Genomic DNA, 110,724 nt, shown 5'->3' with positions numbered 1-110,724 from the left:
TACGTCTTGTTGATGTTGGTGATATTGGTGATGTTCGTCACGTTCACGGTCTTGTTCACGTTGACGTTGTTCACCACGATGTTGCGGTTCACACGGTCGTAGTAGTGCGGGCTCCAGCCGCCCCAGCCCGGATGCCACGGTTCGCCCGGGCCGAGCGCGAACCACGCGCAGCCGGCCGCGGCGACACCGCCCACCGTGAGCGCGACGCTCCAGTCGGGGCCGCCGCCGCCGCCCACGAATGCGACCAGTGCCGGTGCATAGACCGGCGGCTGGCTGACGACCAGCGGGCCCGGTACCCAGGCCCAGCTATCGTCCACGTACGCCCAGCGGCCATAGTGATACGGCGCGAAACCCCATGGTGCATCGTCGACCCACGTCCAGCCCCACGGTGCCTGCCAGATCCAGTGACCGTCGTGATACGGCGCCCAGTTGGCCGGCGTGTCGTTCGGCACCCATACCTGACCGTAGTTCGGGGTTTCGCGCCATGTGCCGTTCGCGTCGAGATCCTGGTAGCCGGGGATGTCGCGGGACACATAGCGGGCCGATACCGACCGCTCCTCGGCCGCGTCGCGGCTGGCGGCCCACTGGTCGAGCGGATCGGGGCCCGGGGCGGCGGATTGCTGCGCAACCTGCAGGTCGGTGCCGGTGAACACGACCTGCTGCCCGGGCGACAGCGGGTACTGGCCGTTGCTGCCGTAGACGGTCGCGCTGCCGCTGCGCACCGTGACCGTCGTGCTCGTACCGTTCGGCGCGACGTCGACGCGATAGTCGCCGGGGCCCGTGATGCCGAGCGCGAGATTCGGTGTGTCGATTTCGTACGATCCGCCGGCCGGCAGATCGCGCACGTGCGTCGATACGGTGCCGAGCCCCACTTTCAGTTGGGTCGTCGTGTCGTCGAGGTTCAGCACCGACAGGCTCGTCGATTCACCGAGCCGCACCGCGGTCGAGCCGATGTGCAGTTCCGAGCGTGCACCGGCATCGTTCCAGAGCTGGTCGCCGGTCGTCAGCGGCCGGTTCACGGCGGCATACGACCACGTGTCGGTGCCGGCCGGTTCGGTCGTCACGGCACCCGACAGGTAATTGAGCCGAGCGACACGGCTGGGTGGATCGCCGCCCGGTTGTCGTGCCGCGGCCGCATAGGGCGGCGCGCCGGCCGATTGCGCGAATGCGGGGGGCAGTGCCGCAAGCGCGACGAACGCGACCAGCGTGCAGCGGGCGGTTCGCTTGAGCATGAACAGGGTGGCCATGGTGAGCGTCTTCGTCATTATCGCGGCGCGTCGATTCGTGCCGCTGAGTTCACAATATCCGTTCGGCCTGTTTCAATGCTCGGTGTTTTGTAAGTCGAATGGCACGCGATGTAACAAAACCTGTCGATCGCGCGCCGTTGTCGTGCAGACGCAATCCGGGCGTCAAGCGGACGTAAGCCACCCGTCGAAAACCTGCTGTCCGGGCACGGTGACGCGCAGCACACGCGGCCGTGCGGCGCGCTCGATCCAGCCGTGCGCGCAGAAGCTCTCGAGCAGCGCCGCACCAAGTGCGCCGCCGAGATGCGAGCGCCGTTCGCTCCAGTCGAGGCAGCCGCACGCGAAGCGGCGCCGGCGCGTGCGCTGCTGCGCGACGTCGATGCCCCATTGCGCGAGCGCCTGGGTGCCGAGCTCGGTGGTCTCGATCGCATCGCCGTCGGCAAGCAGCCAGCCGCGCGCGGTGAGCCCGTCGAAGATGCGCACCGCGAGTTCGCCGGCCATGTGGTCGTAGCAGGTACGCGCATAGCGCAATTCGGCCGGGACCGTGCGGGACGGCGCCGGGACCGGGCGATGCGGCGCGGCTGCGCGGGCGACGTTCGCGAGCGCCTCGAGCGAGGCGGCGATGTCGGCCGATGCGATCCGGTAGTAGCGGTGCCGGCCGCGCACGTCGAGCGCGAGCAGGCCGCCCTCGGTCAAGCGCGCGAGATGGGCGCTTGCAGCCGACGGCGACAGCCCCGCGATCATCGTCAGCTCGCCTGCCGGTCGCGCGCTGCCGTCCATCAGCACCCACAGCATCGCGGCGCGCCCGGGGTCGGCGATCAGCGAGCCGATGCGGCTCAGGCCCGGAAAGTGGTGGTCGTCTTGGTCGGTCATCGTCGTGTCTCGTCAGGCGGGATGATCTTCAGTGTAGTGGGCGCGCGCATTCGATGTTTCGCTTGTGGCTGAAATGTCGGATGCAGTGGCGTGGGCATCGTCGATGCGGCGGAACCGGGCTGCGGCCGTTTGCGGCGCGCGCGTAGAATGGCCGAAAGCGGCCGCAGCGGGCGGCCGCACGTGATACGACGCAACGATGAAGACGATTTTCTGTTTGCTGGCGGCCGCGCTCGTCTGCGCGGCCTGTGCGCAGGGCGGTGCCGGCGCTGCCGGCGAGCGCGGCGGCAGCATCGAGATGTATGGAACGATCGATCAGGGCATCACGGTGCGCCGCTGACCGGTGCGGCCGTGCGCGCGCCGGGCCAATCCCCGGTAGCCGCGCCACACGGGGCGCCCCGCGACGCGTTGCCGCAGTGCAACGTATAATGGCCCGATTACAGCGCCCCTGCCGCCTGGAGCCAACAAGATGTCCCAACCGTCCCCCGTACCGGCCGCGCTCGACCGCACCGAAACCGTATTCCGCTTCCTCGCCGAGCCGTCGTCCGTGAACTTCGGCGGCAAGGTGCATGGTGGCGCGCTGATGAAGTGGATCGACGAGGTGGCCTATGCGTGCGCGGCCGTCTGGTCGAGCCGCTATTGCGTGACGGTCAGCGTCGGCAACATCCGTTTCCAGCGTCCGATCATGGTCGGCAATCTGGTCGAGCTGAAGGCGCGCGTCGTCGCGACGGGCCGCACCAGCATGCACATCCACGTGTCAGTGCATGCCGGCGATCCGAAGGGCGGCATGCTGCGCCAGACGACCGATTGCCTCGTCGTGTTCGTCGCAGTCGACGAGAACGGCAACCCGGTGCCGGTGCCGCCGTTCGTGCCCGAGACCGACGAGCAGAAGGTGCTCGCGAAATATGCGGCCGACGTGCGGGCCGCGCTCGACAAGATCGTCGAGATGAAACCGGAAGAGGTCGCGAAGGGCGCGGTCTGACCGCTGCGGGCGCCGCGCATTGCGTCGCGCTGCGCCGCGCCCGTCATCCTGCCTCTTCCTGCCGTTACTGCGATCCGATCATCTGCTCGGGACGTACCCACGCATCGAATTCCGCCTCGGTCAGGTAGCCGAGCGCGAGCGCGGCCGCCTTCAGCGTCGTGCCTTCCTTGTGCGCCTTCTTCGCGATTTGCGCCGACTTGTCGTAGCCGATGTGCGGATTGAGTGCCGTCACCAGCATCAGCGATTCGTTCAGCAGCAGGTCGATCCGCGAGCGGTTCGGCTCGATGCCCACCGCGCAGTGGTCGTTGAAGCTCTGCGCGCCGTCGGCGAGCAGCCGTACTGACTGCAGCACGTTGTGCGCGATCATCGGCCGGAACACGTTCAGCTCGAAATTGCCGCTCGCGCCGCCGACGTTGACCGCGACGTCGTTGCCGAACACCTGGCAGCACAGCATCGTCACGGCTTCCGACTGAGTCGGGTTCACCTTGCCCGGCATGATCGAGCTGCCCGGCTCGTTCTCCGGAATCGACAGCTCGCCGAGCCCGCAGCGCGGCCCGCTCGCGAGCCAGCGGACGTCGTTCGCGATCTTCATCAGGCCAGCCGCTACCGTCTTCAGCGCGCCGTGCGCGAACACCAGCGCGTCGGCGGCCGCCATCACCTCGAACTTGCTCGGTGCCGTCACGAACGGCAGTTTCGCGAGCCGGCCGATTTCATCGGCGACGCGCACCGCGAACTCCGGATGCGCGTTCAGCCCCGTGCCGACCGCGGTGCCGCCGAGCGCGAGTTCATACAGGTGCGGCAGCGCCGATTCGACGTGACGGATGCCCTGGTCGAGCTGCGCGACGTAACCGGAAAACTCCTGGCCGAGCGTGAGCGGCGTCGCGTCCTGGAGGTGCGTGCGGCCGATCTTCACGATGTCGGCGAACGCCTTCGATTTCGCATCGAGCGTCGTGCGCAGCGTGCGCAGCGCCGGCAGCAGGTGGTTGACGATCGCGTAAGCGGCCGCGACGTGCATGGCAGTCGGGAAGACGTCGTTCGACGACTGGCCGCGGTTCACGTCGTCGTTCGGATGAACCTTGCGCGCTTCGCCGCGCTCGCCGCCCATCAGTTCGCTCGCGCGATTCGCGATCACCTCGTTGAGGTTCATGTTGGTCTGCGTGCCGGAACCCGTCTGCCACACGGCGAGCGGGAATTCGCGCGGATGCTTGCCGGCGATGATCTCGTCGGCCGCGTCGATGATCGCGCGCGCCTTGTCGTCGGCCAGCACGCCGAGCGACTGGTTCACGGCCGCCGCGGCGCGCTTGACGATCGCGAGCGCGTGGATCAGCTCGGGCGACTGCTTCTCGGTCGAGATCCGGAAATTCTGCAGCGAGCGCTCGGTCTGCGCGCCCCAGAGCCGGTCGGCCGGCACGGCGATTTCGCCGAACGTATCGCGTTCCATCCGAACTGCTTCGTTCATGATCCACTCCTCCAGGAAAGGGGAAAGGCCGCGCGTGGCCGCGCGGCATCAGACGTAATCAGACGTATCGTGAGGCAGTCGCGTCGCTTGCGCGGCGTCTTGAGATCTTCAGCCGACTAGCATAGCGCCGGCTCGGATTTCGCGTCTTGTCGCGTTCAGGGCGGCGACGTCACGAGCGACGCGCTCTTCAGATGGAAGCGCCACGCCATCAGCACGGCCACGCTGGCGAGGCCGGCCGCGAGGCCCCACCAGAGGCCGCGGGCACCGAGGCCCACGTGGAATGCGAACCAGTAGCCGGTCGGAAAGCCGATGCCCCAGTAGCCGAGGGTCGCCGCGAGCATCGGGATGCGCGTGTCCTTCAGGCCGCGCAGCGCACCCGACGCGACGGTCTGCGCGCCGTCGACGATCTGGAACACCGCGGCGATGCCGAGCAGCGACGCGGCGAGCGACACAGTGGCCGCGTTGGCCGGATCGTCGAGGTTCAGGTACAGGCCGACGATCGAGTGCGGCGCGACGATCAGCACGATGCCCGACAGCGTCATGAACGCGACACCGAGGCCGAGCGCGACGAAGCCGGCATGCCGAGCGGCGACGGGCGCCCCCGCGCCGACCCAGTAGCCGACCCGCACGTTGGCGGCCTGGCCGATCGCGAGCGGCACCATGAATGCCACCGACGCGACGTTCAGCGCAATCTGGTGCGCGGCCAGCGACGTCGCGCCAAGCACGCCGATCGTCAGGCCGGTGGCGAGGAACAGCGTCGACTCGACCCCGTACGTGATCGCGACGGGCCAGCCGATGCCGATCAGTTCGCCCATCATCGGCAGCTTCGGGCGTGCGGCCGTGACGAAATGACGGAAGCGCTGGCGGCCGTGCAGCAGCCAGATCAGGGCGAATGCGGTGAGCCAGATCGTGATCGTCGTCGCGACGGCCGAACCGAGAAAGCCGAGGCGCGGCAGCCCGAACGCGCCGTGGATCAGCCCGTAGTTCAGCACGCCGTTCACGCCGACACCGCCGATCGACACCCACAGCAGCCGGCGCGCCGCGCCGATCGCCGGCAGGAACGCGCGCATCAGCCCGACGCCGATCAGGCTGCCGAGTGCGGCGAAGCGCAGGATGCCGGTGTATTCGCCGACGTGATGGGCGAGCAGCGGCGGCTCGTGGAACATCAGCAGGATCGGTTCGGACAGCGACAGCGCGAGGATGGCCGGAATCGCGAGCAGCACGGACAGCGCGAAGCCGGTCCAGTAGATGTGCGGAACGCGCTCGTCGGCCTTGGCGCCGCGCGCGTGCGCGACACTGACGCTGACCGACGACAGCACGCCTTGCAGCACGGTCACGATGACGAAGAAGAAGTTCGCGCCGAGGCCGCCCGCCGCGAGCGAATCGGGGCCGAGCGAGCCGAGCAGCACCGTGTCGGTGACGCTCATCGCCATCTGCGAGAGCTGCGCGATAGCGAGCGGCGCGGCAAGGCGCGCGGTATCGGCGGCATGACTGGACAGGGACGGCGGCGCGGCGGCCGTCCGCGTAAGACCGGAATGCGACATGGAATGGGCGCTCGCGCGGGTGCGGGCCCGCGCTATATGTATTTATTTTGAGAGACGGCTAGCTTACGGCTTTATTCGAACGGTGTCGAACGCGCGCGCCGATGGCCATGTCGCAGGCAGGGGGAACCGTCGGCCCTAGGCTTCGCGCACGGCAATGCGCGTGTCGCCGAGCAGGACGACCTGGCCCGCACGGATCTTGCAGGTCTTGCGCAGCTCGACCGCGCCGTCGACTTTCACCGCGCCGGACGCGACGATCAGCTTCGCGGTGCCGCCGCTGTCCGCGAGGCCGGTGATCTTGAGAAGGTTGTGCAGCTCGACGTATTCGCCGGTCAGCGTGAAATCCAGATTGGGCATGACGAAGAAGGTGCGCAAAGCGCGGGAGGAATCGCCTCGCATCATACGGCACCGCGGGCCGGCGCGCGAGCGCGGCTGGCCGCCGCTCGCAGTTGTTAGGGAGTGTGAGCCATTCGTCAGCAAATGAAACGGTGGGTAACAGTCTGAGAGATTCGAGAACCGGCCGCGCGGGCCGCGGGTCTTCTGTCGTACCTGCTGCGTGTTGCGGCGGGGACGCGACGGACCGCATCGCTGCGGTTCGGGCTCACAACTTCCTGAGGAGAATTGCCATGTCCAAGATTCGTACGATGCTGATCGGTGCCGCGTTGACGGCGTTCGCCACTTCGGCCGCATTTGCCCAGACGGGTACGGCGGTGCAGGGCGCAGCCGGTGCCGGCGTACAGGCGCAGACGCCGGCGGCGGGTGCCGGTGCCGGCATGCAGGGCAGTGCGGGCGCGAACGCGTCGGGCAATGCGGTCGGCGGCGCAACCGATGCGGTCGGCGCGGCGGCCGATGGTGCGAAGGAGTCGACGTCGTCGGCCGTCCACTCGGCCAAGAAGCACACGAAGCACGCCGCGAAGTCGGCCAAGAGCCATGTCGGCTCGGCCAAGGCGAAGGCCGGTGAAGCAACCGAAGGCGGTGCGTCGGTCGGCGCGGAGGGCGGTGCATCGGCCCAGGGCGCCACGCAGTAAGCGGTGGCCGGCGCCGCGCGACGCTCGTCCTCGACGGCGCGTCGCGACGGTGGCCATCCGACGGCCCGGTTCGCGTTGCGCGAACCGGGCCGCTTTCATCTGTTTATGCGAACGGGCGTGCCGTTACGGTCGCCGTTGGCTCTGCCCTTGTCCCGGACCCTGCGCCGGCCGCGCGGCAGCCGGGGTGAATACGCTGCGCAGCCACGCGGCGAGGCGGGCGAAGACGTCGTATGGCTCCTCGACGAAGATCTCCGGCTTCAGCAGCCGCAGGTACTCCATGATCTGCTGCGCCTCCTGCTTCTGGAACGAACCGTGCGCGAGCCCGAGCCGCAGCAGCCCGCGCAGTTCGCCGAGCTTGTCGCGCGCGGTGCTGCCGACGCTCATCTCGCATGCGAGCTTGGCTTCGTAGACCCGTTGTCGCAGCGATTCCGCGAGCCGCCACGCAGGTGTCTGCATCAATTCCTCGAGCGTCTGGATGTCTTGCGCCGCCCCCTTGATCTGCGAGGCGAGCGGATCGATCAGCGACGGATCGCCCTGCGCTTCGGCGACGATCGCTTTCGCCCAGTCGCGGCACGCCTTCGCGAGTTCGTCGGGGGTCCATTCGGAGCGCGACGCGAAGCCGAAACCGAATTCGCCGGCCTGTCGCATGAGGATCGCGACGACGTCCGGAAATTCCTTGTCGAGCGTGCGTTTCGCCCACGCGTACTGGCCTCCCTGCAGCATCCGCTGCACCGCGTGCTCGGTCAGCGGCACCATGTTGTCGAGCAGCTTGGCGCGCAGGAAATCCTCGAACGACGGCGTCGCGAACTGCGGGTCGAGTTTCAGCGACACGCGAACGAAAGCGTCGTAGTCCTTGCGCAGGGACTCGAGCGTGTCGTCCTTGAGGGAAAGGGTGATCTGGCCCATGAATCGTCTCGATGGCGGCCCGTGCAAGCCGGCGGCCGGCACGGCGCACCGGGACGGGCGCAGCGTCGACTGACCGGTGCGCGCCGAGGCCGGTGGCGGGTCTTCATTCCCTATATCGGCGCGCCGGGCGGAAACTTGAGCGCACGCGACCGAGCGCGTGCTCAGGCCGGCAGCCAGTGGGGCAGCACGATCCCTTGCCAGAAAAAGAACACCGCGAGCCCAACTGCGATCGTCACGAGCGGGCGGCGGGTGGCGGCCGACACGAGCACGGCAGCGAGCGCGCCGACGAGCTGTGGATTGCGCCAGGTCAGCTCGGCCGTGCCGCCGTGCGGCGAAACGACCATCGGCACGATGATCGCGGTCAGCACGGTGACGGGCACGAAGCCGAGCGCGGTTCGCACGAGCGGCGGGAAGGCCAGTCGTTCGCCGAACAGGAACAGCGTCGAGCGAATCGCGTACGTGATGACGGCCATCCCGAGAATCAGCAGCGCGTAGCTCACGATGCAGCCTCCGTGCGCGAGCCGGCGCGCGTGCGTTCGTGCCGCAGCGTGAGTGCGACACCGACCGCGACGCCGGCGGCGACCGCGCCAAGCAGCCCGAGCTTGTACGGCCAGCCCTGCCAGAAATACGCGAGCGTGCCGGCTGTCACGGCTGCCGCGAAATAGCGCAGCGTGCCGAGTTGCGGGACGACGATCGCGATGAAGGTCGCCGCCATCGCGAAATCGAGACCGAGCGACTGCAGACCGGGAAATGCCGCACCAAAGCCGATGCCGGCGAGTGTCCAGACCTGCCAGTTCAGGTACATCGCGAGCCCCGAGCCGAAGAAGTAGTGGGGGCCGATCGTGCCCGGCGGGAAATGCCGGTAGTGCGCATAGGCGACCGCGAACACCTCGTCGGTCATCAGTGCGCCGAGCGTCGCACGCCAGCGCAGCGGCAGGTGTGCGACATAGGGCGCGAGCGTTGCGCTGTACAGCAGGTGACGCAGGTTCACGATCAGCGTGGTCGCGAGCACGACGACGAAGCTCGCGCTGCCCGCGATCAGGCCGAGCGCGATGAATTGCGCGGAGCCCGCGAACACGGCGAGCGACATCAGCGCGCCATGCCATGCGGCCAGCGGACCGCCGCCAACGAGCGTGCCGAAAATCACGCCGAACGGGGCGGCGCCGATCATCATCGGAATCGTGTCGCGCGCACCGTCGAGCCATTCGTTCAATGCGCGGCGGGCAGGCGCTGCGGGTATCGGTTTCAAAGGGGCTCCTCCATGAACGGGAGGATAGCGAGCACGGGATGTGCCCGCTTGTATGTTCTTGCGCTTCCGGGATGGAGCGGTATCGCGGTGGCGGGCCGGACGCTGTGTGTCAGCTCGCCTGCCAGCGCCCGGGCGGCACGCCGAACATGCGTTTGAAATGTCGTGTGAAGTGGCTTTGGTCGACGAAGCCGCTGGCCGCCGCGACGTCGGCGACGGGCACGCCCGCGCGCAGCGGCGCCAGCGCGCGCTGCAAGCGCAACTGATTGCGCCACGCATGCGGCGGCATGCCGGTCGTGCGGGTGAACAGGCGCGCCGCGTGGAACGGCGACAGGCCGGCCGCCTGCGCGACCTCGTCGAGCGTCACCGGGCACACGAGGTCGACGGCGAGACGCTCGCGCATCACGTCGACGCGCGGTTCGTCCGCTGCGAGCGGCGCCGGTCGCGGCAGTGCGTCGGCATGGCGCACGATCAGCGTCGACAACGCGTCGAGCATCGCCGTTTCGGCGGCGAGCGGATCGTAGATGCGTTCGCCGCTCGCCGGATCATGAGCCGGCTGCCCGTGCGTCTGCAGGGGCAGTGCGCGCTCGCTGCCGGCCTCCATCATCCGGTGCGCCAGCGTGAGCCGGGCCGCAAGATCGGCGTCGCGAATCACGCCGGGTGCAAACCACGGCGCGTCCTGTGGGCGGCCGGCGATCGCACGGGTGAGTTCGTGGATGAATTCGACCGGTATGTAGCTGACGCGATAGCACCAGCCTTCATCGGCCGCGCGCGACCCCGTATGCACCTCGCCGGGATTGATGACGGGCACGGAGCCGGTTTCGGCGACATAGCCGCTGCCGCGATAGGTGAAGCGCTCCGCACCTTCGAGAATCACGGGGATCGTGTACGCGTCGTGCCAGTGGGGGGCGAAAGCGTGATCGCGATAGGTGGCCGTGAGGAGGTCCGCGTCCGGCAGCAGCGGCGTGCGCCAGTAGCGTGCGGAGTCGGGAAGGCGGGTGGCGGACATGATCGGGCGCGGAAGCGGTCGAATCGACAGTGTATCGCTCGCGCGCCCGGCAGGCGCGGGCTTTACTTGACCGGAATCGTCGTGCCGGCCGGCATCGGTACCGCGGTGACGGCGTTCTTCGGGCTGCCGCTGACGATGCGGTCGCTGTAGGTCAGGTAGACGATCGTGTTGCGCTTGGTGTCGACCACGCGCACGACGTGCAGGGTCTTGAAGATGAACGACATGCGCTCGCTGAACACGTCGGTCTGCTGCTTGAGCGGCTCCTTGAAGCTGATCGGGCCGACTTGCCGGCACGCGATCGACGCTTCGCTCGGATCCTCGGCGACGCCGAGCGTGCCCTTGATCCCGCCGGTGCGGGCGCGCGACACGTAGCAGGTCACGCCGTTCACGACCGGATCGTCGTACGCCTCGACGACCACGCGATCGGAGCCCGTGACGCGGAAATGGGTGTTGACGCTGCCGACTTCCTCCGCGTGCGCGAGCGGTGCCGCGGCGAACGCAGAAAGCAGGAGAGCGAAGGGGGCTGAGCGGAGGAGGCGGTGCTTCATCGACGGAACCGGATGCGAATGCGGGACAGAGACTCTAGCATGCGCACGGGCCGGGCGATGAAAGCCGAATGGCGGTCCGGAAAAACAAAAGGCCCGTCGCATGACGGGCCTTTCGCTATTTGGCTCCCCGACCTGGGCTCGAACCAGGGACCTACGGATTAACAGTCCGGCGCTCTACCGACTGAGCTATCGGGGAATAAATCGGTACATCTGCATGCTTGTTTGTCTATCAGCAAAAAGCCCGTCCACTTTCAACGGGCCTTTGCGTTTTTGGCTCCCCGACCTGGGCTCGAACCAGGGACCTACGGATTAACAGTCCGGCGCTCTACCGACTGAGCTATCGGGGAACAAACAACAACAGCAGAGAAACGAGATTATATGGAGCGTTGATCAGGTCGTCAATACTTTTGAGTCGCGGCGCACAAAAATTTTTTGCGGCCGCTGCGCGATCAGCGCTCGAGCAGGTGCAGCTTGTCCTGCACGTCCTTCCACTCGTCCGCGTCGGCGGGTGCCGGCTTGGTCTTCGTGATCGACGGCCAGTCCTTCGCCAGCTCGGCGTTCAGCGCGGTGAACTGCTGCTGGTCGCCCGGAACGTCTTCTTCGGCATAGATCGCATTGGTCGGGCACTCGGCGACGCACACGGCGCAGTCGATGCACTCGTCCGGATCGATGGCGAGAAAGTTGGGACCTTCACGGAAGCAATCCACCGGGCACACATCCACGCAGTCCGTGTATTTGCACTTGATGCAGCCTTCGGTCACAACGTGAGTCATTAAAACGCTCCTGCTTGGCGGTATATATGGGGTGGCGTTTGCGCCAAAACCGGCATTGTAACTGAAGCGCAAAACCCGCATGGCGTGGTCGGCTATCCGGCTTATATCGTTTCGTGATTAGTTTATGGGGCGCCTCCGGCGCGCGTTGAAGGGGCGCACCAGCGGCAGTGCGTGTTCCTTACGCAGGAACGGGCACGCGACCGCAGCAGGGCGGCAGGCGGTTTCACGATGGTCGGGCCCGCATTCGGGTAACATGGCCGGCAGACCGGGCGGCGCGCGGTGCGCCGAGGCCCTGTCACGATATTGGCGGTGCCGCAATCATGATCATCACTTCGCTGCTCGACACGGATCTCTACAAGTTCACGATGATGCAGGTCGTCCTGCATCACTTCCCCGCTGCAAGCGTCGAATACCGTTTCCGGTGCCGCACGCCCGGCGTCGATCTCGTGCCGTACATCGACGAGATCCGCGACGAGGTGCGCGGCCTGTGCGCGCTGCGTTTTTCCGACGTCGAACTCGACTACCTGCGGCGGATGCGTTTCATCAAGAGCGATTTCGTCGACTTCCTCGCGCTGTTCCACCTGAACGAGAAGTACATCTCGATCACGCCGTCGCCGAAGGGCAATGGTGAAATCGACATCGAGATCACGGGGCCGTGGCTGCACACGATCCTGTTCGAGATCCCGGTGCTCGCGATCGTCAACGAAGTGTATTTCCGCAATACCCAGCGCGAGCCCGACTATCGCGAAGGCCGCGAGCGGCTGCGCGAGAAGATCAAGCTGCTCGGTGCGAAGCCCGAATTCGCCGACTGCAAGATCGCCGACTACGGCACGCGCCGGCGCTTCTCGAAGGTCTGGCACGAGGAGGTCGCGCTCACGTTGCGCGACGGCCTCGGCCCGCAGTTCGCGGGCACGAGCAACGTGCTGTATGCGATGAAGCACGGCATCACGCCGCTCGGCACGATGGCGCACGAGTACTTGCAGGCCTGCCAGGCGCTTGGCCCGCGGCTGCGCGATTCGCAAATCTACGGCTTCGAGATGTGGGCGAAGGAATACCGCGGCGACCTCGGGATCGCGCTGTCGGACGTCTACGGGATGGATGCATTCCTGAACGACTTCGACATGTACTTCTGCAAGCTGTTCGACGGCGCACGCCACGATTCGGGCGATCCGTTCGAATGGGGCGAGCGGATGCTGCGCCATTACGAGGTGAACCGTTGCGACCCGCGTACCAAGGTGCTCGTGTTCTCGGACGCACTCGACATCCCGAAGGTCATGCAGTTGTACGAACGTTTCCGTGGCCGCTGCAAGCTCGCGTTCGGCGTCGGCACGAACCTCACCAACGATCTCGGCTACGTGCCGCTGCAGATCGTGATCAAGATGGTCCGCTGCAACGGCCAGCCGGTCGCGAAGCTGTCGGATTCGCCGGGCAAGAGCATGTGCGACGACAAGGCGTATCTCGCCTACCTGCGCCAGGTGTTCGGCATCGCGCAGCCGGTCGAGGACGACGCGTCGAAGTAAGCGTCGGCCGAACGGCCAAAACTGCGTGGCGGCGGGGGCGGTCGGTATAATCCGACGGTATCGCCCGCCAACGTCACGAGGACCGTTCATGGACACTTCCGCTGCCCGTCGCCAGATCCTCGCGCGCATTCGCGCGGCACAGGGGCGCGCGGCCGAACCCGATGCGGCCGAGCGCGACGGCGTTGCCGACTATCTCGCCCGTCATCCGGAAGGCCCGCGCCCGCCGGTGCCGGCCGATCTCGTCGCTGCATTCGTCGACGAAGCGGCACGCCTGTCGACCTCGGTCGACGAAGTCGCGACGCTTGCCGACGTACCGGCCGCCGCGGCCCGCTACCTTTCCGCTCACGGCCTGCCGACGCAGGCCGTCGCGTGGCGCACGCTGGCCGATTTCGACTGGGCGGGCGCAGGCCTGTCGGTCGAATGCCGCAAGCCGCGCGACGGCGATCTGGTCGGCCTCACCGGCTGCTTTTGCGCGACCGCCGAAACGGGCTCGCTGGTGCTGCTGTCCGGCCCCGACACCTATGCGTCGGCCGGCCTGCTGCCGGAAACGCATATCGCAATCGTTCCCGCGTCGCGGATCGTCGCCGGTCATGAAGACGCCTTTGCGCTGATCCGCTCGGAGCGCGGCGAATTGCCGCGCGCGGTCAACTTCGTATCGGGCCCGTCGCGCACGGGCGATATCGAGCAGACCATCGTACTGGGCGCGCACGGCCCGTACCGCGTTCACGTGATCGTCGTACGGGGCGCATGACGCGCCCGCTGCATCCACTACCACTCGAACAAGGAAGTTCTGCATGAAACGACATGCCGCCTGGGCGGGCATGGCGTCGGGGATCGCGCTTGGCGCCGCCCCCGCGCTTGCCTCGGCCGCAACGCTCGACGGTGCCACGCTGTCCGCTCTCTGGGGCATCCCGTTCGCCGGGATCCTGCTGTCCATCGCACTGTTCCCGCTTGTCGCCCCCGTGTTCTGGCATCACCACTTCGGCAAGATTGCGGCCGCGTGGGCGGTCGTGTTCCTGATCCCGTTCGCGTTCGCATTCGGCGCGGGCACCGCGTTCGGCACGCTCGTGCATGCGCTGCTCGAGGAATATATCCCCTTCATCGTGCTGCTCACCGCGCTCTATACGGTCGCGGGCGGCATCTGCGTGAACGGCAACCTGCACGGCACGCCGAAGCTGAACACCGCGATCCTCGCGCTCGGCACGCTGCTCGCGAGCGTGATGGGCACGACGGGCGCCGCGATGCTGCTGATCCGGCCGCTGCTGCGCGCCAACGACAATCGCAAGCATGTCGTGCACGTCGTGATCTTCTTCATCTTCCTCGTCGCGAACGCGGGCGGCTCGCTGTCGCCGCTCGGCGATCCGCCGCTGTTTCTCGGTTTCCTGAATGGCGTGAGCTTCTTCTGGACGACCACGCACCTCGCATTGCCGATGCTGTTCATCTGCGTGGCGCTGCTCACGCTGTTCTTCGCGCTCGATACGTACTTCTACCGGAAGGGCGGAGAGGAGCGGCCGGCCGTGCTCGACCCGACGCCCGACAGCGACCGGCTGTCGATCGACGGCAAGATCAATTTCGTGCTGCTCGCGGCCGTGATCGGCCTGGTACTGATGAGCGGCGTGTGGAAGCCGGGCATCACGTTCGATGTGTGGGGTACGCACGTCGCATTGCAGAATCTCGTGCGCGACGTCGCGCTCGTGGGCGTGACGCTCGCGTCGCTCGCGCTGACGCCACGCTCTGCGCGCGAGGGCAACGCGTTCAACTGGGCGCCGATCGAGGAAGTCGCGAAGCTGTTCGCGGGGATCTTCGTGACGATCGCACCGGTGATCGTGATCCTGCGCGCCGGTGCCGACGGTGCGTTCGCGCAGATCGTCCATCTCGTCACGGGGCCGGACGGCAAGCCGATCGACGCGATGTACTTCTGGGCGACGGGCATCCTGTCGTCTTTCCTCGACAACGCACCGACCTATCTCGTGTTCTTCAACCTCGCGGGTGGCGATGCACAGTCGCTGATGACGACCGGCGCGTCGACGCTCGCCGCGATTTCCGCGGGCGCGGTGTTCATGGGCGCGAACAGCTATATCGGCAACGCGCCGAATTTCATGGTGAAGGCGATCGCCGAATCGCGCGGCGTGAAGATGCCGAGCTTCTTCGCGTATCTCGGCTGGGCGCTGGTCGTGCTGATACCGGTATTCCTGCTCACGTCGTGGATCTTCTTCACGGCGTAAGCTGACGATTTTCAACCCTGGAGCGGGTGGTCCCTGCGGCGCACGGCGCGCAGCGATCCGCCCGCGGCATGCGGAGATGGCGATGCAGAAGATCTTCGTCGCGCGTCCGATCTTTCCGGACGTGATCGAGCGGCTCAAGCAGTATTTCGACGTCGACTGGAACAACGGCGACGCACTCGCGCCCGACGCGCTCGCCGCGCGTCTGGCCGACAAGGACGGCGCGCTGACGGCCGGCGATCCGGTCGGTGCGGCCGAGCTCGCGGCCGCGCCGCGCCTGCGCGTCGTGGCGAACATGGCGGTCGGCTACAACAATTTCGACATGGCCGCGTTCAACGCGGCGAACGTGCTCGGCACCAACACGCCCGACGTGCTGAACGAGTCGACCGCCGATTTCGGCTGGGCGCTGATGATGGCCGCGGCCCGCCGGATCGCCGAATCCGAGCACTGGCTGCGCGCCGGCCACTGGCAGAAGTGGGCGTACGACGGTTTCCTCGGCAGCGACATCTACGGCTCGACGCTCGGCGTCATCGGCATGGGGCGCATCGGCCAGGCGCTCGCGCGCCGCGCGCGCGGCTTCGGGATGCAGGTGATCTATCACAACCGGTCGCGGGTCGCGCCCGAGATCGAGGCCGAGCTGAATGCCGAATACGTGTCGAAGGACGCGCTGCTCGCCCGCGCCGATCACGTCGTGCTCGTGCTGCCGTACACGAAGGAAAACCATCACACGATCGGCGCGGCCGAGCTCGCGAAGATGAAGCGCACCGCGACGCTGACCAATATCGCGCGCGGCGGGATCGTCGACGATGCGGCGCTGGCCGTCGCGCTGCGCGACGGGACGATCGCCGCGGCCGGTCTCGATGTGTACGAAGGCGAGCCGACGGTCCATCCGGCGCTGCTCGAGGTGCCGAACGTCGTGCTGACGCCGCATATCGCGAGCGCGACCGAAAAAACGCGCCGAGCGATGGCGAACCTTGCCGCCGACAACCTGATCGCCGCGCTGGGCGAAGGGCCGCGTGCAGGGCAGCCGCCGAATCCGATCAACCCTGACGTGATCGGGAAGTCGCGCGCATGACGATGACGTTGTTGCTTGCGGCGGTCGTCGTGCTGGCCGTCGCGCTTGCGGTGGCGATCGTCACGCTCGTGCGTGGCGGTGGCCGCCACGACGATGCGGCGATACTCGGCGACCAGATCGAGGACGCCGCGCATGCGCAGGCGCGCGCGGTCGAGCGGCTCGAACGAGAATTGCGCGGCGAGATCGTCGAGAACGCGCGCGGTTCGCGCACCGAGCTGGCCGGCAGCTTCGCGCAGCTTCAGCAGACGCTCGCCGCGCAACTGACGAGCGTCGCGACGGTACAGAACAACCAGATCGAGGGTTTCGCACAGCAGCTCGGCAAGCTCGTCGCCGGCAATGCGCAGCAGTTCGACGCGATGCGCGAAAGCGTGCAGCGCCAGGCGCAGCAGGCGCGCGAGGAGCAGACGGGCGCGCTCAGGCTGTTCGGCGACACGTTGAACCGGCAGCTCACGCAACTGACCGAAGCGAACGACCGCCGGATCGGCGAGGTGCGCGCGACGCTCGAACAGCGGCTGAAGGAAATCGAGACGAACAACGCGGCGAAGCTCGAGGAAATGCGCCGCACCGTCGACGAGAAACTGCACGCAACGCTCGAGCAGCGGCTCGGCGAATCGTTCAAGCTCGTGTCGGACCGGCTCGAGCAGGTGCATCGCGGGCTCGGCGAGATGCAGACGCTCGCGGCGGGCGTTGGCGACCTGAAGAAGGTGCTGACCAACGTGAAGACGCGCGGCACCTGGGGCGAAGTGCAGCTCGAGGCGCTGCTCGAGCAGATGCTGACGCCCGAGCAGTACGCAAAGAACGTCGCGACGGTGCCGAAGAGCAGCGAGCGCGTCGAGTTCGCGATCCGGCTGCCGGGGCGCGAAGCCGGCACGCATGACGCGCCGCCCGTGTGGTTGCCGATCGACGCGAAATTCCCGCGCGAAGACTACGAGCGGCTGATCGACGCGCAAGAGCGTGCCGATGCGGTGGCAGTCGAGGAAGCGGCCCGCGCGCTCGAAGCACGCGTGCGGCTGGAGGCGCGCACGATCGCCGAGAAGTACGTCGCACCGCCGCACACGACCGATTTCGCGCTACTGTTCCTGCCGACCGAAGGGCTCTACGCGGAGATCCTGCGGCGCCCGGGGCTGACCGACCTGCTGCAGCGCGACTATCGCGTGACGGTCGCCGGCCCGACGACGCTCACCGCGCTGTTGAACAGCCTGCAGATGGGTTTCCGCACGCTTGCTATCGAGCAACGGTCGAGCGAGGTGTGGCAGGTGCTCGGGGCGGTGAAGACGGAGTTCGGCAAGTTCGGCGACGTGCTCGCGCGCACGAAGTCGCAGCTCGAAACGGTCACGCGCTCGATCGAGGCCGCCGAGCAGCGCACGCGCGTGATGAGCCGCAAGCTGAAGCAGGTCGAGGCGCTGCCGGGCGATACGGCGGCAGGACTGCTTGGTGGGGAAGGGGGGGACGGTGCCGATGCGGACGACGCATGACGAACATGGCCGACATCGGCCGGAAAGCAAAAACGGGCGCCGCGGCGCCCGTTTTCTTTTGAAGCGATCACCGGCGTGGCCGGCTCGTGGTCAATGCCCGGCGAGCGTATCCAGTGCGTCGCCCGTGACGCGAACGATGCGCCAGTCGGGCAGCACGGTTGCGCCCATCTTTTCGTAGAAATCGATCGCCGGTTGGTTCCAGTCGAGGACCGACCATTCGAAGCGTCCGCAACGGCGCTCGACGGCCAAGGCCGCGAGGTGACGCAGCATCGCGGTGCCGAGGCCCGTGCCGCGCTGCGACGGCTGCACGTACAGGTCCTCGAGATAGAGGCCGCGACGGCCGAGGAACGTCGAATAATTGTGGAAGAACAGCGCATACGCGACGATCGCGCCGTCGTGCTCGGCCACACGTGCCTCGGCGGCAGGCTGCTCGCCGAACAGTGCGTCAGCGAGATCGGCCTCGGTCGCGACGAACAGGTGCGCAAGTTTCTCGAACTCTGCCAGCTCGCGCATCAGCGCGAGGATCGCGCCGACGTCGCGTGCCTGGGCCGCGCGAATCAGCGGTGTTCCGTTCACGCTTCTTCCGGCGGGTCGGACAGCACGATCTCGATGCCGCCGAAGCGCGATGCGACCCAGTTGTACGCGTGGCATGCGATCCACAGCAGCACGAAGCCGAGGATGGCGTTCAGCAGCAGCGCGCTCAGGATCGTGCTCAGTTCGACCATCCCGTAGCGGACGTATGCGACGAGAATGCCGAGCAGCACGATCGGCACGCTGAACGTCAGGTAGACGAGGATCAGCGCCTTTGCGGTCTGCCCCGCGGCGATCGACGAAATTTGTTTCTTCATGTGCGGATTGCCCCCGTAGAGATATACCGATAGTGGAATTCAGATCAGGCCGTCGAGCGGCAGGATGTCGACCGGGGTGCCCGCGTCGACTGCCGCGGTATCGTGGCCCAGGACGATGAAACAGTTGGCGGCCGAGAGGCCGCTCAGCGATGCGGAACTCTGCGAGCCGGCCGGTGCGACGTGCCAGCGGCCGTCGGCGGCGCGCGTCGCGATGCCGCGCAGGTAGTCGGTACGGCCCGGGCGCGTCTTCAGCGCTTGCGTGCTGAGTGCCGTATGCATCGCAGGCGGCTTGGCCTGCGCGCCGGCCAGCGTCAGCAGGGCGGGGCGCACGATCGCATGGAACGTCACGGCAGATGCGACCGGGTTGCCGGGCAGTCCGAAGAACAGCGTCTGACCGGTGCCATCGGCCGCATGCGAGAGCGTGCCGCACGCAAGCGGGCGGCCGGGACGCAGCGCGAGGCTCGCGAACGTCACGTCGCCGAGCCGTGCCATGACGTCGCGCGTGAAGTCGGCTTCGCCGACCGATACGCCGCCCGACGTGATCACCGCGTCGGCCTGCGCGGCGACCGCGCCGCGCAACGCGGCTTCGAGTGCGGCCGGGTCGTCGCGGACGATCCCGAGATCGACCGCGTCGACATGCAGCCTTTCGAGCATCGCGATCAGCATCCCGCGATTGCTGTCGTACAGGGTGCCGGGGCCGAGCGGCTCGCCGGGCTCGCGCAGTTCGTCGCCGGTGGAGAACACGGCGACGCGCACGCGCCGGCGCACCGAAACCTCGGTGACACCGAACGACGCCAGCAGGCCGAGATCGGACGGCCGCAGGATGCGGCCGGCGGCAAGCGCGCAGGCGCCGCGCGCGAGATCCTCGCCGGCCTTGCGGCAGTTCGCGCCGCGTGCGATGTCGTGTGCGGCGAAGTGGATCGTGTCGCCGTCGATGCGCACGCGTTCTTGTGGAATCACCGTGTCGCAGCCGGCCGGCATCGGCGCGCCCGTCATGATGCGCACGCATGATCCGGCCGCCACGGCGCCGTCGAACGGATGGCCGGCGAGCGCAGTGCCGACGACCGTCAGTGTGACATCGGCTTGCGGCGATGCGTGTGAGCCTGTGCTGCCGTCGAACGCATAGCCATCCATCGCCGAGTTGTCGTACGCGGGAATGTCGAACGGCGCGTTCACGTCGGCCGCGAGCACGCGGTCGAGCGCATCGCGCAGCGTCACCGTGTCACACGCGTCGACCGGCACCGCGAAGCGGCACGCGAGCGCCTGCGCGTCGGCGAGCGACAGCGGGGCATCGGAATCGGGTGCGGTTCGGGGGGCGGGCGAGGATTGCGTGATCATCAGTCGGACTGCGCCGCAAGGCGTATCGGGTTCGTGGCCGGTGGCGCGAGGAGGGTGCCTGGGCGCGGGTTTCGCGTGCGGCGGGCGGGAACCGCACGGGTGCCGTCAGCGGCGGGCCAGCGCGGCGAGTTCCTGCCAGGAGTTGGCATTGTAAAACGCACGCTCGTCGTGAAACTCGACTTCGACCGTCTTGTGGCGTGCGTACCACGCACGCACCTTGCGATCGCCGGCGGCGAGCCGGGCGGCTAGATCGTCGGCCAGCGACGTGCGCAGCAGCGCGAACGTCGGCTGCGGCGAGCGCACTAGTTGTTCGTCGACGGTTACCGCCATGGCGATGTCGGCCTGCTGCGCGTCGAGCGCCGCCTGCAACCGTGCGACGAGGTCGGCCGGCAGATAGGGCGTATCGCATGGCGAGCACGCGACGAGCGGCGCGCGTGCCGCCCGCATGCCGGCGAGCAGTCCCGCGAGCGGGCCGGGGAAGTCGGGCGTTTCGTCCGCGACGATGCGCGCATCGAATGGCGCACCGAGTTCGGCATAGCGATCGGCATGGCGATTCGCACTGATCAGCGTCTCGTCGACCTGCGGCGAGAGCCGGCGCAGCACGTGCAGCGCGAGCGGCGTGCCGTCGAGCAACTGCAGGCCCTTGTCGACGCCATCCATGCGTGTGGCACGCCCGCCTGCGAGCAGCAGGCCGGCGATCGAGGGAGAGGCGGAAGCGGGCATGGCAGAGGGCGGGAAGGCGGCGTGCGTCAGCCGCCGATATACGACATCTCGACCCGCTTGCCGGCGCCGTCGGGTAGGGCGTCGGCCGACGCGCTGCCGCGCAGCTGCGAATAACGGTCGGTTCGGGCCTGCCAGATGCGGGCGATCGCGGTCGCGATCTCGGCGTCGCTCGCGCCGCCGCGTACGAGCGCGCGCAGGTCGTGGCCCGCCGACGCGAACAGGCACAGGTACAGCTTGCCTTCGGTCGACAGCCTTGCACGCGTGCAGTCGCCGCAGAAGGCCTGTGTGACGCTCGAAATCACGCCGATTTCGCCGCCACCGTCCGCATAGCCCCAGCGCTGCGCGGTTTCGGCCGCCGTGTGCGGATCGAGCGGCACGAGCGGGAAGTGTTCGGCGATCCGTGCGATGACGTCGGCCGATGGCAGCACCTCGGTCATGTTCCAGCCGTTCGACGTGCCGACGTCCATGTATTCGATGAAACGCAGGACCACGCCGGTACCGCGGAAACGCTTGGCCATCGGCAGGATCTCGCTGTCGTTGGTGCCGCGCTTCACGACCATGTTGACCTTGACCGGCGCGAGGCCTGCGGCCTGGGCCGCGAAGATGCCGTCGAGCACGTCGGCGCTCGCGAACTCGGCATCGTTCATGCGCTTGAACAACGTATCGTCGAGCGCGTCGAGGCTGACCGTCACACGCGTGAGCCCGGCGTCCTTCAGCGCGCGCGCCTTGCGTGCGAGCAACGAACCGTTGGTCGTGAGTGTCAGGTCCAGCGGGCGGCCGTCATGCGTGGTGAGTCGGGCGAGGCGCTCGATCAGGAATTCGAGATTCTTGCGCAGCAGCGGCTCGCCACCGGTGATACGGATCTTCTCGACGCCGTGTGCGACAAAGAGTCGCGCCACGCGCTCGATTTCCTCGTGTGTGAGCAGCGCGCTGTGCGGCAGGAACGGGTAGTCCTTGTCGAAGACGGCGCGCGGCATGCAGTACACGCAGCGGAAGTTGCAGCGATCCGTCACCGAAATGCGCAGGTCGCGCAGCGGCCTGGCGAACGTGTCGGCCAGCGTGCCGTCCGGGGCGTGCGCGACGCCGGAGACGTCCGGCATCCCGGTGACGTCGGCGAGAGGAATGATGCGTCGGGACATGTTGAAAGAAGTGCGAACCAGGCCTCTATTTTAGCCGCAAGCGGCGGGTCGGTCCGGTGGGCGGAAACCCGCAGCGCGGACATGAAAAAGCCCGCCGAAGGCGGGCTTTTCCTGGTCGGACGATGCGTCGATCAGTGATTCGTTGTTTCGACCTGCTGCATCGGGGCCGTATCGACCGGCGGCAGTGCCTTGCGTTCGCGCGGCACGCGAGCCGGACGCGGGAGGCGCGACGCGGCCTCCTGCGCAGCGGCAAACTTGTCGGCGTCCGTGTTCACCCAGACGAGACCGGCCTGCTCCAGCACGGTATCCAGGCTCGCCGAAGCGGGCGCGGCTGCCGGTTGGGCGGGGGCCGGTGCCGGTGCCGGAGTCGGTGCGGCGACGGCCTCGACCGGCGCCGCTTCGACATGGGTCGGCTCCGCAACCACTGGAGCGGCTTCGGTCGTCACGGCCGGTGCGGCTTGCTCGACGGGTGCCGGCTGAGGCGCCTCGACGGCGACAGGCGCTGCCGGCACTTCGAACGCGTCGGTCGGCGAAACCGCGACCGGAGCCGGACCGGCTTCCGTATCGACGGCCGGTGCGACCGGTGCCGGTTCTGCTGCCTGGGCGACCACTGCTGCTTCGACGTGTACCGGTGCCGGCTGCGGCTCCACAGCGGCCGGTGCTGCCGGTTCGGCATGGTGCTCGACCACGGCTTCGGCGACGACGGCGCCTGCCGCGGCGGCTGCCACGACGACTGCCGGTGCGGCCGTGTGGGCCGGTTCGGCAGCAGCCGGTGCTTCCGGCGTCACGGCTTGCACCGTCACTTCGCCCTCTGCGCCTTGCTCGGCGTGGTCGACGACTGCGCCGTCTTCCTCGCGCTCGCGACGACCGCCGCGGCGGCCGCGACGGCGACGGCGACGTTCCTCGCCATCACGCGCGCCGGCTTCCGCGTCGGCTGCCAGTTCGGCGCCTGGCAGGGCTTCTGCGACGGCCTTGTCGGCTTCCGGTTCCGGATGGGTTTCGCCGCGGGTGACGGTTTCCAGCGTTGCCGCATGCTGAGTCGGCTTGCGGCGCTCGCCGCGCTCGCGACGTTCCTGGCGCTCGCCGCGACCGGCTGCTTCGACGCCTTCCGGCTGCTCGACACGCTCGCGCGGTTCACGCGGTTCACGATTCTCACGCGGTTCGCGCGGCTCACGGCTTTCACGCGGCTCGCGGCCTTCGCGCGGGCTACGGCCCTCGCGACCTTCGCGGTTCTCGCGGCCTTCACGCGGTTCACGACCCTCGCGCGGTTCGCGGCCTTCACGCGGCTCACGAGCCTCGCGCGGTTCGCGCACTTCCTTGCCTTCGCGCTCCTGGCGTTGCGACTGGCCACGGCCTGCCGCGACCTGGTCGCGGCCGCCTTGCGCCTGCTGGGCGCCGCCGCGACGGTTGCGGTTGCGATCGCCGCCGCGTTCGCCGCGCTGCTCGGACTTCTCGGCACGTTCGCCGCGAGCCGGACGGGCTGTCTGCTCCTTCGCCGGGGCCGGAGCAACCGGTGCGGGTGCGGGCGCCGGCGATACGCCGAACAGACCTTTCAGCCAGCCGATGAAGCCGCCGGTTGCCGGCGCGACAGGCGCGGGCGCTGCAACGGGTTCGACCGGGCGCTGCGGTGCCGGGCTCGGGGCCGGACGCTCGGGCGTGATGCCCTTGACCGCGGCTTCCTGCTTCGGCTTCACTTCCGCCGCGCGCTTGCTGTAGCCGGTTTCCGACTCGAGTTCGCGGGCTGCTTCCTCGGCCATCTTCCAGGACGCGCGCGGGTCGTCGAGACGTGCGTCGTCGTGGCGCAGGCGTTCGAGCTTGTAGTGCGGCGTATCGAGGTGCTTGTTCGGGATCAGCACGATGCCGACCTTGAAGCGCGACTCGATCTTGTTGATTTCCTGACGCTTTTCGTTGAGCAGGAAGGCGGTCACCTCGACCGGCACCTGGCAGTGGATCGCCGCGGTGTTTTCCTTCATCGCTTCTTCCTGAATGATCCGCAGGACCTGCAGCGCGGACGATTCGGTATCGCGGATGTGACCGGTGCCGTTACAGCGCGGGCAGGTCACATGGCTGCCTTCCGACAGGGCCGGACGCAGGCGCTGGCGCGACAGTTCCATCAGGCCGAAACGGGAGATCTTGCCCATCTGGACGCGCGCGCGGTCATGCTTGAGCGCGTCTTTCAGGCGCTGCTCGACTTCGCGCTGGCTCTTCGCCGATTCCATGTCGATGAAATCGATCACGATCAGGCCGCCGAGGTCGCGCAGGCGGAGCTGGCGGGCGACTTCGTCGGCTGCTTCGAGGTTCGTGCGGGTGGCCGTTTCCTCGATGTCCGCGCCCTTGGTCGCGCGCGCCGAGTTCACGTCGATCGCGACGAGCGCTTCGGTGTGGTCGATCACGATCGCGCCGCCCGACGGCAGCGGCACCGTGCGCGAGTATGCGGTCTCGATCTGGTGCTCGATCTGGAAGCGGGAGAACAGCGGCACGTCGTCGTGGTAGCGCTTCACCTTCGCGACGTTGTCCGGCATCACGATGTCCATGAATGCGCGGGCCTGATCGTGGATTTCGTTCGTATCGATCAGGATTTCGCCGATATCGGGCTGGAAATAGTCCCGGATCGCGCGGATCACGAGGCTCGATTCCAGGTAGATCAGCATCGGCTGGCCGGCGTTGCCGCTTTGCGACGCCGCTTCGATCGCACGCCACAGTTGCAGCAGGTAGTTCAGGTCCCACTGCAGTTCCTCGGCGCTGCGGCCGATGCCCGCGGTACGGGCGATCATGCTCATGCCGTCCGGGATCTGCAGTTGCGCCATCGTTTCGCGCAGTTCCTGACGCTCATCGCCTTCGATCCGGCGCGACACGCCGCCGCCGCGCGGATTGTTCGGCATCAGAACCAGGTAGCGGCCGGCGAGCGAGATGAACGTGGTAAGGGCAGCGCCCTTGTTGCCGCGCTCTTCCTTTTCGACCTGGACGATCAGTTCCTGGCCTTCGCGCAGGGCATCCTGGATGCGCGCGGAGCGCATGTCGATGCCTTCCTTGAAGTACTGGCGGGCGACTTCCTTGAACGGCAGGAAGCCATGGCGGTCTTCGCCGTAGTTGACGAAGCACGCTTCGAGCGACGGCTCGATACGGGTGATGACACCTTTGTAGATATTGCCTTTGCGCTGTTCGCGCCCGGCCGTCTCGATGTCGATGTCGATGAGCTTCTGCCCATCAACGATGGCGACGCGCAGCTCCTCCTGCTGCGTCGCATTGAACAGCATGCGTTTCATGAACGACTCCAGGCGGCTCTGCTGGCGGCGCCTCGCGGTTGTCAGTCGCGAGGGCGGGAACGACGGCAGGCCGCGCCTTGTTGTGTTGTCACGAGCACGCTGGAGCGGGAACGATGGCGGGGAGAATTGCCTGAAGAGGCGCTTGGGCCCGAGATTCGGGGCCGGCGGCCATAGGGCACCTGCGAACACGGCTTCAAAGCACGGCGTCCACACACCGCACGCTGTCAAAGCGCGCTAAGCCTGAGGCCGGGCACTGCCGCGGGGCGCGTCGTCATGCGACGCGCGTGCCAACGGGCGGCAGATGCTGCGGCTCGGGCCGCAGCGGGGAGTATCGAATCCAGCCCGACTTTCCCGCCTGGGGTGTACTTCCCTGGTTTGACGTCGCCAGGCCCCGCACGCTTCGCGGAGCCAAATCGGGCGCAACGCCGTAATTTTCGCAACCGGCAGCCTGCGCGGACGCACTTCGCGCCGTCGGGCTGCCGATCAAATTCTTTTCAACCAACTTTCCGTTACCGCGGCGCCTTGCCGACCGAATCCGCCTGTGGGCGCGATCCTTGCCGACGGGCAGCGCCGTGCGTGCAACTTGCTGCTTCTCTTTGATTAGGGGCGAGCAGCAGACCCCCGGCGCAAGTAAAATAACGGTTTGCGCTTGCGCCTTGCCCGGTTGATCCGGGTCGGCCGATAAGGCCGCCCGCAACGTCAGGCTGGGCAAAATTATATTCAGTATGAACGAGTTAGGCAAAATATCCCAGAATTCGGTCGCAAGCGGCCAGGTATCGATGATCGAGATCGACGAAAACTCGGCCGGTCAGCGTATCGACAACTTCCTGTTGCGCGTCTGTAAAGGCGTGCCGAAAAGCCATATTTACCGGATCCTGCGCAGCGGCGAAGTGCGCGTGAATAAGGGCCGGGTCGATGCGCAGTACCGGCTCGCGTTCGGCGACATCGTCCGCGTGCCGCCCGTGCGCGTGGCTGCCGCCGACCTCGCGCGGGCCGAAGCCACCATCGTGCCGCCCGCGCATTTCGACGTGCTGTTCGAGGACGACGCGATGCTCGTCATCAACAAGCCGGCCGGGGTTGCGGTCCACGGCGGCAGCGGCGTCGCGTTCGGCGTCATCGAGCAGATGCGCCAGGCGCGCCCGCGCGCGAAATTCCTCGAACTCGTCCACCGGCTCGACCGCGAGACGTCCGGGATCCTGATGCTCGCGAAGAAGCGCACGGCGCTCGTGGGCCTGCACGAGCAGATTCGCGAGAACAAGATGGACAAGCGCTACTTCGCGTGCGTCCACGGTGAATGGCAGTCCGACTGGGGGCGTCGCCGTGCGGTGAAGGCGCCGCTGTTCAAGTATTCGACCCCGGAAGGGGAGCGTCGCGTGCGCGTGCAGGACGACGGACTGCCGTCGCATACGGTGTTCAACCTCGTCGACCTTTGGCCCGAGTACGCGCTTCTCGAAGCGGAACTCAAAACGGGTCGGACCCATCAGATCCGGGTGCACCTCGCGCATCTCGGCCTGCCGATCGTCGGCGACGCCAAGTATGGCGATTTCGCACTGAACAAGGCGCTGGCGCGCGCGAATGCGCAGCCGTCGCTGAAACGGATGTTCCTGCATGCGTATCGGCTGCGGCTCGCCCATCCGCTGACCGGCGAGGCGCTGCAGTTCGATGCGCCGCTGCCGGACGAATGCCGGCGCTTCCTCGATCAACTCAGCGCACTGCGCGATACCGCCTGAACCGCATGGCTCGACAGCAATTTGACCTGATCGTCTTCGACTGGGACGGCACGCTGATGGATTCGACTGCGCACATCGCGCACAGCATCCAGGCCGCATGCCGCGATCTCGGCTTGCCCACGCCGTCCGACGAGGCGTCACGCTATGTGATCGGCCTCGGCCTGCGCGATGCGCTGCAGATTACCGCTCCGACCCTCGATCCGTCCGACTATTCGCGGCTTGCCGAGCGCTACCGCCATCACTATCTGCTCGACGACCAGCGCATCGAGTTGTTCGCCGGCGTGCGCGAACTGCTCGCCGAGCTGCGTGACACCGGCTATCTGCTCGCCGTTGCAACCGGCAAGGGTCGGGTCGGGTTGAACCGCGTGCTCGACCAGTCGAAGCTGACGAGCCTGTTCGATGCGACGCGCTGCGCCGACGAAACCTTCTCGAAACCGCATCCGGCGATGCTGCACGAACTGTCCCGCGAATTGGGGCAGGACCTGTCGCGCACCGTGATGATCGGCGACACGACGCACGACCTGCAGATGGCCGAGAGTGCCGGGGCCGCTGGCGTCGGCGTCGCGTACGGCGCGCACACGGCCGACGCACTGGCTGCGCTCGCGCCGCGCTTCGTCGCGCCGGACGTCGGTGCGCTGGCCGCGTGGCTGCGGGAGCACGCATGAGCGCGGTGCCGGACGCCGTGCGCGTGTGCGCATCGGATGCGCTGGCCGACGGCGGTGCCGGCGTGCGCGTCGACGCGACGCTGCGCGGCGAGCAGGCCGTCGTGTTCTTCGTGCGCTACGAGGGCCAGGCATACGGTTACCTGAATCGCTGCGCGCATGTGCCGATGGAGCTCGACTGGGCCGAAGGGCAGTTCTTCGAATCCTCGGGCCTCTATCTGATGTGCGCGACACATGGCGCGATCTACGAGCCGAACACCGGCAAGTGCGTCGGCGGCCCGTGCCGGGGTGGCCGCCTGCGGCCGGTCGAGGTCGACGAGCGCGACACCTCCGACGGGCGTGCGGTATTCTGGGTGCCCGACGCCGACCTGCGTCCCGCTGTTTCCGCCACGACCGACTAACGACAACCCTGCATGGCCGACCAACCGAATTCCCCGGATTCCTCCTCCCGTCCCGACAGCCGTGAACCGAACTGGGAGCGTGCGGCGCTTGAGCGGATCGCGCTCGCGGCGGTCAAGGAGCAGCGCGCGGCGCGGCGCTGGAAGATCTTCTTCCGCTTCGCGTTCCTCGCCGTGTTCGTGCTGTTCGCGTTCGCGCTGATCGATTTCTCGAGCGATTCGAAGTTTTCGTCGAGCGGGCGGCATACGGCGCTCGTGACGATCGACGGCGAGATCGCGGCCGGCGTGAACGCAAACGCCGACGACATCAACACCGCGCTCGACGCCGCGTTCGAAGACGACGGCACGGCCGGTGTCGTGCTGCGGATCAACAGTCCGGGCGGCAGCCCGGTGCAGGCCGGGATGGTCTACGACGAGATCCGCCGGCTGCGCGCGAAGTATCCGGACAAGCCGCTGTATGTCGTCGTGACGGACATGTGCGCATCGGGCGGCTATTACATCGCGTCTGCGGCCGACAAGATTTTCGTCGACAAGGCGAGCATCGTCGGGTCGATCGGCGTGCTGATGGACGGGTTCGGCTTTACCGGGCTGATGGGCAAGCTCGGTGTCGAGCGGCGCCTGCATACGTCCGGCGAAAACAAGGGCTTCTACGACCCGTTCTCGCCGGAAACGCCGAAGATGGACGCGCATGCGCAGGCATTGCTCGACCAGGTGCACGCGCAGTTCATCAAGGCTGTGAAGGATGGCCGCGGCAAGCGGCTGCACGAGACGCCCGACATGTTCTCGGGCCTGTTCTGGACCGGAGAGAAGAGCGTCGAGCTCGGGCTGGCAGACGGTTACGGTACGACCGACACGGTCGCGCGCGACGTGCTGAAGGCGCCGGATCTCGTCGACTATACGGTGAAGGAAAGCCTGACGAACCGCGTCGCGCGCAAGTTCGGCGCGGCCGTCGGCGGCGCCGCGATGAAGGCGCTGACGGCCGGCGGCGCGTCGGTCAGCCTGCGCTGACGGAGGCGGGCCGGGATGACCCGCCGTTCACCTGGCGGATCGCCTGCCGCGTTCAGTTCGCCAACAGCAGGAAGATGGCAGGGCGCTTGTGCAGATTCGGCGCAGGCGCCTTTTTCCAGTCCGTGACGGTCCGGCTCGCGATCGTCTCCGTCGTGAGGGTCAGGTCGGCTGCGACGCAGATTTGCGTCGACGGCGCGCAGGTCGCGACGAGCGTGTCGAGCATCGCCTGATTCCGGTACGGCGTTTCGATGAAGATCTGCGTTTGGCGGGCCTTGCGTGACAGTTGCTCGAGTTCGCGCAGGCGTTTCGCGCGCGCCGCCGCGTCGACCGGCAGGTAGCCGTTGAACGCGAAGCTCTGGCCGTTCAGGCCCGATGCCATCAGTGCGAGCAGGATCGAACTCGGCCCGACCAGCGGTGCGACTTTCACGCCGCGCTCGTGCGCGCGGCGCACCAGCAAGGCGCCGGGATCGGCGACGGCCGGGCAGCCGGCTTCGGACACGAGGCCGGCGTCCGCACCGGCCAGCACGGGCGCGAGCAACCGGTCGATGGCGCCGGCCGGCGTGTTGACGTTCAGTTCGCTGATCTCGATTTCCTGGATCGGGCGTGTGGTGCCGATCTTCTTCAGAAATGCACGCGTCGTCTTCGCGTTCTCGCCGATGTAATAGCCGAGCGTGCCGGCGCGTGCCTGCACGGCCGCGGGCAGGACGGCCGCGAGCATCGATTCGTCGCCTTCGCCGAGCGTGTTCGGGACGAGGTAAAGCGTGCCGGCGGTCATGCGCGGTCTCCACGGGTGGTTGCAAACAACGGATAGTCGGCGGCGCGCAGCATGCGCGTGAGCGCGATCAGCGGCAGGCCGACGAGCGCGGTCGGATCGTTCGAGTCGATCGCGTCGAGCAGTGCGATGCCGAGCCCTTCGGACTTCGCGCTGCCGGCGACGTCGTACGGCGTTTCGGCGCGCAGGTACGCGTCGAGTTCGGCCTCGGGCAGCGAGCGGAAACGCACGTGCGTGACGATGTCCTCGACCTGCGCTTCACCCGTCCGGCTGTCGTACAGGCAGAGCGCGCTGTGGAATTCGACTTCGCGGCCCTGCATCGACACGAGTTGCGCGAGCGCGCGCTCATGGGTGCCGGGCTTGCCGATCTGGCGCCCGTCGAAGGTCGCGACCTGGTCCGACCCGATCACGAGCACGCCGTCCGGCGCGTCGATGGTGGCGGCGACGGCGCGCGCTTTCGCGCCGGCGAGCCGCAGGGCGGTCGCGGCCGGCGTTTCGCCGTCGTGCGGGGTTTCGTCGAGTTCGGGCGACACGACGTCGAAGGGGATGCCGAGGCGCTCGAGGAGCGCGCGGCGGTAGCGTGAACTGGAGGCAAGAATCAGCCGCGGCGGGCGGCAAACGGTATCCGGCATGGTCGGTTGGATCGGTGAGTCGTCGGGTGTTGTACGGCGTTGCGCGGACGCAAGCTTAAGTGATTGACCGCAAAAGGTAAAACAGGTATGCTTTCCCGCTTTTCGTCGGCAGGCTTCCGTTGTGGTGGCGCCTGCCGGGTCTTCGGAAGTAAAGTACGTCATCCGTGGATGAGCCGTACGCGAGCGGTACCAAGCCGGATCCGCAAGTCAGCCTGTAGGCAGGAGCGCATATGAACACTTCTTCTGGCAAACCGGCTGCGGCGCTTGATCCGCATGCAATCGACCTGTTCGAGTTCGCCCGCAGCGGGCGGCAGGCAGCAGGTGCGGTGCGCCTCTCGCAACTGCCGCGCATGTTAAACGAAGTACCTGCGGACGCGCCAGATCGCGACACGGTCTTCACATGGCAGGCGGAAGGGTTCACCCAGAAGGAGTTGCAGGACGACGGCGCCGACGGGCAGCAGCCGTATCTGCGCCTTGCGGTGCACGGCCATGCGTGGCTCACGTGCCAGCGCTGCATGACCCCGTACGACCAGACGTTCGACGTCGACATGACGTACCGGGTCGTCGCGACCGAAGAAGAGGCTGAAGAATTTCCGCTCGACGACGATGAAGCCGATGTGATCGTGGGCTCACGCCAGTTCGATCTCGTCGACTTGATCGAAGAGGAATTGCTGCTTTCGTTGCCGCTCGTGCCCAAGCACGAGGTTTGCCCGGCAGTTCACGAAAGCCTCGTGTCGGGTGCGAGCGGTCCTGTGGAAGAGGCGGACGAAGAGTCCGGCGAAGCCGCGGACGAAGGCAAACGGCCGAATCCGTTCGCAGCGCTGGAAGCGCTGAAGAAAGACGGTGACGGCACCAAGAAACACTAAGCAGTTGTGGCGCGGGAAGGCGTAAAGGCTTTGGGCCAGGGTAGTTAAGCGCCGGATCGGGCTGTGTTAGAATCCGGAAAATTATTTAGGAGTTAGTCATGGCAGTCCAGCAAAACAAGAAGTCGCCGTCGAAGCGCGGCATGCATCGTTCGCACGATTTCCTGACGGCAGCGCCGCTGGCAGTCGAGCCGAGCACGGGTGAAGTGCACCTGCGTCACCACGTCAGCCCGAACGGCTACTACCGCGGCAAGAAAGTCGTCAAGACGAAGAACGACTAAGCGTCAAGTCACGCGTTGCGCGCTACGCTTGCCGTTCGCGTGACAACTGGTTCGCTTGACACTTTCCTGGCTCAACAAAAAGGCGGCATTCAACTGCCGCTTTTTTGTGCCTGAAATTCGTCGCATTCCATGACCGTAAAGCTCACAATCGATTGCATGGGAGGCGACCACGGCCCGTCCGTGACCGTTCCCGCGGCAGTCAAGTTCGTCCGCGCGCACCCCGATGCGCACCTGATGCTCGTCGGCATCGAAAGCGCGATCCGCGCTCAGCTGAAAAAGCTGAAAGCCCTCGACGATCCCGCGCTGACCATCGTTCCCGCCACCGAAGTCGTGGCGATGGACGACCCTGTCGAAGTGGCGCTGCGCAAGAAGAAGGATTCTTCGATGCGCGTCGCACTCAACCACGTCAAGGAAGGCGCGGCGCAGGCCTGCATCTCCGCCGGCAATACCGGCGCGCTGATGGCCGTTTCCCGCTACGTACTCAAGACGCTGCCCGGCATCGAGCGGCCCGCGATCGCGTTCGCACTGCCGAACCCGACCGGCTACACGATGATGCTGGACCTCGGCGCGAACGTCGACTGCGAACCGCAGCACCTGCTGCAGTTCGCGGAAATGGGGCACGCACTCGTGGCGGCGCTCGAAGGCAAGGAGCGTCCGACGATCGGCCTGCTGAACATCGGCGAAGAGGTGATCAAGGGCAACGAGACGATTAAGCGCGCAGGCGAACTGCTGCGCGCCAGCACGCTCAATTTCCGCGGCAACGTCGAAGGCAACGACATCTACAAGGGCACGGTCGACGTGATCGTGTGCGACGGCTTCGTCGGCAACGTCGCGCTGAAGACGTCCGAGGGGCTCGCGCAGATGCTGTCGGACATCATCCGCGAGGAGTTCGGCCGTTCGCTGATGTCGAAGCTGATGGCGCTGCTCGCGCTGCCCGTGCTGATGCGGTTCAAGAAGCGCGTCGACCACCGCCAGTACAATGGCGCGGCGCTGCTGGGGCTGAAAAGCCTCGTGATCAAGAGCCACGGTTCGGCCGATGCCTACGCGTTTGAGTGGGCGATCAAACGCGGGTATGATGCCGTCAAAAACGGCGTGCTGGAGCGCCTCGCGCGCGCGATGGCGGATAATTCGGTGTCGCTCGGCGAAGGCGAACACGACGCGGGCGGCGCGGGCCATGCAAGCCCTGCCGCAGGCCATCACGCCGAACCTTCCGCTGCGCAATCCTCTAAAGCATAAATGGCCCAATCGACTCTCTATTCCCGCGTGCTCGGCACGGGCAGCTACCTGCCGCCTGACCGCGTCACGAACCAGCAGTTGACCGATCGTCTTGCGAAGGAAGGCATCGAGACGAGCGATGAATGGATCGTTGCGCGCACGGGTATCCATGCGCGCCATTTCGCCGCACCCGACGTCACGACCAGCGACCTCGCGCTCGAAGCGTCGCGTCGAGCGATCGAAGCCGCCGGCATCGATCCGCAGTCGATCGACCTGATCATCGTCGCGACTTCGACCCCCGATTTCGTGTTCCCGAGCACCGCGTGCCTGCTGCAAAACAAGCTCGGCATCAAGAGCGGCGGCGCGGCATTCGACGTGCAGGCCGTGTGTTCGGGCTTCGCGTACGCGATGGCGACGGCCGACAGCTTCATCCGCAGCGGTCAGCACCGCACGGCGCTCATCGTCGGTGCGGAGACGTTCTCGCGCATTCTCGATTTCAAGGATCGCACGACCTGTGTGCTGTTCGGCGACGGTGCGGGCGCCGTGATCCTGTCCGCATCGGAAGAGCCGGGCGTGCTCGGCAGCGCGCTGCATGCGGACGGCAGCTATTCGAACATCCTCTGCACGCCGGGCAACGTCAATCGCGGCGTGATCGAGGGCAGCGCGTTCCTGCACATGGACGGGCAGGCCGTGTTCAAGCTCGCGGTCAACGTGCTCGAGAAGGTCGCGATCGAGGCGCTTGCCAAGGCGAATCTCGCGCCCGAGCAGATCGACTGGCTGATTCCGCACCAGGCCAACATCCGCATCATGACCAGCACCTGCCGCAAGCTCGGCCTGCCGCAGGAGCGCATGGTCGTGACGGTCGACCAGCACGGCAACACGTCGGCCGCGTCGATCCCGCTGGCGCTCGACGCCGCGGTGCGCGACGGTCGCATCCAGCGCGGCCAGCACGTGCTGATCGAAGGCGTCGGCGGCGGCTTCACCTGGGGCGCGTCGGTCTTCCGCTACTGATCCGCGGCGCGCGATTGCTGCGCGCGGATCCCATCGGCGCGCCATTCGTGCGCGCCGTCCGAATCGATTCAATTGGGGACGATATGAAATTTGCATTCGTATTTCCGGGGCAGGGCTCGCAGGCGGTCGGCATGCTCAACGCATTCGCCGATCTGGCCGTCGTGCGCGAGACGCTCCAGGAAGCGTCCGATGCACTCAATCAGGATCTCGGCAAGCTGATCGCCGAAGGGCCGGCCGAAGAGCTGAACCTCACCACCAACACGCAGCCCGTGATGCTGACCGCAGCCTATGCGTGCTATCGCGCGTGGCAGCAGGCAGGCGGCCCGGCGCCGGCGATCGTCGCCGGCCACAGCCTCGGTGAATACACGGCGCTCGTCGCTGCAGGCGCGCTCGCATTCAAGGACGCGGTGCCGCTCGTGCGCTTCCGTGCGCAGGCGATGCAGACGGCCGTGCCGGTCGGCCAGGGCGGCATGGCCGCGATCCTGGGCCTCGATGACGACACGGTGCGCGCGGTCTGCGCCGAAGCCGCGGAAGCGGGCGTCGTCGAAGCGGTGAACTTCAACGCACCCGCACAGGTCGTTATCGCAGGCAACAAGGCGGCAGTCGAAAAGGCCTGCGAGATCGCGAAGGCGAAGGGCGCGAAGCGCGCACTGCCGCTGCCGGTGTCGGCGCCGTTCCATTCGTCGCTGCTCAAGCCGGCGTCGGATCGACTGCGCGACTATCTTGCGAACGTCGACGTCAAGGCGCCGCAGATTCCGGTCGTCAACAACATCGACGTCGCCGTGGTCAGCGATCCGGCTGCGATCAAGGAGGCGCTGGTGCGCCAGGCCGCGGGCCCGGTGCGCTGGGTCGAGTGCGTGCAGCACATCGCGGGTACGGGCGTCACGCACGTGATCGAATGTGGTCCGGGCAAGGTGCTCACCGGCCTGACGAAGCGCATCGACGGCAACCTCACGGGCGCGTCGGTATTCGATCCGGCTTCGCTCGACGAAGCACTCAAGCTGGTGACCGCCTGACGCGGCGCCTTTTCTCAAGAGACGGATATTCGATTCATGGACAAGACTCTCGATAAACAGGTTGCGATCGTCACGGGCGCATCGCGCGGCATCGGCCGTTCGATCGCGCTCGAACTCGCGCGCCTGGGTGCGACGGTGATCGGCACGGCGACGAGCGAATCGGGCGCCGCCGCGATTACCGCAGCGTTCGCGGAAGCGGGCGTCACGGGCCGCGGCGCGGTGCTGAACGTCAACGACGCAGCCGCCGCCGAGGCGCTGATCGACGCGACCGTGAAGGAATTCGGCACGCTGAACGTGCTCGTCAACAACGCGGGCATCACGCAGGACCAGCTCGCGATGCGTATGAAGGACGAGGACTGGGACGCGGTGATCGACACCAACCTGAAGTCGGTGTTCCGCCTGTCGCGCGCGGTACTGCGCCCGATGATGAAGGCGCGTGGCGGCCGCATCATCAACATCACGTCGGTGGTCGGCTCGGCCGGCAACCCGGGTCAGGTCAACTACGCGGCTGCCAAGGCCGGCGTGGCGGGCATGACGCGAGCGCTTGCGCGTGAAATCGGCAGTCGCGGCATCACCGTGAACTGCGTGGCGCCGGGCTTCATCGACACCGACATGACGAAGACGCTGCCGGAAGAACAGCAGGCCGCGCTCAAGACCCAGATTCCGCTCGGCCGCCTCGGCAGCCCGGAAGACATCGCCCATGCCGTCGCGTTCCTCGCATCGCCGCAAGCCGGTTACATCACCGGTACGACGCTGCACGTGAACGGCGGCATGTACATGTCGTAACGATTTTCGTTTACCATCCGCGCCGTATCCCGTTTTTCAGGCGGATCGGCGCTTGATCGACCATCAAGCCAACGCGCGTTTTGGCGTCAGCAAACCTGATAAAATGCGCGCACTTGTAAATCTGAACTTTCCCTCGGAGGGGTAATGGACAACATCGAACAACGTGTCAAGAAGATCGTCGCTGAACAACTGGGCGTCGCGGAAGCCGAGATCAAGAACGAAGCTTCGTTCGTGAACGACCTGGGCGCCGACTCGCTCGACACGGTCGAACTGGTGATGGCTCTGGAAGACGAGTTCGGCATGGAAATCCCGGACGAAGAAGCAGAGAAGATCACGACCGTTCAGCAAGCGATCGACTACGCTCGCGCAAACGTCAAGGCGTAACGAGCGCCTTTCGCGCTTGTCCGCCACGTCGCCGCGATCTTCGCGATTGACGCGCCATCCTGCCGGCTTCCGCCGGACGGACTAACAGCCACAGGGCTCGCAGGGCTGGTTCCTGTGGCCACTGTGGCTTTTGTTTTTGTCATCCAATAATGGAAAAGAGGTTACCGTGAGCCGCCGTCGTGTTGTTGTTACAGGCCTGGGGCTGATTTCGCCTGTTGGCAATAATGTTGCCGACGGCTGGGCCAATCTCGTCGCCGGCAAGTCCGGTATTGCCACCGTCTCGAAGTTCGATGCGTCGAACCTCGCCTGCCATTTCGCGGGTGAAGTGAAGGGTTTCAGCGCCGAGGAGTACATCCCGGCGAAGGAAGCCCGGAACATGGATACGTTCATCCATTACGGCATCGCCGCCGGCGTCCAGGCCATCAGGGACAGCGGGCTGGAAGTGAACGAAGCCAATGCGGAACGCATCGGCGTGCTGGTCGGTTCCGGCATCGGCGGCCTGCCGATGATCGAAGATACCCACCAGACCTACGTCGATCGCGGCGCACGCCGGATTTCGCCGTTCTTCGTGCCGGGTTCGATCATCAACATGATCTCGGGTCACCTGAGCATCATGTTCGGCCTGAAAGGCCCGAACCTCGCGGCTGTCACGGCCTGCACGACCGGCCTGCACAGCATCGGCCTCGCAGCGCGCCTGATCCAGGCCGGCGATGCCGACGTGATGGTCGCGGGCGGCGCCGAATCGACGGTGTCGCCGCTCGGCATCGGCGGTTTCGCGGCAGCGCGTGCGCTGTCGACCCGCAACGACGATCCGGCCACCGCATCCCGTCCGTGGGACAAGGACCGCGACGGCTTCGTGCTGGGCGAGGGTGCCGGCGTGATGGTGCTCGAGGAGTACGAAGCGGCGAAGGCACGCGGTGCGAAGATCTACGCGGAAGTCTCGGGCTTCGGCATGACCGGCGACGCGTACCACATGACCGCGCCGAACATGGACGGCCCGCGCCGCTGCATGGTCGCGGCACTGCGCGACGCCGGCGTGAACCCGGACGAGGTCCAGTACCTGAACGCGCACGGCACGTCGACGCCGCTGGGCGACAAGAACGAGTCCGACGCGGTGAAGGCGGCCTTCGGCGAGCATGCGTACAAGATCGTCGTGAACTCGACGAAGTCGATGACGGGCCACCTGCTGGGCGGCGCGGGCGGCCTCGAATCGGTGTTCACGGTGCTGGCGCTGCACAACAACGTGTCGCCGCCGACCATCAACATCTTCAACCAGGACCCGGAGTGCGATCTCGACTACTGCGCGAACACCGCGCGTGACATGAAGATCGACGTTGCCGTGAAGAACAACTTCGGCTTCGGCGGTACCAACGGCACGCTGGTGTTCAAGCGCGTCTGACGCCGCAATCGCTTGACGAGTCCATTCGATGCTCCGGCCGGGCGTCCGCAGCGCTTTGCGTTGCGGGCCTCGGCCGTGTCCTATCTCGTGCTGGCCGTGTTCGTCGCTTCGGCTGCCGCGTCGGCCTACCTGTTCTGGGCGCCGCGCGCGGGCGCTGCCGCCGGTGCAGGCGTGGCGGCCGTGACGGCCGCGCTGCTGGCCGTGTGTGCTGCGCGGGCCTGTGCCCGCCGGCTGCCGGCCGAGTTGCAGATCGACGCCTTCGGGGAAGTCGCGGCGTTTGGCCGCACCGGGCACCTGCTGGCGCGCGGCCGCGTGACGGGGCATGCGCACTGGAGCAGCCTGCTGCTGGTGCTGTCGGTCGGGCAGGGCGCCCGGCGGGCCCGGCCGCTGCTGATTCCGGCCGATGCGCTCGACGCCGCATCGTTCAGCGCGCTTTCCGTGCTGGCGAGAACGGCGGGCGCGGCGGGGCGGGTTTGACGGCGGCACGGTTACCTACCGTAACCAGCGGCCGGCGCGGGAACGCTACAATAGCGCTCCGCGTTGCATCCCTAGTTAACGGATTTGTCAGGTGAGTGAAAAAGAAATCGATCAGGCTCTGGTCGAGCGCGTACAGAAGGGCGACAAGGCAGCGTTCGAACTCCTGGTCTCCAAATACCACCGCAAGATCATTCGGCTGATCTCGCGCCTCGTGCGGGATCCCGCCGAGGTCGAGGATGTGGCCCAGGACGCGTTCATCAAGGCGTATCGTGCGCTGCCGCAATTCCGCGGCGAATCGGCGTTCTATACGTGGTTGTACCGAATTGCCGTCAACACGGCGAAGAACTACCTTGCGACGCAAGGCCGCCGGGCGCCGACCTCGACCGAGGCCGATGCTGAGGAAGCGGAAACTTTCTCCGACGCAGACCAACTAAGGGATATCAACACGCCTGAGTCGATGTTGATGAGCAAGCAGATTGCCGAGACGGTCAACGCTGCCATGGCTCTGCTGCCCGAAGAACTGCGTCAGGCAATTACGCTGCGCGAGATCGAGGGCCTGAGCTACGAAGAGATCGCGGAAATGATGGGCTGTCCGATCGGGACGGTCCGGTCGCGGATCTTCCGCGCACGCGAGGCAATCGCTGCCAAATTGCGTCCGCTGCTCGATACGCCCGAAGGCAAGCGCTGGTAAGCGCGACAGGCGGAACGACGCGGGTCGGGGTCTAGTTACGGTTAGAGTCGTGAAGTCACGACGGGGTGTGCAAGATGGGGAGCATCATGGGGTCGGTCAATACGCAGTCGCAGGCGTGCTCGCGCGGCGAGCGCCTTTCCGCGCTGGTCGACGGCGAAATGTTCGATGGCCCGGACAACGGGCAGTTTCTGGCTGAGCTCAACCGCGCGGATCGCGCTGCGTGGGCCCATTACCACCTGATCGGCGATGCGCTGCGCTCGGACGAGCTCGCGCTGTCGCCTGCGCTGAGCGTTGCGTTCACCGCGCGCATGTCGGCTGCGCTCGAAAGCGAGCCGCACCTGCTCGCGCCGGCGGCCGCACCCGTCGCGCGCAAGCTGCTGTCGCTGCGCCGGCGCGTCGTGCCCGCGTTCGCGGTCGCTGCCGCGGCGGCCACGCTGACGTGGATCGTCGTCCCGCAAATGCAGACGGCCGGTGCCCCGGGCGCCGTCCAGGTCGCGTCGGCCGGTGCGCCGCAAGGCGGCAACCTGCAGCGCGTGACGGTTGCGCAGGCATCGGCCCAGCCGGGCCTGCAGGACGTCAACATCATCCGCGACGCCAGCCTCGACCAATATCTTGAAGCGCATCAGCAATTCGCGCAGCAGCCCGTCGTCACGGGTTCGATGCCGCTGATCCGCGCTGCCGTGACCACCACGCCAGGCCAATAAACCCGATGCGGACATTGCAGTTGAATCACGCCATCTCCGGATGGAAGCGGCTGCCGGCCCTCCTGCTTTGCGCAGCCGCCCTGTTGTCCGTTCAATCACTTCCTGCCAGCGCCCAGCAACCGGACGATCCCGTCGCGACCCGCAAGGGTGCCGCCGACTGGCTCGACCGTGTCCAGCAAGCGGCGCAGCAGCAGAGTTACGAAGGCACGTTCGTCTACCAGCGCGGCGGGTATGTGCAGTCGTCGCGCATCGCGCACGTCGCGTCCCGCGACGGCGAGTTCGAGCGTATCGAGACGCTCGACGGCAAGCCGCGCAAGCTGCTGCGGCACAACGACGAGCTGTACACGTTCGTGCCCGAGCGCAAGCTGTGCGTGGTCGAGCGCCGCCAGACGCGCGACTCGTTCCCTGCGCTGCTCGGCGCGAGCGGCGAGCACGTGATGTCCGTCTACGACGCGAAGTCGCTCGGCAAGGACCGCGTGGCGGGAATCGACGCGCAAGTCGTCGAGCTCGTGCCGAAGGATGCGTACCGCTTCACGTACAAGCTGTGGGCCGACGCGCGCACCGGGCTGCTGCTGCGCTCGCAGACGCTCGATGCGAACGATCACGTGCTCGAGCAGATCGCGTTTTCGCAACTGCAGACGGGCGGTGCAAGCGGCGACAAGGCCGCAATCGCGGCCGGCATGCGCAACCTGAACGGCTGGACGGTCGTGCGGCCGCCGGTCGCGACGGTCGACATGGAAGCGCAAGGCTGGCAGCTCGCCCCGAGCGTGGCCGGTTTCCAGAAGATTCGCGAAGTGCGCCGGCCGATGGCTGCGCGTGACGCGGGTGAGCCGCCGATCCCGGTCGATCAGGCCGTCTTCACCGACGGTCTCGCGACGATCTCGGTTTTCATCGAGCCGGCCGAAAAGAATACGCGCAAGGAAGGCGCGGGCAGCACCGGTGCAACGAACGTTCTCGTGAAGCGCCGCGGCGACTACTGGATCACCGTGCTCGGCGAAGTGCCGCCGGCTACGTTGCAACAGTTTGCGTCTGCCATAGAATACAAGGCTTCCAAGTAACGCTACGGCTTCCGACATGATGAAACTCACGCTGCGCAAATGGCTCGCGGCGGCGGCGCTGTCTGCTTGCCTGCCGCTCGTGCCGCATGCCGCGTTCGCGGTGACGGCTCCCGCTGCCAGCCTGCCCGATTTCGCCGACCTGGTCGAGAAGGTCGGGCCGGCCGTCGTGAACATCCGGACCACCGCCAACGTTCCGACGAGCAGCGGTCCGCGCGGGATGCTCCCGCCGGGCTTCGACAACGGCGACATGTCGGAATTCTTCCGTCGCTTCTTCGGCATTCCATTGCCGCAGGCGCCCGGCAACGGTAGCGGCAATGGCGGCGGCAATCCGAAGAATGCGCCGACGCCGGACAATCCGCCCGATACCGAACAGAATCGTGGCGTCGGCTCGGGCTTCATCGTGTCGGCCGACGGTTACGTGATGACCAATGCGCACGTCGTCGACGACGCGGACACCATCTACGTGACGCTGACCGACAAGCGCGAATTCAAGGCGAAGCTGATCGGCGTCGACGATCGTACGGACGTCGCGGTCGTCAAGATTCAGGCGTCGAACCTGCCGGTGGTCGCGATCGGCGATTCGAACAGGGTGCGCGTCGGCGAGTGGGTCGTCGCGATCGGTTCGCCGTTCGGCCTCGACAACACGGTCACGGCCGGCATCGTCAGCTCGAAGAGCCGCAATACAGGCGATTACCTGCCGTTCATCCAGACCGACGTCGCGGTGAACCCCGGCAACTCGGGCGGCCCGCTGATCAACATGCAGGGCGAGGTGATCGGCATCAACTCGCAGATCTATAGCCGTACCGGCGGCTTCATGGGCATCTCGTTCGCGATTCCGATCGACGAGGCGATGCGGGTGGCCGACCAGCTGAAGGCGACGGGCAAGGTCACGCGCGGCCGGATCGCGGTCGCGATCGGCGAGGTGACGAAGGACGTGGCCGATTCGATCGGGCTGCCGAAGGCCGAGGGCGCGCTCGTCAGCAGCGTCGAGCCGGGCGGTCCGGCCGACAAGGCGGGCATCCAGCCGGGCGACATCATCCTGAAGTTCAATGGCCGTTCGGTCGACACGGCGTCGGACCTGCCGCGCATGGTCGGCGACACGAAACCCGGCACGAAGGCGACGGTCAGCGTGTGGCGCAAGGGTCAGGCACGCGATCTGCCGATCACGATCGCCGAAACGCCGGCCGAAACGACGGCGAAGGCCGAGCAGCGCAAGAACGCACCGCAGAAGCCGCGCCAGACCAATTCGCTCGGTCTGACGGTCAGTGACCTGACGGCCGACCAGATGAAGACGCTGAAGCTGAAGAACGGCGTGCAGATCGACGGCGTCGACGGCCCGGCCGCCCGTGCGGGCCTGCAGCGCGGTGACATCGTGCTGCGCGTCGGCGACACCGACATCACGAACGCGAAGCAGTTCGCCGAAGTGACCGCGCAGCTCGATCCGCAGAAGGCGGTTGCGGTGTTGGTGCGACGTGGCGACAACACGCAGTTCGTGCCCGTACGGCCGCGCCAGAAGTAACGCGCCGATGTTCACGCTCTACGGCCGCGGCTGGTGCCACCTGTGCGACGACATGCGCGACGCACTGGCGCCGGTGGCGGCCGAATTCGGTGTCGCGATCGATTACGTCGACATCGACACCGATGAGGCGCTCGTTGCCCGTTACGACGAGGACGTGCCCGTGCTGCTGCTGGACGGGGCGGAGGTATGCCGCCACCGGTTCGACGCCGCCCGGGTGCGCGATGCGCTGACGGCCCGGCGACGAGCCTGACCTGCCTCCGGCGGGCGTCGCTTCGCATGGGGCTTGACCCGGCGGGCGCCCCCGGCGGGCTGCTGCGCGACCCGGCGTCGGAAATACCGCCCGGCGAAGGCCTTTTCGGCTAAAATAAGCCGTTTTTTCACCGACTTACAAGGCGTGCTCCGCAGTCGTCGAGCGCGCCTTTTTCGCTTGATCGGCACTGAATGGATCATATTCGCAATTTCTCGATCATCGCTCACATCGACCATGGCAAGTCGACGCTCGCGGATCGCATCATCCAGGTATGCGGCGGCCTTGCCGACCGTGAAATGGAAGCGCAGGTGCTCGACTCGATGGATATCGAGCGCGAGCGCGGCATCACGATCAAGGCGCAGACTGCCGCGCTGTCCTATCGCGCGCGCGACGGCAAGGTCTACAACCTCAACCTGATCGATACGCCGGGGCACGTCGACTTCTCGTACGAGGTCAGCCGTTCGCTGTCCGCGTGCGAAGGTGCGCTGCTCGTGGTCGACGCGAGCCAGGGCGTCGAGGCGCAGACGGTCGCGAACTGCTATACGGCAATCGAGCTCGGCGTCGAGGTCGTGCCGGTGCTGAACAAGATCGACCTGCCGGCCGCGAACCCCGAGAACGCGATCGAGGAGATCGAGGACGTGATCGGCATCGACGCGACCGACGCGACGCGCTGCAGCGCGAAGACGGGCCTCGGCGTCGAGGACGTGCTCGAAGCACTGATCGCGAAGGTGCCGCCGCCGAAGGGCGATCCGGCCTCGCCGCTGCAGGCGCTGATCATCGACTCCTGGTTCGACAACTACGTCGGCGTCGTGATGCTCGTGCGTATCGTCAACGGTACGCTGCGTCCGAAGGACAAGATCAAGATGATGGCGACCGGCGCGCAGTATCCGGTCGAGCACGTCGGCGTGTTCACGCCGAAGTCGCGCAATCTCGATTCGCTGTCGGCAGGGCAGGTCGGCTTCATCATCGCCGGCATCAAGGAATTGACGGCCGCGAAGGTCGGCGACACCGTCACGCACGCGACCAAGGCCGCCGCCGAGCCGCTGCCGGGCTTCAAGGAAGTGAAGCCGCAGGTGTTCGCGGGGCTGTATCCGGTCGAGGCGAACCAGTACGACGCGCTGCGCGAATCGCTCGAGAAGCTGAAGCTGAACGACGCATCGCTGCAGTACGAGCCGGAAGTGTCGCAGGCGCTCGGGTTCGGTTTCCGCTGCGGCTTCCTCGGGTTGCTGCACATGGAAATCGTGCAGGAGCGGCTCGAGCGCGAGTTCGACATGGACCTCATCACGACCGCACCGACGGTCGTCTACGAGGTCGTGCAGAGCGACGGCTCGAAGATCATGGTCGAGAACCCGGCGAAGATGCCGGATCCGGGCCGCATCGCCGAAGTCCGCGAGCCGATCGTCACCGTGAACCTGTACATGCCGCAGGACTACGTGGGCTCGGTGATCACGCTGTGCGAGCAGAAGCGCGGTTCGCAGATCAACATGCAGTATCACGGCCGCCAGGTGCAGCTCACGTACGAGATCCCGATGGCCGAGATCGTGCTCGACTTCTTCGATCGCCTGAAGTCGGTGTCGCGCGGCTATGCGTCGATGGACTACGAGTTCAAGGAATACCGTTCGTCGGACGTCGTGAAGGTCGACATGCTGATCAACGGCGACAAGGTCGATGCGCTGTCGATCATCGTGCACCGTTCGCAGTCGCAATATCGCGGCCGTGAAGTAGCGGCGAAGATGCGCGAGATCATTCCGCGCCAGATGTACGACGTGGCGATCCAGGCCGCGATCGGCGCGCACATCGTCGCGCGCGAGAACATCAAGGCGCTGCGCAAGAACGTGCTCGCGAAGTGCTACGGCGGCGACATCTCGCGAAAGAAGAAACTGCTCGAGAAGCAGAAAGAAGGTAAGAAACGCATGAAGCAGGTGGGTTCGGTCGAGATCCCGCAGGAAGCGTTCCTCGCGATCTTGCGCGTCGAAGACAAATAACAGGACTGATCCTTTTATGAATTTTGCGCTGATTCTTTTTGTGCTCGTCATCTTGACGGGCGTAGCGTGGGTGCTGGACAAACTGGTGTTCCTGCCGCGGCGTCGCAAGGCGGCCGACTCGGCGATCGAGGAGTTCGATCGCCAGCAGTCGCGCATCGACAAGCGCTTCGCGGATGAAAACGCGGCGCAGACGCGTTCGAAGCTGCGCGACGAGAAGCTGCGCCAGCCGTGGTGGCTCGAGTACACGGCGAGCTTTTTCCCGGTAATCCTGGCGGTGTTCGTCGTGCGTTCGTTCGTCGTCGAGCCGTTCAAGATTCCGTCGGGCTCGATGGTGCCGACGCTGCTCGTCGGCGATTTCATCCTCGTCAACAAGTTCGAATACGGTCTGCGCCTGCCGGTCACGAACACGAAGATCACGCAGGGCAGCCCGCTGTCGCGCGGCGACGTCGTCGTGTTCCGCTATCCGAAGGACGAGTCGGTCGACTACATCAAGCGCGTGATCGGCCTGCCGGGCGATACCGTCGCGTACCAGGACAAGCAGCTCACGATCAACGGCCAGCCGGTGCCCGAAACGCCGCTGCCCGATTTCTTCGACGACGAGCGCCAGAATTACGCGAAGCAGTTCGAGGAAACGATCGGCAACAAGAAGAACGCGATCCTCAACAACCCGGCCGTGCCGCCGTTCGTGATGGGCGCATACGACTATCCGTATCGCGACAACTGCACGTACAACAGCCGCGGCGTGATCTGCAAGGTGCCGCCCGGTCACTACTTCATGATGGGCGACAACCGCGACAACAGCGCGGACAGCCGCTACTGGGGTTTCGTGCCGGACCAGAACATCGTCGGCCGCGCGTTCTTCATCTGGATGAACTTCAGCGACCTGAAGCGTATCGGTTCCTTCAACTGATCGCATTCGACTCACTCGCACTACGCAACGCACGGGCCGCGTCGCGTAGTGCTGAACTACTTTAAGAACCGGCGGTAACACCGCTTCGTCACGCCTTTTGCGTCCGGTCGTGCCGTTTCGGCCCGACCGGGCGCCCGCGTTATACTCCTGCACATGCCCTCATCCCAGTTGGAAAGCCGGCTGCGCTACGAATTTCGCAATGCGGAATTGTTGCGCCAGGCTTTGACCCATCGCAGTCACAGTGCCACGCACAACGAACGGCTCGAGTTTCTCGGCGATTCCGTTCTGAATTGCGCGGTGGCCGCCCTTTTGTTCCAGCGTTTCGGCAAGCTGGACGAAGGCGATCTGTCGCGCGTACGCGCCAACCTCGTCAAACAGCAGTCGCTGTACGAAATTGCTCAGGCCCTGAATATTTCGGACGGGCTGCGACTCGGCGAGGGCGAACTGCGCAGCGGCGGGTTCCGCCGCCCGTCGATCCTCGCGGACGCGTTCGAAGCCATCATCGGGGCCGTGTTCCTCGATGGCGGCTTCGAAGCCGCCCAAGGGGTCATCAAGCGCCTCTATATCCCGATTCTCGACCACATCGATCCGCGCACGCTCGGCAAGGACGCGAAGACGCTGCTGCAGGAATACCTGCAGGGGCACAAGATCGCGCTGCCGACCTACACGGTGGTCGCGACGCATGGTGCAGCGCACAATCAGCAATTCGAAGTCGAATGCACGGTGCCGAAGCTCGACGTGAAGGTGTCGGGCTCCGGTGCGAGCCGGCGCGCAGCCGAGCAGGCTGCCGCGAAGAAGGCGCTCGATGAAGTGATGGCGGCCGCGCCGATGTTGGCGGCAAAGCCGAAGCGCTCGAAAAACGCGCGCGGGTCGAAACACGTCGAACCCGAAATCGTGCCGGGCGTGAAGGGCGTGCAGGAAGCGCTCGACCTGCGCTCGCCGGAGCGGAAGGAACGCGCGGCGGCGCGCGAGGCGAGGGCGGCCGGTGCGGCACCCGCGGCCACCGCTGCGACCGGTACCGAGCCGGCCGCGGCGCCGATGGCCGCGATTCGCGCGGCGCATGTCGACGCGGCGGCGGAAAAGGGCGACCGGGCGGCGAAGCCTGCGGCGGACAAGGCTGCCGAGCGAGCCGACAAGGCCACGGAGAAGCCCGCGGAAGCCGTGCCCGCTGCACGTGCAGCCGACAAGCCGGCTGGCCAGGCCGCCGATCCTGCATCGTCGTCCGCCGACAAGTCTTCCGCCGGTACCGACCCCGCTTCGCGTGCGGCTGCGCGCACACGCGACGCCGCGGCACCGGATTCCGAGACGCCGCCCGGCGGCGCGAGCCTCGCCGCCGCTCAGGCGCGCGTGGCCGATGCCGACCACTGAATTGCCCATCGATCGTGCCGCGCGCCGCGCGGCCGTTTCCGAACCTGTCTCCCAAACGATATGAACACTCCCGCTCCTACCGGTTTCCGTTGCGGCATGATCGCGATCGTGGGCCGCCCGAACGTCGGCAAGTCGACGTTGATGAACGCACTCGTCGGCCAGAAGATCAGCATCACGTCGCGCAAGGCGCAGACGACCCGCCACCGCATCACCGGCATCAATACGTTCGACGACGCGCAATTCGTGTTCGTCGACACGCCGGGCTTCCAGACCCGCCACAGCACCGCGCTGAACCGTTCGCTGAATCGCGCGGTCACGTCGACGCTCACGTCGGTCGACGTGATCCTGTTCGTGATCGAGGCCGGCCGCTTCGGGCCGGACGACCAGAAGGTGCTCGACCTGATCCCGCCCGGCATGCCGACGCTGCTGATCGCGAACAAGATCGATCGCGTGAACGACAAGGCCACGCTGTTCCCGTTCATGCAGAAGGTGAGCGAGCTGCGCGAATTCACCGAGCTCGTGCCGCTGTCGGCGCAGAAGCCGGAAGACATCAAGCGCCTGCTGGACACGATCAAGCCGTACCTGCCGGAAGGCGAGCCGATCTACGGCGAGGACGAGCTGACCGACCGCAGCTCGCGTTTCCTCGCCGCCGAAATCCTGCGCGAGAAGGTGTTCCGCTGGACCGGCGACGAATTGCCGTACACGAGCACCGTGCTGATCGACAAGTTCGAGGAGGAAGGGCGCCTGAAGCGTATCTTCGCGACGATCCTCGTCGAGCGCGATTCGCACAAGGCAATGGTGATCGGCAAGAAGGGCGAGAAGCTCAAGCAGATCAGCACCGAGGCGCGGATGGACATGGAGAAGCTGTTCGACGGCCCCGTGTACCTCGAGACCTTCGTGAAGGTGAAGAGCGGCTGGGCCGACAACGAGGCGGGGCTGCGCGCCTATGGGTACGAATGACGCGCTGACGTCGACTGAAGATGCGGTGACGGCCGGCGCGAACGACGCGCCGCTGCCGGCACCGCCTGAACCGCCGCGCAAGGCGCGGCGCGCGACGTCACGCACGTCCGATTTCCGTGTCGCCGAGCAGCCGGCATACGTGCTGCACAGTTATCCCTATCGGGAAACGAGCCTGATCATCGACGTGCTGACGCGTGATCATGGCCGGCTCGCGCTCGTCGCGAAGGGCGCGAAGCGCCCGCACTCCGCGCTGCGCGGCGTACTGCAGACCTTCCAGCCGCTGCTGCTGTCCTGGTCGGGCAAATCCGAGGTGCGCACGCTGACGGGCGCCGAGTGGGTCGGCGGGATGCTGCCGCTCGGCGGCGACGGGCTCTTGTGCGGTTTCTACGCGAACGAGCTGCTCGTGAAATTCTGCGCCCGCGAAGATCCCCAGCCGCCGCTCTTCAATCATTACGTGCTGACTCTCACGCGCCTCGCGCACGGCGAACCCGCGGTGCAGGTGCTGCGCTCGTTCGAGCGCGTGCTGCTGCGCGAGACCGGCTACGCGATGGCGCTGAACCGGACGGTCGCGCGCCGCGCGGTCGAGCCTGACCGTCGCTACGTGTTCGATCCCGAGCGTGGCGTGCGCAATGCGGACGACGAAGTCCCATCGCACTGGCCGGTCATTTCCGGACAGACGTTGCTCGACATGGAGCAGGACGATTACCATCGAGCCCAGACGGTTGCGCAAAGCAAGACGCTGATGCGCTTCCTGCTGAACACCTATCTCGGCGGTACGCCGCTTGCCACGCGTCAGATCCTGATCGACCTGCAAAACCTATGAGCTTCTTCCTGACAACGCCCACCGCCATCGACCTCGGCGTCAACATCGACCACGTCGCGACGCTGCGCAATGTGCGCGGCACGACCTATCCCGATCCGATCCGCGCGGCGCTCGCCGCCGAAGAAGCCGGTGCGGATGCGATCACGCTGCACCTGCGCGAGGATCGCCGCCACATCGTCGATGCGGATGTGCGCAAGCTGCGCCCGTTGCTGAAGACGCGCATGAACCTCGAATGCGCAGTGACTGCCGAGATGCTCGATATCGCATGCGAAGTGCGTCCGCACGACGCGTGCCTCGTGCCCGAGAAGCGCGAGGAACTGACGACCGAAGGCGGTCTCGATGTCGCCGGCCACTTCGAAGCCGTGCGTGCGGCATGCAAGCAGCTCGCCGACGTGGGTGTGCGCGTGTCGCTGTTCATCGACCCGGACGAGACGCAGATCCGTGCCGCGCACGAAGCGGGCGCGCCGGTGATCGAGCTGCATACGGGCCGTTACGCCGAAGCGCACGACGAAGCCGAGCAGCAGCGCGAATACGAGCGCATCGTCGCGGGCGTTCAGGCCGGCGCGCAGCTCGGCCTGAAGGTCAATGCCGGCCACGGCCTGCACTACACGAACGTGCAGCAGATCGCCGCGATCGACGGCATCGTCGAACTGAACATCGGCCACGCGATCGTCGCGCACGCGATTTTCGCGGGCTGGGACAACGCCGTGCGCGAAATGAAGGCGATCATGGTCGCCGCACGCGTTGCCGCGCTGCATGGCGGCGCGCGCTGAAGATGAAATGCCGCCGCGCGTCGCGCGTCATGCCTGACCCGGTCCGGCCGGGTCGTACCGGTGTGTTCTGACATGGCGATCTACGGCATCGGTACCGACATCGCCCAGGTGAGCCGCATCGCGGCCGTGCTCGAACGCACGGGCGGCCGGTTTGCCGAGAAGGTGCTGGGCCCCGACGAGCTGCGCGTGTTCCATGCTCGCCGTGCCCGCTCCGAGGCGCGCGGCATCGCGTTCCTCGCGACGCGCTTTTCCGCGAAGGAAGCGTTCTCGAAGGCGATCGGGCTCGGCATGCACTGGCCGATGACGTGGCGTGCGCTGCAGACCCTCAACCATCCGAGCGGCGAGCCGTACGTGGTCGCGTCGGGCGAGCTGGCCGACTGGCTTGCCGCCCGTGGCATCACGGCGCGCGTGACGGTCAGCGACGAACGCGACTACGCGGTGTCGTTCGTGGTCGCCGAGACGGACGCCGCGCCTGCACCTGTTTCCCGAACCTCCTCCTGACGGAATTCCCGATTCGATGAAAACGACTCCCGGCCCGGTCATGCTCGACGTCGTCGGCACGACCCTGTCGCGCGACGATGCGCGGCGCCTCGCGCATCCGAATACCGGCGGCGTGATCCTGTTCGCGCGGCACTTCCAGAACCGCGCGCAACTGATTGCGCTGACCGACGCGATCCGCGCGGTGCGCGAAGACATCCTGATCGCCGTCGATCACGAGGGCGGCCGCGTGCAGCGTTTCCGCACCGACGGCTTCACGGTGCTGCCCGCGATGCGCCGCCTCGGTGAGCTGTGGGATCGCGACGTGCTGCTCGCGACGAAGGTCGCCACGGCCGTCGGCTACATCCTGGCCGCCGAGCTGCGCGCATGCGGGATCGACATGAGCTTCACGCCCGTGCTCGACCTCGACTACGGGCACTCGAAGGTGATCGGCGATCGCGCATTCCATCGCGATCCGCGCGTCGTCACGCTGCTCGCGAAGAGCCTGAATCACGGGCTGTCGCTCGCCGGGATGGCGAATTGCGGCAAGCATTTCCCGGGGCACGGTTTCGCGGAGGCCGACTCGCACGTCGCGTTGCCGACCGACGACCGTCCGCTCGACGCGATCCTGAAGCAGGACGTCGCACCGTACGACTGGCTCGGTCTGTCGCTGTCCGCGGTGATTCCCGCGCATGTGATCTACACGCAGGTCGACAAGCGGCCGGCCGGTTTCTCGCGCGTGTGGCTGCAGGACATCCTGCGCGGACGGCTCGGTTTCACCGGCGCGATCTTCAGCGACGACCTGTCGATGGAGGCCGCGCGCGAAGGCGGCACGCTCACGCAGGCGGCCGACGCCGCGCTCGCGGCCGGTTGCGACATGGTGCTCGTCTGCAACCAGCCGGATGCGGCCGAGGTCGTGCTGAACGGGCTGAAAGCACGGGCAACGGACGAGTCGGTGCGACGCATCAAGCGGATGCGTGCGCGCGGCAAGGCGCTCAAGTGGGACAAGCTGATCGTGCAGCCCGAGTATCTGCAGGCGCAGGCGCTGCTGAGCAGTGCATTGGCCTGAGCGGGGAGGGGATGGCGCGGTCTGCGCCGTTCCGGTCACCGAAACAAGAAAGCCGCGCAATCGCGCGGCTTTTTTATGCATTGCTACCGGTGCGAACCGGGCAGCTTCAGGAATCAAGCAGGTTGACGACGTGCGTTTTAGCGCAACTAACGGTCAAACCCTGCCAGAGCCTTCGAGCATCGCCGCCCGCTCAGTTCACCTTCATTCGCTGCAGCTTGTTGTACAGCGTCTTCGGGCTGATGCCGAGCAGCGTTGCGGCGCGGTGGCGCGTGCCGCCGACGGCATCGAGCGTCGCGCGGATCAGCAGATCCTCGACGTCGGACAGCGGCGTGCCGACCTTGATCTGCACGCTGCTGCCGTTCAGTGCGGCGCCGGCCGAGAAGCTCGGCTCGCCCGCGCGCAGTGTCTCGATGAAATCGCCCGATGCGTCATACGCGAAGCGGACGCGCTCCTGCAACTCGCGCACGTTGCCCGGCCATTCGTAGGACAGGCATTCGCGCACGAAGCCCGGCGCCGCGCGCTTGTCGGTCGTGCTGCGGCCGGTTGCGCGCGCGTCGCGGTTCAGTTCGTCGATCAGCGCGTCCGCGATCGCGAGCGCGTCGCCGTCGCGCTCGCGCAGCGGCGGCATCGTGATCGACGCCGCATCGAGGCGCAGCCACAGATCCTCGCGCAGCGTGCCGTTCGCGACTGCTTCGCGCGCCGGGCGGCGCGTGGTCGCGATCAGCCGGAAATCGCTCGTGATCGAACTCGTGCCGCCGATCCGCATGAAGTTCTGCGAATCGAGCGCATGCAGCAGGGCTTCCTGCAGCACGAGCGGCAGTGCGGTGATCTCGTCGAGGAACAGCGTGCCGCCGCCGGCCTGTTCGAACAGGCCTGATTCGCGGCGCTCGGCGCCGTCGAACGCACCGCGCTCATGGCCGAACAGCACGCTGTCGAGCGACGCACCATGCCGGCCGGCCTGCGCGATCGTCCGGCAGTCGAACGACACGAACGGCCCCTTGCGGCGCCGGCTCAGGTCGTGCAGTGTGCGCGCGGCCAGCTTCTTGCCGGTACCGGCTTCGCCCGAGAACAGCACGGCCGTTTCGGTGCGCGCGTTGTGCTCGATCATGTCGTACACGTGCTGCATCGCGTCGCTGCGGCCGACCAGCGCGCCGAAGCGGCCGAGATGGCGCAGCGAGGCGCGCAACGACTGCACTTCTTCGATCAGTTCGTACGGACGCGGGATCCGCGCGAGCAGGCTGCGCAGGCGCGGGATGTTGATCGGCTTCAGCAGGTAGTCCCAGATGCCGTGACGCAGGCCCTCGATGGCGCTCTCGACCGTCGCATTGCCCGTCAGCACGATGACGGGCAGCGAGCCGTTCGGCTGTTGCTGCGGCAGGTGCTGGAGCAGGTCGAACCCGCTGCCGTCCGGCAGGTTCAGGTCGACGAGAACGACGTCGGGAATCGAGCGGCCGAGCGCCGTGCGTGCTTCGGCGAGCGACGTGGCCGTGTCGACCGAGAAGCCGTCCGCGGCGAGCAGCGCGGTGAGGCCGGACAGACTGTTGGGATCGTCTTCGACAATCAGGGCGTGTGGCATGGTGGACGCGAGTCGAGTCAAGAGAGGCGGGCTGTCGGCCATCGAGGCCGCAGCCGCATGTCAGATTAAAGACTGATTTTATGCCCCGCTGAACGCGTCACGAGCATTATTTCTCCGGCGCTATAAAACAGTTACCGATGATACAAATTGAATATCTTTACCGGTGGCTTTTGTGCTTTACATGAGCCTGACTGTCGCCCGGTTGTTGGCGCCGGACAAACAAAAAGCGCCCCGAAGGGCGCTTTGTTCGATGCGGGTATCGCTGGCGATTACGCGCGGCTGCGGTATTCGTTCGTACGCGTATCGATTTCGATCTTGTCGCCGGTGTTGCAGAACAGCGGCACTTGCAGTTCGAAGCCCGTTGCGAGCTTGGCGTTCTTCAGCACCTTGCCCGACGACGTGTCGCCCTTGACTGCCGGTTCCGTGTAGGTGATCTCGCGAACGAGGACCGTCGGCAGTTCGACCGAGATCGCCTTCTCGTTGTAGAACACGACTTCGCAAGCCATGCCGTCTTCGAGGTAGTTCAGCGCTTCGCCCATCATTTCCGCTTCGACTTCGAACTGGTTGTAGTCGGCGTCCATGAACACGTACATCGGATCGGCGAAGTACGAGTACGTCACTTCCTTGCGGTCGAGCACGACGACGTCGAACTTGTCGTCAGCCTTGTAGACCGCTTCCTGGCCTGCGTTCGTCAGCAGGTTCTTCATCTTCATCTTGACGACGGCGGAGTTACGGCCCGACTTGTTGTATTCAGCCTTGGCGATGACCCATGCGTCGCTGCCGATCTGCACGACGTTGCCTACGCGGAGTTCCTGTGCGGTTTTCATAAAAAACTGTCCTGATCAAATCAAATAAATAGGTGCCTGAGCGTTGCGCAACGGCTGACGGCGCAAGCGGTGCGTTCCGGTGGACGCCAAAAGCGAGCGCTTGCCTGGTCAGCCGTCGGATAACCGCTTATTTTAACTGAGATTTTGCGTATTCCGCCAGCTTTCCGGCGAGATCGCCGACGGCCGCGAGCGCATCGGCCCAGCGGGCCGCGTTGGCGTCCAGCGCGGCGCGGTGCTGCCAGAAATCGGCCCAGTCGGGTGTGCCGACGCCGTTCCATGCGTGCCAGAACCGCTCGAGCGCCGCGCGCGGCGCATCGGCGAGGCCGGCTGACAGGTGCGCGAGCGCCGCGTCGAGCTTTGGCAGGTGCACGTCGTCGGCCTGCGGGTAGATGTGCCACACGAACGGTTTGCGGGCCCACTGCGCCCGGACGAACGAATCCTCGCCGCGCACGAAATTGACGTCGGCCACCCACAGCAACGGATCGTAGTCGGCCTGGGGGACGAACGCGAGCCCGTGCGCAGTCAGGTTGCCGCTGCGCGCATGCGCGCCCGCACCGAACGACTCGACCCCGAAAAAACGCGCGACGGCAGGCGACACGCGGCCTGTCGGCACGAGTGCGACGACCGGCGTCGGGCCGTCGCGCCACTGCGCGAGCAGCGCGTCGACGGCCGGATTTTCGTACGCGAACAGGCTGACGACGGTCGTGCCCGAGGCGGGCGCCGGGCCACCGGTCGCGCGCCGCCACCAGGCGTCGCGTGCCGCCGCGTCGGTTTCGAAGGCCGTGCGACGTGCATCGAGATCGTGCTCTTTCAGGACGCCGCCGGTGCCGGCCGACAGGCCCGGGAAGAAAAACGTCTTCAGCAGCGGGTAGCGCGGATGCGGCGATGGCCGCAGATGGAAATCGGCGACCCAGTCCTCGGCGCTCAGGTATTCGAGATTGATCCACACGGGGCGCCGTTCGCGGCGCGCCATCGCCGCGAGATATGCGCCGGGCAGTTCGCACGCGAACGCTTCGATCACGACATCGGCAATCTCCAGTGCGTCGCCGACTTCCGCATGCCAGTGCTCGATCACGATCGCATCGACCGTCTGCCGCCCCGCGTCGGGATCGACCCCGGGCAGCAGGCGCGCGAACGTGCGCAGGTCGTCGACGAACAGGCGCACCTGCCAGCCGTGCTCGTGCGCGAGCTGGCGCGCGACGCGCCAGCAGACGCCGATGTCGCCGAAATTGTCGACCACCGTACAGAAGAGGTCGCAGGCGATCGGTTCTCCCGGCGCGAGCGGCGCGGCAGGCAGGGGGGCAGCGGGGGTACGGGACATCGAAGCGGGCCGGTGAATGCTCTAAACTGGCGATTCTAATAGACCCGTTCCGCGTTACAAGGCGCCCGGATCACGCATGACATCCCCTGAAGCTTCCGATACCCCGTTCGAACCGAAGAAGATCCTTGCGCAGTTGCCGCACATGCCGGGCGTCTATCGCTATTACGACACGGCGGGCGCCGTGCTCTATGTCGGCAAGGCACGCGACCTGAAGAAGCGCGTATCGAGCTATTTCACGAAGACGCAGCTGTCGCCGCGCATCGCGATGATGGTCACGCGCATCGCGCGCATCGAGACGACCGTCACGCGCTCGGAGGCCGAGGCGCTGCTGCTCGAGAACAACCTGATCAAGGCGCTCGCGCCGCGCTACAACATCCTGTTTCGCGACGACAAGTCGTATCCGTACCTGAAGCTCACCGCGCACCGCTTTCCGCGCATGGCCTACTACCGCGGCTCGGTCGACAAGCAGAACCAGTATTTCGGGCCGTTCCCGAGCGCCTGGGCCGTGCGCGAGAGCATCCAGATCCTGCAGCGCGTGTTCCAGCTGCGCACTTGCGAGGATTCGGTCTTCAACAACCGCACGCGGCCATGCCTCCTGCACCAGATCGGGCGCTGCACGGCGCCGTGCGTCGGCGCGATCTCCGACGAGGACTACGCCATCGACGTCTCGAACGCCGCGCGCTTCCTGCTCGGCCGGCAGTCCGAAGTGATGAAGGAGCTCGAGCAGAAGATGCACGCATTCGCGGCCGAGCTGAAATTCGAGCAGGCGGCGGCCGTGCGCAACCAGATGAGCTCGCTCGCGACGGTGCTGCACCAGCAGGCGATCGAGGTCGGCAGCGACAGCGACGTCGACATCCTGGCCGTCGTCGCGCAGGGCGGGCGCGTGTGCGTGAACCTCGCGATGGTGCGTGGCGGCCGGCATCTCGGCGACAAGGCGTACTTCCCGACGCACGTCGAAAGCGCGCTGACGCTCGCCGAGGGCGGGATCGGCGACGAGTCCGAACTGGCGGAGGCGGCCGATGCGTCCGCCGACGCATTGCCCGACCTGCCCGCGGAAGAATCCGGCCGCACACGCGGTGACGCGGCGGCGTCGGTCGAGGCCGAAGTGCTCGACGCGTTCATCGCGCAGCACTATCTCGGCAACCGCGTGCCGCCCGTGCTGGTCGTGAGCCATGCGCCCGCGAGCCGCGACCTGCTCGAGCTGCTGTCCGAGCAGGCCGGCCACAAGGTGTCGCTGGTGCGGCAGCCGCAGGGGCAGCGGCGTGCGTGGCTGTCGATGGCCGAGCAGAATGCGCAGATTGCGCTCATGCGGCTGCTGTCCGAGCAGGGCTCGCAGCAGGCGCGCACGCGTGCGCTCGCGGAGACGCTCAGCTACGAATGCGACGATCTCGCGACGCTGCGGATCGAATGCTTCGACATCAGCCATACGATGGGCGAGGCAACACAGGCGTCGTGCGTGGTCTACCACCATCACAAGATGCAGTCGGGCGAATACCGCCGCTACAACATCACCGGGATCACGCCGGGCGACGACTACGCGGCGATGCGGCAGGTGCTCACGCGCCGCTACGAGAAGTTGGTCGAGCAGGCTGCGCAGGCGGCTGCCGCCGACGATGCGGCCGGCATCGACGGCGAGTCGACGCGCCAGGCCGAAGCGTCGAGCCTGCTGCCGAACATCGTGCTGATCGACGGCGGCAAGGGTCAGGTCGAAATCGCGCGCCAGGTGTTCACCGAGCTCGGCCTCGACACGTCGATGCTGGTCGGCGTCGCGAAAGGCGAGGGGCGCAAGGTCGGCCTCGAGACGCTCGTGTTCGCGGACGGCCGCACGCCGCTCGAACTCGGCAAGGAAAGCGCCGCGCTGATGCTCGTCGCGCAGATCCGCGACGAGGCGCACCGCTTCGCGATCACCGGCATGCGTGCCAAGCGGGCGAAGGCGCGCCAGACATCGCGGCTCGAGGAGCTCGAGGGCGTGGGCGCGAAGCGCCGGCAGCGGCTGCTCGCGCGGTTCGGCGGGTTGCGCGGCGTGGTTGCCGCGAGCGTCGAGGAACTCGCGAGCGTCGAGGGCATCTCGCACGCGCTCGCCGAGCAGATCTACAAGCAGCTTCACTGACGCGGCCGTGCGGCCGGCTGCCTTGCCAGCGTTCTTGTGGCAGGCCGGTCGACACGGCACAATTGCGAATCCTTTACTGTCCCGCATGCCATGCCGTTCAATTTCCCGATTTTCCTGACGTGGGTACGGATCGTGCTGATCCCGCTCGTCGTCGGCGTGTTCTACCTGCCGGACACGGTGATGGGCGGCGCGCACCGCAATCTCGCGGCGGCGGCGATCTTCATTCTTGCGGCGCTGACCGACTGGTTCGACGGCTATCTGGCCCGCAAGTGGAACCAGACGTCGTCGTTCGGCGCATTTCTCGATCCCGTGGCGGACAAGCTGATGGTGACGGCCGCACTGCTGATCCTCGTGCAGATTTCGCGGGTCGACGCGGCAATCGCACTCGTGATCGTCGGCCGCGAGATCGCGATTTCGGCACTGCGGGAGTGGATGGCGCAGATCGGCGCGTCGAAGAGCGTCGCGGTGAACCAGCTCGGCAAGTTCAAGACTGCATGCCAAATGGTCGCGATCCCGATGCTGCTGTTCTACGGGCCGCTGCCGCTCGGTATCGCGACGATCGACACGCGTGTGTGGGGCGAATGGCTGATGTATCTCGCGGCGGTGCTGACGATCTGGTCGATGCTGTACTACATGAAGCTCGCATGGCCGCAGATTCGCGAGCGAGGCGGCGCGTGATGGGTCCAGTCGAGCAGGTTTTTGTAAAAAGGGCTGGAAAAGCCCTTGACACACGAATGTGCCTTCGACATAATCTCGCTTCTCCGCTGCACGACGAAGTAAGTGTGTGGCGGGAAAGCAGTAGCGCAGCAATACGCGGGAGTAGCTCAGTTGGTAGAGCGCAACCTTGCCAAGGTTGAGGTCGCGAGTTCGAGACTCGTCTCCCGCTCCAGATTTTTTCTGGCAGCGTGTTGTACGGCAAAGCGCTGCAGATGCAGGACACATGCGGGAGTAGCTCAGTTGGTAGAGCGCAACCTTGCCAAGGTTGAGGTCGCGAGTTCGAGACTCGTCTCCCGCTCCAGATTTTTCTGGCAGCGTGTTGTACGGCGAAGCGCTGCAGATGCAGGACAATGCGGGAGTAGCTCAGTTGGTAGAGCGCAACCTTGCCAAGGTTGAGGTCGCGAGTTCGAGACTCGTCTCCCGCTCCAAGTAATGGGGAAGCCAAGCTTCCCTTTTTATTTGATGGACTTTCGGTCCTCGAATGAAAAATCTGTCGCTTGCCTCACGGCATTCGCACAGTCCGCTTTTGGCGCGATAGCAAAGCGGTTATGCAGCGGCCTGCAAAGCCGTTTAGGCCGGTTCGACTCCGGCTCGCGCCTCCAAGTAGAACGAGATAAAGCCCTGATTCGTCAGGGCTTTTCTTTTTTCTGCGTCGCTTTCATTCTTGTAATAGAGTTGCCTAGAGTGGTAAAAAGTCGCCTGTAACCAACTACAAACCGACGCCAACCACCCGTCAATCGGCTAATTGGCAATCGAGGCGAGTTCATCTAGGCATGGCAAACAAACGACTGCGGCCGTCCGGCACGTGGGAATACACGATCAAACGGGCGAAGCTGCTACCAAAGCCACTTTCCCTGACCTTTGACACTGAGGAAGAAGGCGACGCGTACGTCGCCCGATTGGAGCAGCTGCTGGACGCCGGCATCGTGCCGGACGAAGTGGTCGAGCAGCGCGAAGCGATCGCGACAATAGGGGACGCCATTCGAGCGTACCTGCGCCGCGTATCAGTCCCTGATTCCGACGTCCAGGTGCTCAATGCGCTGCTCGGACGAGCAGCCACCAAGGCAAAGTCGCTTGCGACTCTTGATTACCAATGGGTCGAGCAATGGGTGACCGCCATGAAGCGACACGACCACCTTTCGCCGTCAACGATCCGGCACTACGTCGGTGCGTTGGCTCGTTGCTTCGATTGGGTGGTGAGATCGGGCACGCCGATGTTGGCGACCAACCCCCTCCGCCTGCTCCCGAAGCGATATGCAACCTATACCGATGAAGATCGGGTCGCGGTCGAGGCGCAGGATGTCGACGCGAAAGAGGATGTACACCGCGACAGACGGCCGAGCGAGGCGGAGCAGGCTGAGATTCGACGACTGATGGCTGGCGGGAAGCCAAACGGCCGCGAGCGGGCGTTCGATCTCCCGTACCGGCCGGCGTTGGTGTTCCTCTTCGAGCTCGGCATCGAGTCCGCCATGCGGATGCGGGAAATGTACACGCTGGAGGTTGACCAGTTCGAGGTTAGTCGCCGGACGGTGTCGCTGGAGAAGACGAAAAACGGCAGCAAGCGCTCGGTGCCGCTCACGACGATCGCGATCGCCGCGTACGAGCGGTACGTCGCCGCCGTGAATGGCGGCGATGCTGAAATGAACGGTTTCACCTTCGACGCCGGTCGCTTGTTCCCGTGGGTCGACGATATGGAGGCGTCGATGCGGGCCGAGGGCGTGCAGTTACTGAAGCGCAAGGTGCTTGCTCGCGTCTCTTCCCGGCTTTCGGCGCAGTTTGGGCGGATATTCGACGCGGCAGGCTGCTCGGATCTCGTGTTCCATGACCTGCGGCACGAGGCGACGTCGAGGCTGTACGAGCGTACGACGTTGAGCGACGTTCAGATCGCGAAGATCACGGGGCACACGAATCCGAGGGTGTTGATGCGGTATGCGAACCTGCGGGGGAGTGACCTCGCGGAAAAGCTGTGGTGACCCCCAAAACAGCGGGGAGTCGGTGGAAATGCATCGTAATGAAAATGAAAGAAAGAAGGCAACTTTTGGTCGGTGGCGCGGTCTCACTGATTGGAAAAGATAGTAAAACCTGTTGAATTTCCACAGTTTAGGCTCTAAAGTCACACCTACTTTCAGTCGTTAACTTGATGTACTCAACCTCGAGTCGTTCGTCCAATCAGGGGCGCCACATTGCCGGTTCGGCGGTGGTGGCGAAATCTGGAGAATTGTCTATGACTCGTCGCAACCGGGAAGGCCGAGACGTGCCCCTCTTCACAAATTTGCCCAACAATGCCGTTGCTTGGCTGAACACTGCCGACGCGCAGACTGCATTCCAAACGGCCGTTGACGCCGCACAACGATCGATCGCCGATCTGAACAAGGAGCGCGAGGTCCGTCTGGAGGACCTTCACCAGCCGATCACCTTGTAAGGTCAGGTGGTCGCTTGGCTGCATTTCAAGTTCTACCTTACACGATCGATAATCTCGTTCAGTGTTTCGCGAACGGGTCGAAGTTCATCTCGCAAGACGCGGTGCGCGCGAAAAAGCACCGCGTCTACTTCGAAGAGTACTTTCAGGCATTGGGTGCCGCGACAATTGTTGTCGAGTGCAACTATGTCGATCGTGACTACCTCGAGGACTATGCTGCTTATTACGACCGGTGCTTTCAAGACTATCCTCGTCGTACCCAGCGGCTCCATTTCTTTCGTGAAGCGTTTGACGAAGCCGGCTTCCAGTCGGTTCTCGATGGGTCTGCGCAACAGCATCTTACTGAGGAAAGGCTTCGTGCGAGCTACCTTGGTTTCGTTGTCGTCAAACCGCTGCCAGCAACAATCGTCGGGCGTACTTGTCTAGTCGCATATCCGGCTGACAACGGCCGTCGCAATTTTCCGATCCTCCGCACGTATGCGGTGCACTTGTTCGGCATCGTTCTTGAGGTTGAGAGCTTGGCCTATCAGGAGCAGGATTCGGTCGTTGCCGCGTGCGCGACAAGTGCTCTGTGGTCGTGCTTTCAAGGGACGGGAAAGCTCTTTCAGCATATGATCCCCCCGCCAGTTGAAATTACCAATTGGGCAGGTGATCACATGCCGGAAAATCTGCTCGCGGCAAGCGCGCGGGCCTTTCCAAACAATGGGCTGACAGCGACGCAGATGGCTTATGCGGTTCGCCGAGTGGGGTTGGAGCCGTCGGTTGTCGGGGCGCAAACGCGCTACGGTCTCAATAGTGTCGCATACGCCTATTTGCAGGGCCGCTTGCCAATGTTGCTCGCATGTCAATTCTTCGAGAACTTGACAACTGCGCAGCCTTCACCTGTCGGCGGGCACGCAATCGCGTTGACAGGCTTCTCCCTTGGGGACCCTGTTGCAACTCCGCAAGGACCCACGGGATTCTTGTTGAGAGCGTCTCGTATCGACAAGCTCTATGGGCACGACGACCAGGTCGGTCCGTTTGCTCGAATGACGTGGGAGCAAGTGCCGAACGCTCCCCACTTTGTGTACCCGCATCCGATGGCTGGGGCTGGCGGATATATACTCAGGACGTCTTGGGGGCCCGATATCGGTACGGTGGCCGACTTCGTTTTGTTGCCGCTGTATCATAAGATTCGTATCCCATACGATCTGATTCACGCGGCAATATTGAACCTCGATGCCATCGTCGAGGGTATCCGTCGGGCCGTGTTTCTTACGGTGCCGCGCGCGGAGTGGGACATCTATTTGACGACGGGGAGCGAGTATAAAGAGTCTGTTCGCGCCGAATATCCTGCAATGGGTGTCGACCAACTCCCTTCGCTGTTAGCCGAGCTGCCTAGGTTCGTATGGAGAGCACGCGCACGCGTCAATGATCGTGTCCAACTGGATTTTCTGTTTGATGCTACGGGTATCACACAGCATGATCTCCTCCTCCATGTAGTCTCCACTGGTTCAGAGTACGCGCAAATGATCGGGGCTCTCGCGCCTCAAGTCGTCGCGAATAAAGCAACGGTTTCTCCCCAGGTCGTCTCAATATTCGAGCGATTTCTTGTATCGCCGATTCAGGTCCAACAGCCGGGGCCATAGCAGCATTGCCTCGATCGCTGGCCTGCAGCAAAACAGAGAAAAACGCCCCAGCGGGGCGTTTTTTTATGCCATCAGCGGCGCACTTTCCGTCGGTTCTGGTAATCGTGGTAGCGGCCGTGCTTTCCGCCCCGGTCGTCGCGGGTCGGTTTGGGAAAGTTGCTTTCGGATCGCCTTGTCTATTCGTGCGTCAGTTGCCGGCGATCCGCACCGGATCTGTTCGATCCGCTTCTGCGTTTGCGCCTGCACCTGTTCCCGCAGGTAGGCCACGACGTCGTCCTCCAGAAAGACCCATGCTCGGCCGATCTTGGCACCAAGGATGTCGCCCCGATGGACGATGTCGAGCAACGTCGTGCGGTCGATCTTCAGGAATTCCGCGCACTCGATCAGGTCAAGCGTCCTCACGCATTACCTCCTCGATCTGCAGTGATGCGGTCGCGCCATTGTTCCAGTTGCTCGATGTATTCGGCGTGAGTCGGGTGATCCGCGACGGTAAGCCAGCATTCGTGGCTGCTGAAGGTGCCACCGCCGATCACATGCGCGCTCAACCGGATCGCACTGATTTGCGCGGCGAGATCGGTAAGTGCGATGACTAGGTGGTCAACAGTGTCCGCCTGCAGTTCGAGACGAAACCGGACCGCGCGCTTCGGAGGTGTTGTCATCGGCTACCTCCTGCGAGTGCAGCTGCGCGATCGAGCCGTTCGATCTCGGCGAGGATCAGTGCGCCAGCCTTCACCAGTTCGCCTCGCCGGTCATCACCGATCTTCGCGCTCCAGCCATAAGGCAAGATCGCTTGGCCGAACGTGCAGCCATAGCCAGTATCTGCCGACGGCCAGTCGCGGACGCTGGCGGGCATCGCATAGTACGCGGCGAGCGCCGCGATTTCGCCGCATGCATGCGCGTCATCATGTTCTTCCGTCCAGCCTTTCTCCGCAATCTGCCGGCGGCGCTCGGTGCGCACATCTACTTCTGCTGTCGATTCGACAGGGGACGCGGCGCGGCGATTCCACGCGTCCACTGCGGAGCGGAACGCTTCCTTGTATTCCGGGTGAAGGTTGTCGAACGCGGCTTCAAAGCCGGTATCATCCGGCGTCGGCGAATAGTGAAACCGATCCACGCGGACCGTGCCACTCGGCGTCGGGAAGTGCTCGCCGGTCGCTTCAGCGTCGCAGACGATGCACTGAACCGAAAAAGACGGCGTATGAGTGTTCCAAATCTCGGGGTCGGTGCCGCCACAAAACGGACACGGCAGCAGTTCTGCGATGGCATCAGCTCGGCTTTTATCGGTAGTGTTCATTGTTGGTCTCCGGTGGTGGTTGCGGGGAGGGCGCGGCCAAGTTGCATCAGGCCGGTTTCCAGCGTGATGCCGGCGGTTGCCGCCCAGGTGCGTGCGTCCTGAGCCGCCTTGTGGCGAGCGAACGATCCGATCTCGTCGGCCATCAGGTCCAGTAGCTCGACGTCGGCCGCGTGCGAGATATCGACGATCAACGCGCGGATCTCGATGCGCAGAGCGTCGAGCCGCGCGAGCGTGCCTTGGCGGGTATCCGCCAAGGCTTCGTTCATCTGGACTGGTTTGCGCCGCGCGAGCGGCGCTTCGTCTTTCTGGATCGTTTTTGCGGGCGTCAGCCCGTCGTTGTCCGACTGCATCGAAGTGCCGTTGACACTCGCCAGTGCGATAGCCGGGCGCTTCTCCGCGTGTTCCCGCTTTCGCGGCAGCGGACGTGGGGTAGAAAGGGCCGGGCGCGGAGTCATTTCGCTGCCTCCTGCGCCATATCCGGCGTCCAGTCCGGATCGGGGAGCTGCAGAATGTCATCGAGCCATTGCTGAACGGACGGAAGGTCTTTCTGGCGCTTGATATTCTCGTAGCCGAGAGCTTTTTTCAGCCATCGAGCGCCTTCCTGTACCGCTTGCATTCGCGTCGGATAGGTCGTGGTTCCTGCGCCGAACTTCAGAGGCGTCGAAGCGAAGCTGTCCCCGAAGTTGTACATAGCCGCGCAAATCCAGTGATCTGCTTTCGGTTGGGCCACGTAGATCTCGGCGATCGGCTTTTTTGTGCGCTTGCTGTTAGGCGAGCGAAGGGTATCGGTCGCGACGCAGCGACCGTCTTGATCCGGTGCCGTCACGGCGTAGATCCGTGCCTTTTGCGGAGTGTCGAGGAGATCGGCGAGCGGCGAGAGTGCCGTATGGACGGCTCGAATCGTTCCGGGCGAAAGCTTCCCGAATACGGGATCATGCAGGACAGCCTGTAGCGCCTGCAAAAGTTGCTTTGCGCGCCCGTCATTGATCTTCGGTGCTTTGGGTGCGGCCGGCTCGGAAGGCTTCGTGTCGCCGGCCAGATGCTTTTTCGTGACCTTGGTCTTGCCCTCTTCCTTCGCTTTCGACAGACCAGATACGATACGCTCGAGCGCCTTGTCGCTGCCATGCGCGCGGATCTCTGCGATCGCGAGGGTGCCTGCAATCGCGCCGCTGCGGACAAGATCGTGGAGTTCGGCCGGGGCTTTCTCCAGCAGCGCGGCGTCGCGGATCGACTGCTCGGAAATGTTGAGTCGGTCGCAGATCGCTTTGGTGTCGAATCCGTGAACGTCGCGCAGTTCGGCGATCGACGTCGCGAGATCGAGCGGCGACGCCGGCTTCGATACGTTGCTCACGTAACCGTCGACAACCATTTCCGACCGCTTCACTTCACGCGAGTCACGGACAACGATCGGAATCTTTCCGAGGTCTTTCCCCGCCTTGATCGCTGCGCCAGCCGCGAGGTAGCGATGCTGGCCCTTGTAGACGTAGAAGTAATCCTTGCCGTCGACCTTTCGCGCGTAGCAATGCAGCGGGGAGCCCTTGTCGTACCCGTTATGCATCATCAGTGCGGTCAGTTCCTTGACCCACTGCGGATCGACCGGACGGACGTTGTCGCGCGGGTCGTACCGCAGCGCTTCATATGGCGTCATCCACAGGTCGGCGGAGGTAGCGCCGGCCGCGGCCGCAGCGGCCTTCGTGTTTCCGGTCGGGATCGGGGCGGCCAGGTCGAGCTGTCGTGTCCGGTTGTCCATCACGCGACCTCCGGTGCGGCAGCGGTGCGCGCCTTGCCGCGCTTCTTCGCCTTGTCGATCGCCGTCGATGCCTCGATACCCGCTGCGCGCTTCGCGTCACGGAGACGCTTGATTGCGTCGGCGCAGTTGCCTTCGTCCGGAATTGAGATTTGCTTGCTGGCAATCTCGTTGCCGTCGAGGATCAAATACTCCGTATGGACGCTGTCTGCCAAGGGGCGGCGACCAACAACATACTTGCCGACGAGGATCGGCGTTGAGGGACGTCGAGCGTTCGGGTCATAGCGGACGATCGTACGCAACGAGAGAGTGTCACGACGTTCGATGTCGAAAAGGGGTTCTGATTTGACTTTGATGCGCGGCATGGTGGTCTCCATGACGCCGGGGCCGCTTGCCCCGGCAGGGTCGGGGGCGGATTAGACGGTGACGCGGTAGGCGGTCGTCGGGACGACGACCGGGTCGTCTTGGAACACATTCACGGCGACAAACAGCAGGGCGGCGACGACCGTCCAGCGGAAGATCGGCGACTTCTCAAAGTTGCTTTGGCGGGCCGGTTCGGACGGTACGACGCGGGGCGATTGCTCGTCGCGGAGCCAGTCGTGACGGTCGTGGAGCTGGCAATCGGTCAAGCAGCGCACGCGATGCTGGTGAGCGGTGGGTTGTGACGATCGCAGTTCAGGGAGTTCGCGATTCATGGGTTCCTCACGGTAGGTTACGACGTGAGGATGATAGATTTTCTATCCGACGAAAGGCAAGAAAAACTATCTTTGACGATAGAAAACCTATCTATCGAGTGACGAAAGCTGATAGTCAGGAGACGAAGGGCAAAAAAAATCCCGCCGAAGCGGGATTGCGGGACAGCGCATTAGCGTCTGCGATAACGGCGGTGTTCAACCATCACGCCAATGATCCGAACGGGTTCATGCTCGCTGTTTATGGTCGGGTAGTCTGAATTCAGTGGCACCAGCTCAAACACTTCTTCGCCTATCGTGTTCATGCCTCGAAGTCTGTACTTCTTGAATGTGGCTTCTTCTTTGCCGTTCTTTGCAACGACGTAATCGCCCGGCCTTGGCGCAATGGCTGGCTCAACGATGATTCGATCGCCGGGCATAAACTCCGGCGCCATCGATTCTCCCTCTACTTCAAGCGCGAAGGCGTGATCTGACAGGTCTAGGTCGGTCAGCAGATATTCGAATGCACCGCCAGGTGGGAATGGGGTAATCGCCTCGCTCATCAGCCCGGCCTGCACGCTACTGATCAGCGGCACGCGGTGTGAGCCGACATTCGCCGGAGCAACGTTGCCAATGGGGGCGTCTGCAACACCGGGGATGGGGATTGCGTGCTTGGTGATACGCGCGATCTCAAGAATCTGGCCGAAGCTCGGCTCGTGACGGCCGTTTTCCCACGCTGACACGTTGCCGCGCGTCTTTCCCAATCGCTCCGCGAGCTCGTCCTGCTTAAGGCCGGCAGCTTCGCGGCTCGCCTTTATCCATTCACCGATGTCCATGCGCTCAATGGTAAGAAAATCTTGCGCGCCAATGGCTATATTTTCTATCCTTCGAATGTTAGAATTTCTATCATTCGGTTGATGATAGAGCGTCATGGACAACATCGTGGAACACCCCTTGGATCGGGCCGCCAAAGCGGCCGGGCTGACTATGCAGTCGCTCGCAGATCGGCTTGGCGTGACTCGCGCTGCGGTCCAGCAGTGGAAACAGGCCGGCCGGCGAGTGCCGGCCGAACACTGCCCGCCGATTGAGCAGCTTTGCCACGGTGCGGTGCGATGTGAAGAACTGAACGGCCGCGTCGATTGGGCCTTCGTCCGCCAATCCGGTCCATCGTCAAGCTCAACCGAAGTCTGCAACTGCTAACGGTGCGGTTTCGATCGCACATCTCGAATCCTAGTGACGCTCCATGCGTCGCGACAGGATGAAACTCCCCAATCTCAAACGTTATGACCTGCCGATACGACAGTACCGAATGGCTGGACGTCCTCTATACGTCCGTTCGCAACACGCCCGGCGGTGTCGCCGACGCGGCGAATCACCTCACGATCCGGCGCGGTAAGAACATCACGCCGGAATCGCTCCGCCTGCGCCTGCGTGGTGTCGGCGACAGTCGTTTGTCGATGGAGATGTTCGAGCTGCTGATCGAGTGGATGCAGGAAAAGGCAGACGGCGAGGCGTACGCGCTCGACGCGCTGCATGCATTGAATTCGCGATTCGGTTTGGTGGCCGAGCACGTCGACGACCACGCCGCTGATGATGTCAGCGAACCGGGCACGCTGCGGCTCGTTTCGACGGCACTGCATCTGCAGGCGCATGTGGGTCTCGTTGCTGACGACGTGACGCGCGCGCTGGCGGATCAGCGGATCGACGACCACGACGCGGAGAAGATCATCGCGACTGGCCGCAAGGGCCAGCGTCTGTTCCAGCGTTTGATTCACGCTGCTCGCAACCTCGCCGCGCGTCGACGCCGTCGTCATGGAGCGGTTTAAGCCCGGCATGGGGTGCTGTCGTCCCGACCGAGAGCATATCGGCCTTTGCTGCTCGCCTGAGCAGCAATTGGCATGCGCTGTCACGACGCTCGCATCCCGTTTCGAATGTGCCCCCGCTGAAGCGGGGCGCTTGCTATCCGAACTGATCGCCACGTTCCCCGATCGCCTCGCTCCGATTCTCGCGGAAGCGAACGAAGCGGGGCACGTGCGTTTGTTCATCGAGCGAGCTGCGCGCGCATGCGCGGCGCTCGCAACCAAGGCGGAACGTCACGCGTTCCGTGACCAGCTCACCAATCGTCTCTGCGCGCTGGACCTTGCCGCGTTCGACGATCTCATGTCGGCGGAGTGGCGTCGACTGCGCGGCAAATAATCGGAGCCCCTGTGAACGTGAACGGAATCAGTAGCGCATTGCGACGCGGCGCATCGCAGTACAGCCGCTCGCCGAGCGGACGCCAGTGCTATGCCGCAGGTCGCGCGGCGTGGCGAAGCTTTTCTCACAAGGTCGAGCGCGACCGTCGTCTCGTCGAGCTGGAGGCGGCTCGTCGTGCGAGCTAACAGCGCGCAACTCAACGAATTGTGATCTGGCCGCGACATGCGGCCAAAGTAACTTTGATCGAGGGAATTTTTGTATGGCGACACTGGACCAGATTATTCAGCAATTGCGTGCTGCAGGTCATCCCGACCTGCCCGCCGGGCATCCGATCGCGGACGGCAAACATCACCGATACGGGCCGCGCAAGAAATACTGGTATCAGCTTCGCGAAGTCATCAGCAAGGGCGCGGTAATCGGCTATGGCGGCACGTTCGGCCATTTCTCGGGCGACGATCCGGGCACCGAGCGATTCGAGTGGAGCGGCGCACCGATGAGCGAGGAAGTCCTCGCGGAGACGCGTCGCCGGCAGGAAGCGGCCGACCGTGAGCAGGCCGAGCGCGATGCGCGTCAGGCGAAGCTCGCGGCGAACCGCGCGCGCGATCAGTGGAACCGTGCAGCAGAGCATGGCGAGTCTGCTTATCTCGAACGCAAGCGCATCACGGCTGAAGGCGTGCGTTTCGACGCGGACGGCACGATCTTCGTGCCGATGTATCAGTACGGCGACGACGCTCGGCTCGTCGGTCTGCAGAAGATCACGCCGGATGGCGCGAAGCGCTTCAACAAAGGCATGGAAAAGAAGGGCGCGTCGTATCTGCTCGGCGAGGTCGGCGCAGACAATCAGATCGTGCTAGTCGCCGAAGGCTACGCGACCGCGCGCTCGATCCGCATGGCGGTCGACGAGGCGTTCGCAGTCAATGTCTGCTTCGACGCGGGCGGCATCCTCCCGGCCGTGCGCTACCTGCGTGCGACGTATCCGGATGTGCACGTGCTGGTCTGCGCCGACGACGATTGGAAGATCGAGCAGCGCATGCGCGACTGGCTCGCCGACGAGTTCGCTTTTCGGGGTGAACTGGTGTTTGGCGCCGACCCGGTGCGGATCGAAGCCAAGAACACGTGGTACATGGTCGCCGCGTCACGCCGTCGTGACGACAATGGAGTGCCGTATGTCGAGGTGAGCTACGGAAACGACGTGATGCCGTTGCGCCGTAAGCGCTTCGAGAACACGGGCCTGAAGCGCGCGTACGAGGCGGCAGCGACGGTCGCTGACGTCACCGTCGTCTATCCAGCATTCGCCAAACGCGGTGAGCGCAAGCTGACCGATTTCAACGACCTGCACGTCGAAGAGGGCTTCGAGGCGGTCGAGGCGCAAGTGCAGGCGGCAATCTTGCGCGTCATCGCGCCAGCGAACGAAGAGATTCGGCCGGCGACGGTGGCGGTGCCGACCGCGGACGACACGCCGACGAAATCCGCCGCGACGTCCGCTGCCGCGAAACAGCCGGAATGGGATGGCCGCGAGGCAGAGAACGGCGCGCACACATGGGAGCAGGATCTCGCGCGTTCGGACAAGGGCACGCTGCTGCCGACGCTCGGCAACGTGCACATGATCTTGGCGAATCACAAAGCGTGGCAGGGCGTCATCGAGCAGGACGACTTCGGTGGCCGCGTGATGAAGCGCAAGGCACCGCCGTTCCGGCAAGGCGTGAAGGGCGAGTGGACTGACATGGACGATCAGCGCTGCGCGCTTTGGTTGTCGCAGCGCTACGGCCTCTCGGTGCGCACCGATATCGTGATGAACGCGGTCCTGTTGGTGGCGGACGAGAAGCACTTCCATGACGTGCGCGAATACCTCGAAGGGCTCAAATGGGACGGCGTGTCGCGCGTGCGATCGATGCCGTCGACCTACCTGCGTGTCGCCGACAGCGAGTATGTGCAGCTCGCGTTCATGAAATGGATGATCGCCGCCGTCGCGCGCGTGATGGAGCCGGGTTGCAAGGTCGACAACGTCCTGATCCTCGAAGGCAAGCAGGGGCATCGCAAATCGACGGCGCTGAAGGTGCTGGCCGGCGCTTCGTGGTTCACGGATACGCCAATCCAGATCGGCAACAAGGACACATACGCGGTGCTGGCCGGGAAGTGGGTGATCGAGCTGGCCGAGCTGGACTCGTTGAACAAGGCCGACTCGTCGGCGGTGAAGAGCTTCTTCGCGACGGCCGTCGACCGGTTCCGCAACTTCTACGGCAAGCGGGCGACCGACGTCCCGCGTCAGTGCGTGTTCGCCGGCTCGGTCAACTTCGACACGTACCTGAAAGACGAATCGGGCAACCGGCGTTACTGGCCGCTGCGTGTCGGCGGGCTGGTCGACATCGACGGCATTGTGGCCGTTCGTGATCAGCTCTGGGCGGAAGCCGTGCACCTGTATCGCTCGGGCGTCGTGTGGCACGTCGAAGAGCATGAGCGCCCGCTGTTCGAGATCGAGCAGGCGGAGCGCTACGAAGGCGACGTGTACGAGGACAAGATCGCCAAGGCCCTGGAATTCGTCTCGCGCACGACGATGGAAGAGATCCTCGCGGACATCCTGAAGCTCGATACGTCGAAATGGACGCTGGCAGAGCAGCGCCGCATCGGCAAGGCGTTGAAGTCGCTCGGCTGGGTGCGCAAGCGCGAGTCGACCGGATCGCGCGGTTGGTACTACGTGAAGGAAGAGCAAGAGCCGGAAGCGGAGCGCGAACTGGTCGCAGCAGGTGATGACGACAGTCCGCTGTAGTCGCGTGGCGCGCTGTGCCTGCACGGTAAGCGCGCCACTTGCCCCGTCTTGGCGCGCCGTGGACGTCCCATGTCCCAACGTCCCAAGGCGCGGTCTCGGGCGCGGGTGCAGGGGCGCGACATGCGCGACGTGAGCGGCGCATGTCGCATGTCGCGGGCGCGCACCCCTGCAAGCTTCTTCCCTTGGGACATTGGGACGTTAGGACGATTAGGAGAGAGTTGTGATCGATTTGATGGAGCGGGCGGGCATTGCAATGAGCGTTCGTGGTCAGTTCACCGACCCGATTGCCGATCCGAAAGTTACTTTGGGCGCACTGGCATTTGCGAACGATCTCGGTCGGTTGCTGGTCCGGATCAAGGCGGGACAGGAGACAAGGCCGGAAACGATCCGCAAGGCAACGTTGCTGTTTGCGCAGATGATCCGATTGTCGGGCAGGTTTAAGCGCAACCGGTTCACGGGCCTGAGTCGTGAGAAGCGTCGCGACCAGCGCGCAGGATGTGAAGTCGAACGCGCGAAGCTCGATATTGTTGAGCGCTTCGCATTGCGCGTGCTCGACGAGTGGATTAACGATCAATGTGCGCGATGCGAAGGGCGCGGTATCGTGCGGCGAGACGGCCGGTACATCTGTCCAGATTGCGCCGGTTCGGGCAGGCGCCCGATTAACGACGCCGAACGTGCGCACGCGCTTGGCATACCGGTAGATGAATGCCGACGCCACTGGTCGAAACGCTTTCACGATATGCATTCGTTGCTCGATCACGTGAATGGATCGGTATTCGACACAATGCGACGACAGTTGCGAGGATGAAAGGTCTTTCATTTCAAGAGTAGATCGCGTAAACTTCGAAAATCCTTTGTCGCATCACTGGATATTCGCTGGCACCGCGCGTTAGTCGTGCAAACCTCTCGGGACATAAGAATAAATAGCGGGGCTCGTTAGGTCGTGTGGAGACGTTCGTCCATACGAAACGTATTTTGAAAGCCCTGATTGCGTAAGCGATCAGGGCTTTTGTACATGCTTCGATCGAAGTTCTACTTATCGAATGCGTGGGGGATCATGCTGTACATGCCTATTTGGATGGCACGATCTCGACCTTAGGTTTCTTAGGATTGTCGAGATCTTTCAGCATAGTGCCAGGTGGGAACGTGTGGTACTGAGATAGATATCCGTCTCCGACGTCATGGTGGCCGAGCGTGGGAGAGTTCCAGCTCACGACGATGTCATTTGTATCTACACGGAGGTCAATGACCTTCGCGCCTACCGCTACGGGGCGTACAAACGAGTAATCGAATGCCATGCCGTCGTCCGACACGTAAGCTGATGAAACGGAGCCCCCGGGTACGCCCAAATTTCCTGCGGCGCTGGCTCCCGCTTGTGCTGCGTTCATCTCGTTCACGGCCTGAGCCTGTTTCGCGTCGCTTGGTACGGATGCCGGAGTTGGAGCGCTTGCGGCCGGTTGTGATGCAGCCTGAAGAACGTTGTACCGCGCTTGATTGGGGTTGATGTAAAGGCGGGCCTGCGCGTTGATTGCAGCCGAACGATTCGTGCCGAACGACAATGTCATGTGACGAGCGTAGAAAACCTCTTGGACGTATGCGAGCCTGACGCTTCCGCATGCATTGTTCTCGAACTTGCTCCGTAAATTTTGGTGCAGACTTGCGATGCCGGCACGCTCTAACGGGGTTAGTTTCTTGATCGATGTGGCTGCCTGTTCTTGGGCTTGAAGCCATGGAAGACCGGCCCATTCCGCGGCGGGCATCGACAAGACGTAAGTCTGCAAGCTTCTCCTTTGGCCTCCCAAGCCGAATATTGCGAAGCCGGTCGGGGCGGAGGCGCCCGCCGTTGTTGTCGACCCTTCTATCTGGAAAATCTCTGGGAAGCTGGCTAGCCCGAGGCGTGTCCACTTGCCAGGGGACCGGATGCCCTTTGCGTCGTCCGGGATATCAAATATTTGCGCCGACTTATTGAAACTCGCATTTGCTGGTAGTTCCAACCGGCTGGTGAAGAATTTACCTAGGCGTTCTTGGAAGCCGTCGAGCGACGTAACAAAGATTGGTGCAAACCTGGCCACTTTTGCGTCGTCGGATGGGTTGGCACAAAACACATATAGATCGCCTGGCTCGATGCCTGTTCTTGGCGGGAAGATTGTGACGAGATCATATGGAGCCAGCTTTTGGCTCCATGCCTTAGCTAGATCGGTTTGTTCCGGTGGCTGTGTCGAACATCCAGCGAGCAGGCTGAGTGTTACGCCTGTAAGTGCCGCGACTTTCGTATTTTTCATTTGAGTCCCCGCGTATCGTCAGATCAATTGGAAATAATTGTGAGGCGACCTGCCTCGTAAATATTAGGAATCAGCGATGTCTTAGACAAGGTCGCTGATCTAGTGATGTCCCGGCGCGCACGGCAAGTGAAACCAACTCCGCGGCAGGGGCTGACATTCGCTGCTGTCGGCGAAGCTAGCTGGGGACCCGCCGGGCAGATTTGTGCGCGGGGGCTCGCACCCGCGTTTTTTCTCTACTGGCGAGTTCCCATAGGGGGTCATATTCATGCCGACTCAGCAGCAGATCGCTGACCATCTCGACCTTGACCAGTCGGCCGTTTCGCGGTTCGTCGACAAGGTCCAGCTCGATTACCGCGCGGTGTCGATCGACGAGATCCGCATCGCCTACATTCGGCACTTGCGCGAGGTCGCGGCCGGCCGCTCCAGCGAGACCGGAATCGATCTCGTCGCCGAGCGCGCGATGACGGAGCGCGTCGATCGCGAGATCAAGCTTCTCACGCTGGCCGAGAAGAAGGGGCAGCTCGTCAATGCGGCGCAGCTCGAACAGGCGTACGGCCTGATGGTCGGCGCATTTCAAACGGAGCTGCTGTCGTTGTCCGACAAGCTGGTGCAGGAGCTGCGCACGCTATACGGCGTCGAGGTGGACGTCGAATGGTTGAACGAGCACATATATGGATGCCTTGAGCAGCTTTCTGAATACGACCCAGACAGTCCACGCGGTGATTCGCCGGATCGCGAAGATGCTGCGTCCGCCGGAGCGGATTGGGACGACGGATTGGGCGCGCAAACATCGCAGGTTGAGCGCGAAGGGATCGGCCAGCCCCGGCCGGTATAACCCGAACATCACGCCGTGGGTGTTCGGCATGCACGAAGCGCTGGACGATCCGACCGTGCAGAAGATCGTGTGCATGAAGTCGGCGCAGGTCGCGTGGACAGATGGTGTGCTGCTGAACTACATCGGCAAGCGGATCGACGTTGACCCGTGCCCGATGATCGTCATGTTCCCGAAAGAGAAGACGGCGAAGAAATTCAACCTGGAGAAGTTCGAGCCGATGGTCGAGGTGACGCCTCGCCTCTCGGCGAAATTGCCGGTTCACGCGGCCCGCGACAAAAACAACTTGTGGGACCACAAGACGTTCGCACGCGGCTTCCTGAAGTTCATCACGTCGAACGCGCCGGACGAAGTGAAGTCGACGCCGGCCCCGGTCGTTGCGGTCGAGGAGCCGGACGACGCGAATACGAACGTTCGCGAGCAGGGCGATTCGATCACGCTGCTGGAGGAACGGAACAAGAGCTATTCGGCACGGCGACGCAAGATGATCCTGGGCGGCACGCCGACCATCGACGGCCTGTCGCGCATCCAGCAAGCCTATGCGGCATCGGATCAGCGCGTGTATCTGGTGCCGTGCCCTGATTGTGACGAGGAGCATGAGCTGGCGTGGGAACACGTCACGTGGAACGAGGGCGCCGAAGTCGTACATGAGGTCTACGGTCGCGCAGAACCGGAGACGGCCCGCTACACCTGCCCGCATTGCGGCTCTTTGTGGGACGACGCGACGCGTAATCGCGCTGTCCGTCGCGGGCGATGGGTTGCGACGGCACCGTTTCACGGCGTTGCCGGCTTCCGCATCAACGAGTTGGTGTCGCCGTTCCCCGGCTCGAACATGGCCGAGCTGGTCAAGAAGTGGCTGACGGCCGATAAGGCTCTGCGCGAGGGCGACGATACGAAGATGCGTTCGTTCGTGAACAACTCGCAGGGCCGGGCGTACAAGTACAAGACCGATCTGCCCGAGCTGGACGTGCTCGCGCAACGTGCGCTGCCATACGCGGAGCTGACGGTGCCGCTCGGAGGTCTGGTGTTGACGCTCGGCGTCGACGTGCAACACGACCGGCTCGCGGTCGTCGTGCGTGCATGGGGACGCGGCGAGGAAAGCTGGCTCGTCGTGTGGGGAGAGATCTACGGCAAGGTGACGGAGCAGCAGCAAGACCCGATGACGGGCGGTGTTTGGGGCGCGTTGACGATGCTGTTGTCGCACGGATACCGCCATGAGAACGGCTGGCTGATGCGTGTACGCGCAACGTCGATCGACTCGTCAGATGGAGCGACGTCGGACGCGGTATACAAGTACGTGCGCGCGGCGCAGAAGGCCGGTTACAACGTCATGGCCGCGAAGGGCAGTAGCAATATCGACGCGGAGATCTTCAGCGTGCCGAAGGCGTCGATCGACTCGACGCGCAACAACAGCAAGGCGGCGAAGTACGGGCTGCGCCCGTATATGGTCGGCGTGAGCCGCGCGAAAGATCTGATCCTCGAAAACCGGCTGAAGCTCGAAGGCGACGGGCCGGGCCGCATGCACTGGTATAGCGGCGTGCGCGGTGACTACCTGTCGCAGCTCACGGCGGAGGTCAAGGTGCCGGGGCCGCGTGGCGGTAAGCGCGTGTGGAAGAAGATCAGTCCGCGCAACGAGGCGCTGGACTGCGAAGGGTACGCGTTGCACGCGGCCCGCAGCGTGAAAGTGCACTTGATGACCGAGGCGCACTGGCAGGTCGAGCAGCATCGTGCGTCGCAGGTCTCGCTGTTCGATGCGGTCCCGGTGCTGGAGGCATTGCCGGCGGCGCTGCCGACCGAGGTGCCGCCCGATCCGCCGGACATGCCCGAGATTATCGAGACGCCGCGGCCGTCGCCGCAGGTAGCAAAACCCACCGAAACCCCGCCTCCGAGCGGGGTTTCGCGCATTCAGGGGCGTCGTGTTGGTCGCTCGACGTACCTAAAGCGGCGCTAAACGAGGGAATGGCATGGCATACACAAAACAGGATTTGCAGAACATCCAGTCTGCAATCGCGAAGGGCGAGCTGGAAGTCCAGTATGCCGACCGGCGCGTGAAATATCGCTCGATCGGCGAGCTGCGCGAGGCACGCACCGAGATCATTCGCGACCTGAACGGCGCGGCCGGGCGTTCGTCGATCGTCCGGATTCGTCACGCCGGCAAGGGGGTGCGATGAAGGCGGGCTTTCCGTCACTCGCGCGACGTGGGTTCGTGGTGCCGACGCGGCTGAAGGCGGCGGCATATGAGTCGGCGAGCACGACGGGCGCACGGGCGAAGTCGTGGCGTGCGTCGAGCGCGGGACCGAACGCGGCGGCGGCGCAAAACCTGCCGCTGCTGCGCTCGCGCGCTCGCGACGCGATTCGCAATGATCCGTGGGCGAAAACGGCGATTGCGCGACTCGTATCGAACACGATCGGGAACGGTATTCAAGCGCACCCAAAGCATCCGAACGACGCGGTCCGCAAGATGCAAAAGCAACTTTGGGAGGATAGCTGCGAGGAAATCGACGCGGACGAACTGTTCGACATGGCGGGCGTGCAGACGCTTGCCGCACGCGCGTTTTTCAGTGACGGCGAGGTACTGGTTCGTCGTCAGTTCCGCAGTCCGAGCGAAGGGTTGGCGGTCCCGATGCAGATCCGGCTTCTCGAAGGCGATCTGCTGCCGATGGAGAAGAACGAGATCGTCCCCGGTGGGGGAGAGATCGTCAACGGCGTCGAGTTCAATGCGGACGGTCGACGCGTTGCGTATCACCTGCTGCAGCGTCATCCCGGCGAGTACGGGCGTGCATCGACGGTCAACATGCAGACGGTTCGTGTGCCGGCCGACGAGATTGCGCACGTGTTCCTCGCGCTCCGGCCCGGCCAGGTGCGCGGCGTTCCCGAACTGTCGACCGTGCTGCTGCGGCTCAAGTCGCTGGACAACTTCGACGACGCCGTGTTGTTCCGGCAGGAGGTCAGCAACCTCTTTGCCGGATTCATCACGAAGCCGCCCGCCGAGCCGGGTCTCATGAGCGACCCGGTGACCGGCGGCGAAATGCAGTACGACGTCGACGGTTTTTCGCCGATCGTTTCGCTCGAACCGGGGAGCATGCAGGAGCTGGCCCCCGGCGAGGACGTCAAGTTTGCGGAGCCGCCGGGCGCGGGGACCGACTACGGTCCTTTCATGCGTCAGCAACTGATGGCTGCTGCGGCGTCGGTCGGCATGCCGTACGAAGTCCTGACGGGCGATCTGCGCGACGTGAGCGATCGGGTGCTGCGGGTGATCTTGAACGAGTTCCGGCGGTCGATCGAGCAGTTCCAGTGGAACGTGTTCATTCACCAGTTTTGCAGGAAGGTCTGGCGCTGGTGGGTCGATGCCTGCGCACTATCAGGCGCGATGCCGATGGCGGATTACTACCGACGCCGTCGCGACTATCTGCGGGTGCGATGGGTGCCGCAAGGCTGGCCATATATCCACCCCGTGCAGGACGTCACGGCGAAGCGGATGGAGATTCGCTCCGGGTTGGCGAGCCGGACGGGCGCAGTGCTATCGCGTGGTGATGATCCGGAGCAGGTCGATCAGGAGAACGCGGACGATCTCGCGCGCGAGCGCCGGCTCGGAATTCGATATGACACGCTCGATCCGGTCGACGGGGCGAGCGATCTTTCTAATGGGGATGGCGAATGAAAGGGAAGAAGCGGTGGTGGGATATCCGCGCGCAAGCGAATGCGGCGGGCGGGAACGAGGTCGAGATCCGGATCTACGGCGACATTGGATTTTGGGGCACCGACGCCGAACTGTTTGCCACGAAGCTGGACGAGGTGGCGTCGACAGCGACGTCGATCGTCCTCGCGATCAACTCGATGGGTGGCGACGTGTTCGATGCGTTCGCGATCTATAACGCGGTGCGTCGGCATAGCGGCAAGGTGACGGGGCGCGTCGACGGTGTTGCCGCATCGGCTGCGTCGCTGATCCTGATGGCATGCGACACGATCGAGATGCCGTCGAACGCGAGGCTGATGATCCACAACCCGAATACGGTCGCGGCCGGCGAGGCGGAGGATCTGCGCAAGCTCGCCGATCTGCTGGACAGCACGTCCGACAGCATGTTGGCGGCCTACGTCGAGCGCAGCGGCCGAACCGCAGAAGAAGTCCGCGCGATCATGGATGCCGAGACCTGGCTCACGGCCGCTCAGGCGAAGGAGCAAGGTTTCTGCGACGCGATTGTCGATCCGATCCGGATCGAGGCGTATGCGGGCGCGGCACGGCTCGCCGCACGGTACGCGGCGGTGCCGGCCGAAATCCGCGCTGTGCTGGAGGACGACGGAGAGGTAACGCCCGACCCGACGCCTCATCCGGTGCCGACGCCCACACCTGCGCCGGGGCCGGACGTGTCGGTTCTCGCTGCGCATGTGTACGCCGCGTGCCGCGACGCGCGCATCGAGCACTGCGCAGAAGGCATCGTGCTGGCGACCGGCCTGCGGGATCGCGCGAGCGTCGACGCCGCGATCCGCAACGCGCAGGACATCGCCGGTATCTGTCTGGCCGCGAGCCTGACCGAGTTGACGGCCGGCTTTGTCTCGGACGGCCTGTCGCCCGATCAGGTGCGCGCGCGGCTCTTCGAGCGCATGACGGCCTCGCAGAAGCCGATCAACCATCGTGCTGCCCCGGTTGCGTCGCAAGACGCGCCCGTGGCCGCGAATGCGCCGCGTGCGGCGTCCATCTACGCGGCTCGCAAGAGCGGCAAGTAACTTTGACGTAACCCGAGGAGGGGAAAACTCATGTCGAACGTGAAGCAACAAGGCGTGCTGCCTGCCGAATTTCTCGTGTCGGAGGGTAACGGGCAGATCTCGCGCGAGCGGATCGTGGTGAAGGCGGGCGCGGCGCTGCCGGCCGGGCAGGTGCTCGGCGTGACCAGTACCGGCGAATACGCGCCGTACGACAACGCCGCGAATGACGGTTCCGAAGTCGCCGCAGCCGTGCTTTACGCGCCGCTGGCGGCGTCCGAAGCGTCGCGCCCGGCGACCGGGATCGTGCGGCTCGCCGAAGTCGCTGGCGGGCTGCTTACGGGGCTCGATGCAGCCGGTCGCGGGGATCTCGCCGAGCGACACGTGATCGTCCGCTGATCACAACACACCCCATTCAAGGCCACACCGACCGCGTGGCCTTTTTTGTATCCATTTTCATGTCGGAGGTTGTATGGCGGATATCGCCCTGTTTCAAGACGATGCGTTCTCGCTCGCATCCCTGAGTGCTGCGATCAACGATCAGCCGTATGTGCCCGGCCGGATCGGCACGCTCGGGCTGTTCGAAGAGGACGGCATCACCACGACGACGATCCAGATCGAGCGCGACGGCGACACGCTGTCGCTCGTCGCGGCTGGTCAGCGCGGTGCACCGGCAGCTGTTGTCGCCGGCAGCAAGCGCAGCATGATCCCGTTCAACACGGTGCATCTGCCGCAGCGTGCGGTGATCATGGCCGACGAAATCGCGAACCTGCGTGCGTTCGGTTCCGAAACGGAGCTGGAGGCGGTGCAGACGGTCGTGAATCGCCGGCTCGCGAAGATGCGCCGCCAGCTCGACGCGACACACGAATTCCACCGCATCGGCGCGATCAAGGGCGCAGTGCTCGACGCAGACGGCAAGACGGTGTTGATCGACCTGTGGAAGTACTTCGACATCGACCAGACGGTCATTCCGTTCGAGCTGTCGACCGCGACCACCGAGATTCGTCAGAAGTGCGTCGAGGTGCAGGACGCGATCGAAGATGCGCTCGGCGCGATGACGTACACGGGTGTGCGCGTGCTCTGCGGGCGCGAGTTCTGGAACAAGCTGATCGTCGCGAAGACGGTGAAGGAAACGTATCTGGCGTCCGTGATGGCCGCGCAGCTGCGTGGCGACGCGCGCGACGCGTTCGACTTCGGCGGGTGCACGTTCGAGCGTTATCGCGGCCGCGTCGGCGATGTCGGGTATGTCGCCGACGACGAAGCGCATGCGGTGCCGGAGGGCGTGTCCGATCTGTTCATCACGCGCTTCGCGCCGGCCGACTACGTTGAGGCGGTGAACACGACGGGGATTCCGTACTACGCGAAGCAGGAGCTGATGGACTTCGGCAAGGGCGTCGAGATCGAGGCGCAGTCGAACCCGATCCACCTGTGCACGCGCCCGAAAGCGCTGATCAAGCTGAAGGCGTGACATGGCGTTCCGGGATCTGATCTCGGACGTCGACGCTGCGGTGCTGCGCGACCTGGGCGATGCGGACATCACGATCGACGGCCGGCCCGTCGAGGGTATGTTCGCGTCGCCTTGGCTCGGCCCTGATCTCGGTAGCCAGCGTACGCAACTGGTTGCGCCAGTGTTCCATGCGCGTGATCGCGATGCTGTTGGGGTCCGGCAAGGCAGCATCCTGATCGCGAACGGTGAGCGTTACCGCGTGCTCGAAGCGAAGCCGGACGGCACCGGCTGGACAGTCTTCATTCTCCAGTAGGCGATATGGACGATCTGAAGATCGAAATCGACATCAAAGAGGTGACGGCGGTGCTGCAAGGGTTGTCGCCGTCCGCGATGCAGGCAGCGTGGCGACGGACGTTGCGCAAGACGGCCGGGTGGATCAAGAGCCAGACGGCGAAAGAGGTCGGGGCCGCGACGAAGATCCCGCAGAAGGCGATCCGTCGCCGCCTCTACTTCTTTCTTCGCTCGGCTGATACCGGCAAGGTGTGGCTCGGGTTGAACCCGATCGAGGCGCATCGCCTTGGCAATGCGACGAAGACGCGCAAGGGGATGCGAGTCGGTCGCCAGTCGTTCGAGGGCGCGTGGCGACAGACGAATCGGAAGCCGGACGGGCCGATTTACGAGCGCGTCGGTAAGGAACGGATGCCGTACCGGATGGTGACGGTGGCGTGGCAGCAATCGGGCGACCCGGCTTTTCGGCGGGCCGCGAAAGCCTGTGAGGCTCGGCTGATGGTGATTCTTCGTCAGGAAGTGAACTACGAACTGCAGAAGGTGATGCGCCGTGCTTGAGAACCTTAAAGCGCTACATGAGGCGATTGAGCGCGGCATGCGCGTGAGGTTGCCGACGATAAAGCGGATCGAGGCATATCCGCGGCTCGGCCAGAAAATCGAAACGCCTTTGATCGCGATCGAGTTGAACGAGTTCGAACCAGGTCACGACGATGGGACCGGCGACGTGCCGCTGATTGCGCGCATGCAGGCCCGCGTTGTGTTCGATCCGATCGACGACGGCGCGGAGCTGGCCGTGCGCGAGGTCGCGGCACGTGTCGCAATGGTTGTTCACGGGAACACGTGGGAGCTGCCGATCACGCCGGGTAAGGTCGTGCAAGTTGCGGAGGATCCGTTCCGGCCGCAGCTTGATACCTACTGCGTTTGGCTCGTCGAATGGACGCACGAATTCGGCCTCGGCATCGAGCTGGACGATATCCCGGACGGGCGGGCGATCTTATGGGGTGTCGATCCCGACACTGGCCCTGATAGCGAAGGGCAGTACTGGGATCCCGGCGCGGAAGGCGGCGAGTCATGAGCGACTACGAGTTGGGCGAGATTGATCGCCGCATGGCCTGCATGGTGCAGCACGGGACTGTCGAGAACGTCTCGTATCAGCCGCCACAGTGCCGTGTGCGGATCGGCGATTGGGTCAGCGACTGGATGCCGTGGAAGACGACGGCAGCGGGCGTGGTGCGCTTTTGGCGTCCGCCGTCTGTTGGCGAGCAGGCGTCGATGTTCGCGCCGTCCGGCGATCTGGCTGGCGCGTACGCAGCTCCGGGCTACTACTCGGATCAGCACGGTGGGTCGGCGCGGTCCAATCCGAACGAGACCGCATGGGATTACCCGGACGGTGCGTCGGAGGTTTATGACCACGAGAAGCACGAATACCGCGTCGACGTTCCGGCAGGCGGGCGGATCGTGTTCCGCATCGGCGCTACGGAGCTGGAGCTACGTGCGGACGGCGTGACGTTACGCACGGAGAAATTGCTCGGCGACGTTCCTGATTCGACGTTCACGGGCAACACGACGACGGAGAAGCTGTTGACGTTCAACGGCGGGATGCAGGGCAAGGGCGGCGGTAACGGCGGCCCTGCCGTCCAGGTGGATGGCGGGGCGCTTTACACGGACGACGTCGAAATCGGCGGTAAATCGTTCCTCGGGCACTCGCACATGGAAGAGGGTGACGGTGCACCCGTGTCGCCGCCGCTGTAACGCGCACATTCGCAAAGTTGCTTTGCCCCGCTTCGGCGGGGTTTTGTTTTTGAGGGATTCATCATGGAAAAAGATACTCCGCAGGCAACTACTCCGGCCGCTCCGTCCGTTGCGACGTTCCTCGATACGCAGTTCCGTAGTCGCGTGATCGTGTTCCCGAACGGCGATGTGTTGCACGTCTTTTCCGGTGAAGCGACCGCAAAGACTGCCGCACAGATCGAATACCTCGACGCGCACCCGCACTTCGAGCGGCTTGAGGAGCGCGGATGAGCCGGTCCAGTGCGCTCGTCGGCATGGACCGATGGACGGGGGCGCCGATCAGTGGCGTCGCGCACCTGAAGCAAAGTGTCGGCGACATCCTGAGCACGCGCAAAGGCACTCGCCGGGAACTGCCCGAATATGGCTCCGACCTACCGTTGATGGTCGACCTACCGATCACGCGCGGATGGATCTCGGCGGCACAGGCAGAGGCTGCACGGGCGATCGGTCGATGGGAGCCGCGCATCAAGCTTTCTCAGGTCAAGGTGCTGTCGGTCATCGACGGCAAACCAACGTTCGCGATTCGTGGCGAGTACGACGGCACGGCCGTCGAAATCGAGGTGCCAACATGACGATTATCGATCTCGCTTCGCTGGACCCGCCTGACCTTGTCGAGGTGCTCGACTTCGAGGCGGCGTTCCAGATGAAGCTCGAGTATTTCAAATCGATCTATCCCGACTGGACGGCGGCGTTGAAGTCGGATCCGGTGGTCAAGCTGATTGAGCTGGCGGCGTATGACGAGATCCGCGCAGCTGCGCGCCTGAACGACGCTGCCCGCGCGGGCATGCTCGCTTTCTCGACGGGCGCTGATCTGGAGCATCTGGCCGTGCTGCTGGATACGGAGCGCGCGGTCGTTGAGCCCGGCGATCCCGAGGCGAATCCGCCAGTCGCGCGGCGCATGGAATCGGACGATCGGCTGAAGTTGCGCACCCAGATGTCGATGGAGCGCGCGACGGTCGCCGGACCATTCGCGGCATACCGGGCATTTGCGATGGATGCGTCGGCCGATGTGCTCGATGTCGCTGTCGACCGACCGGTGGCCGGTACGGTGCGACTCACGATCATGTCCGCACGTGGCGACGGTGTACCGGATGCGGCGTTGCTCGATCTGGTCCGCGCGAAGGTTACGCCGGAGACGGTCCGCCCGCTCAATGACACGGTTCTGGTCGAGCCGGCGATCAAGATCGAGTATGCGATCGATGGGCTGATCTACGTCGGCAGCGGGCCGGATCCGAACATTGTGCTTGACGCACGGCGTAAGGTGCTCGACGGCGTGATAGCGAAGTCACGACGCCTTCGTGCCGGCATGCCGCGAACCGCGATTGAAGGGGCGCTGCATGCGCCGGACAGCGGTGTCACGCGTATCGAATTGCGTTCGCCGGCCGCCGACGTCTTGTGTGGTGCGCGCGAGTTTGCACACTGTACGAGCATCAATCTGGAGGTCAGAGCAGATGACGCGTGAACCACTGCTGCCGTCCAACCAGACACCGCTGGAGGCCGCACTCGCTCGCGTGCTGCGCCCGAGTGTCGATCCCGAGATCTTGCGCACGTTGTGGGACGCGGATCGTTGTCCAACAGCATGGTTGCCGTGGCTCGCATGGGCGCTCGCCGTCGATGGGTGGGAACTGGCGGAATCGGAAGACGCGCGGCGAGCGCTGGTGAAGGGATCGATGGCGCTGCACCGGAAGAAGGGCACGCCGTGGGCGGTGCGGGAGGTGATCCGGCGGCTCGGTTTCGGCGAGGTAACGATCATCGAGGGGCGCAGCGGTCGACGACGTAACGGCTCGTTTGTTCGCAACGGCGATCAGCTGCACGGGAAGGCAAGCGCGTGGGCCGAGTACATCGTGAAGCTTGGTGTGCCGATTACACGGGATCAAGGCGACAAGCTGTGGCGGGCAATTGAGCGTTACGCGCCAGCGCGCAGTCAGCTTGTGGCGCTCGACTATAGAGCCGTTCCGATCCGTCACAACGGCGTCGCGCGGCGGGACGGGCAATACACGAGAGGGAGTATCACAACATGACGAACTTGGTTGAGTTCGATCGGTGGGAAGACGGGATTTACCAGCTTGAGGAATCGGATCCGGTCGTCGGTGGGCCGGAAGGTATTGACAACCTTCAGGCGAAGCAACTCGCGAACCGGACGCGCTACCTGAAAAAGGCGATTGAGGCGCGGCAAAGTGACTTTGACGCGCACGTTGCGGCAGTCGATCCGCATCCGCAGTATGCGACACATGCTGATCTGGCGGAAAAGCTGGCCGCGCTGGTGGCGCAGTCCCCGGAAACTCTCGATACGCTCAGTGAACTCGCGAAGGCGCTCGGCAATGACCCGAACTTTGCGACGACGATCACGAATCAACTCGCGCTAAAAGCGCCGCTGGACTCGCCGCCTTTCACTGGTGCCCCGAAGGGCACCACCGCGCCGCAGTTCGACAGGAGCGTGAGGCTTACAACCAACGAGTTTCTGCAGCGTGCGCTTGGGAACTTCAATCTGAGCAGTGGCACGGGCTCCGGCATCGGTGCCGCTGCGACGGCACTGACGAACGACGACATTGGCGGCTTTCATTACTTCAACGGTGCCGGGGCCCAGACGACCACACTGCCGAGCGAAACGGGCTTGCCGCCGGGTGCTGCGATTGCGTTTCAACGTGGCGCTCAAGCCGGATTGACGATTGGCACAAAGAACGCGAACGCGATCATCGATACGACGGTCGGCCTCGCGTCGGCGATCACGTTGATGGCCGGCGAGTTCGTCGTGCTGGTATGGAGCGGTACGTATTGGCAGGCGTTCGGGACTTATACGCAACGTGTCGGCCAAACGTTCGCCAGTTCGCTCGGGACAAACGGTTGCCAGAAACTGCCGAGTGGGATGATTTTTCAGTGGGTCACGGGTACCAGCGACGCGAATGGCAACATGACCCTAACGCTTCCGCTGACTTTCCCAACCGCGATACTGGGCGGTATCGCGAATGAGTCGAATCCGGGCGGTTGGGCTTCTAACACCGCAACGGTCTGGGCATTCGACGGGTCGTGGTCAACACAGTCCACGGTCGTGGCTCGCGTGCGAACGATATCTAACCCGGCGGGGCCTGCAATAGCCGGCGGCATTGCCGGTCGAATCTTTTGTTGGGGGAAATGACGTGGGGCAAAAACTTGCCGCGTACAGCGCGGATGGCAACATCGTTGCCTTTTACGACACGGTCGATAGTCCCGCTCCTGATGGAGTGGCAGTCATCGAGATCACCGCAGAGCAACTGGACGATCTCATGCGTGCACAAGCGACCGGAAAGCGCCTCGCGGTTAAAGACAGAGTGCCCATCGCTGTCGATCCGCCGCCGCCAACGCGAGCGGAACTCGCCAATGCAAAACGTGCGCAGCGTGACGCGGCACTGAAGGCGACAGACTGGCTCGTTTCCCGGCATCAGGACGAGCAATTGTTGGGTGACGGGACGACTCTGACGGCGGACCAGTTTGCGACGCTGCTCCGCTATCGGCAATCGCTGCGGGAAGCCAGCGACCTTCCCGGCTGGCCGAATGCGGAGCTACCGTCTCCACCACCATTTGCAGGTGCACAGCCGGTTGCAACGGTGTAGCGCCAATGTCGACTCGTCCGTATGTGTGGCCGCTCGGTGAGCGGCCTTTTTATTTGTAGCTTTCTCGGAGATCTGAATGGCTGCTACTTCTTTCTATCACGGCGTGACGACCGTGCTCGTCGACGTCGGCCCGCGTACGATCGCCGTGCCGTCGACGTCGGTCGTCGGCATCGCCGACACCTACACGCCGGGTCCGGACCTCGTCGCGCCGAACGTACCCGTGCGCATCACCAGCGAGTACGACGCCGCCGCTGCGTTCGGCGAGACGAGCGCGATCACGCGCGCGATTCAGGGCGTCTACAAGCAGAGCAAGACGGTCATGGTGGCGGTCGGCGTGCCGGCCGATCAGACCGACGCCGAGCTGACGTCCGCGATCATCGGTGGCGTGTCGGCGGGCGGTGTACGTACCGGCATGCAGGCGCTGCTCGACGGTAAATCGCTGTTCGACCTGAAGCCGCGGCTGCTTCTCGCGCCGGGGCATACGGCCAAGCAGCCGGTCGCGACGGCCGCCGACGAGCTGGCCGCGAAGCTGCGCGCAATCGCGATCGTCGACGGGCCGAACAAGACCGACGAGGATGCGATCCAGTACGCGAAGAACTTCGGAAGCAAGCGGCTGTATCTCGTCGATCCCGGCGTGCGGTATTGGGACACGGCGAAGAACGCGGACGTCGACGCGCCGGCATCTGCGTACGCTGCGGGTCTGTTCTGCCAGACCGACGCGGCGATCGGTTTCTGGGCGTCGCCGTCGAACAAGGAGATCGTCGGGATCAGCGGCACGAAGCGGCCGATCGAATTCCTCGACGGTGACGAGACGTGCCGCGCGAACCTGCTGAACAACTCGTTCATCACGACGATCATCCGCGACGGTGGGTTCCGCCTGTGGGGCAACCGCACGTTGTCGGCCGATCCGAAGTGGTCGTTCGTGACGCGTGTGCGCACGCTCGACATCGTGATGGACGCCGTGCAGGCCGGCCATAAGTGGGCGGTCGATCGCGGTATCACGGCGACGTATGTGAAGGATGTGACCGAAGGGCTGCGGATGTTTATGCGCGACCTGCGCACGCAGGGTGCGGTGATCAACTTCGAGGTGTACCCGGATCCGAAGCTCAATTCGGCGTCGCAGCTCGAACAGGGCAAGGTGTACTGGAACATCCGCTTCACGGACGTCCCGCCCGCAGAAAACCCGATCTTCCGTTTCGAAGTCACGAACGAGTGGCTGACGGAAGTTCTCGACACGCAATCGTAAGAGGTGACGCATGGTCCCGGAAACTCTGAACAACATGGCGCTGTACGTCGACGGGCGCGGCTTTGCCGGCCGCTCGCCCGAAGTCAGTCCGCCGAAGCTGAAGATCAAGACGGAGGACTATCGCGCGGGCGGCATGGACGCGCCGGTCAAGGTCGACCAAGGCATGGAGGGGCTGCAGGCGGCGTTCACCATGGGCAGCGTCGAGCGTGACGTGCTGAAGTTCTTCGGCCTAGCCGACAACAACGCATTCAACGCGACGTTTCGCGGTGCGTTCCGCGACACGCGCGGCAAGGTGAAATCGGTCGCGCTCATCATGCGCGGCATGCTGTCCGAATACGATCCCGGCAGCTGGAAGCCGGGTTCGACGTCGGAGCTGAAGTACACGGCCGAACTGTCGTACTACAAGGCCGAGATCGACGGTGCGGTGATCTGTGAGATCGACGTGCTCAACATGATCCGCGTCATCGACGGCGTCGACCAGCTTGCCGACGTGCGTAAGGCGCTCGGCATGTAGGAACGTCAGTCGACGGCAATGCCGGCAAAGTAACTTTTCGATAACCAGAGGGGCGGTCCGTTGACCGCCCTTTGTCATTTCTGAGGTGCTGAATGGAAACCGTGAAGATCACGCTGAAGTATCCCGTCTCGTTCGACGGCGTTGTGCGCAACGAGCTGGTGATGCGCCGCCCGAAGGTGCGCGACATGCGTACCGCGAGCAAGCAGGCGCAGGGCGACGACGAGCTGCGCGAAATCGTGCTGTTCGCGGCGCTGGCCGAAGTCGCTCCCGACGATATCGAAGCAATGGACATGGTCGACTACGACGCCATGCAGCGTGCGTACGAATCCTTTCGATCCGTTCGTCCGGCTTCCAATCGAGACGGTGAGGGCGCTGGCCCGGCGGATGATGAAAGAGTACGGAACGCAGCCGCAGTCGGTTGACGACATGACGATCGACGAATTGTTGTGGTGGCTGACGGATTGACCGGGGAATGACATGGCACGCGATATTGCACTTGGCATCGTCATCGGCGGTGCTGTGTCGGCAACGCTCGGTAAGGCGTTTGCCGATACGAATTCGAAGATCGCCGGGCTGCGCAGGGCTGCGAGCGAGCGCGGCATGTGGCAGCGGCAGATCGGTGACACGATCAAGCTGCAGGCGGAGTTCCGCCGTCTGCATCTTGCCGGCGACAGCGCAGCTGACGGAATCCGGCGCAAGCTGGAAAACAACCTCCGTGTGTTGCGTGATGCGGGCTTCGAGGTCGACCGCCTCGATCGCGCATACGACCGGCTCGGCCGGACGGTGCGGGGACTTGAGCTGAAGGCTGCAGGCCATGAGCGTCTGGCCGCCGGTCGAGAGGGCATGCGCAATGCGGCGGGTGACGCGGTGAAGCTTGGCGCGGCCGTTGCCATACCGACCGCTGTCTCAGCACAGTATCAGGCAATCATCCGGGATATCGCCATCAAGGCAGGCATCGCGCGCACCGAGCAGGAACGCACGATGTCCGAGCGCATCCGCCGTGACGCGCTGTCGAATGGCATGGGGCGCAACGAGTTGGCCGACGCCGTCAACCAGATGGTCGCCGGCGGGATGGACGTCGATCGAGCGCTGAACTTCGGACCGGCCGTTGCGAAATTCTCGGTGGGTCAGGGGGCATCGAGCGTCGAGACCGCACAGATGATTCAGGCACTGCAGCAGAACGCCAACATCACGGACCCCAAGGCGATGATGAAAGCGCTGGAGGCCATCGCGTATCTCGGCAAGGAGGGCTCGTTCGAGTCGGTCGACATGGCCCGGTGGTTCCCGGTGCTGCTCGCCGAAATGAAGAAGATCGGTATCACGGGGCAGGATTCCGTGACGCAGCTCGGCGCGATGCTGCAGGTTCAGATGAAGACCGCCGGCAACGCCGACGAGGCGGCGAACAACCTCAAAAACTGGTTCTCGAAGATCGGTTCGGGCGAGACCGAACGCAACTACAAGAAGGCCGGCGTCGATTACGAAGCGAAGATGAAGGAGGCGATCGGCAAGGGCTGGTCGACGCTGGAAGCGTCGTTCGTGCTCGCTCGGGCGTACATCGAGCGTGTCGATCCGAAGAAGGCGGCGCAGCTCGCAGCGGTAGCGAAGCAGCTCAACAGCGAGCTGGATCCCGCCAAGCGTCAGGCGCAGATGCGAGCCTTCGAGGACACGATGAAAACCGGCGACCTGTTCAGCGACATGCAGGTCAAAGCCGCGCTCACGGCCTACATGCAGAACGCCGATCTTTATCAGAAGCTCAAGCGCAACGCAGCGGACGCGAACGGCGAGATGGAGAAAGATCTCGCTGATCGGCGTGCAACGTCGAAGCAGATCTGGAGCGAGGTCGTCCAGCAGTGGGACGACGCGATGCGCAGTATCGGCGATGCGCTGCGGCCGGTGACGGATCTCGCCGGCAAGGTCGCGAAACGAACGGGCGCAACGGTGCAGCGCGCATCGGACGCCGCACCTGGTGCGACGGCGGCAGTCGTCGGCGTCATCGGCACGGCGATTGCCGTTCGTGGCGCACGTGCCGCGTGGAACATAGGGCGCGGTGTGTTCGACATTCTGCGCGGTGGTTGGTTGGCGCGACGCGGTGGCGGTGGACGGGCCGGGGGTGGTGCTGCCGGTGGCCGGGTCGGCAACGCGCTCGACGCGTTGAGCGGTGCTGCTGGGGGCGTGCAGCGTGTGTTTGTTGTGAACTGGCCGGGAGGTGGCCTTGGTGGTGGGCTCGGCGGGGCGGCCGGCGACTTGCTCGGCGACCTGGCCGGTGGCGGCTCTGGCGGCGGCCCCGGCGGCGGCCCCGTTCCGCGCGGTCGCCTCGGTCGTGTCATCAGGGCGTTTCGGTCGGTCGTCGGTCGTTTCGGGCCTTACGCGGGGAAACTGGCCGCCGCCGCCAGTGTCCTGAAAATCGCATTCGCAGCCAAGGATGCGTACGCGGTTGCGCACAGCGATCAGTCGTCCGCGCGCAAGGTGGAAGGGTACGCAAGCATCGGTGGTTCGCTCGCAGGGGGCATGGTCGGGGCGAAGCTCGGGGCAGGTATCGGAGCGCTCGGCGGGCCGCTTGGCGTCGCGATTGGCGGCGTTCTCGGCGGTGCGATCGGTACGTTCGCCGGGGGAAAGTTACTTGGGGCGATGGCGCGCTGGGCGACGGGTTCGAAGGACGGCGACAGCGATGCGGCGAAGGCGGCCGCGAAGGTGGCGGTTGGCCCGGACTCGCCGCAGTCGCGACCGGTCAAGGTCGAGCAGCAGAACTCGTTTGCTCCGGTGTTCCACATCAAGGTCGAGGGCGGCACGGACGCGGAGATCGCGGACAAGCTGCTCGCGCGCATCAATCCGCTGATTCAGCGAACGATGACCGAGTCGATGGATAAGAGCAACCGGTCGGCCATGTTCGATGCACCGCATCTGTAAGGGGTAGTGGATGGACTTCATTTCGAGTGTGACGCAGGCGGCAACGCAGGCCAGTATCGCGTCCGAACGTGTTCGGCACGTGGTGCGCGTGTTCGATCGGAACCGGAGCGCGAGTCAGAACACGGTCGACACATTGACGAAGCTGGCGACGGGAAATCTCACGTCGGCCGCCGACCTGCTGCGCGGGGCGACGAGCCTGCTGTCGGTGGCCGGCGACCTGAGTCCGCAGATCGGCACGGTGATGCGCAGCTTCTCGGCAACCGGTGCGGCCGTCAGTGGCGTGCTGAAGATGATCGGGGGCGTCAATCACCCGTTGATCCAGTCGGCCGCGCAGTCGGTCATGGGCGCGTTGGGCGATGCGAAAACGCAGTTCACCGCGTTGGTCGGCGAGCAGACGATGGGTGCGCTGAAGTCGTTCGCGCAGACGACGGGCCTGAGTTCGGTTCTCTCCGGCCTGTTTGACAGCGCGACGTCTTCCACCCCTCATCTGCTGACGCTATCAACGGATGACGGGGACGCGTTCCACTTCGGGCTGTCGACGGCGGCGTACGACAAGCTGCGGCGTTCGACGCGCTTCAAGATCGCGTCGCAGGAACGCTTGAATCGCGAAGAGGCGCAGCAGCCGGTGAGTCAGGGCGGCGACACGATCACGCTGTCCGGCGTCGTGTTTCCGTCGCTCGGTGCCGGTTTCCGTCAGTTGGAAACGCTGCGCGCGATTGGCGCGAAGTTGAAGCCGGTGCAACTGACGGCCGGCACGGGCGACGTGCTCGGACGCTGGTATCTGCACAGCGTCGACGAAGAGCAGGAGGCGCTGATGTCGGACGGTGCGCCCCGCAAGCAAACCTACAGTCTGGAGTTTGGCCGTTATGGCGAAGATTTTGCGAACCTCTGACGGGGACATCCTCGACTCGCTCTGCTACGCCCATTACGGGACGTTGAAGGCGACCGTCGAGGCCGTGTACGAAGCCAATCCCGGCCTCGCGCGCGAGCCGCAGCCGTTCCGGTCTGGCGTGTTGATCACGATGCCGGATCTCGACACGCCGCGCGACGAACCGATTCAGCTCTGGTCGTGACGGAGGGACGATGCGTGCAATTTTTCAGGTCGTCGCGAACGGCGCCGACATCACGCGCCTGATTCAGGACCGCGTGCTGCGGATCCAGACAACCGACAAACCGGGCCTCGAGGCCGACGAATGCGAGATCGAGCTGGACGATCGGGATGGCAAGGTCCGATTCCCGCCGAAGGGCGCGACGTTGAAGATCTCGCTCGGATGGGAAGGGCATGGGCTGTCGATGCTCGGCGAGTATGCCGTCGACGAGATCGTGCTGCGCGGACCGCCGGCGACGATCATCATCCGAGGCCGACCGGCCAACATGCGGGCGACGTCGAAGACGCAGCGCAATGGTAGCTGGACGAACGTGAAGCTGGCCGACATCGTCGGCGACGTCGCGCGACGCAACAAATGGGTCGCCGCGTGCTCGGTCGACGCGGCGATTCCGCGCGCGGATCAGTTCGGGGAGAGCGACCTGCACTTCATCACGCGTATCGCGCGGCAGTACGGCGCAACGGCGACGGTGAAGGCCGGCAAGCTGATCGTCGGGCCGATCGGCGGCGGCAAGAGCGCAAGCGGCAAGCCGCTGCCGGCGATCACGTTGACGCCGGCCGATCTGACGGACTACGAGATCTCGTTTCCTGACCGCGCCAGCTTCGTTGCCGTACGGACGAAGGTGCACGACAAGAAAACGGGGAAGAAAATCGACCTGACGATCCCGAATCCGGACGCACCGCCGGGAGCCGCCGCCGTACATACCGAGCGCCATGCGTTCGCCAGTCCAGAGGCCGCGAAGGCCGGTGCGAAGTCGCGTCTCGAGAAGCTGAATCGGCACACCGCGCGCAGCGTATTGCGCATGAAGGGGCGCACGGACATATCGGCCGAGAAGACGGTGAAGCTTTCCGGCTTCAAGCAGGAGGCGGACGGCGATTTTCTGGTCGATTCCGTTCGACACACCTATGCCGGCAACGGGTGGGAGACGTCGGTGGAGCTGAACGCCGGCAACAAGGGCAAGGCGAAGGTCGGCCACCGCAAGAAGCCGACGAAGAAAGTCGACCTGGTCGTACCGTCGCCGCCGAAGTAACACGCACGTGCATCAATTTCTGGCAGCCGCCTCGGGGCAACTCGGGCGGCTTTTTCTTTTATTGCGGGGGTGGAATGCAGGACCACGAGAAAACCATTCTGGAGCTGGTGATCATGGGTGGATTGATTGGTGTCGCGAAGGTGCTGGTAGGTAGCGAACAGCTGACGTTCCGGCTTGTCGCCGGCAGGGCCGTATTGGGCTCGGCGACTTCGATGGTCGCCGGCTTGGCGCTGTTGCAGATCCCGGATCTGCCGCCGATCGCGTTGCTCGGTCTCGGTAGCGCGCTCGGCATTATCGGATCGCAGTACCTTGAGGTGCTGCTGCGTCGGAATGCGAAGCGACTGTTCGGGGAGAAGTGACGATGGCGCGTATCACTGTTACCACTGCCGGCGGTCGGAATCGCGTCGCGTTTCTCGACATGATCGCCGTGAGTGAGATCGGTTCCGATCTGCTGGCGAAGTCGGACGACGGCTACAACGTGCTCGTCGGCTCGACGCCGTCGTGCCCGCTGCTGTTCGCGGGCTATGCCGCGCATCCGAACGTGCTCAACCGACAGATCCCGGTGCCGTCGACGGCCGCCGGCCGCTATCAGATCCTCGCGCGCTGGTGGCGGATCTATCAAGCGCAGATGAAGCTGCCGGACTTCGGTCCGATCTCGCAGGACCGGTATGCGCTGCAGCAGCTGCGCGAGCACGGCGCACTGCCGTTGATCGACGCCGGCCGGTTCCGCGAGGCGGTGGCGAAGGTATCGAACGTATGGGCCAGTCTGCCGGGGGCCGGGTACGGCCAGCACGAAAACAAGGTCGAACATTTGCTGGCTGCGTACCGCGCGGCGGGCGGGGAGGTGGTCGCATGACATGGATCGACCCGCGTATCTGGCTGCTCGTCGTTGCCGGTGTCATTGCCGGTTCGGCGGGCGGGTACTTCAAAGGGCACCGTGATGCGGATCAGTCCGCCAAGGTCGCCGATCAGGTCAAGCAGATCGACGATCTGCGGGCTGAACGTGATGAATTTGGCCGCCGGCTGGCGGCTCAAGAGGAGATTGCAACCAATGCTGCGAAAGAACGTGATCAGGCACGCGCCGATGCTGCTGTTGCCGATGGCGTTGCTGATGGGTTGCGCAAGCAGGTCGCCGCACTCGTTGCCGACACGCGACGTGCCGCCGCTGAGGCCGGAAGCTCGGCAACCGGCGATACGCTCGATCTGCTTGCCGACCTGTTCGGCCGGGCTGACGAGCGCGCGGGAGAGCTGGCGAAGATTGCTGACGAGCGGGGCGTCGCCGGCCAGCAATGCGAGCGCAGCTACGACGCGTTGATCGGCAACGCGCAAACCAATCGACCACAGTAACGCGGCAATCGAGGCGCGCCGGCCTCGAAAGAAACAGACCGAGAGGCGTGCGGCAACACGCCACCCGGTCTCCTTTCCACTGTCTACGCCAGTGAATCGGCTAAGGCCCTGCTACCTACCGGTCGGCGGGTCGGATTCTACACCAAGTTTAAAAACGGCTTTCATAATGGCAAATCGCATCATTCCTTGGATTGGCGGCAAGCGCCGTCTGGCAGACCACATCATTCCGCGTTTTCCGGCTCACGATTGCTACGTCGAGGTATTCACGGGCGGCGCAGCGCTGTACTCCACGTTCAACCTTGTCTCCTCATGAAGCAGGCGATATGCTGGCGTCCTGCTTAAAGGAGCGAGCTATGGCAGCAGCAAAAGGCCAAATGATGAGTGCTCGCGTAGAGCCACAGACTAATGCCGTGCTGCAAGCGGCCGCGCAGACCGAAGTGTGGAGTCTCGCCAACAAGGAGGGAAAAGATGGTGATGGCTTATCGCCGCGTACATGGTTACCTGTCGTCCGGCGTACGCATTCCGGTGCGAGGATGTGGCGAGTGACAAAGCAATGCCAATCAACTAGTGGTCCGCACGGCGCACGGACTATGCGGCTCGACGAATCGCGCATAACGTACACGGAGCTTAACCATGTCTGATCAGACGCCCCCCGACAATGACGTCGCCGCGCCAAAGGCTTCGGCCAATCTTCGGCGAATCAGCCTGCGCAGTCTGTTCCTAGACCCGAACAATTTCCGCATTATTCACGAACCCGATCAGAAGACGGTCACCGATGTAGAGGTGAAAAACCGTGACGTAATGCAGCGAACAATGCGCCTGCTTTGTGGGGACAAAAACCAAAACATCCAGGATTTGATTGAGAGTTTCAAGGCTAACGGCTACCTCCGCGTCGACCAGATTCTCATTCGAGAACTTCCTGGAGGTGGATTTCTGGTCGTTGAGGGCAACCGTCGGGTTGCTGCTCTGAAATTCTTGCAACAGGAGCATGAGTCCAAAGGCATCGACTTGGGGCGGCTTCAGCCTGAGGTCTTCAGCCAGGTTCCGGTGGTGCTATATACCGACGTCGATGAGGTACATCAGCTGACGTTGATGGCCCTGAAACATATTAGCGGGAATAAGAAATGGGGCGAATGGAACCAGGCTCAACTTTTGGAGTCGCTGCATAAAGATTACCAATTGACCGAAGACGAGATTTGCAAGCGCATTGGCATCACCAAAGTGGAGGTGCGCCGAAGCCTGCGCGCACTCTCATTGGTGGCCGAATATCGTGCTTCGGATTACGGCGATCAGTTTAACGAATCCATGTTTCCTATTTTCCGTCATGCCGTTCGGAGTGCGGCGCTGAAAAATTGGATGGAGTGGGATGACGGTGACCGCCACACCCACAACACTGCAAATCGGGATTTCTTCTTTTCGCTGATGTCGCGTGAGCCAACGGAGGAAACGGAGGATGATGGGTCGGTGGGTTACGGTGGCAAGTACCTTGAACCGGTAATCACACGGCGTGATGATGTGGACACGCTGGCCAAGGTGATCGATGACGACCGAGCGCTGGAGTATCTCAAAAAAAATCGAGATCTGAATGGTGCCTATCGCACGAGCGATTTGGTATTTCGCGAGCGGCAGCAAGCAGCTGTCCGCTCCGTGGCGGCCGATGTGGAGACGCTGACGCAGCTGGCAATTAACCCGCAAAATTTGCCTGATCTGGAGGCAGTTCGCGGGAAATTGCAATCTATCATAGACCGGGCGCGTGCCTCAGGTCTAAGCGGTGTCGAACAAAAAGCTGTATTCCGTGATCGCGTAGATTCCCATTTTAGTCGGATCCATGTGCAGCGGTATCGGCGGCTGGCAGGAGTCGACATGGCCCAATTGGCCAGAATTAACATCATAGCGGGCATAAACAATTCAGGCAAAACGTCGCTATTGGAGGCCATCTATCTACTCGCGAGACAGAACGATTTGGATGGTCTATTAGATGTAATGCGTCGACGCGGAAAAGTGGCTACGGATCAACTCGACCCAGAATGGATGCTGGAACAATTGGGCAATGAGGCGCTATGCATTGATGGAACTTATGATCAGGCTCGGGCGACTGTTAATATTCGGCAATACCTTGAAGAAGACTCGGCAATCGAGCGAACTCGTTACCTTGGCTCGATCGAAATTGAGTCTAGTTTTGGTCCGACTGAGTTGACATCGTTGAATCGAATCTATAAAGGTCAGGACCGGGAAACGCATGCTGATAGCATTCGCCTTCTATGCCCCGTGATTTTTAGTAGCCCATTTTTCTTCAACGAGCCCCATCGATACACGAGCCTTTACCATAAGAGTGTTCAGTCGAAGGCGCTACCGGACATTTTCGAATTTTTACGTAAGAATTTGCTGCCGACGCTAGAGGATATTCGCCTGACAGATGAGCGACAGCGGTTCTTGGTGGTGGATCGACAATTCTCTTCTGGCGTTGATTTGTCTTGCTACGGCGAGGGTTTGCAGCGAATGTTCTTGCTGTCGCTGCTGTTCGCTTCGGCTCAGCACGGCGTCGTGCTGATTGACGAGTTTGAGAACGCAATTCATTATCGATTAATTGCGCCATTTTCGCGTTTTGTACATGAGATGGCGAAAAAATTCAATGTCCAGGTATTCATCACGAGTCACAGCAAGGAATGCATTGATGCCTTCATTGAGGCGATCCCAGAAACGGAGGATCTCTCATGTCACGCAATCGTTAACGCCGAGGAAGGAATTAGAACGCGTGACTTTTCAGGGCCGGCATTTAAGAAGTTGCTAGAAGCGGGCGATGTCGATCTGCGAGGTGCCCAATAATGGCGCAATGGTTCCGTGCACACTTGATGTTCTGCGAAGGTCCGCACGATGCAGCATTTCTAAATAAATTGCTAAAGACGCAGCTTTCATTTAAAAAGGTAGAGCTCAAGCTGTCAGAGCTACCGTATCCGATTTCGAATGTGCTGCAGCAAAGTTTCAAGACTCGGGCTGCGGACGATTTGCGTCTCGATCTCGCCAAGAAATTTTTTCTGCCGGATTATATTTTGGGGCGAGATGAAGTACTGGTTATGATTTTTAATTACGGCGGATCGAATCGAAAGGCGAATATGTCGCCTTTTCTCGAGAAGGTATTTGCGTTGCTTGATACGCCAACTACTTTTGTGCGGGCGGGGCAATCGGCAAATCGAGCGATCTTGAGCTACATTGTGTTCGCCGATGCAGATGCTCGCGGACTTATCGGGGCACGACATGACATCAGTGCAGATCTTGCGATGATCGGTGATTCGCAATGGCTTTCCAATAGTTGGCAAGCCATTCCTGACACCACGGCAGTCATGCAGGACAGCCCATTTGGCACAACGGCAGCCTACATTTGGAAGAAGTCCGCGGAAGATAGTGGTACGCTGGAGGACGTTGTGCACGAGTGTCGCTCTGGACATGCTGGGTTGAATCAGACGCTGGATTTCCTCGACGCACGCTTTAGCTGGAGTCCGCCTGCTGATGCGACGCCAGAACAGTCTTGTGCCATAGCAGCCAAGCGCCTAAAGGCTGCGTTCTGTGTGGAAGGCCAGCGCGAGAAGCCAGGAATGAGTCTAGGTGTAGTTTTAGACCAGACAGACTTATTGGAGCAAGAAGGTGTTACGGGCTCTCCAGCAGTCCAAGATTGCTTGGCGTTCTTGGGCGCTTGGCTAAAGCCCATGCAAGCTACTGCAGTTGTAGCGAAGGATGCCACTGGAACAGCTGATATGCCCTTAGAGGCTGGATAGTATTCGGTTGATCCAATATGAGAATCGTGGCGTTTGGTTTAATTTGATGCAAAGCGTCCGCAGTTAATTCATCGATCAACTTCGAGGGGCGAATCCGAGCAGTGCTCGAGCCCCTCGCATAAATCATCGATTCGCAACCGTGCCTCGACTTGGCAGAGTCTAACAGCATATATGGAACGGTGTTTCGGTTTTCGGTGCCAACTGTGCAACATGAGCACTGCTGCGAATGACGGAAAGGTTCCGTCAGCTATTCCATCGGAAGCTTGTTATATCCACTTCGGGATAATTGCTTTTTAGAAAATCCAAGAATCGCTTATAGACGGGTAAGAAGACTTCCGTTGCTCGGTTCACGCGATCTTCCAAAAGTATACGCTCTTTGTACAGTAAGTTTCTTGACCTAAGCATGTATTTTCCCTCTCCATCTGGGAAAAAATAAGGCTCGTGATCGTCAATATGCTCGGATGTGGCTCGATCAATTTCCATCAGTGCGTTGCAGAAATTTTTATAGTGTTCGTTCAGAGACGAGTCGTGAAATTCTTCGCAATGCGGCTTGTCGATTGGGAATGAATTTAAAGTTTCTACTGCTGTCCAAATCGGCCAATTTAGTCGTCCTGGTAGGAATTCGACAGCCGACCGAAGTTGGATGAAGGGTAAATATCGCATTAATGCGTTTAGTGCGTCAATATCAACGTGTCGTTTGGAGTGATCCGCAAGAAGCGTCTCGACCCATTGTTCGTGATCTGCTTTGATATCGAGAAGGCGTTGCGTAGGATATTCCTCTTGATTTCCATCAACAATTCTGTGGTGAATGGCGCAGAGTAGAATTAAATTGTTGTAGCCATCAATATCACCGTCATATTCCTCGTCTCCGCGCGGGCCATCATCGCTTTGCGCAATTATATGTGCCATGTCTGAGATCTTGACGCCTTCTTGCCAGGCGTTAATTCTGCAGATACTGCACCGTCCTGCTGCAAGTGCGAATAGCTTTGCCACCGTTGAATTTTTCATGTCCCGTGTTCAAATCGTAGTTGCGCGTCATTGTAATGGCGGTTTGCTGTTTTCGGTCGATAGCATCGACTGAGATGTATCCGGGCCCGAGTTCGACAGTGCATCGTGCGGGATCACTTGGGATTCTTGCCATGCGGCGACGCAGCAGCCTGTCTCGCCTGCGGCCGAAAGCCCACTGCGAGCGGGATTTATCGCGCACTACTGGTTGGCTACATCCCGGGAGCGGGAACCGCGCTGCACTGGCCTTGTGCTTGTCATTTCATCCTCGACCGACGGCGTGGCCGTTTGCCCGCATTTGTGGCAGGCTGTCTGCGAAGCGCTCAGCTGATATTAGTTGACCGCGAAAAGTCAAGTGATCGTCTACGTTTCGATAGGCAGCAAATTGATGACAACCTCCCTTCTCGGCTCGAGCTAGAGGACAGCATGGGCAGGTTGATGCCGATTTTCCTGCATCGGCGCGGACCGGGTTACTGCATCTATTGTTTGACCTCATCGAGCGTGGATATCCCGCCCGCCGAAGCTGAGGCAAACTACTATCGGCAACTTGAAACAGCTGCCGCTGAACTCGCATCAACTTAGACCAACCAGCCTCCACGATTCCCGGGGCGGTTCAGGTAGCCGGCGGCGAAGCTGCCGTTGCTCCTCCTGATTACGGGCAGCCTGGTCGACCAAGTGCAAGCAGTAGGGGAATGATGTGCTCCATGAGCTGGCCGAGGTGCCGGTCTCGGGCCGTCGGCTCGGTCGACAGTATCCGGGCAACCTGCTCGATCTGGTTTTTGACCTCCCGTAGGACGGTCTGCGGATCTCTGTGGGCGACGCACACCCCTCCAGTACCATTTGATATGCGTCGAGGCAATGCATCAATCTGACCACCTCCTCAGAGACAATTTCCAGTTCATCGCTCAGCGATATCGCGAAGCGTCTCAGATCGGCGACGTCGTTTGACTCTTTGCTCATTGGACTCTCCACCCGCTGGAAAGACACCGGGTGCGAACCATCTTCTCATTGGTCGTCGCGTGGGCCAACCTAGTTACTTTGGGAGGGGCGACCGCTGGCGGACCATCCAAGTCTCGAATCAGTGGCAGGATTGACGCTCAGAAGCACGAAAGCCCGCTATGAGCGGGCTTTTTCACGTGCTACAAATTTGCTACAGCAAGGGGCGGGAGCCTTGCTGGACAGGCCTTGGGCTTATCATTCCGTCCCCTGAACTACGGGGATCGTTCGAATGATTCCAATCAACTCGTAAGAACTGTCAAATAATGCTTTGCAGCAGTGACTGCATCGCCAAGTTGGGGGAGTCCTTGAGCGACTGTGACCACGTTTGCTACCACCGACAGGATACTAATGAATTGTTCGCCCACGCTCGTCGACTGTAACGCAGATCGATATTGAGAATCACGCATCACATGACCGACCGCGCTATCGACTGCATCCAAGATAGGAACGGCACCGGTAATCGAATATTCGTCTAGTGCTCGGATCAGGCGTTCGACGTGTCGAAGAACTGCGATTTTTGCGGACTCCGGCAGATCGCTTGCGAGAAGGTCACTTTTAAGTGCTGAAAGTTTCTCCTGGAGGTCGCTTGTCGTTGTCTGCTCCAAAATTGATATTGGCTCTCGTGTCCCAAGCATTTCAGCATTCATCTCAAGATAGGTCATCGAATGTTGGTCGATGACGTTGATGAATGTAGCCCACTGTCCAGCTAGTTGCTGCTGGATAAACGCTGCAGTGACCTGTGCGAACCAGTGATTCCACATGGCGGACTGGTTCGGGTAGTGGCGCAGCATTGCTTCGCGCGCTGCAGGTGCCAGAGACATCGCTTGTCCAAGGCGCGTCATAAGCAATGCTTCGTCCTCGCCCGTACGCAAGATCGTGCGCCAAGCTTCTCGGCAAACAGTCGTAGCATTGATTCGCTTGCCAGCGGATAGAAGTTCAAACAGCCGCGTTGCAGCATTATCTCTTGGAAGACTCAATTCGATCCTCGTTTGTTAAATGCGGCGTACCTGGTCTCGTCGTCGCGCAACTATTGTACTGATGGTTTCGAGAGACAGTTGACGCCACTGAGCGAGCCGGAGCATGGATGGCCAATTTGAGTGGCTAATCATCGTAAGTGATTGATACATCATATTGTATGACGGCCTGCAAAGCCGTTTAGGCCGGTTCGACTCCGGCTCGCGCCTCCAGGTAGAACGAGAAAAAGCCCCGCTTCGGCGGGGCTTTTCTTTTTTCTGCGTCCGGCTCGGAGGTGGGCGGGGCGGGTGCGGTAGCATGGCGCGATCAGCGGGCGTTCGAGTCCTGCGCGAGACGCCGAGGCGATCGATGGCGAAATCAGGCGAAGCGAATTGAGCACCCCCGGGCTTGAAACGAGGGAGGCGCGGCTAGCCGATTGCGCCGCAATCGCGAGGCTGCTGTGCCAGCTTGGATACGAGGCAACGCCCGCGCTGATTCATGAAAAATTGCAGTCGTTCGCCGACAAGCCGGGTGACCGGGTATGTGTGGCAACGATGGGCGGCGAGGTGGTCGGCAGCATCAGCCTGCACATCCTGCCGCTCTTTCATGCAGCCGGAAATCTCGGGCGCATCACGAGCATGGTCGTCGACGAGCGTCACAGGGGATGCGGAATTGGCGGTGCACTGATGGCGACTGCAGAACGTTGGTTCGAGAGCGGCCGATGTGTGAAGCTGGAAGTGACGAGCGGCGATCAACGCCCGGACGCTCACCGTTTTTATGCGCATCATGGTTTCGTGCGAGACGGGCAGCGGCTCTCCAGGAAAATGCATCCGTAGCGCATGCCTAAAAGCAAAAGCCCGCTGTGAGCGGACTTTTTGGTTTCAGCGGTTGAAGCGCGATGCTCGAACGGGCTTCGGCTGTGCGATGCCGCTCGTTCGTCGCGCGCTTCGCTCAACCATCCACCGGCTGCGCCGGCGTGTCGAGCGTCAACTGATAGAACGCCGCGTCGAGCCACCGGCCGAACTTGAATCCCGCCTGCGTGATCGTGCCCGAATGCACGAATCCGAGCTTCGTATGCAGTGCGATGCTTCCTGCGTTGGTTGCATCGATGCAGCCGACCACCACATGCACCTGTGCTTCGCGCGCGCGCCGGACCACTTCGCGCAGCAGCACCTCGCCCAGCCCGCGGCCGCGCTGGTCGCGATGCACGTACACGCTGTGTTCGACCGTGTACTTGAAGGCGGGAAACGCGCGGAACGTGCCCCAGCTCGCAAAGCCCAGCAGCGTGCCCGACGCGTCGACCGCGCCGATGACCGGGAAGCCGCCCGCGCGCTTCGCCGCGAACCACGCGACCATCGCTTCCGGCGGACGCGGCTTGTAGTCGTACAGCGCGGTGGAGTTCGCGATCGCGTCGTTCAGGATCTCGAGAATGGCCGGCGCATGCTCGGCCTCGCTGCAATCGATCAGGCGCACGTCGTCGCGCTGTTTCGGGGAATTCATACCGGCTCCTGTAGGCAATAAATAGGGCGTGCGCATTGCTGCTGCGACGACGCGCTCATCAGAGGTTCCGCACGCCGGCGGCGGCAGACGCATCGCAGATCGCGACGACATAGCGGGCGGCATGCGACGACGGATTGCTGAAAATCAGCGGCTGGTCGAGCCGCATGGCCAGGCAGTCGCCTTCTTGAAGTTCGTGAAGCGTGTCGCCGAACGTGACGTCGACGCGGCCGCTGATCACCCACACCTGCTGATGCAGCGCGCTTTCGCGTCCGCCGCTGTCGTACGCGACGCGTGCACCGGGCGGGAAATCCACCTCGACGAGCTGGATCGGCGACGGCCAGCCGGCCGGGGAGAGGTTGCGGCGTACATAGCCGGACGCGGGATCTCGCCATTCGGCCTGCTGCGCGCGGCGGGCCAGCGGCTGCACGGGCGTGTCGTCCTGGTCGCCGCCGAACAGCCCTGCCAGCGACACGCCGAGCCCGGCCGCGAGCTTGTCGAGCACGACGGCCGTCGGGCTGGCCGAAGCGCGTTCGATGAGCGAGATCATCGAACGGCTGACGCCGGAGCGCGCGGCCAGCGCGTCGAGCGTGTAGCCTCGCACGGTGCGCAGGTCGCGTACGCGCCGGGCGATGCGTTCGTTGATGCCGGTGTCGTCGGCAACGGCGGTGGCTGATTCTTTCATGATGGATTTATTTTCCAGCAAACTGGAATTCAATGTCAACGATATCGATCCCAGACGGCTCGACGGAATTCGAACGGCTTGCCCGGCAGTCGTGCGCGGCGTAATATACGAATCGACTACGTTTCGTTTAATTGGGGATATATGGGTATCATCAAGATTTCCGAGCACATGCACGAGCGGCTGCGCTCGACCAGCACGGCGCTGAGCCGCTCGATCAATGCGCAGGCCGAACACTGGCTGCGGGTCGGGATGCTGGCGGAACTCAATCCGGCGCTGTCCTATGGCGACATCTGCCGGATGCTGATCGAGGCCGAAGCACGGGGCGGTGAGGCGGGGCCGGCGGAACCGGTCGAGCACGGCATCGAGCAGGTGGCGTAATGGCGAAACGAGAAATCCCGATCCGCGGTGCCGCGGAAATCGCCAAGTCGCGCGAAGCCGCGAAGCTCGCGTCGCAGGTGCTGACGATGATCACCGAGCACGTGAAGCCGGGTGTCACCACCGACGAGCTGGACGTGCTCTGCCGCGAATACATCGTCGACGTGCTCGGCGCGATCCCGGCGAACATCGGCTATCACGGCTATCCGAAGACGCTGTGCACGTCGGTCAACCACGTGGTGTGCCACGGCATTCCGACGTCGCGGCCGCTGCGCGACGGCGACATCGTGAACCTCGACATCGCGGTGATCAAGGACGGCTGGTTCGGCGATACGAGCCGCATGTATTTCGTCGGCGAACCGAACGAACTCGCGCGGCGCCTCGTCGCGACGACCTATGAGGCGATGCACGCGGGCATTCGCGCGGTGCGTCCGGGGGCGACGCTCGGCGACGTCGGCTACGCGATCCAGCAGGTCGCGCATCGCGAAGGCTTCAGCGTGGTGCGCGAATACTGCGGGCACGGCATCGGCGATGTCTATCACGACGAGCCGCAGGTGCTTCACTACGGCCGTCCGGGCACCGGCGTGCCGCTTCGGCCCGGGATGATCTTCACGATCGAGCCGATGCTCAACGCGGGCAAGCGCGACACGCGCATGCTGGCGGACGGCTGGACGGTCGTCACGAAGGACCATTCGCTGTCGGCCCAATGGGAGCACATGGTCGTCGTGACGGAAACGGGCTTCGAGGTGCTGACCGAGGACGCGAAGCCGCAGGCGTTCCCGGCGCTGTCCGGCACGCACGCCGCCTGATACCTGCAGTGCGCCGCGAAGGGTGGTGCGGTGGCACAGTGGAACGGGCCCCTTTGCGGGGCCCGTTTCGTTTTCGTTCGAGGTTGCGCGGTGCGCGCGATTTACGCGCGAACGCGGCGACCGGTAGTTCGCTGGAGGCGCGCGGCCTGGCCGCCGCTCAACCGCGCGCCTTCTGCCATGCGTGTTCGACGAACACGCGGCACAGCGCTTCCATCCCCTTGCGGTCTTCGTCGTCGAAGCGCGCGGCGACCGGGCTGTCGACGTCCCACACGCCGATCAGCGTGCCGTCGGCGGCCACGAGCGGCACGACGATTTCCGACTCCGATGCGGCGTCGCACGCGATATGGCCGGGGAAGTCATGCACGTCGCGCACGACCTGCGTCTCGCGCGTCTGCGCGGCCGTGCCGCACACGCCCTTGCCGAGCGCGATCCGCACGCAGGCGGGCTTGCCCTGGAACGGCCCGACCACGAGTTCCGTCCCGTCGAAGAAGTAGAAGCCGGCCCAGTTGAGACGGTCGAGCGAGTGGTAGACCAGCGCGGAGAAGTTGGCCGCGTTCGCGGTCAGGTCGCGTTCGGATTCGACGAGCGCGCGTGCCTGCTCGACGAGCGTCGCGTATTGATCGGCCTTGGAGGCGTTGGGGTCGTTGGACAGCGTGAACATGGCGGGAAAGCGATCAGGGTTGTGGAGTGCGCGATGCGCGTACCGCAGTCTACGGCACGCGCGCTGGGTTTGCAGCGGCCGGTCACGCGTGAAGCGGCGCGCTCAATCGGGTTCGAGTTCGGCAAACCGCTCCGCGAGAAAATCCAGCAGGGCACGCACCGCGGGCAGCAACCCCCGGCGCGACGCGAACACCGCGTGCACGATTTCGCGGCGCGGCGCCCAGTCGGGCAGCACGATCACCAGCTCGCCGCGCGCGACCTCATCGCGAACCATCATCGTCGGCAACTGCACGATGCCGACGCCCGCGACGGCCGCCGCGCGCAGCGCGAGCATGCCGCCCGTCACGAAGCGCGGCTGGTGATGAATTTCCGCGTGAGCGCCGTCAGGCCCGCGCAGCCGCCACACGTGCGCGGACTGAGGGGCACCGTGATCGAGGCTCGGCAGGCGTGCGAGATCGGCGGGAACGGCCGGGGCACCCTGCTCGCGCAGCAGCGCCGGGCTTGCGACGAGGCACTGGCCGCGCTCGGCCAGCACGCGCAGCGCGAGATCGCTGTCTTCGAGCGGCGGCGGACGCACGCGGATCGCGACGTCGATCCCTTCGCCGACCACGTCGACGCGCCGGTTGGTCGCTTCCAGATGAATCTCGACGCGCGGGCACGCGACCATGAACGCGGCGATCATCGTGCCGACCAGCGAATCGAGCAGCACGATCGGGCAACTGACGCGCACGATGCCGCGCGGCTCCTCGTGCAGCAGCGCGATCGCTTCGTCGGCGGCATCGGCCTCGACGAGCATCGCGCGGCAATGCGCGTAATAGGTCTGCCCGACGTCGGTGACCGTGAAGCGGCGCGTCGAGCGCTGGATCAGCCGCATCCCGAGCCGCGCCTCGAGCAGCGCGATGCGGCGGCTCAGCTTCGATTTCGGCATGTCCAGCGCCCGCCCGGCCGGTGCGAAGCCGCCGTGTTCGACGACCTGCACGAAGTAGTAGAGATCGTTCAGATCCCGCGCTTTATCGTTCATGAAATGGAACGCTGAGTGCGATTTTGGCAGTCTACCGGATCGATCGTTCCACCACTATATTTCTACCCAGGATGCGAAACACGTGTTTCGCCGCAATTCGGAGAAGGCAATGAAGAGGATCCAGGGTGTGTACAGTGCGCCGCGCGGCCATTGGGTCGGCGACGGTTTCCCGGTGCGTTCGATGTTCAGCTACCAGTCCCACGGCGCGCACCTGAGCCCGTTCCTGCTCCTCGATTACGCCGGCCCGACCACGTTCGAGCCGGGTTCGATCTCGGCGCCGCGCGGTGTCGGCCAGCATCCGCACCGCGGGTTCGAAACGGTGACCATCGTCTATGACGGCGAGGTCGCGCACCGCGACTCGACCGGCGCGGGCGGCGTGATCGGCCCGGGCGACGTGCAGTGGATGACGGCCGCGAGCGGGATCCTGCATGAGGAATTCCACTCGGAAGGGTTCACGCAGCGGGGCGGCCCGCTCGAGATGGTGCAGCTGTGGGTGAACCTGCCCGCCGCGGACAAGATGGGCGCGCCCGGCTACCAGACGCTGCTGAACGCCGACATCCCCGTGGTCGAGCTGCCGGACGGCGCGGGGCGTGCGCGGATCATCGCGGGCGAACTCGACGGGCGGCGCGGCCCGGCCCGCACGCATACGCCGATCGACGTATGGGACGTGCGGCTCGTGGCCGGCGGTCATGCGCGGTTCCCGGTCGCCGAAGGACGTACGCTCGCGGTGGTCGTGCTGAGCGGTACCGTGCAGGTGAACGGCGAGACGGTCGCCCGTGAAGCGCAGTTCGTGCAGCTCGGACGCGACGGTAGCGACGTCGAGATCGAAGCGAACGGCGACGCGAAGCTGCTGATCCTGAGCGGCGAACCGATCGACGAACCCGTCGTCGGCTACGGGCCGTTCGTGATGAACTCGCAAGCGGAGATCCGTACCGCGATCGAGGACTTCAACAGCGGCCGTTTCGGCCAGATGCCGGCATGACGGACAGGCCCCGCGCAATGCGGGGCCTTTTTTTGCGCGCGGACGGTCGGTCGCGCGGCGAGGGTGCTTCGAGGCATAATCGTCGATTGCCGCGCGCCGGCCGGCGCGCCCGAATCAGGACCGACCATGAACGCATCCGCTGCATCCCCGAGCGCCGCCGATCTCGACTGGCGCTGGAAATCCTTCGACGCGCTGACGGCGCGCGAAGTCTATTCGATCCTCGAAGCACGCAGCGCGGTGTTCGTCGTCGAGCAGAACTGCGTGTATCGCGACATCGACGACGCGGACCAGGCCGCATGGCACCTGGCCGCCTTCGATCCGGCCGGTCGCGTGGCCGGCTATCTGCGTGTGCTGCTGCCCGATGCGCAGAACACCGACGTACGTATCGGCCGCGTGCTGACGACCGCCGCGTTTCGCGGCGCGGGCCTTGGCAACGAGCTGCTGTCGCGCGCGCTCGAGCAGATCCGCGCGCAATGGCCGGATACGCCGGTGAGCCTGCATGCGCAGGCCCACTTGCAGCGTTTTTACGGGGCATTCGGCTTTGCGCCGAGTTCGGAAGTGCACGACGAGGACGGCATCCCGCACGTGTGGATGAGCAGCGCACGCGCGTAATGCGCGACCCGCCGCGCAGCAGCAGTCAGTGCGCGGCGTGCGCCACCGGCGGCCGGTCCGCGTGCTGCGCGGCCCTTTCATCGATCAGGCGGCCGCGCGCGGACAGCCGCAGCCAGTGCCGCAGCGCGATCAGCGCGCCGATCACGCTCATCATCGAGCCGGGAATCCACAGCAGCAGGCCGCCGATCTGCTGGTCGCGCAGCGGGCTCAGCCACGTGAATGCACGGCCGCAGATCGAATAGATCGGATACAGCTCGTGCGGCGTGAAGAAGATCAGCGCGCCGAGCGCGATCTGCGGCGGGATCGCCGCGACGACGATCAGGATCCGGCGGCCCGGCGACAACCGTGCGGGCGGCGCGGGCCGCGGATCGACGACGAGCCACCAGAACAGCAGCCCGTCGATCACCATGCTCCAGTTCATCACGCGATAGAGACGCCAGTCGAGCATCGCGATGAAGTGAATCGGCGACAGCAGCCAGAAATAGATCAGCCCGACGAACAGCACGACCGCGACGACGGGATGGAACACCACGTCGAGCGTCGCGCGGACGGGCGCCCACGCGAGCGCGGGGCGCACGAAACGCTGCCGCCAGCGAAACGGAATGCCCGCGCGAATCGCCGCACCCGGATAGGACAGCGCGATGAAGAACGGCCCGAGGTGGTGCAGCACCAGATGCTGCGCGCGGTGCAGGAAGAACTCGTGCTCGAAGAAATAGTCGAGCCGCGTATGCAGCGCGATGTAGAGCGCCGCCAGCCCGAACCAGAACGAGAACTGCCGCAGCGGCGACACCTTCGCCTTCTTCACGCCGCGTGCGAACAGCACGGCGGCGGTCAGCACCGCGATCACGACGGTGGGCGACGGTTCCCACGGATCGAGCCAGTACAGGACGTTCATCGCGCGCGCATCACTTCGCCTGGGCCGGCGATTTCACGGCGAACGGCGCATCGACCGTTTCGCCGTCGGAGAACTTCAGGCGCAGGTGCACGGTGTCGCCCGGCTTGATCGCGTGCTTCGGTTCCTCGAGCATGAAGTGATAGCCGCCCGGCGCGATGTCGACCTTGCCGCGCGCGGGGATCGTCAGCTTGTCGACCATTTCCATTTTCTGCGTCGAGCCGTTCGAGACGGTCTGGTGCAGCATCGCCATCCCGTAGTCGGGGCTGTCGACGTCGACGAGATCGACCGGCTTGTCGCTCGTGTTCACGAGCGTCACGTAGCCGCCGGCCGGCAGCTTGTTCGGCAGCCAGCGCACCCACGCGTTCTGCGCGGTGATCGCGCCGGCGGCATACGCGTGGGCGCCTGCGCACAGCGCGGCGAGGAGGGCGAGCGTCTTGAGGGTCGTTTTCGTTTTCATGTCGGGATGAATTCAGGTAGTGGAGGCGGTGTCGATGATCCGGCGCACATCGGCGGCGATGGCGTCGGGCGAGTCGCGGTCGGTCGCAAGCAGGCGGGCGCGGCCGCTCGCGTCGAAGATGTAGACGGCCGAGCTGTGCGTGACTTCGTAGCCGCCGGACGGATCGCGCTTCTCCATCTGGTATGCGACGCGATAGCGCTTCGCGAGCGATTCGATCTGGCGGTCGGTGCCGGTCAGGCCGCGTGCATGCGCGGCGTCGAATGCGGCGACATACGATTGCATTGCCTGCGGCGTGTCGCGCGCAGGGTCGACCGAGACGAACAGGATGCGCACGTTGTTTGCCTTCGGGCCGAGCTTCGCCAGCACCTCCATCAGCCGCGCCATCGTTTCGGGACAGACATCGGGGCAGTGCGTATAGCCGAAGTAGACGAGCGAGACCTGGCCGTGGAATGCATCGGCGTCGACGGGATGGCCGTCGCCGCCCGTCAGCGTGAACGACAGGTCGGGCAGGTGGCCGGTGACGTTGGTCAGGTTCCAGCGCGGCTCGTCGTGCGTGCACGCGGCGAGCGCCACGGCGGCGGCGAGGGCCGCGGCCGTGCGGATGAGGCGGGAAAAGCGCCGGTGCGGCGTGGTGCAGGCAGACGACATCCTGGGGCTCGATCGGACGGAAGGTTGGCCGGCCGGCGCGGCGCCATGCGTCGCGCGGCAGGCGGTTGCGACTGTAGCGCAATTCGCGCGCCCGCGTCCTTTCGAAACCCGTACGCCGCGGGCGAGCGGGGCAATATGTCGCAGTTGACGCAGGCGGCAGCGCAATACCGGCGCCGCGCCGGTTTCGCCCATCTCGATGCGCAGGCGCGGTAAGATGCGCACAATTCCATTCGCGCAGCGGCCGCCCGGCGTTTGCCGGCCGGCCCTCACACTATCGAGTCGATGCAATCCGTTCCGGCTTCCCTGTCCCTGACCGACACCGCGTTCTTCTTCGACTTCGACGGCACGCTCGTCGAACTGGCGCCGACGCCCGACGGCATTCATGTTCCGCCGTCGCTGCTGACGCTGCTCGACGAGCTGCAGCGCCGCTCGCACGGCGCGGTCGCGATCGTGTCCGGGCGCGGCATCGACAACATCGACACGTTCCTGAAGATGCCCGGCATGCCGATCGCCGGCCTGCACGGCGCGGAGCGCCGCGATGCGAACGGTGACACGCAGCGCATCGGTTTCAACGACGAACGCCTGCTGCGCATCGAGCGCGAGCTGGCGGCCGTCGTCGATCGTCATCCGGGCATGCTGCTCGAAATCAAGGGCGCGGCCGTCGCGCTGCACTATCGCAACGCGCCCGAGCGCGAGGCGGCGGCGCGCGCGGCCACCGAGCGCCTCGTCGCCGACTATGCCGATGCGTATGTGCTGCAGCCGGGCAAGATGGTGTTCGAGATCAAGCCGAAAGGCGTCGACAAGGGGCGCGCGCTCGCTGCGTTCCTCGACGAGCCGCCGTTTGCCGGCCGTGTGCCGGTGTTCGCGGGCGACGACCTGACCGACGAGAAGGGCTTCGCGGTAGTCAACGCGCGCGGCGGGCTGTCGATCAAGGTCGGCGCGGGCGAGACGTCCGCCCGCACGCGGCTCGATTCGGTCGACGCGCTGCATGAGCAGATCGCGCGCTGGCTCGGTGCGGAGCAGCCGGACGCATGAGTCGCCTCATCATTGTTTCAAACCGCGTCGCGCCGATTTCGGAAGGCGAACCGGCGGCGGGCGGTCTTGCGATCGGCGTCTACGATGCGCTGAAGGAGACGGGCGGCATGTGGTTCGGCTGGAGCGGCGAGGTCGTCGCGTCCGGCGCGCCGCAGATCCGCGTCGAAGAGCACGGGCCGGTCACGTTCGCGACCATCGGCCTGTCGCGGCGCGACTACGACCAGTATTACCGCGGCTTCTCGAACGCGACGCTGTGGCCGGCGTTTCACTACCGCACCGACCTGATCCAGTACGACCGTCACGAGTTCGAAGGCTATAGCCGCGTGAACGTATGGCTCGCCCAGCAGCTCGTGCCGCTGCTGCAGGACGACGACGTGATCTGGGTGCACGACTATCACCTGATTCCGTTCGCGCGCGCACTGCGCGCGGCCGGCGTGAAGAACCGCATCGGCTTCTTCCTGCACATCCCGTTTCCGGCTGCGCAGGTGCTCGTCAGCGTGCCGCCGCATCGCGACCTCGTCGAGTCGCTGTGCGCGTTCGACCTGCTTGGCTTCCAGACAGAACCCGACCTGCGCGCATTCTGCGATTACATCGAATCGGAGGCGGACGGCGCGATCGAGCGCGACGGCCACCTGGCGACGGTGCGCGCATTCGGCCGGACGCTGCGCGCGGCCGCCTATCCGATCGGCGTGCATCCGGACGAGATCGCGTCGCTCGCGCAGGCCGGCGAGCACGGCAAGGCGGTGCGCACGCTCGCGACCTCGCTGCGCGGCCGCAAGCTGATCATGAGCGTCGACCGGCTCGATTACTCGAAGGGGCTCGTCGAGCGCTTCCGTGCGTTCGAGAAGCTGCTCGAGCACGAGCCGTCGCATCGCAATCGCGTGTCGTTCCTGCAGATCGCGCCGTCGACCCGCGCGGAGCTGCGCGCGTACCAGGACATCCGCCTGCAGCTCGAAGGGGAGTCGGGGCGCATCAACGGACGCTTCGCCGAGCTCGACTGGGCGCCGATCCTCTATATCCATCGCCAGTACGACCGCCAGCTGCTTGCTGCGCTGTACCGGCTCGCGCGGGTCGGCTACGTGACGCCGCTGCGCGACGGGATGAACCTCGTCGCGAAGGAGTACGTATCCGCGCAGAACCCGGAGGATCCGGGCGTGCTCGTGCTGTCGCGCTTCGCGGGCGCTGCACGCGAGCTGACGGGAGCGCTGATCGTCAATCCGATCGATATCGACGGGATGGCCGATGCGCTGTCGCAGGCGCTGGCGATGCCGCTCGCAGAGCGGCGCGCGCGTTATACGGACATGATCGCGCAGCTGCGCGAGAACAACGTGTCGGTGTGGCGCGACAACTTCCTGCGCGATCTGCAGCACGCGTAACCGGCGGTTCATCGAGCAATAAAAAAAGGTTCATCGCAGGAAACCGTGGAGGGTTTGAGGGTGATTGCGTAACCTGACGCCTGACTTTAAGGAAGTCAGGAGGAAGAATTGCTCGATCGCAAGGCACTTCAAGCACTTGGCTGCTGGACTGGCT

At 64.3% G+C, this 110,724-nt stretch carries 120 protein-coding genes, 7 tRNA genes and 1 pseudogene (1 of these 128 only partly in view); 86 read left to right on the top strand and 42 right to left on the bottom strand.

From position 1 onward, the window contains the following. On the bottom strand, positions 1–1,247 hold the start of the coding sequence (locus tag C5O79_RS03035) for a DUF6600 domain-containing protein (protein ID WP_047851103.1). The gene continues 1,324 nt to the left of window position 1, outside the view; 1,247 of the gene's 2,571 nt are visible here — the first part of the coding sequence; the start codon lies at positions 1,245–1,247; its stop codon lies beyond the left edge, outside the window. Positions 1,248–1,409: 162 nt separating this feature from the next. Continuing rightward, entirely contained in the window at positions 1,410–2,117 is a 708-nt protein-coding gene (locus C5O79_RS03030) for a helix-turn-helix transcriptional regulator (protein ID WP_046545220.1), read from the bottom strand. A 196-nt stretch (positions 2,118–2,313) separates the two neighbouring features. Here C5O79_RS03030 and C5O79_RS37985 point away from each other — a divergent pair, with 196 nt between their 5' ends. Further along, positions 2,314–2,454, top strand: coding sequence for a hypothetical protein (locus tag C5O79_RS37985; protein WP_163008963.1), 141 nt, complete (start codon positions 2,314–2,316; stop codon positions 2,452–2,454). A 129-nt stretch (positions 2,455–2,583) separates the two neighbouring features. Beyond that, positions 2,584–3,096: an acyl-CoA thioesterase gene (locus C5O79_RS03020; protein WP_039370920.1), complete on the top strand. Its 513-nt coding sequence runs from the start codon at positions 2,584–2,586 to the stop codon at positions 3,094–3,096. A gap of 64 nt (positions 3,097–3,160) precedes the next feature. On the opposite strand, the gene fumC is transcribed toward C5O79_RS03020, so the two are convergent. From fumC to C5O79_RS03005, 3 genes are all read right to left on the bottom strand, one after another. Beyond that, positions 3,161–4,555: a class II fumarate hydratase gene (gene fumC, locus C5O79_RS03015; protein WP_047850516.1), complete on the bottom strand. Its 1,395-nt coding sequence runs from the start codon at positions 4,553–4,555 to the stop codon at positions 3,161–3,163. Between the two features lie 155 nt (positions 4,556–4,710). Beyond that, on the bottom strand, positions 4,711–6,099 hold the full coding sequence (gene norM, locus C5O79_RS03010; RefSeq protein WP_046545222.1) for a multidrug efflux MATE transporter NorM: 1,389 nt from the start codon (positions 6,097–6,099) through the stop codon (positions 4,711–4,713). A 135-nt stretch (positions 6,100–6,234) separates the two neighbouring features. After that, entirely contained in the window at positions 6,235–6,453 is a 219-nt protein-coding gene (locus C5O79_RS03005; protein WP_006486208.1) for an RNA-binding S4 domain-containing protein, read from the bottom strand. Between the two features lie 269 nt (positions 6,454–6,722). On the opposite strand from C5O79_RS03005, the gene C5O79_RS03000 reads away from it, so the two are divergent. Further along, entirely contained in the window at positions 6,723–7,124 is a 402-nt protein-coding gene (locus tag C5O79_RS03000; protein ID WP_046545223.1) for a hypothetical protein, read from the top strand. 123 nt (positions 7,125–7,247) lie between these two features. Here C5O79_RS03000 and C5O79_RS02995 read toward each other — a convergent pair whose 3' ends face one another. From C5O79_RS02995 to fdxA, 8 genes are all read right to left on the bottom strand, one after another. Further along, positions 7,248–8,030, bottom strand: a complete 783-nt coding sequence (locus C5O79_RS02995; RefSeq protein ID WP_046545224.1) for a DUF4088 family protein — start codon at positions 8,028–8,030, stop codon at positions 7,248–7,250. 161 nt (positions 8,031–8,191) lie between these two features. Beyond that, entirely contained in the window at positions 8,192–8,530 is a 339-nt protein-coding gene (locus C5O79_RS02990; RefSeq protein WP_039370901.1) for an AzlD domain-containing protein, read from the bottom strand. Then, positions 8,527–9,279 (bottom strand): AzlC family ABC transporter permease, encoded by a 753-nt coding sequence (locus C5O79_RS02985; protein ID WP_047850515.1) that lies wholly within the window; start codon positions 9,277–9,279, stop codon positions 8,527–8,529. Before C5O79_RS02985 ends, C5O79_RS02990 begins: the two co-directional genes overlap by 4 nt. Positions 9,280–9,388: 109 nt before the next feature. Next, entirely contained in the window at positions 9,389–10,285 is an 897-nt protein-coding gene (locus tag C5O79_RS02980; protein WP_047850514.1) for an AraC family transcriptional regulator, read from the bottom strand. Between the two features lie 62 nt (positions 10,286–10,347). Next, positions 10,348–10,833 carry a CreA family protein gene (locus C5O79_RS02975; RefSeq protein ID WP_046545227.1) on the bottom strand — a complete coding sequence of 162 codons (486 nt, stop codon included), beginning with the start codon at positions 10,831–10,833 and terminating at the stop codon, positions 10,348–10,350. A 120-nt stretch (positions 10,834–10,953) separates the two neighbouring features. Continuing rightward, a tRNA-Asn gene (locus C5O79_RS02970) sits at positions 10,954–11,029 on the bottom strand. A 75-nt stretch (positions 11,030–11,104) separates the two neighbouring features. After that, a tRNA-Asn gene (locus C5O79_RS02965) sits at positions 11,105–11,180 on the bottom strand. 102 nt (positions 11,181–11,282) lie between these two features. Beyond that, positions 11,283–11,606, bottom strand: a complete 324-nt coding sequence (gene fdxA / locus C5O79_RS02960) for a ferredoxin FdxA (RefSeq protein WP_011351384.1) — start codon at positions 11,604–11,606, stop codon at positions 11,283–11,285. Positions 11,607–11,926: 320 nt separating this feature from the next. Between fdxA and pncB the strand changes: the two genes are divergently transcribed. From pncB to rmuC, 5 genes are all read left to right on the top strand, one after another. After that, on the top strand, positions 11,927–13,126 hold the full coding sequence (gene pncB / locus C5O79_RS02950; RefSeq protein WP_046545228.1) for a nicotinate phosphoribosyltransferase: 1,200 nt from the start codon (positions 11,927–11,929) through the stop codon (positions 13,124–13,126). Positions 13,127–13,214: 88 nt separating this feature from the next. Continuing rightward, a complete protein-coding gene (locus C5O79_RS02945; RefSeq protein ID WP_046545229.1) occupies positions 13,215–13,877 on the top strand; it encodes a lactate utilization protein C in 663 nt (220 codons plus the stop codon). A 43-nt stretch (positions 13,878–13,920) separates the two neighbouring features. After that, positions 13,921–15,351 (top strand): sodium:proton antiporter, encoded by a 1,431-nt coding sequence (locus C5O79_RS02940; protein WP_046545230.1) that lies wholly within the window; start codon positions 13,921–13,923, stop codon positions 15,349–15,351. 82 nt (positions 15,352–15,433) lie between these two features. Then, positions 15,434–16,423: a D-glycerate dehydrogenase gene (locus tag C5O79_RS02935; protein WP_122474515.1), complete on the top strand. Its 990-nt coding sequence runs from the start codon at positions 15,434–15,436 to the stop codon at positions 16,421–16,423. After that, positions 16,420–17,898 (top strand): DNA recombination protein RmuC, encoded by a 1,479-nt coding sequence (rmuC, locus tag C5O79_RS02930; protein ID WP_122473690.1) that lies wholly within the window; start codon positions 16,420–16,422, stop codon positions 17,896–17,898. Before C5O79_RS02935 ends, rmuC begins: the two co-directional genes overlap by 4 nt. A gap of 90 nt (positions 17,899–17,988) precedes the next feature. Here the strand turns inward: rmuC and C5O79_RS02925 are convergent, their stop codons facing one another. From C5O79_RS02925 to C5O79_RS02900, 6 genes are all read right to left on the bottom strand, one after another. Continuing rightward, positions 17,989–18,474 (bottom strand): GNAT family N-acetyltransferase, encoded by a 486-nt coding sequence (locus C5O79_RS02925; protein WP_105817514.1) that lies wholly within the window; start codon positions 18,472–18,474, stop codon positions 17,989–17,991. Then, a complete protein-coding gene (locus C5O79_RS02920) occupies positions 18,471–18,746 on the bottom strand; it encodes a hypothetical protein (RefSeq protein WP_006401288.1) in 276 nt (91 codons plus the stop codon). The genes C5O79_RS02925 and C5O79_RS02920 overlap by 4 nt, the downstream gene beginning before the upstream one ends. Before the next feature lie 39 nt (positions 18,747–18,785). Then, the gene (glp, locus tag C5O79_RS02915) at positions 18,786–20,084 is read right to left on the bottom strand and encodes a gephyrin-like molybdotransferase Glp (RefSeq protein ID WP_122473691.1); all 1,299 of its coding nucleotides are present in this window, start codon (positions 20,082–20,084) and stop codon (positions 18,786–18,788) included. Between the two features lie 105 nt (positions 20,085–20,189). Next, complete coding sequence (gene mobA, locus C5O79_RS02910; protein ID WP_047850511.1) at positions 20,190–20,807, bottom strand: molybdenum cofactor guanylyltransferase MobA; 618 nt, start codon at positions 20,805–20,807, stop codon at positions 20,190–20,192. Between the two features lie 26 nt (positions 20,808–20,833). Next, positions 20,834–21,946: a GTP 3',8-cyclase MoaA gene (gene moaA / locus C5O79_RS02905; RefSeq protein ID WP_122473692.1), complete on the bottom strand. Its 1,113-nt coding sequence runs from the start codon at positions 21,944–21,946 to the stop codon at positions 20,834–20,836. Between the two features lie 131 nt (positions 21,947–22,077). Next, on the bottom strand, positions 22,078–25,212 hold the full coding sequence (locus tag C5O79_RS02900) for an Rne/Rng family ribonuclease (protein ID WP_122473693.1): 3,135 nt from the start codon (positions 25,210–25,212) through the stop codon (positions 22,078–22,080). A 725-nt stretch (positions 25,213–25,937) separates the two neighbouring features. Between C5O79_RS02900 and C5O79_RS02890 the strand changes: the two genes are divergently transcribed. Genes C5O79_RS02890 through C5O79_RS02875 form a run of 4 tightly spaced genes read left to right on the top strand, consistent with a single transcriptional unit; the run spans position 25,938 to position 29,010 of the window. Further along, positions 25,938–26,942 carry an RluA family pseudouridine synthase gene (locus C5O79_RS02890; protein ID WP_122473694.1) on the top strand — a complete coding sequence of 335 codons (1,005 nt, stop codon included), beginning with the start codon at positions 25,938–25,940 and terminating at the stop codon, positions 26,940–26,942. A 5-nt stretch (positions 26,943–26,947) separates the two neighbouring features. Beyond that, positions 26,948–27,607: an HAD-IA family hydrolase gene (locus tag C5O79_RS02885; RefSeq protein WP_046545238.1), complete on the top strand. Its 660-nt coding sequence runs from the start codon at positions 26,948–26,950 to the stop codon at positions 27,605–27,607. Continuing rightward, a complete protein-coding gene (locus C5O79_RS02880; protein ID WP_039348429.1) occupies positions 27,604–28,005 on the top strand; it encodes a Rieske 2Fe-2S domain-containing protein in 402 nt (133 codons plus the stop codon). Before C5O79_RS02885 ends, C5O79_RS02880 begins: the two co-directional genes overlap by 4 nt. A gap of 12 nt (positions 28,006–28,017) precedes the next feature. Further along, positions 28,018–29,010, top strand: coding sequence for a S49 family peptidase (locus tag C5O79_RS02875; protein ID WP_046545239.1), 993 nt, complete (start codon positions 28,018–28,020; stop codon positions 29,008–29,010). A gap of 52 nt (positions 29,011–29,062) precedes the next feature. Here C5O79_RS02875 and C5O79_RS02870 read toward each other — a convergent pair whose 3' ends face one another. Together C5O79_RS02870 and C5O79_RS02865 are read right to left on the bottom strand one after the other, a co-directional pair. Next, positions 29,063–29,785, bottom strand: a complete 723-nt coding sequence (locus C5O79_RS02870; protein ID WP_122473695.1) for an SAM-dependent methyltransferase — start codon at positions 29,783–29,785, stop codon at positions 29,063–29,065. After that, on the bottom strand, positions 29,782–30,414 hold the full coding sequence (locus C5O79_RS02865) for a Maf-like protein (protein ID WP_046545241.1): 633 nt from the start codon (positions 30,412–30,414) through the stop codon (positions 29,782–29,784). Before C5O79_RS02865 ends, C5O79_RS02870 begins: the two co-directional genes overlap by 4 nt. A 230-nt stretch (positions 30,415–30,644) precedes the next feature. Between C5O79_RS02865 and C5O79_RS02860 the strand changes: the two genes are divergently transcribed. From C5O79_RS02860 to nagZ, 22 genes are all read left to right on the top strand, one after another. Beyond that, the gene (locus C5O79_RS02860) at positions 30,645–31,280 is read left to right on the top strand and encodes a DUF177 domain-containing protein (RefSeq protein WP_046545242.1); all 636 of its coding nucleotides are present in this window, start codon (positions 30,645–30,647) and stop codon (positions 31,278–31,280) included. Between the two features lie 98 nt (positions 31,281–31,378). Beyond that, complete coding sequence (gene rpmF / locus C5O79_RS02855) at positions 31,379–31,558, top strand: 50S ribosomal protein L32 (protein WP_006051932.1); 180 nt, start codon at positions 31,379–31,381, stop codon at positions 31,556–31,558. Between the two features lie 129 nt (positions 31,559–31,687). Beyond that, a complete protein-coding gene (gene plsX, locus C5O79_RS02850) occupies positions 31,688–32,794 on the top strand; it encodes a phosphate acyltransferase PlsX (protein ID WP_039348406.1) in 1,107 nt (368 codons plus the stop codon). Beyond that, a complete protein-coding gene (locus C5O79_RS02845; RefSeq protein ID WP_046545243.1) occupies positions 32,795–33,784 on the top strand; it encodes a beta-ketoacyl-ACP synthase III in 990 nt (329 codons plus the stop codon). Between the two features lie 83 nt (positions 33,785–33,867). Next, the gene (fabD, locus tag C5O79_RS02840; protein WP_122473696.1) at positions 33,868–34,800 is read left to right on the top strand and encodes an ACP S-malonyltransferase; all 933 of its coding nucleotides are present in this window, start codon (positions 33,868–33,870) and stop codon (positions 34,798–34,800) included. A gap of 36 nt (positions 34,801–34,836) precedes the next feature. Further along, positions 34,837–35,586 carry a 3-oxoacyl-ACP reductase FabG gene (gene fabG / locus C5O79_RS02835; RefSeq protein ID WP_122473697.1) on the top strand — a complete coding sequence of 250 codons (750 nt, stop codon included), beginning with the start codon at positions 34,837–34,839 and terminating at the stop codon, positions 35,584–35,586. Positions 35,587–35,730: 144 nt separating this feature from the next. Further along, the gene (gene acpP, locus C5O79_RS02830; RefSeq protein WP_004197638.1) at positions 35,731–35,970 is read left to right on the top strand and encodes an acyl carrier protein; all 240 of its coding nucleotides are present in this window, start codon (positions 35,731–35,733) and stop codon (positions 35,968–35,970) included. Positions 35,971–36,136: 166 nt separating this feature from the next. Continuing rightward, the gene (gene fabF / locus C5O79_RS02825; RefSeq protein WP_122473698.1) at positions 36,137–37,369 is read left to right on the top strand and encodes a beta-ketoacyl-ACP synthase II; all 1,233 of its coding nucleotides are present in this window, start codon (positions 36,137–36,139) and stop codon (positions 37,367–37,369) included. Between the two features lie 12 nt (positions 37,370–37,381). Then, positions 37,382–37,846 (top strand): protein YgfX, encoded by a 465-nt coding sequence (locus C5O79_RS02820; protein WP_046545246.1) that lies wholly within the window; start codon positions 37,382–37,384, stop codon positions 37,844–37,846. 91 nt (positions 37,847–37,937) lie between these two features. Then, positions 37,938–38,537 carry an RNA polymerase sigma factor RpoE gene (rpoE, locus tag C5O79_RS02815; protein WP_006490873.1) on the top strand — a complete coding sequence of 200 codons (600 nt, stop codon included), beginning with the start codon at positions 37,938–37,940 and terminating at the stop codon, positions 38,535–38,537. Between the two features lie 86 nt (positions 38,538–38,623). Continuing rightward, entirely contained in the window at positions 38,624–39,241 is a 618-nt protein-coding gene (locus C5O79_RS02810) for a sigma-E factor negative regulatory protein (RefSeq protein ID WP_027788009.1), read from the top strand. A gap of 5 nt (positions 39,242–39,246) precedes the next feature. Further along, the gene (locus C5O79_RS02805) at positions 39,247–40,299 is read left to right on the top strand and encodes a MucB/RseB C-terminal domain-containing protein (RefSeq protein WP_039348382.1); all 1,053 of its coding nucleotides are present in this window, start codon (positions 39,247–39,249) and stop codon (positions 40,297–40,299) included. A gap of 16 nt (positions 40,300–40,315) precedes the next feature. Then, the gene (locus C5O79_RS02800) at positions 40,316–41,818 is read left to right on the top strand and encodes a DegQ family serine endoprotease (protein ID WP_046545248.1); all 1,503 of its coding nucleotides are present in this window, start codon (positions 40,316–40,318) and stop codon (positions 41,816–41,818) included. 7 nt (positions 41,819–41,825) lie between these two features. Next, a complete protein-coding gene (locus tag C5O79_RS02795) occupies positions 41,826–42,068 on the top strand; it encodes a glutaredoxin family protein (RefSeq protein WP_047850505.1) in 243 nt (80 codons plus the stop codon). 191 nt (positions 42,069–42,259) lie between these two features. Then, positions 42,260–44,053, top strand: a complete 1,794-nt coding sequence (gene lepA / locus C5O79_RS02785) for a translation elongation factor 4 (RefSeq protein ID WP_046545250.1) — start codon at positions 42,260–42,262, stop codon at positions 44,051–44,053. Between the two features lie 16 nt (positions 44,054–44,069). Next, a complete protein-coding gene (lepB, locus tag C5O79_RS02780) occupies positions 44,070–44,963 on the top strand; it encodes a signal peptidase I (RefSeq protein WP_039348369.1) in 894 nt (297 codons plus the stop codon). A 153-nt stretch (positions 44,964–45,116) separates the two neighbouring features. After that, on the top strand, positions 45,117–46,331 hold the full coding sequence (gene rnc, locus C5O79_RS02775) for a ribonuclease III (RefSeq protein WP_122473699.1): 1,215 nt from the start codon (positions 45,117–45,119) through the stop codon (positions 46,329–46,331). Positions 46,332–46,391: 60 nt separating this feature from the next. Further along, entirely contained in the window at positions 46,392–47,291 is a 900-nt protein-coding gene (era, locus tag C5O79_RS02770; protein WP_006476493.1) for a GTPase Era, read from the top strand. After that, positions 47,278–48,114 (top strand): DNA repair protein RecO, encoded by an 837-nt coding sequence (recO, locus tag C5O79_RS02765; protein WP_011351416.1) that lies wholly within the window; start codon positions 47,278–47,280, stop codon positions 48,112–48,114. Before era ends, recO begins: the two co-directional genes overlap by 14 nt. After that, the gene (pdxJ, locus tag C5O79_RS02760; RefSeq protein WP_046545252.1) at positions 48,111–48,887 is read left to right on the top strand and encodes a pyridoxine 5'-phosphate synthase; all 777 of its coding nucleotides are present in this window, start codon (positions 48,111–48,113) and stop codon (positions 48,885–48,887) included. The genes recO and pdxJ overlap by 4 nt, the downstream gene beginning before the upstream one ends. 72 nt (positions 48,888–48,959) lie before the next feature. After that, positions 48,960–49,388 carry a holo-ACP synthase gene (gene acpS, locus C5O79_RS02755; protein ID WP_011351418.1) on the top strand — a complete coding sequence of 143 codons (429 nt, stop codon included), beginning with the start codon at positions 48,960–48,962 and terminating at the stop codon, positions 49,386–49,388. A 16-nt stretch (positions 49,389–49,404) separates the two neighbouring features. Then, the gene (nagZ, locus tag C5O79_RS02750; RefSeq protein ID WP_122473700.1) at positions 49,405–50,433 is read left to right on the top strand and encodes a beta-N-acetylhexosaminidase; all 1,029 of its coding nucleotides are present in this window, start codon (positions 49,405–49,407) and stop codon (positions 50,431–50,433) included. Positions 50,434–50,623: 190 nt separating this feature from the next. Here nagZ and C5O79_RS02745 read toward each other — a convergent pair whose 3' ends face one another. The 3 genes from C5O79_RS02745 to earP all read right to left on the bottom strand — a co-directional run bounded on the left by C5O79_RS02745 (position 50,624) and on the right by earP (position 54,157). Further along, positions 50,624–52,009 carry a sigma-54 dependent transcriptional regulator gene (locus C5O79_RS02745; protein WP_046545254.1) on the bottom strand — a complete coding sequence of 462 codons (1,386 nt, stop codon included), beginning with the start codon at positions 52,007–52,009 and terminating at the stop codon, positions 50,624–50,626. 269 nt (positions 52,010–52,278) lie between these two features. Next, positions 52,279–52,836, bottom strand: a complete 558-nt coding sequence (gene efp / locus C5O79_RS02740; RefSeq protein ID WP_011351421.1) for an elongation factor P — start codon at positions 52,834–52,836, stop codon at positions 52,279–52,281. Positions 52,837–52,963: 127 nt separating this feature from the next. Next, a complete protein-coding gene (earP, locus tag C5O79_RS02735) occupies positions 52,964–54,157 on the bottom strand; it encodes an elongation factor P maturation arginine rhamnosyltransferase EarP (RefSeq protein ID WP_122473701.1) in 1,194 nt (397 codons plus the stop codon). A gap of 76 nt (positions 54,158–54,233) precedes the next feature. On the opposite strand from earP, the gene uvrC reads away from it, so the two are divergent. From uvrC to C5O79_RS02690, 9 genes are all read left to right on the top strand, one after another. After that, positions 54,234–56,267 (top strand): excinuclease ABC subunit UvrC, encoded by a 2,034-nt coding sequence (uvrC, locus tag C5O79_RS02730; protein ID WP_122473702.1) that lies wholly within the window; start codon positions 54,234–54,236, stop codon positions 56,265–56,267. Positions 56,268–56,357: 90 nt separating this feature from the next. After that, a complete protein-coding gene (gene pgsA, locus C5O79_RS02725) occupies positions 56,358–56,945 on the top strand; it encodes a CDP-diacylglycerol--glycerol-3-phosphate 3-phosphatidyltransferase (protein ID WP_046545257.1) in 588 nt (195 codons plus the stop codon). Between the two features lie 135 nt (positions 56,946–57,080). Further along, a tRNA-Gly gene (locus tag C5O79_RS02720) sits at positions 57,081–57,156 on the top strand. A 53-nt stretch (positions 57,157–57,209) separates the two neighbouring features. Then, positions 57,210–57,285: transfer RNA gene (locus C5O79_RS02715), tRNA-Gly, on the top strand. Positions 57,286–57,336: 51 nt separating this feature from the next. Next, positions 57,337–57,412, top strand: a tRNA-Gly gene (locus tag C5O79_RS02710). Between the two features lie 100 nt (positions 57,413–57,512). After that, positions 57,513–57,586, top strand: a tRNA-Cys gene (locus tag C5O79_RS02705). Between the two features lie 171 nt (positions 57,587–57,757). Then, entirely contained in the window at positions 57,758–58,957 is a 1,200-nt protein-coding gene (locus C5O79_RS02700; RefSeq protein WP_131931169.1) for a site-specific integrase, read from the top strand. Between the two features lie 251 nt (positions 58,958–59,208). Next, positions 59,209–59,406, top strand: a complete 198-nt coding sequence (locus C5O79_RS02695) for a hypothetical protein (protein ID WP_131931167.1) — start codon at positions 59,209–59,211, stop codon at positions 59,404–59,406. A gap of 14 nt (positions 59,407–59,420) precedes the next feature. After that, positions 59,421–61,031, top strand: a complete 1,611-nt coding sequence (locus tag C5O79_RS02690) for a hypothetical protein (RefSeq protein ID WP_131931165.1) — start codon at positions 59,421–59,423, stop codon at positions 61,029–61,031. 63 nt (positions 61,032–61,094) lie between these two features. Here the strand turns inward: C5O79_RS02690 and C5O79_RS02685 are convergent, their stop codons facing one another. The 8 genes from C5O79_RS02685 to C5O79_RS02650 form a co-directional block, all read right to left on the bottom strand. Next, the gene (locus C5O79_RS02685) at positions 61,095–61,433 is read right to left on the bottom strand and encodes a helix-turn-helix domain-containing protein (RefSeq protein ID WP_131931163.1); all 339 of its coding nucleotides are present in this window, start codon (positions 61,431–61,433) and stop codon (positions 61,095–61,097) included. Beyond that, a complete protein-coding gene (locus C5O79_RS02680) occupies positions 61,430–61,690 on the bottom strand; it encodes a hypothetical protein (RefSeq protein WP_131931161.1) in 261 nt (86 codons plus the stop codon). Before C5O79_RS02680 ends, C5O79_RS02685 begins: the two co-directional genes overlap by 4 nt. Next, positions 61,687–62,325 (bottom strand): hypothetical protein, encoded by a 639-nt coding sequence (locus tag C5O79_RS02675; RefSeq protein ID WP_131931159.1) that lies wholly within the window; start codon positions 62,323–62,325, stop codon positions 61,687–61,689. The genes C5O79_RS02680 and C5O79_RS02675 overlap by 4 nt, the downstream gene beginning before the upstream one ends. Beyond that, complete coding sequence (locus C5O79_RS02670) at positions 62,322–62,780, bottom strand: hypothetical protein (protein WP_240687897.1); 459 nt, start codon at positions 62,778–62,780, stop codon at positions 62,322–62,324. The genes C5O79_RS02675 and C5O79_RS02670 overlap by 4 nt, the downstream gene beginning before the upstream one ends. Next, positions 62,777–64,075 (bottom strand): pyridoxal phosphate biosynthetic protein PdxJ, encoded by a 1,299-nt coding sequence (locus C5O79_RS02665; protein ID WP_131931156.1) that lies wholly within the window; start codon positions 64,073–64,075, stop codon positions 62,777–62,779. The genes C5O79_RS02670 and C5O79_RS02665 overlap by 4 nt, the downstream gene beginning before the upstream one ends. After that, positions 64,075–64,437 carry a beta-hexosaminidase gene (locus tag C5O79_RS02660; protein WP_131931154.1) on the bottom strand — a complete coding sequence of 121 codons (363 nt, stop codon included), beginning with the start codon at positions 64,435–64,437 and terminating at the stop codon, positions 64,075–64,077. Before C5O79_RS02660 ends, C5O79_RS02665 begins: the two co-directional genes overlap by 1 nt. Before the next feature lie 51 nt (positions 64,438–64,488). After that, complete coding sequence (locus C5O79_RS02655; protein ID WP_240687896.1) at positions 64,489–64,767, bottom strand: hypothetical protein; 279 nt, start codon at positions 64,765–64,767, stop codon at positions 64,489–64,491. A 170-nt stretch (positions 64,768–64,937) separates the two neighbouring features. Then, entirely contained in the window at positions 64,938–65,675 is a 738-nt protein-coding gene (locus C5O79_RS02650) for an XRE family transcriptional regulator (RefSeq protein ID WP_240687895.1), read from the bottom strand. On the opposite strand from C5O79_RS02650, the gene C5O79_RS02645 reads away from it, so the two are divergent. The 5 genes from C5O79_RS02645 to C5O79_RS02625 all read left to right on the top strand — a co-directional run bounded on the left by C5O79_RS02645 (position 65,674) and on the right by C5O79_RS02625 (position 70,514). Beyond that, a complete protein-coding gene (locus C5O79_RS02645; protein ID WP_131931152.1) occupies positions 65,674–65,943 on the top strand; it encodes a YdaS family helix-turn-helix protein in 270 nt (89 codons plus the stop codon). The two genes, C5O79_RS02650 and C5O79_RS02645, sit on opposite strands and share 2 nt — an antisense overlap. An 83-nt stretch (positions 65,944–66,026) precedes the next feature. Next, a complete protein-coding gene (locus C5O79_RS02640; protein ID WP_034194280.1) occupies positions 66,027–66,569 on the top strand; it encodes a phage regulatory CII family protein in 543 nt (180 codons plus the stop codon). After that, a complete protein-coding gene (locus C5O79_RS02635) occupies positions 66,556–66,939 on the top strand; it encodes a hypothetical protein (RefSeq protein ID WP_131931150.1) in 384 nt (127 codons plus the stop codon). The genes C5O79_RS02640 and C5O79_RS02635 overlap by 14 nt, the downstream gene beginning before the upstream one ends. Positions 66,940–67,198: 259 nt before the next feature. Continuing rightward, positions 67,199–69,706: a VapE domain-containing protein gene (locus C5O79_RS02630; RefSeq protein WP_131931148.1), complete on the top strand. Its 2,508-nt coding sequence runs from the start codon at positions 67,199–67,201 to the stop codon at positions 69,704–69,706. A 220-nt stretch (positions 69,707–69,926) separates the two neighbouring features. Continuing rightward, positions 69,927–70,514: a hypothetical protein gene (locus C5O79_RS02625; protein ID WP_131931146.1), complete on the top strand. Its 588-nt coding sequence runs from the start codon at positions 69,927–69,929 to the stop codon at positions 70,512–70,514. Between the two features lie 262 nt (positions 70,515–70,776). Here C5O79_RS02625 and C5O79_RS02620 read toward each other — a convergent pair whose 3' ends face one another. Further along, on the bottom strand, positions 70,777–71,988 hold the full coding sequence (locus C5O79_RS02620) for a hypothetical protein (protein ID WP_131931144.1): 1,212 nt from the start codon (positions 71,986–71,988) through the stop codon (positions 70,777–70,779). 265 nt (positions 71,989–72,253) lie between these two features. Between C5O79_RS02620 and C5O79_RS38355 the strand changes: the two genes are divergently transcribed. The 30 genes and pseudogenes from C5O79_RS38355 (at position 72,254) to C5O79_RS02475 (ending at position 96,560) form a co-directional block, all read left to right on the top strand. Next, positions 72,254–72,823, top strand: a complete 570-nt coding sequence (locus C5O79_RS38355) for a MarR family transcriptional regulator (protein WP_205746220.1) — start codon at positions 72,254–72,256, stop codon at positions 72,821–72,823. After that, complete coding sequence (locus C5O79_RS02615; RefSeq protein ID WP_346428589.1) at positions 72,729–74,771, top strand: terminase gpA endonuclease subunit; 2,043 nt, start codon at positions 72,729–72,731, stop codon at positions 74,769–74,771. The genes C5O79_RS38355 and C5O79_RS02615 overlap by 95 nt, the downstream gene beginning before the upstream one ends. Before the next feature lie 13 nt (positions 74,772–74,784). Beyond that, the gene (locus tag C5O79_RS02610; protein WP_006497114.1) at positions 74,785–74,991 is read left to right on the top strand and encodes a hypothetical protein; all 207 of its coding nucleotides are present in this window, start codon (positions 74,785–74,787) and stop codon (positions 74,989–74,991) included. Further along, positions 74,988–76,481, top strand: coding sequence for a phage portal protein (locus tag C5O79_RS02605; protein ID WP_131931140.1), 1,494 nt, complete (start codon positions 74,988–74,990; stop codon positions 76,479–76,481). The genes C5O79_RS02610 and C5O79_RS02605 overlap by 4 nt, the downstream gene beginning before the upstream one ends. Continuing rightward, a complete protein-coding gene (locus C5O79_RS02600; RefSeq protein WP_131931138.1) occupies positions 76,478–77,545 on the top strand; it encodes a head maturation protease, ClpP-related in 1,068 nt (355 codons plus the stop codon). The genes C5O79_RS02605 and C5O79_RS02600 overlap by 4 nt, the downstream gene beginning before the upstream one ends. 30 nt (positions 77,546–77,575) lie before the next feature. Beyond that, positions 77,576–77,920 carry a head decoration protein gene (locus C5O79_RS02595; protein ID WP_105833215.1) on the top strand — a complete coding sequence of 115 codons (345 nt, stop codon included), beginning with the start codon at positions 77,576–77,578 and terminating at the stop codon, positions 77,918–77,920. Positions 77,921–77,993: 73 nt separating this feature from the next. Continuing rightward, positions 77,994–78,989, top strand: coding sequence for a major capsid protein (locus tag C5O79_RS02590; RefSeq protein ID WP_131931136.1), 996 nt, complete (start codon positions 77,994–77,996; stop codon positions 78,987–78,989). Between the two features lies 1 nt (position 78,990). Beyond that, on the top strand, positions 78,991–79,281 hold the full coding sequence (locus C5O79_RS02585; RefSeq protein WP_131931134.1) for a hypothetical protein: 291 nt from the start codon (positions 78,991–78,993) through the stop codon (positions 79,279–79,281). 5 nt (positions 79,282–79,286) lie between these two features. Continuing rightward, positions 79,287–79,814, top strand: a complete 528-nt coding sequence (locus tag C5O79_RS02580) for a phage tail protein (RefSeq protein ID WP_131931132.1) — start codon at positions 79,287–79,289, stop codon at positions 79,812–79,814. After that, positions 79,807–80,331 (top strand): hypothetical protein, encoded by a 525-nt coding sequence (locus C5O79_RS02575; RefSeq protein WP_131931130.1) that lies wholly within the window; start codon positions 79,807–79,809, stop codon positions 80,329–80,331. The genes C5O79_RS02580 and C5O79_RS02575 overlap by 8 nt, the downstream gene beginning before the upstream one ends. Beyond that, on the top strand, positions 80,328–81,008 hold the full coding sequence (locus tag C5O79_RS02570; RefSeq protein ID WP_131931128.1) for a phage baseplate assembly protein V: 681 nt from the start codon (positions 80,328–80,330) through the stop codon (positions 81,006–81,008). The genes C5O79_RS02575 and C5O79_RS02570 overlap by 4 nt, the downstream gene beginning before the upstream one ends. Before the next feature lie 63 nt (positions 81,009–81,071). Then, positions 81,072–81,278 carry a hypothetical protein gene (locus C5O79_RS02565; protein WP_131931126.1) on the top strand — a complete coding sequence of 69 codons (207 nt, stop codon included), beginning with the start codon at positions 81,072–81,074 and terminating at the stop codon, positions 81,276–81,278. After that, positions 81,275–81,619, top strand: coding sequence for a GPW/gp25 family protein (locus tag C5O79_RS02560; protein WP_131931125.1), 345 nt, complete (start codon positions 81,275–81,277; stop codon positions 81,617–81,619). Before C5O79_RS02565 ends, C5O79_RS02560 begins: the two co-directional genes overlap by 4 nt. Beyond that, a complete protein-coding gene (locus C5O79_RS02555) occupies positions 81,616–82,509 on the top strand; it encodes a baseplate J/gp47 family protein (RefSeq protein WP_131931123.1) in 894 nt (297 codons plus the stop codon). Before C5O79_RS02560 ends, C5O79_RS02555 begins: the two co-directional genes overlap by 4 nt. Further along, complete coding sequence (locus C5O79_RS02550; protein ID WP_131931121.1) at positions 82,499–83,068, top strand: phage tail protein I; 570 nt, start codon at positions 82,499–82,501, stop codon at positions 83,066–83,068. The genes C5O79_RS02555 and C5O79_RS02550 overlap by 11 nt, the downstream gene beginning before the upstream one ends. Then, positions 83,065–84,183 carry a hypothetical protein gene (locus tag C5O79_RS38465; RefSeq protein ID WP_240687894.1) on the top strand — a complete coding sequence of 373 codons (1,119 nt, stop codon included), beginning with the start codon at positions 83,065–83,067 and terminating at the stop codon, positions 84,181–84,183. Before C5O79_RS02550 ends, C5O79_RS38465 begins: the two co-directional genes overlap by 4 nt. A gap of 1 nt (position 84,184) precedes the next feature. After that, positions 84,185–84,637 (top strand): tail fiber assembly protein, encoded by a 453-nt coding sequence (locus C5O79_RS02540; RefSeq protein ID WP_205746218.1) that lies wholly within the window; start codon positions 84,185–84,187, stop codon positions 84,635–84,637. Positions 84,638–84,713: 76 nt separating this feature from the next. Next, positions 84,714–85,883, top strand: coding sequence for a phage tail sheath family protein (locus tag C5O79_RS02535; RefSeq protein ID WP_131931119.1), 1,170 nt, complete (start codon positions 84,714–84,716; stop codon positions 85,881–85,883). Positions 85,884–85,893: 10 nt separating this feature from the next. Then, positions 85,894–86,397, top strand: a complete 504-nt coding sequence (locus C5O79_RS02530; RefSeq protein WP_069617823.1) for a phage major tail tube protein — start codon at positions 85,894–85,896, stop codon at positions 86,395–86,397. 92 nt (positions 86,398–86,489) lie between these two features. Beyond that, positions 86,490–86,819 (top strand): phage tail assembly protein, encoded by a 330-nt coding sequence (locus tag C5O79_RS02525; protein WP_131931117.1) that lies wholly within the window; start codon positions 86,490–86,492, stop codon positions 86,817–86,819. 55 nt (positions 86,820–86,874) lie between these two features. Further along, a complete protein-coding gene (locus C5O79_RS02520; protein WP_131931115.1) occupies positions 86,875–89,304 on the top strand; it encodes a phage tail tape measure protein in 2,430 nt (809 codons plus the stop codon). A gap of 10 nt (positions 89,305–89,314) precedes the next feature. Beyond that, the gene (locus tag C5O79_RS02515; RefSeq protein ID WP_059585230.1) at positions 89,315–90,196 is read left to right on the top strand and encodes a phage tail protein; all 882 of its coding nucleotides are present in this window, start codon (positions 89,315–89,317) and stop codon (positions 90,194–90,196) included. Continuing rightward, positions 90,171–90,377: a tail protein X gene (locus C5O79_RS02510; RefSeq protein WP_131931113.1), complete on the top strand. Its 207-nt coding sequence runs from the start codon at positions 90,171–90,173 to the stop codon at positions 90,375–90,377. Before C5O79_RS02515 ends, C5O79_RS02510 begins: the two co-directional genes overlap by 26 nt. A gap of 10 nt (positions 90,378–90,387) precedes the next feature. Continuing rightward, entirely contained in the window at positions 90,388–91,440 is a 1,053-nt protein-coding gene (locus C5O79_RS02505; RefSeq protein ID WP_131931111.1) for a contractile injection system protein, VgrG/Pvc8 family, read from the top strand. A gap of 74 nt (positions 91,441–91,514) precedes the next feature. Continuing rightward, on the top strand, positions 91,515–91,799 hold the full coding sequence (locus C5O79_RS02500) for a phage holin family protein (RefSeq protein ID WP_131931109.1): 285 nt from the start codon (positions 91,515–91,517) through the stop codon (positions 91,797–91,799). 2 nt (positions 91,800–91,801) lie between these two features. Continuing rightward, complete coding sequence (locus C5O79_RS02495) at positions 91,802–92,296, top strand: glycoside hydrolase family 104 protein (protein ID WP_131931107.1); 495 nt, start codon at positions 91,802–91,804, stop codon at positions 92,294–92,296. After that, positions 92,293–92,787 carry a DUF2514 family protein gene (locus tag C5O79_RS02490; protein WP_131931105.1) on the top strand — a complete coding sequence of 165 codons (495 nt, stop codon included), beginning with the start codon at positions 92,293–92,295 and terminating at the stop codon, positions 92,785–92,787. The genes C5O79_RS02495 and C5O79_RS02490 overlap by 4 nt, the downstream gene beginning before the upstream one ends. Before the next feature lie 166 nt (positions 92,788–92,953). Then, a pseudogene (locus C5O79_RS02485) lies at positions 92,954–93,073 on the top strand (DNA adenine methylase); the annotation flags it as partial. Positions 93,074–93,420: 347 nt separating this feature from the next. Further along, positions 93,421–95,613, top strand: a complete 2,193-nt coding sequence (locus C5O79_RS02480; protein ID WP_131931103.1) for an AAA family ATPase — start codon at positions 93,421–93,423, stop codon at positions 95,611–95,613. Then, the gene (locus C5O79_RS02475; RefSeq protein ID WP_131931101.1) at positions 95,613–96,560 is read left to right on the top strand and encodes a hypothetical protein; all 948 of its coding nucleotides are present in this window, start codon (positions 95,613–95,615) and stop codon (positions 96,558–96,560) included. Before C5O79_RS02480 ends, C5O79_RS02475 begins: the two co-directional genes overlap by 1 nt. Before the next feature lie 243 nt (positions 96,561–96,803). Here the strand turns inward: C5O79_RS02475 and C5O79_RS02470 are convergent, their stop codons facing one another. Together C5O79_RS02470 and C5O79_RS02465 are read right to left on the bottom strand one after the other, a co-directional pair. After that, the gene (locus C5O79_RS02470; RefSeq protein ID WP_131931099.1) at positions 96,804–97,568 is read right to left on the bottom strand and encodes an HNH endonuclease; all 765 of its coding nucleotides are present in this window, start codon (positions 97,566–97,568) and stop codon (positions 96,804–96,806) included. Positions 97,569–98,803: 1,235 nt separating this feature from the next. Next, positions 98,804–99,541 (bottom strand): hypothetical protein, encoded by a 738-nt coding sequence (locus tag C5O79_RS02465; protein WP_131931097.1) that lies wholly within the window; start codon positions 99,539–99,541, stop codon positions 98,804–98,806. 98 nt (positions 99,542–99,639) lie between these two features. Here C5O79_RS02465 and C5O79_RS37980 point away from each other — a divergent pair. Both C5O79_RS37980 and C5O79_RS02460 read left to right on the top strand, forming a co-directional pair. Then, positions 99,640–99,751: transfer RNA gene (locus C5O79_RS37980), tRNA-Ser, on the top strand. A 159-nt stretch (positions 99,752–99,910) separates the two neighbouring features. Continuing rightward, positions 99,911–100,354, top strand: coding sequence for a GNAT family N-acetyltransferase (locus C5O79_RS02460; RefSeq protein WP_047850501.1), 444 nt, complete (start codon positions 99,911–99,913; stop codon positions 100,352–100,354). 115 nt (positions 100,355–100,469) lie between these two features. Here the strand turns inward: C5O79_RS02460 and C5O79_RS02455 are convergent, their stop codons facing one another. Next, positions 100,470–101,018, bottom strand: coding sequence for a GNAT family N-acetyltransferase (locus C5O79_RS02455; protein WP_039348343.1), 549 nt, complete (start codon positions 101,016–101,018; stop codon positions 100,470–100,472). Positions 101,019–101,076: 58 nt separating this feature from the next. Further along, entirely contained in the window at positions 101,077–101,700 is a 624-nt protein-coding gene (locus C5O79_RS02450; protein ID WP_046545259.1) for a helix-turn-helix domain-containing protein, read from the bottom strand. Between the two features lie 141 nt (positions 101,701–101,841). Here C5O79_RS02450 and C5O79_RS02445 point away from each other — a divergent pair, with 141 nt between their 5' ends. Together C5O79_RS02445 and map are read left to right on the top strand one after the other, a co-directional pair. After that, positions 101,842–102,078 (top strand): ParD-like family protein, encoded by a 237-nt coding sequence (locus C5O79_RS02445; protein WP_046545260.1) that lies wholly within the window; start codon positions 101,842–101,844, stop codon positions 102,076–102,078. Further along, entirely contained in the window at positions 102,078–102,884 is an 807-nt protein-coding gene (map, locus tag C5O79_RS02440) for a type I methionyl aminopeptidase (protein WP_039348332.1), read from the top strand. The genes C5O79_RS02445 and map overlap by 1 nt, the downstream gene beginning before the upstream one ends. 157 nt (positions 102,885–103,041) lie before the next feature. Here map and C5O79_RS02435 read toward each other — a convergent pair whose 3' ends face one another. Then, on the bottom strand, positions 103,042–103,545 hold the full coding sequence (locus C5O79_RS02435) for a GAF domain-containing protein (protein WP_046545261.1): 504 nt from the start codon (positions 103,543–103,545) through the stop codon (positions 103,042–103,044). 102 nt (positions 103,546–103,647) lie between these two features. Beyond that, on the bottom strand, positions 103,648–104,565 hold the full coding sequence (locus C5O79_RS02430) for a LysR family transcriptional regulator (protein WP_039348327.1): 918 nt from the start codon (positions 104,563–104,565) through the stop codon (positions 103,648–103,650). A gap of 109 nt (positions 104,566–104,674) precedes the next feature. Here C5O79_RS02430 and C5O79_RS02425 point away from each other — a divergent pair, with 109 nt between their 5' ends. Together C5O79_RS02425 and C5O79_RS02420 are read left to right on the top strand one after the other, a co-directional pair. After that, positions 104,675–105,547: a pirin family protein gene (locus C5O79_RS02425; RefSeq protein WP_046546304.1), complete on the top strand. Its 873-nt coding sequence runs from the start codon at positions 104,675–104,677 to the stop codon at positions 105,545–105,547. Positions 105,548–105,673: 126 nt separating this feature from the next. Further along, positions 105,674–106,159: a GNAT family N-acetyltransferase gene (locus C5O79_RS02420; protein WP_039348323.1), complete on the top strand. Its 486-nt coding sequence runs from the start codon at positions 105,674–105,676 to the stop codon at positions 106,157–106,159. Positions 106,160–106,184: 25 nt separating this feature from the next. Here C5O79_RS02420 and C5O79_RS02415 read toward each other — a convergent pair whose 3' ends face one another. From C5O79_RS02415 to C5O79_RS02405, 3 genes are read right to left on the bottom strand one after another with little or no spacing between them, the layout of a single operon-like run. After that, positions 106,185–107,054, bottom strand: coding sequence for a cytochrome c oxidase assembly protein (locus C5O79_RS02415; protein WP_122473704.1), 870 nt, complete (start codon positions 107,052–107,054; stop codon positions 106,185–106,187). A gap of 10 nt (positions 107,055–107,064) precedes the next feature. After that, complete coding sequence (locus C5O79_RS02410) at positions 107,065–107,511, bottom strand: copper chaperone PCu(A)C (protein ID WP_011351435.1); 447 nt, start codon at positions 107,509–107,511, stop codon at positions 107,065–107,067. A 12-nt stretch (positions 107,512–107,523) separates the two neighbouring features. Next, positions 107,524–108,159 carry an SCO family protein gene (locus C5O79_RS02405; RefSeq protein WP_046545263.1) on the bottom strand — a complete coding sequence of 212 codons (636 nt, stop codon included), beginning with the start codon at positions 108,157–108,159 and terminating at the stop codon, positions 107,524–107,526. A gap of 282 nt (positions 108,160–108,441) precedes the next feature. Between C5O79_RS02405 and otsB the strand changes: the two genes are divergently transcribed. Together otsB and otsA are read left to right on the top strand one after the other, a co-directional pair. Continuing rightward, positions 108,442–109,194: a trehalose-phosphatase gene (gene otsB, locus C5O79_RS02400; RefSeq protein ID WP_046545264.1), complete on the top strand. Its 753-nt coding sequence runs from the start codon at positions 108,442–108,444 to the stop codon at positions 109,192–109,194. Next, positions 109,191–110,570, top strand: coding sequence for an alpha,alpha-trehalose-phosphate synthase (UDP-forming) (otsA, locus tag C5O79_RS02395; protein WP_046545265.1), 1,380 nt, complete (start codon positions 109,191–109,193; stop codon positions 110,568–110,570). Before otsB ends, otsA begins: the two co-directional genes overlap by 4 nt. The last annotated feature ends 154 nt before the right edge of the window (positions 110,571–110,724 follow it).

The organism is Burkholderia sp. SRS-25 (assembly GCF_004343765.1).
In the GTDB taxonomy this organism is placed as follows: Bacteria; Pseudomonadota; Gammaproteobacteria; order Burkholderiales; family Burkholderiaceae; genus Burkholderia; species Burkholderia contaminans.
This window is presented reverse-complemented; position numbering and strand designations above follow the sequence as displayed.

Coding starts and splice junctions, on each gene's coding strand:
- C5O79_RS02610 (WP_006497114.1), top strand. CDS start 74,785: ATGGCATACACAAAACAGGATTTGCAGAACATCCAGTCTGCAATCGCG.
- C5O79_RS03000 (WP_046545223.1), top strand. CDS start 6,723: ATGTCCAAGATTCGTACGATGCTGATCGGTGCCGCGTTGACGGCGTTC.
- C5O79_RS02405 (WP_046545263.1), bottom strand. CDS start 108,159: ATGTCGTCTGCCTGCACCACGCCGCACCGGCGCTTTTCCCGCCTCATC.
- era (WP_006476493.1), top strand. CDS start 46,392: ATGAACACTCCCGCTCCTACCGGTTTCCGTTGCGGCATGATCGCGATC.
- C5O79_RS02590 (WP_131931136.1), top strand. CDS start 77,994: ATGGCGGATATCGCCCTGTTTCAAGACGATGCGTTCTCGCTCGCATCC.
- C5O79_RS02410 (WP_011351435.1), bottom strand. CDS start 107,511: ATGAAAACGAAAACGACCCTCAAGACGCTCGCCCTCCTCGCCGCGCTG.
- C5O79_RS02660 (WP_131931154.1), bottom strand. CDS start 64,437: ATGCCGCGCATCAAAGTCAAATCAGAACCCCTTTTCGACATCGAACGT.
- acpP (WP_004197638.1), top strand. CDS start 35,731: ATGGACAACATCGAACAACGTGTCAAGAAGATCGTCGCTGAACAACTG.
- norM (WP_046545222.1), bottom strand. CDS start 6,099: ATGTCGCATTCCGGTCTTACGCGGACGGCCGCCGCGCCGCCGTCCCTG.
- C5O79_RS02920 (WP_006401288.1), bottom strand. CDS start 18,746: ATGAAGAAACAAATTTCGTCGATCGCCGCGGGGCAGACCGCAAAGGCG.
- C5O79_RS02900 (WP_122473693.1), bottom strand. CDS start 25,212: ATGAAACGCATGCTGTTCAATGCGACGCAGCAGGAGGAGCTGCGCGTC.
- C5O79_RS02550 (WP_131931121.1), top strand. CDS start 82,499: ATGACGCGTGAACCACTGCTGCCGTCCAACCAGACACCGCTGGAGGCC.
- C5O79_RS02870 (WP_122473695.1), bottom strand. CDS start 29,785: ATGACCGCCGGCACGCTTTACCTCGTCCCGAACACGCTCGGCGAAGGC.
- nagZ (WP_122473700.1), top strand. CDS start 49,405: ATGAAAACGACTCCCGGCCCGGTCATGCTCGACGTCGTCGGCACGACC.
- C5O79_RS02670 (WP_240687897.1), bottom strand. CDS start 62,780: ATGACTCCGCGCCCGGCCCTTTCTACCCCACGTCCGCTGCCGCGAAAG.
- fumC (WP_047850516.1), bottom strand. CDS start 4,555: ATGAACGAAGCAGTTCGGATGGAACGCGATACGTTCGGCGAAATCGCC.
- C5O79_RS02615 (WP_346428589.1), top strand. CDS start 72,729: ATGCTGCGTCCGCCGGAGCGGATTGGGACGACGGATTGGGCGCGCAAA.
- C5O79_RS02630 (WP_131931148.1), top strand. CDS start 67,199: ATGGCGACACTGGACCAGATTATTCAGCAATTGCGTGCTGCAGGTCAT.
- C5O79_RS02425 (WP_046546304.1), top strand. CDS start 104,675: ATGAAGAGGATCCAGGGTGTGTACAGTGCGCCGCGCGGCCATTGGGTC.
- C5O79_RS02890 (WP_122473694.1), top strand. CDS start 25,938: ATGAACGAGTTAGGCAAAATATCCCAGAATTCGGTCGCAAGCGGCCAG.
- C5O79_RS02940 (WP_046545230.1), top strand. CDS start 13,921: ATGAAACGACATGCCGCCTGGGCGGGCATGGCGTCGGGGATCGCGCTT.
- C5O79_RS02470 (WP_131931099.1), bottom strand. CDS start 97,568: ATGAAAAATTCAACGGTGGCAAAGCTATTCGCACTTGCAGCAGGACGG.
- C5O79_RS02640 (WP_034194280.1), top strand. CDS start 66,027: ATGACCTGCCGATACGACAGTACCGAATGGCTGGACGTCCTCTATACG.
- C5O79_RS02595 (WP_105833215.1), top strand. CDS start 77,576: ATGTCGAACGTGAAGCAACAAGGCGTGCTGCCTGCCGAATTTCTCGTG.
- C5O79_RS02620 (WP_131931144.1), bottom strand. CDS start 71,988: ATGAAAAATACGAAAGTCGCGGCACTTACAGGCGTAACACTCAGCCTG.
- C5O79_RS02845 (WP_046545243.1), top strand. CDS start 32,795: ATGGCCCAATCGACTCTCTATTCCCGCGTGCTCGGCACGGGCAGCTAC.
- fabD (WP_122473696.1), top strand. CDS start 33,868: ATGAAATTTGCATTCGTATTTCCGGGGCAGGGCTCGCAGGCGGTCGGC.
- rpmF (WP_006051932.1), top strand. CDS start 31,379: ATGGCAGTCCAGCAAAACAAGAAGTCGCCGTCGAAGCGCGGCATGCAT.
- C5O79_RS02680 (WP_131931161.1), bottom strand. CDS start 61,690: ATGACAACACCTCCGAAGCGCGCGGTCCGGTTTCGTCTCGAACTGCAG.
- C5O79_RS38355 (WP_205746220.1), top strand. CDS start 72,254: ATGCCGACTCAGCAGCAGATCGCTGACCATCTCGACCTTGACCAGTCG.
- glp (WP_122473691.1), bottom strand. CDS start 20,084: ATGATCACGCAATCCTCGCCCGCCCCCCGAACCGCACCCGATTCCGAT.
- C5O79_RS02500 (WP_131931109.1), top strand. CDS start 91,515: ATGCAGGACCACGAGAAAACCATTCTGGAGCTGGTGATCATGGGTGGA.
- C5O79_RS02700 (WP_131931169.1), top strand. CDS start 57,758: ATGGCAAACAAACGACTGCGGCCGTCCGGCACGTGGGAATACACGATC.
- C5O79_RS02875 (WP_046545239.1), top strand. CDS start 28,018: ATGGCCGACCAACCGAATTCCCCGGATTCCTCCTCCCGTCCCGACAGC.
- pncB (WP_046545228.1), top strand. CDS start 11,927: ATGATCATCACTTCGCTGCTCGACACGGATCTCTACAAGTTCACGATG.
- C5O79_RS02675 (WP_131931159.1), bottom strand. CDS start 62,325: ATGAACACTACCGATAAAAGCCGAGCTGATGCCATCGCAGAACTGCTG.
- C5O79_RS02415 (WP_122473704.1), bottom strand. CDS start 107,054: ATGAACGTCCTGTACTGGCTCGATCCGTGGGAACCGTCGCCCACCGTC.
- C5O79_RS02495 (WP_131931107.1), top strand. CDS start 91,802: ATGGCGCGTATCACTGTTACCACTGCCGGCGGTCGGAATCGCGTCGCG.
- C5O79_RS02505 (WP_131931111.1), top strand. CDS start 90,388: ATGCGTGCAATTTTTCAGGTCGTCGCGAACGGCGCCGACATCACGCGC.
- C5O79_RS02530 (WP_069617823.1), top strand. CDS start 85,894: ATGGTCCCGGAAACTCTGAACAACATGGCGCTGTACGTCGACGGGCGC.
- C5O79_RS02810 (WP_027788009.1), top strand. CDS start 38,624: ATGGGGTCGGTCAATACGCAGTCGCAGGCGTGCTCGCGCGGCGAGCGC.
- C5O79_RS02520 (WP_131931115.1), top strand. CDS start 86,875: ATGGCACGCGATATTGCACTTGGCATCGTCATCGGCGGTGCTGTGTCG.
- map (WP_039348332.1), top strand. CDS start 102,078: ATGGCGAAACGAGAAATCCCGATCCGCGGTGCCGCGGAAATCGCCAAG.
- C5O79_RS38465 (WP_240687894.1), top strand. CDS start 83,065: ATGACGAACTTGGTTGAGTTCGATCGGTGGGAAGACGGGATTTACCAG.
- C5O79_RS02580 (WP_131931132.1), top strand. CDS start 79,287: ATGGACGATCTGAAGATCGAAATCGACATCAAAGAGGTGACGGCGGTG.
- C5O79_RS02980 (WP_047850514.1), bottom strand. CDS start 10,285: ATGTCCGCCACCCGCCTTCCCGACTCCGCACGCTACTGGCGCACGCCG.
- C5O79_RS02805 (WP_039348382.1), top strand. CDS start 39,247: ATGCGGACATTGCAGTTGAATCACGCCATCTCCGGATGGAAGCGGCTG.
- C5O79_RS02800 (WP_046545248.1), top strand. CDS start 40,316: ATGATGAAACTCACGCTGCGCAAATGGCTCGCGGCGGCGGCGCTGTCT.
- pgsA (WP_046545257.1), top strand. CDS start 56,358: ATGCCGTTCAATTTCCCGATTTTCCTGACGTGGGTACGGATCGTGCTG.
- plsX (WP_039348406.1), top strand. CDS start 31,688: ATGACCGTAAAGCTCACAATCGATTGCATGGGAGGCGACCACGGCCCG.
- C5O79_RS02525 (WP_131931117.1), top strand. CDS start 86,490: ATGGAAACCGTGAAGATCACGCTGAAGTATCCCGTCTCGTTCGACGGC.
- C5O79_RS02655 (WP_240687896.1), bottom strand. CDS start 64,767: ATGAATCGCGAACTCCCTGAACTGCGATCGTCACAACCCACCGCTCAC.
- C5O79_RS02995 (WP_046545224.1), bottom strand. CDS start 8,030: ATGGGCCAGATCACCCTTTCCCTCAAGGACGACACGCTCGAGTCCCTG.
- C5O79_RS02570 (WP_131931128.1), top strand. CDS start 80,328: ATGAGCGACTACGAGTTGGGCGAGATTGATCGCCGCATGGCCTGCATG.
- earP (WP_122473701.1), bottom strand. CDS start 54,157: ATGTCCCGTACCCCCGCTGCCCCCCTGCCTGCCGCGCCGCTCGCGCCG.
- C5O79_RS02430 (WP_039348327.1), bottom strand. CDS start 104,565: ATGAACGATAAAGCGCGGGATCTGAACGATCTCTACTACTTCGTGCAG.
- C5O79_RS02645 (WP_131931152.1), top strand. CDS start 65,674: ATGGACAACATCGTGGAACACCCCTTGGATCGGGCCGCCAAAGCGGCC.
- C5O79_RS02565 (WP_131931126.1), top strand. CDS start 81,072: ATGGAAAAAGATACTCCGCAGGCAACTACTCCGGCCGCTCCGTCCGTT.
- C5O79_RS02945 (WP_046545229.1), top strand. CDS start 13,215: ATGGACACTTCCGCTGCCCGTCGCCAGATCCTCGCGCGCATTCGCGCG.
- C5O79_RS03020 (WP_039370920.1), top strand. CDS start 2,584: ATGTCCCAACCGTCCCCCGTACCGGCCGCGCTCGACCGCACCGAAACC.
- C5O79_RS02605 (WP_131931140.1), top strand. CDS start 74,988: ATGAAGGCGGGCTTTCCGTCACTCGCGCGACGTGGGTTCGTGGTGCCG.
- C5O79_RS02745 (WP_046545254.1), bottom strand. CDS start 52,009: ATGCCACACGCCCTGATTGTCGAAGACGATCCCAACAGTCTGTCCGGC.
- C5O79_RS02695 (WP_131931167.1), top strand. CDS start 59,209: ATGACTCGTCGCAACCGGGAAGGCCGAGACGTGCCCCTCTTCACAAAT.
- C5O79_RS02585 (WP_131931134.1), top strand. CDS start 78,991: ATGGCGTTCCGGGATCTGATCTCGGACGTCGACGCTGCGGTGCTGCGC.
- C5O79_RS02490 (WP_131931105.1), top strand. CDS start 92,293: ATGACATGGATCGACCCGCGTATCTGGCTGCTCGTCGTTGCCGGTGTC.
- mobA (WP_047850511.1), bottom strand. CDS start 20,807: ATGCCCGCTTCCGCCTCTCCCTCGATCGCCGGCCTGCTGCTCGCAGGC.
- C5O79_RS02445 (WP_046545260.1), top strand. CDS start 101,842: ATGGGTATCATCAAGATTTCCGAGCACATGCACGAGCGGCTGCGCTCG.
- C5O79_RS02480 (WP_131931103.1), top strand. CDS start 93,421: ATGTCTGATCAGACGCCCCCCGACAATGACGTCGCCGCGCCAAAGGCT.
- C5O79_RS02450 (WP_046545259.1), bottom strand. CDS start 101,700: ATGAAAGAATCAGCCACCGCCGTTGCCGACGACACCGGCATCAACGAA.
- C5O79_RS02975 (WP_046545227.1), bottom strand. CDS start 10,833: ATGAAGCACCGCCTCCTCCGCTCAGCCCCCTTCGCTCTCCTGCTTTCT.
- moaA (WP_122473692.1), bottom strand. CDS start 21,946: ATGTCCCGACGCATCATTCCTCTCGCCGACGTCACCGGGATGCCGGAC.
- C5O79_RS02555 (WP_131931123.1), top strand. CDS start 81,616: ATGACGATTATCGATCTCGCTTCGCTGGACCCGCCTGACCTTGTCGAG.
- otsA (WP_046545265.1), top strand. CDS start 109,191: ATGAGTCGCCTCATCATTGTTTCAAACCGCGTCGCGCCGATTTCGGAA.
- fabG (WP_122473697.1), top strand. CDS start 34,837: ATGGACAAGACTCTCGATAAACAGGTTGCGATCGTCACGGGCGCATCG.
- C5O79_RS03030 (WP_046545220.1), bottom strand. CDS start 2,117: ATGACCGACCAAGACGACCACCACTTTCCGGGCCTGAGCCGCATCGGC.
- rmuC (WP_122473690.1), top strand. CDS start 16,420: ATGACGATGACGTTGTTGCTTGCGGCGGTCGTCGTGCTGGCCGTCGCG.
- C5O79_RS37985 (WP_163008963.1), top strand. CDS start 2,314: ATGAAGACGATTTTCTGTTTGCTGGCGGCCGCGCTCGTCTGCGCGGCC.
- C5O79_RS02600 (WP_131931138.1), top strand. CDS start 76,478: ATGAAAGGGAAGAAGCGGTGGTGGGATATCCGCGCGCAAGCGAATGCG.
- recO (WP_011351416.1), top strand. CDS start 47,278: ATGGGTACGAATGACGCGCTGACGTCGACTGAAGATGCGGTGACGGCC.
- uvrC (WP_122473702.1), top strand. CDS start 54,234: ATGACATCCCCTGAAGCTTCCGATACCCCGTTCGAACCGAAGAAGATC.
- C5O79_RS02510 (WP_131931113.1), top strand. CDS start 90,171: ATGGCGAAGATTTTGCGAACCTCTGACGGGGACATCCTCGACTCGCTC.
- C5O79_RS02515 (WP_059585230.1), top strand. CDS start 89,315: ATGGACTTCATTTCGAGTGTGACGCAGGCGGCAACGCAGGCCAGTATC.
- C5O79_RS02665 (WP_131931156.1), bottom strand. CDS start 64,075: ATGGACAACCGGACACGACAGCTCGACCTGGCCGCCCCGATCCCGACC.
- pdxJ (WP_046545252.1), top strand. CDS start 48,111: ATGAGCTTCTTCCTGACAACGCCCACCGCCATCGACCTCGGCGTCAAC.
- fdxA (WP_011351384.1), bottom strand. CDS start 11,606: ATGACTCACGTTGTGACCGAAGGCTGCATCAAGTGCAAATACACGGAC.
- rnc (WP_122473699.1), top strand. CDS start 45,117: ATGCCCTCATCCCAGTTGGAAAGCCGGCTGCGCTACGAATTTCGCAAT.
- acpS (WP_011351418.1), top strand. CDS start 48,960: ATGGCGATCTACGGCATCGGTACCGACATCGCCCAGGTGAGCCGCATC.
- C5O79_RS02860 (WP_046545242.1), top strand. CDS start 30,645: ATGAACACTTCTTCTGGCAAACCGGCTGCGGCGCTTGATCCGCATGCA.
- C5O79_RS02650 (WP_240687895.1), bottom strand. CDS start 65,675: ATGACGCTCTATCATCAACCGAATGATAGAAATTCTAACATTCGAAGG.
- C5O79_RS02635 (WP_131931150.1), top strand. CDS start 66,556: ATGGAGCGGTTTAAGCCCGGCATGGGGTGCTGTCGTCCCGACCGAGAG.
- C5O79_RS03005 (WP_006486208.1), bottom strand. CDS start 6,453: ATGCCCAATCTGGATTTCACGCTGACCGGCGAATACGTCGAGCTGCAC.
- C5O79_RS02935 (WP_122474515.1), top strand. CDS start 15,434: ATGCAGAAGATCTTCGTCGCGCGTCCGATCTTTCCGGACGTGATCGAG.
- C5O79_RS02455 (WP_039348343.1), bottom strand. CDS start 101,018: ATGAATTCCCCGAAACAGCGCGACGACGTGCGCCTGATCGATTGCAGC.
- C5O79_RS02560 (WP_131931125.1), top strand. CDS start 81,275: ATGAGCCGGTCCAGTGCGCTCGTCGGCATGGACCGATGGACGGGGGCG.
- lepB (WP_039348369.1), top strand. CDS start 44,070: ATGAATTTTGCGCTGATTCTTTTTGTGCTCGTCATCTTGACGGGCGTA.
- C5O79_RS02475 (WP_131931101.1), top strand. CDS start 95,613: ATGGCGCAATGGTTCCGTGCACACTTGATGTTCTGCGAAGGTCCGCAC.
- C5O79_RS02435 (WP_046545261.1), bottom strand. CDS start 103,545: ATGTTCACGCTGTCCAACGACCCCAACGCCTCCAAGGCCGATCAATAC.
- C5O79_RS02535 (WP_131931119.1), top strand. CDS start 84,714: ATGGCTGCTACTTCTTTCTATCACGGCGTGACGACCGTGCTCGTCGAC.
- C5O79_RS02865 (WP_046545241.1), bottom strand. CDS start 30,414: ATGCCGGATACCGTTTGCCGCCCGCCGCGGCTGATTCTTGCCTCCAGT.
- otsB (WP_046545264.1), top strand. CDS start 108,442: ATGCAATCCGTTCCGGCTTCCCTGTCCCTGACCGACACCGCGTTCTTC.
- C5O79_RS02885 (WP_046545238.1), top strand. CDS start 26,948: ATGGCTCGACAGCAATTTGACCTGATCGTCTTCGACTGGGACGGCACG.
- C5O79_RS02880 (WP_039348429.1), top strand. CDS start 27,604: ATGAGCGCGGTGCCGGACGCCGTGCGCGTGTGCGCATCGGATGCGCTG.
- lepA (WP_046545250.1), top strand. CDS start 42,260: ATGGATCATATTCGCAATTTCTCGATCATCGCTCACATCGACCATGGC.
- efp (WP_011351421.1), bottom strand. CDS start 52,836: ATGAAAACCGCACAGGAACTCCGCGTAGGCAACGTCGTGCAGATCGGC.
- C5O79_RS02420 (WP_039348323.1), top strand. CDS start 105,674: ATGAACGCATCCGCTGCATCCCCGAGCGCCGCCGATCTCGACTGGCGC.
- C5O79_RS02795 (WP_047850505.1), top strand. CDS start 41,826: ATGTTCACGCTCTACGGCCGCGGCTGGTGCCACCTGTGCGACGACATG.